Genomic DNA, 92,378 nt, shown 5'->3' with positions numbered 1-92,378 from the left:
TTACAGTGTTTGTATTTATGATGGTTGGGTTTGCAGTTGTTGATGCCCTCCATTCAGGCACGCTCTTTACATACCCGTGGTTTTTCCAAGCATAAATAGGACTAGAAAATCCTTCTCCATAAGTTGCAATGCCACCACCTGCATCTAATGTAACTTCATATGCCCACTGTGCATGGCAGAGTGCATTATAAGACGGCAGAGTTGTCTTTGTAGTTATTCGGGAAGTACTTGTGGTGGCGTTGGTATACCAACCAACAAATTTCGCACCAGGTTTTGTAGGCGCTGGTGGAAACGTTTCTGCCGCTATCGTTGAATTGGGGGCGTATTTCTGGGTTCTTTTAGTAACTACACCATCTACATAAAAACTAAACGTAATATCGTTTGCTTCATAATGTGCATACCAAGTTGTAGGACCATTGCTTACAACAGTATTGCTTGGAAGTACACCGGGTGCAGCTATTAGTGTGCCATCAACTGGCGCATCATACCAACCCACAAAAGAGTAACCCGCTTTAGGTACAGCCTGAGGGAAAGTTTCTGCAGTTAATTCACCTGATCCGTCGGCGTTTGTATACCAGCCTGTCTCATACCATTCATAAATTTTAGAGGGAGTAACAGAACTGCCACCATTTGCAGTGTTAGCATCTAGGTTTACTTCGTAAATAAGCTTCTTAAATTTTGCAGTGTAGGTTTTATCCTGCAGCAGGCTGGTTGGAGTACTGTGCACATGCAAAGTATTACTGTTTTCACTATCAATATAGGCATTGTTAGCTTCATCTGTAGTAGTAATTTTGGTGGCACCGTCATACCAACCTTCAAGAGCATAGCCGGCATTAGGAATAGCAGTAGACGAAGTCTCACCATAAATGGAGTTAACAACTGACGAGCTTGGACTTACACTACCAAATGACCCTGCTTCGAAATTGATAGTTACAGATGTTGACCTAGAATCGGTTATGCGAATACCAAAAGTTGACGTCGCATTAAGATCGTTACCGTAACCTTCTGCCGTATATGGAATGTTAGGGTTGGAGTTATCGTTCAGCGATTCTGCAGCACTGTTTATTACACGCAACCCCACCCCGCTGACTACTGCACCAGTAACCTCATTGCTCTCCAGAACAAGAAATCCTCTGTCGGGAATTTCGAAGCCCTTGCTAGTGTCTGTTACGCGCAATTTAAGAGTAGATTTTGCTTCAATAGTGCCCGTGCCCGATCCCATACTAGGAACAACATTTTCACCATAAGCATTCCGCGGAGCAACAACCGATACAACCGACACAAGAAGCGCACAAGTAAGCGATGCAGCCAGCACCAATGCAAGCCAAACGCGCATGTGTGCTTTCGTTGTATTTAACTTGTCTTGCATCGTTTATAACGCTCCTTTTTATACAACAAGCAAAAACCAAGTATCAAAAACAGAAACAAACACATATGCCATTAGCCCTACTAGCCAATTGCTTCTCAGGTGCCGGAAAACCCGGAGGATGATTAATCAAACCAGAATCATTGAGATACAGGAAAGTGTCGGCGCGTTCTGGATTTGCCGAGCGAAGCCAACATATTTCGTATTGGTATTGAAGACTTGGATTCGTACCTGCATCTGAAGCGCTTTGCCGCGGTCCATTAATCAATGTTTCCTGCGAGTAATACTCGTATTGATAACCTTCCTTGAAAATCCACTGATAATTTGAATATTGACTGCAAACAGCACCAAATAATTCATAGTAACTAGGTATAAAAAATTGATCTTGCGAAATATCCACATAAGGATTTTGCGAATTGTACACCGCGCCGTATTCTTTATTAACAGTGGCTGCAAGACTTTTTAAGTCGCTGTGCAAATTTTCAGAATAGAATTCGCCATCTTCTTCATTCATTGAAGCTCTAAGGGTGCTTTGCCCCCAACCGCCACTGTTGGTATTCGTCTCGTTCATTCTGCCGACACCAGCAATATGTTGGTCGCCCGTAGTGGGGTCGACCAAACCTACCTGAAATGTTAAACCTGCCTTACCAGAGCCATCGGCTAAATTGTCATGCAAGATGCCTATAACCTTGATGGGCGTAACGTTGCCCTCAAAAAGCGCCTTGCATTCATACAAGCGATACCGATACACATACCCTGAATACATTCCGTAGAACAGGGAATTTTTTCCATTTTCTGATATATCCTGCGCATGACCCTTAACTTGCCGCGCAGTATATGTTTGCCCCGTTATGCCGTCTGTCAGATAAAAACCATAGCCCTCTGCATCACTCATGTTTGCGGGAATGCTACTACCATCTCCCCTTGGAATATAGGGAGATATGGTGTATATAACGGACGAAAGCGGATAAGCAGTTTGAGCATCATCTGCCGCTTCTCTTTTTACTTTAGCGTTAGCATTGGGCGCCTCATAACTATTTGTAAGATTTAGCCTGAATGTGCAATCTAATGTGCTGTCGGCACCTATAACGAAAGTATCGCCAAAAACGTTATTGGTTGGATTAGCGTTTACATTAAGGGCTCCACCAAAGTATTCACCTTCAATAGCCATATCCAGCGCTTTTTCGGGCTGACCTGCAGGATATAAGCTGTATAAAGTTTGGTCTTCTAGCGCAGTATCGTTTCCGCTTAATGCGGCGTGCGCTTCTTCAATAACATCAACAAGAGCGCTTTCCTGAACAGTTTGAATCTTTGTTATTTCAACGGCACTACTGCCGGCATTACGAAACGACACAGGCGCTTCGATATATGGTTGCGGGTTAGCTATGTCGTATCCTGCGGCGCCACCAAACACTACCGACAATGAAACTGTTATGCTTATAACATCTACAGGTTCACTAACAGCACGCGATTCCACCTCTGAACTTACCGTTTCGGCATAAGCAGTACAAGGCAGCATTGTGCATGCAAGCACCAAAGCTACAAACAACTTCTGTATCTTTGTTATGTTTAATTTATCTTGCATTGTCTGAAACGCTCCTTTTATACGCAGTAAGTCGAAAGCCGGAAATTAAAAACAGAAACAAGGAACTACGCCGTTTTGGGTATCTGCCTGTAATGCAGCAGGGAAACAGTAATCGTTTTGGTTTGTGTACATAACGCCCATGCCAGCTTTACCATTATGCAACGAGCGTGTCCACCAAGGTTTAGCTTCCCCTTGATAGGTCTTTTTGTATTGCTCATTTTGCGGAAACGAAGTCGCAGGTGTTTTAATGCTAATTCCAATATTTTTGTAGTATTCGTATCTATAACCATCCACACGATAAATCTGATCTATAGGATTAATAGCAGTACTAAATAACTCGGAATAACTAGCTATGAAATACTTATCTTGAGAGATGCGAGTATTACTTTCATTTCCTGTTACATTCGCACCTTCAGTGTTTGCCACTGGCGAATACTCTTTATTAACAGTGGCAGCAAGATCGGTTATATATCTATGAAAACTCTGATATATTGAGCCCGTTTCTTCATTCATATCAGCTCGAAGACTTGTTGCCGCCCAACCACCAGCAGTTACTTTGCTGGTATTCATTTGCTCCATCTTAAAAATATCAACCATTTGGAATGTTAGACCCGCCTTGCCCGTACCATCTGCCAGATCGTCGTGCAAGATGCCAATTATGTTCAGATTGTAGGGTCTAATTTCACCCGAACTATTCATTAACAAACTGCACGTATACGGACGATAGCCATAAACATATCCTGAATACATACCGTAATAAAGCGATTTTTTGCCGTTTTTAGATATATCCTGCGCATGACCTTTTACGTCAAGTACGCTGTAATAAATCTCTGTTTGTTCATCTTGAAGGAAGAAAACCTCACCAGTATCCCAGTTTAGATTATCGCTTCCTTCGCCAGACGGAATATAGCTTCCTACAACATATGTAATTTTCGATAGCGGATGTACTTTGCCGCTGTTTTCGCCTGCTGCAGCTGTCGGATCAACAACAGCATTGGCATTTGGAACGTCGTATCTATTTGTTAGATTTAACCTGAGCGTGCACTCTAGCGCACTATCGGAGCCTATAATAAACGTGTCGCCAAAAGTATTTTCCAAAGCGGTAAATTCAGCATCTTCTTCTTTTTCAATCTTGGCTCCACCCAAATACATGCCATTTGTATGTGCCATGTTTAAGGCTTTTTCGGGCTGACTTTTTGGATATAAGCTATATGGAGTCTGATCTTCAATAGGAACATCGATGCCACCTACATCTGGTGTTGCCTGCTTGATAACATTTTCAAAACTGCCCGCTTCGTATTCTTCTGTAAAAATTCCTATTATCTGAGCAGCATTTTTACCAGCATTGCGAAATGTAATTGGTTCTTCTATACAAGGCTTAGGATTAGCTATGTCATAACCAGCGGAACCGCCAAGTGTTACAAAAATTGGCACAGTTAAACTTATGGCAGTTTGGGAAGCACGCAACTCAACATCCGCTTTAGCGTCTTCGACCTTTATTTCTGCTGCAATTTTGCCGCTTTCCACTGGAAGTGTTTCAGCATACGCCACGCCGGGCAGCAGCATACATATAAGTGCCAGCGAAACAAACATTGCTGTTGCCTTTTGCGCCCTATCTTTTAGCAAACCTACAGACGCAATATGGCTAAACCCGCTATAAAAGTGGCTTTGTTCAAAGCAACTTTGTTTGTTGTTTAGCTTATTTTGCATCGTATATAGCTCTCCTTATAGTCCCATCCAATTGAAAATCAAAAACAGAAACACGGGCAGACATACATCATTTGAGTTGACGCAATACTTTCGTTGTAATTACCATCGGCGTTTACGTAATAAAAATCGTTGACGTGGCGGTACATGGGGAACATGGAACGCTGCCACCAATCCACCGGTCTGCCACTACCTGTCGGACTGTCGGTTTTTTGCATTACCTCACCACCACCATTGACCATATCGCTAGCCGGCATTACGGTTGCGTAATACTCGTATTGATAGCCTTCTTTATACAGCCACAAATACATATCCGCATATGAACTACTGTGTTTCCAACCATTAACAGCGCCTGCTAGTTCGACAAGACTAGCTATAAAGAACTTGTCCTGAGAGACAGCTACAAAAGGACTTGTTGAAGAAATTGTTGGACCGTATTCTTTGTTTACGGTAGCAACTAGATTTGTTAGTTCAGTGGGTAATAGTCGATATATATCACCACTTTCTTCATTCATACTGGCTCTAAGATCGCTTTGCCCCCAGCCACCCCAGTCATCAGACTGTATATTTTCATTCATAGAAGCGCTATAAGGTAGAACCCCTTTCATCTGGAATGTTAGACCGGCTTTGCCCATGCCGTTTGAAAGAGAGTCATGCAAGATGCCTATAACATTAAAGTCGCAAATCTGCCGATTGTTTAACCAAGCTTTACATGTGTAAGGTCTGAACCCGTAAGCATGCCCCGAATACATACCATAATATAGCGAGTTTTTACCATTTTTAGATATATCTTGCGCGTGGCTTTTTACGTCTTGTGCGTTATAGGTTTGTGCTGTCATTCGGTCACGTAAATAAAATTGATTTGTTGCTGATAAATTTTCACTTCCATGCCCTGTAGGCGTATACGTTGTTATGGTGTATTTAACCTTTGAAAGAGGTTGAACAGTTTTGCCACCATCGGCTTTTTCCTGTTTAACTAAAGCGTTGGCGCCGGGTACTTCATAACTATTTGTAAGATTTAAACGACTAATGCAATTTAAAGCGCTATCGGCGCCAATTATAAAAGTGTCGCCAAAATAATTTTGGGTATCGTTTGCGAAACTTTGCGTAACCCCACCATAATAGTCGCCATCTTTATACTTTATGTTTACCGCTTTTTCTGGCTGTCCCTCAGGATACAAACTGTATAGAGTCTGTTCTTCAAGCGGGGTATCGTTTCCGCTTATTTGCTGAGCCGTAACAGTATAACTGTCACCTTGCATAAAACCTGTATCGGAAAGAACAGCCCGCACGCTGCCTTCTTCATATTCCTCTGTTTGAATGCGTGTTATTTGGATTGCGCTATAACCAGCATTGCGAAACGTTATTGGCGCTTCTAAACTAGGCTGCGGATTCGATATATCGTAGCCATCAGAGCCGCCAAATGTTACTACAAGTGGCACCGTAACGCTTATGACAGCTGCGGCAGCTAATGGCGCTATGCCAGCGTTAGGGTCAGCACCTTCAATCAAATTTGCACCGCATTCAGGGCATATAAATTTCACACTGTAAACATTTTCGGAATCTTCTGGAACTTCATTGCCGTCTTCGTCTACATATATGCGAGATTCATTAACTTGACAGGCGTAAAACTGCTGAGCGCAACTGGGACATGTGGTTAAATCTTGAGGGCTATTGCCATCGGTGCCGTCGCAGTTTGGTAGGTGGCGAGGCACTTTGGAATCGGTTACGTTTACCGTACCTGTAGCGCTATCTATAGGAAGCTGAGCTTCCTCGGCATATGCCATGCATGGCAACATTGCACACGAAAGCGTAAATGCAACTAATGTTGCTGTGGCTTTTTGTATCGTGTCTCTTATTGTCATGGTAGCGCCTTCGTTCTTTCACTAGCTGTTTTACGGTTTATGTAGCTGCACATCGCCACGCATTACCCCTGCCGCTGCCGATTTATCCAACGGAAGCAAAATTGTTACTTCAATGTTCGATGAACCGGGCTTTTTGCATGTGATTGTGCTTGTATTCGGATCTATGCTGATAGCACCTCCATGTCTATAAGAAACAGTGGCGCCTTTCGGCACATACAAATAACCGTCTTCGCTATACAAATTGACGCTTTCACCAACGGACAGATTGCTCACAGCACTTGACAGGCGCACTCCATAGGGAAGTAAATGATTGTTTGCAACAGGGGCCCCTAGGTTCCAACCGTATTTTTTTGATTCGGTGTATGGAACGTATATGTTGGTATTTGTGGTGGCGACTAATGCATGTGTGTCTATTGAGGGTATGGGACTAAGAGCAACTATCGTTGCTCCGTCTATATCGCCAAGGGCGGAAGCCCCTATTGCCATGATAGTTTTCGGTAGAACCAAAGTGTTTATGGCTGTGCCCATGAATGCATTTGCTTTTATTGTCTTGGTGCCAAAACTTAAACTTACCGAGCTTAGGTTTTCGCAGCCCGCAAATGCACCTTCACCAATTGTGGTGATGGAACCCGGAATATTTACTGCCACCAAGCTATTTTTGTTAGCAAAGCCTTCGTCGGCTATGGTGGACACGTCATATTCCACACCTTCTATGTCTACGATAGACGGCAAGCTAATTGCCGCCGGTGTGTTTTCTCCCGCCCAGCTAACTGACAGCGTATAGTCGGGCAGCACTGTATAAGCAAAGCCCGATGTGCTTTCGTCGGGCGCAATTGCATTTCCTACTTCAGTCAAGCTGGCAAAATGTGTAAAGCCAGCCGCCTCCCAAGCCTCTGTGTTCTTAGTTGCTACAGTTGCAAAACTGATAGTTTGGCTGGTGAAGGCGGGTATAGGCGCGGCTTCTGGAGTTGCTGCGGTTGCGGCTGCGGTTGCAGCCTCGTTTGCAGCTGTGCCCGCGTATGAACCTTCTGGGGTTGTTTCGTTTTCCGCTTTCGCAATTTCTAAAACATTACCGTTCGCAACAATAGTTTGTAAAACAGTATTACCCTGAAATGCACCTTCCGAAATTTTAGTGCAGCCCGACACGATAACCGCGTTGGTTATTGTGGGTGGAGCAGCGATCAGAGTTGTTAAATCTTCCGTATATAGAATGCCATCCACAGAAGTGAAGGTAGAAGTAGACGTGCTCCCCATGGGAATGCCGATGGCTATAAGCTTTGTGCAACGGGAAAAGACACAAGCAGGGACGGTTGCCAATTCGGCGGGGAGCACGACTTCACCCTCCAAGCCCTCCGGGACGAGGTGGAGGTTATTTCTAGTTACATCTAACAACATGCCGTTATAGCTTGCATAGGTGGCATTGCCAGCCTCAACCTGCACGGCAGTAAGATTGGGTAGCAGCTGAAAAAAGGCTAGATCGATTGAAGTAACAGTAGCTGGAATTGTAAGTGAGGTTACACCTTGTTTTTTGTCAGCCTCGTCGTAATATTCGGCTGTGTAAGGGTTTTTAGCGCTGCCATCTTTTGGTTTTTCTTGACCGATGTGCGTCAAAGTGTAGGTGTTTTGCGCATTATTAACGGTTTGGGGCAGCGTAATGGCACCTTGTGTTTGAGGAGCGAAGCCCACCAAGCTGACCGTTTCGCCATCTGAATTAACCTGATAATTTAGATTGTTCTTAGAGAAAATTATGCCAGCAGATGTGTCCTGAGAAACAGGTACGCTAGCTGAGACTATGTCTTGCACAGATTCCGCAACAAACGCTGCGGACTCAGAAGTTGCAGGAGTTTTTAGAGGAACAGTTTCTTGAATGCTATTAGATTGAAGATGAGTATCAGAAGTAGAGACGGCAGCAGAAACGACAGCATCCGCGTTATCTGAAACAGAACGCGATGACGATTCCGCATATGCGGATAGCGGTAAAAGATAGCATGCCAAAGATGTAGCTAAAGACACCTTGGCTGCCCGCCTAAGCATGACTGCCCTATTCATATTTGTCTGTCCCTATTCGTGTTTATTACTAGTTGCGTCCCGATGCAGCTGTAGCGTAATAAACAGTTTGCAATTACCCGATGACCAATTACATTAGCTATTCTATAACGAGCCACATGCTAATAGCAAACAGATATGCTAAATCACATAACTTTTTATTCAGCAACTTCTCGACTTAACTACAGCCTAACTGCAATTCTTCCTAGGGTAACTGCAAAAGGTTGCGCCTAGTTTGAAGGACAATTAAGCACTTACAGCCCAAAGAATTAATTGCATAACGTACAAATACAATCTTGCAGAAAGTTTTTTACGGAAAAATGGTCAAAACTTCCGACTTTCCACTGTGAAAAGCACAAAATAGCGCCTATAGATGCATCACTAAATACTGTTTGCCCAGTGTTCTCCACAATTCAAGCTGCCTTCATGGCAATCCGACCGTGGAAAGTCGGAAGTTTTGACCATTTTTGTCAATTTATTTCTCTCGCTACGCATTTGTTACGCATTTCTGTCAATCCGCTTTCCGTTTGATTGCCCGAGATGCGCCTGTTTCAACAATGCGTAGCAAATGTTGCTTTCGCACCACCGGCGGAAAGCGCATCTTTTACGATGCGCACCGAATCATACTGCTCCAATCTATGGTTTCGAACATGGTCGAAACTGTGAAACAATTTGGTGATTGTTTCTATTGCGGCAGAAACCCTGCAGTGAAAACAAACATTTCAGGGCGCGGCAACTTCGCAACTTAGCTGTAATTCTTAAGAAGATATAACAAGAATGCGCTCTATGCGCTTATTTATTAATTGCTTTATATATGGGATGCGCTGTTCCAATGCGAGGTTTAGTGCAAAAATTTGCTCTACTTCCTCGGCAAAGCCTTCAAGAGCATTTGCATTGAACCAAGAATAGTCGCTGACTAAACGCAATTGCTGATTAGGATCGTCATGAAAAGGCTTGGTTGTGAACGAAAGATCTCCACTTGCAAGCGCACCACTCGTCTTCTCGTTTAAAAGACTACTGCCAGTGTCAAAAAGCGGCGCAGGGCGGTATTGCATTGTTTCAACATTTCTAACTAATCCAAAGTTACGCAAATGTCTATCTGTGTTCCCTAGCAAATCATCCGTTACAATCATTTTGGCAAGCGCTACTTCTGCATTTTCCACTTTTAATCGAGAACAGCATTCCAAGTAATGCTGGTAAGTGCTGCAATTCATCGCTTTGTGTTTCGCCTTCATTACGTAATAGGCAGGGATATATTCTTCCTCGTCACTTATAAAAACTTCACAAAGAGACACAGTTTCGCCGTCGGGCAGCAATTCTAACCGATATGAAACGTAATCTTCGGGAGCAAGAAGCCGCCGATATAAACACGTTGCAGCAATTTCATTGTAGGGCTCTTGATTAAGAGATGTGCCCCCTTTTATAAGCGCGGGAACGCCATCAATTCGCACCCATCGCTTAGGGAGTTGCCCTTCAGACGTATTGTCTGGAGATTCTAATCCAACCTGCTCAAGCCAGTCTCCTGATAGCATTTCTGGAAATGTATTTTTGAAGTAATTGATCGAATGCCAATCAAGATTCATTTCTTTTGGGCGAATCCAATACTGGTCGGAAAGGGAAAGTCCTAAACTTTTGAAGGGAAGTCGTGTGGGGTCGGAAAGACCAAGCGTTGCCAATTTGGCTTCCATGCCAGACCGCGATAGAGGAATTGAACGGTGCTTCCACCAATATGTAAGCGCACTTAAAGACACTTTTTTACCTTGCGGAGACATTAATCCCAAAGGAGCTCGTGACGGATCTATGATTTGCGTTACCTCTGTAAATTCGTCGGAAAAATTGTCGTATACGAATTCGAAAACTTCATGGTTTCGGTTCATTAATGTAAAAAACCTAGGGTCTTCTTTAGATCTTTTGGGAGGACGCCCGGGGGAAGGAAGCGATTCGGCGCGCGCCTCTACCGCATCTTCGTCTACAAAATATCGCCCTGCTATCATTTCAGCAGGAAGCATTCCTTCTTTTATCAACTGATGGACGCGTGTTGCGCTAATGCCAAGTTTCTGCGCGCATTGTTTGACCGTATATTCGAAAGCCATAATTCCACCTAAAATAGGTTTCTATAAAACCTTGAAATTCATCAAGGTTTTATAGAAAAGTTTAGTTTCCAAATAAATATTTAGCAATAGAAACAAATTTCTTTGACTGATTGCAATTTTAATCTGGACAGACACAATCGCAATTCGTTCGCGACTCAATATGCAACTTAGCTGCACCCCAACTGCAATTCTTCCTAAAGTAACTGCAAAAGGTTGAGCCTAACTTGAAGGGCGATTAAGCACTTACAGCCCAAAGAACTAATTGCATAGCACCCAATTACAAGCTTGCAGAAAGTTTTTTACGGAAAAATGGTCAAAACTTCCAGCTTTCCACTGTGAAAAGCACAGAATAGCGCCTATAGATGCATCGCCAAATGCTGTTTGCCCAGTGTTCTCCACAATTCAAGCCAGCTATACGGCAATCCGACCGTGGAAAGTCGGAAGTTTTGACCACTTTTGCCAATTTATTTCTCTCGCTACGCATTTGAAACTTCGCAACTTAACGAGATTGATTGCAATCGCAATATGGACATGCACAATCTTAATCTGGACGGATGTTCAGGGGTGTTCAGATTAAGAATTCAATTAACACTGGATTTTTCGCTTCGGTTCATCGATGCAAAAAATTCATCCGTTCACGCATCTCTTTCAGTACCATCCAAATATTGTTCAAAGAAATTATCAGTAAGAGCAAAGGTTACCGGATTTCTTCCTCTTACTTTTTTTACCACTTGATCTTGGATGAACTTACTCAAGTATTTTCTGGTCTGCTGGAGGCTTACCCCGATCAAATCTGAAAGATTTTGCAAAGGAATATCTTTAAACATGCCAAATTCATTTTGTTGTGCCAACGCAAAAATTAAAGTCATCTCTTTAGTTTTATATCCAAAACTTTTTTGTATACCAGACATAGCATTTTCAAGTTGCTCATAACGTACTGTTCCGCGCTCCAAACGATCGATCAGTTCGTTTTGCGCATCAAATATGAACTCAAGCATAGTAAATACAAAAAAAGTAAGTTCAGCTTTATTAAGACGATCCTCTGTAATTTTAAACGCCTTATAGTAAGCATCCTTATTTTTCGCGATTACACGAGAAAGAGACAAAGCAGTAGGCTTTGATAATGATTTTTCCAGCCAAAGAGACAACAGGTATCTTCCAGTACGACCATTACCATCGTAAAAGGGGTGAGCGTATTCAAAAATGTAATGGGCTGCAATTGCCCCGTATATGGAAGGCATTTCTTCTGTATAAGCTATTCGGAGCATTTTTTCCATTGCGTTTACTATTTCGTCTTCGGGATATAGACCGCTATGAACTTCTTCTAGTCCATTAGAAACATACACTCGATCCTTTCTGAATAACCTGCCATCAGGTTTTTCTTCCATCACCTCCCCATCCATAACCTTGTCATAGATATCCCTAATATCATCTGGCTTGGTAGGAAGATTTGGAACAGAAAAGGTCATATCAAGATATAATCGTGCAAATTCGCGAAAACGTCTAACCTTTCCGCTCTCGTTAGAACTTCGCAATGCTTCTTCTATTTGCCGCCTAGTGCTATGAATATTCTCTACAAAATTACTGCTAATCACCTCATCAAATACGAGGCTTCTTAATACTTCATCGCCGGCAATTCCGGGCAATTGTTGCATGAGCTTTGAGATTTTTCTTTCCCTTCTAAGCACTCGTTCAAAAAGCGTTGTCATTTCGCTGGGCACAGCTATAAAAAGGGAACCGTGGGTTGTGGAAAAATCCAATTTAAACGTAGAAGAAGAATTGAATCTTTCAGTAAACTCTTTTTCGAGAGCCTCGTTTGGATCAGATTGTTCTGCGCGATAGTAGACTTTTCTTAACTCGGCGTAATTCATATAAATCCATTCTTGAATATAATTAATAGATTTAAAAAGTCCATTAATTATACTATTTTCCAAATTTATATAATTAACGCAAGTCTTCAATATCTCAAATTATCCAATTGAGAGTATTGAAGCAGAAGATTTCAGGTTGAACCGAACGCTGAGGGCTGATTGTGGTTAACCGCAACTGACTCGCTAGAAATCAATAGGTATAAATTACCATAATCTGAAAGTAGAAATGACCATAATCTGAAAGTAGAAATGACCATAATCTGAAAGTAGGAATTACCGTAATCGAAAAACAGGAGCAACCATAATCGCAAAGTTACTACAATCATACAGTTTGCCATCGTCTGGAATAGCTTTAGAAGATATTTAACAAGGGTTTTCGGGCACCAATAGTTGATACAATACTTCGGTATGAATGAAAGCGCGAACACATTGCCTGCTACCGACACCCTTACCGCCACGGTTAGCGTTATTGTGCCGGTGTTTAATGCTGCGCAAACACTTGAGCAATGCCTAGATTCTATTCTTGCGCAAACATATAAGCAGCTAGAAATCGTATGCATTAACGATGGCAGTACCGACAATTCGGCAGCGCTATTAGATGCCTACGCCCAGCACGACAACCGTGTATGCGTACACCACAAAACCAATGGTGGATACGGTAGCGCTTGCAATTTAGGGCTTGCCAAAGCGCGCGGAAACTGGATCTCTATTGTAGAACCCGATGACTGGATTGAGCCGCGAATGTATGAATCTATGCTTACTTTTGCTGCCTCTTTCAACGCTCAGATAGATATTATCAAAACCCCTTACTGGCGTATTGTCGAGCCCGACACGCCGCACCAGCGCAAACTTCCATGCCGATACGCTGGTCGCATCCATCCGCCTTGCCAGCCTTTCCAAATTGCTGAAGCTACACGAATCATGCGCCACCATCCCTCCATTTGGTCGGCGCTATACCGCAGCGATTTTCTAAACGAGCACGAAATTCGTTTTCCCGAAATACCCGGTGCAGGCTGGGCAGACAACCCGTTTCTTATAGAAACGCTGTGTCAAGCCAAAAACATCGTATATTTAGATGAGGCTTTCTATTGTTACCGCGAAGACACAGAAGACAAAAACGCTGCATTCGCGCAAAAAAACCCTATGATGGCGTTCGAACGCTGGCACGACATTACCGACATACTAGAGCGCCTAAACGTTACCGATTCTGAAATATGGTCTATCCAGTATAAGCGCGCTTTTCGCTACTTTGGCATAGTGGAGAAAGCTGTTGGTTTGGATGCGCCGGGCATACGCGCGGCTGCACTTGCCATGTTTGAGCGCATGAACCCGGAAGGTGTATATGCCGAACCTGACATTTCGCCCGCTCAAAAGCAATTTTTCGCCCAAATGCGCGGTCTTCCTGCGCCGAAAACCAATCAGCTTCAATATGCAGCGTGGCTTGCACGCGAAGGCGTGGCAGAGCTACGCCAAACCGACCTGCGCCAAACGCTTCAACTAATAAAAGCCCGCATAAAACACTAAGACGATAAATCTATAAGCAACATCGTGCCTAGTTTTACGCCGTCAATGTGTCTATGGGTATTACGTAAATTCCATCCTCTTTTCTCTGGCGTGCATATTCGCCTTTCCCTACCAAAATAGCCATAAATTCAGGTTCAGAATTTCGGGCAGCAGGATTCGCTGTTATTTTCGCACGTAAACGTTGCAAGTTTTTAGTAGCCTCGTCTACTTTCGATTCTCCTAGTTTTATTTCTATGGCAGCCCATCTACCATCGCGCAACTCTATTATGACGTCTACTTCCAAACCATCACTATCGGAATAATAGTAAAGAGGTCTAGCGGATGCCTCCGGCAAAAGGCTGGCGTATACCCATAAATCATGAATACACAGCGATTCAAACAGTACGCCAAATACTTGCCCCTCTTCTAAAAGACGATTTGGGTTCAGCGACAACAGCGCTGCGCCTAATGAAGGGTCATCAAAATAACGCTTAGGCTTTGTACGCACGCGCGATTTTGCTTTAACAGGTGCATCCCAACCATGCAATTCATCCAAAAAATAATTCATTGAGAATTCAGTAAGGTAACTCGATATTGTTTCCTCAGTCAATGCTCTTTGCTCGCCCATGGCAGCATCGTTTGCAATAGTCTTTAAAGTAGCGCTTGTACCTAAGTTTCTAGCCAGCGACTTAGCTATTCGCCTAGCCGTTGTTGAATCTTTACCGGCCTTTCTCAGGCTTATATCGAATAACACATCTAGGTAATCTTCTATAACGTATTTGCTATCAACGCATCGGTTTTTGTTCTGAAGTGCTGGCCAACCACCTCGACATATTATTCTTGCAATATCTTCAAGACCCATGTTTGATTTCTGCGGCTCGAATTCTCCCTGAAATAACCCAGCCAAAGAAACTGACTTATTGGATTCTTCTGTTTCGGTCATCGTCATAGTGCGCATGCGAACCCTACCAATTCTGCCTGCACCACTATGTCTAGCTTCGTCTTTAGGCGGAGTAGACGACCCTGTTAATATAAATTGCCCTGCAGAATTTGCCATATCATCTATGCGATGACGCACAATATTCCATATTGAGGGCACATCTTGCCATTCGTCAATAGTGTGAGGGGTTTCCCCTATCAAAGCCAATTCAGGATCTTCAATATATAAAGCAGTGTTTTCGTCTACACGCACGATGCTTTTTGCAAACGCCGATGCCGTCCAAGATTTCCCACACCACCTTGTTCCGCATATTTCAACAGCTCCAAATTGCTGCAGTCTATTACTTACCAAGCTATCCAATAAACGTGGAATATATCCTGCAGGCTTTAGTTTTGTATACATGGTTATTCCTAGCTCAAGTAGGATATTTTTCTATACTGTAGCATATCAATCGTGCTTTTCGAGGATTTTCAATCGTGTTTTTCGAGGATTTTCAATCGTGTTTTTCGAGGGAATTTCAACCTAAATAGCCGCGAAATCACGCAGCATAACCTTTTTTCAACCGTTTTAACAGAGATTTTCGAAAGCAACGATTGATACAATACTGTGGTATGAATGAAAACGCGAACACATTATTCTTGCGCAAACACATAAACAGCTAAAAATCGTATGCATTAGATAAGCACGGCAGACTTTCCGTTGCCTTTCTTCCATTCTAGAAGCAATTCGTAGGCTTTTCTTTTGAAAATCATTATATGCCTCTTTACTGGGTGTATTCACGAAATGGGAAGTAAAGCATAGCGAATTTATCACGAAATGTGAAGTTAATATTTACTTGTATATCACGAAATGGGAAGTTAACGTTGATTGATTAATGCCATTTTCAACTAATAAAAGCTACATGAAGCACTAGTGTTCTGAATGCCAATACAAACAAGCACGATCTATTGCCTGTTCCCTGTTCGGGCGGTATTTTCGCTACATTTTCGTTGACATAGTGCGCTCTTTAATTTATCTTTTATAAGTTGCTTTCAAAAGCCCCGTAAAAGCAGCATTCCGCTTACGGTAGCGCGGGTGTCCAGACCCAAACACCGCACCGGCTTAGGAAACCGGTCAAGCGAAAGCGCTGCACTTTTGAAACTGCACACTCTGCCAAGTGGTCCCGCGTATGCGGGTGCTTCAACCACAAAGCGGACAAAAAAGTAAGGAATTGTTTGATGAAAACGTATCACGCAAAGCCCGGCGAGGTTGAGCGCGAGTGGGTGCTAATCGACGCTGAGAATCAAGTTCTCGGTCGCGTAGCATCGCTGACTGCCAACATTTTGCGCGGCAAGACGAAACCGCAATACACGCCCCATGTTGACGTGGGAGATTTTGTGGTAATCGTCAATGCGGACAAAATCCGCGTAACCGGCAACAAGGTGAACAACAAAGAATACTTCCGCCACACCGGTCATCCGGGCGGTCTGAAGTCTGAAACGTTTGCCGAGGCCATGGAGAGACATCCCGAACGTGTTATTCAACACGCAGTAAAGGGCATGCTTCCAAAAACAACTCTTGGTCGCGCTCAGGGCAAGAAGTTGAAGGTCTATGCCGGTCCTGATCATCCGCACGCAGCGCAAAACCCGCGCAAGATCGAAATGGAGGGTTAAATCATGGCAGAAGCTAAGAATGAGGCCCTTTACTATGGCACCGGTCGTCGCAAGAATGCTATCGCACGCGTTCGCCTAGTTCCCGGCACCGGCAAAGTTACCGTGAATGGTCGCGACGGCAACGAATATTTCGCACGCGAAGGTTTACTAGCCTACGCTACCACCCCATTCAAGGTTACTGATACGCAGGGTCATTTTGACGTAATTGCTCGCATAAACGGTGGTGGAATCAGCGGTCAAGCAGGTGCTTTGCGCTTGGGCATTAGCCGCGCACTACTTGATGCTGGCGATTATCGCGCCGAACTGAAAAAAGCAGGCTTTTTAACTCGCGACCCACGTATGGTGGAGCGCAAGAAATACGGTCTGAAAAAGGCTCGCAAGCGCCCGCAGTTCAGCAAGCGCTAAAGTTGCAAACAACATTTGCAAAAAGCCTCGGCATATGTCGGGGCTTTTTTCTTATATAGAGCATAAACCCATGTATACTTTCACTTGCAGCCGTTGTAAACACGCTGCAAGTGTATGTTAATAGAGGAGTTCTCATGGGCGGCTTTTTCGGCGCGGTTTCGAACCGCGATGTTGTACTGGATGTATTTTTCGGCGTTGACTATCATTCTCACCTCGGCACAAGACGCGCAGGCATGATCTTCGTAAATGGCGAAGGCTTCCAAAAAGAAATTCACTCAATAGAAAACACACCATTTCGCACGCGCTTCGAAGACGACCTGCCAAGCTTTAGCGGCACCAGTGGAATAGGCTGCATAAGCGACACCGACCCACAACCGCTACTCGTGCGTTCGCATTTAGGCACATTCGCGCTAACAACCGTCGGAATAATCAACAACGCCGAAGCGCTGGTTGACGAATTCTTCAAAAACGGAGAAAAGCAATTCATGGCTATGAGTTCGGGGAAGGTAAATTCCACCGAATTGGTGGCAGCGCTTATCAACCAGAAAGACAATTTTGTATCGGGAATAAAGTATGCCCAACAAAAAGTAGAAGGCTCGCTTACCCTGCTTATAATGACCCAAGAAGGCGAAATAATAGCTGCACGCGATGCCGTAGGTCGCCTGCCAGTATTAATTGGACGCAACGATGAAGGCTATTGCGTATCGTTTGAATCGTTTGCTTATCACAAACTTGGCTACATAGATTCGTACGAATTGGGACCAAGCGAAATAGTCCGCGTTACAACCAACGGTTTTGAAACGCTAGCTCCCGCGGGCGACCGCATGAAAATATGCGCTTTTCTGTGGGTGTATTACGGCTACCCGAATTCTAACTACGAAGGCGTAAACGTAGAAGTTATGCGTTATCGCAACGGCACAATAATGGCGCGCGACGAAGCAGCAGCCGGCGGAGTGCCCAAAGTTGACTACGTTGCTGGCGTACCCGATTCAGGTGTACCGCATGCCATTGGGTTTGCACACGAATGCGGTGGCACTTTCGCTCGTCCGTTCATAAAATACACCCCAACATGGGCGCGCTCGTTTATGCCAACCAATCAAGAAGTGCGCAATCGCGTAGCCAAAATGAAGCAAATTCATATACCCGAATTAATTGCAGACAAAAAACTTCTCTTTGTTGACGATTCTATTGTGCGCGGCACACAGCTGCGCGAAACCGTAGATTTCCTCTACAAATGCGGCGCGAAAGAAGTGCATATGCGAAGCGCTTGTCCGCCAATAATGTTTAGCTGCAAATATCTAAGTTTTTCAAGCAGTAAATCTGAGATGGATTTAATAGCTCGTCGTGTAGTTCACGAACTTGAAGGCGACGAAGGCGCAAAACACCTAGACGAATATGCCGACAGCTCCACAAAGCGCGGAAAATGCATGCTGAAAACAATTTGCGATCAGCTGGGCTTCGATTCGCTAGGCTATCAGTCTCTTCCGGGCATGTTGGAAGCCATTGGCATAGATCCAGCCCAAATTTGCACCTATTGCTGGACTGGCGAAGAATAGGAGAGTATAACCCCAACGCATTCTAACTGTTAGATTAACCATAGCTTATACAGCCTGAAAACTTTTCGAAACATTGGATGTCTAACGTAGAATGTACACAGGCGCAAAACTGCGCGTTCATCTGAAGGAGCAGCTAATGTCGAAGGTTCAAGATATTTATGGCACTATGGTGTTCGACGAACACACAATGCACGAGCGGCTACCATCCGCAACCTATAAGCAACTAATGCGCACAATAAAAGAGGGCGAACCGCTTAATCTGGAAGTTGCAAATGTGGTGGCGCACGCCATGAAAGAATGGGCAATTGAGCTGGGCGCCACACACTACACGCATTGGTTCCAGCCGCTTTCAGGCATTACATCTGAAAAGCACGACAGCTTCATCGATCCGATAAGCGATGGTCACGCCATAATGAGCTTCAGCGGCAAAGAGCTTATCCAAGGCGAGCCGGACGCATCGTCGTTTCCATCCGGCGGTCTGCGCGCCACTTTTGAAGCGCGCGGTTATACTGCGTGGGATCCAACATCGTTTGCGTTCATTAAAGATGAGGTGCTGTGCATTCCGACCGCATTTTGTAGCTATAACGGCGAAGCGCTAGACAAGAAAACGCCGCTTCTACGCAGCATGCAGGCTATAGAAGAACAAGCAAATCGCGTATTGGCGCTGTTTGGAGAAGACCATCAGCGCGTTGTGACCACCGTCGGCGCAGAGCAAGAATACTTCCTCATTAGCGAGAAAGACTACGAAAAACGTCTTGACCTTATGCTTACCGGGCGCACGCTATTCGGCTATTCGCCGTGTAAAGGGCAAGAGCTTGAGGAACACTATTTCGGAGCTATACGTCCCAGCGTAAACAGCTTTATGAAAGAACTTGACGACGAGTTGTGGAAGCTGGGTGTACCGGCAAAAACAAAGCACAACGAAGTTGCGCCGTGCCAACACGAATTGGCACCGCTGTTTGCAAACGCAAATCGAGCCATCGACCAAAACCTGTTAACTATGGAAAAGATGCGTTTGCTAGCTAGCCATTATGGTTTGGTGTGCCTAGAACACGAAAAGCCTTTTGAACACATCAATGGCAGCGGCAAACATAACAATTGGTCTATTAGTGCAGGCGGGAAAAACCTACTAGATCCGGGCGACAATCCTATAAGCAACCTGCGTTTCTTGGTGTTCTTGGCTGGCGTAATTCAAGCAGTTGATGACTATCAAGAACTGCTGCGCATGTCGGCAGCAAGCGCTGGTAACGACCATCGCCTAGGCGCAAATGAAGCGCCACCAGCCATTGTTAGTATGTTCCTTGGAGACGAGCTAGACCGCGTGGTAAACGCGCTAATAGCCGATGAAGACTACACCTCTGGCGCGCGCGCCGAAATGGATCTCGGTGTGGCAGAATTGCCTAATTTCTTGAAGGACAACACCGACCGCAATCGTACAAGCCCATTCGCCTTCACAGGCAATAAGTTCGAATTCCGCATGCCGGGCAGCGAACAAAATCTTTCCGACTGTAACATAATTTTGAACACGGCTATGGCAAAAAGCTTGAAAGAATTTGCCGATGAAATGGAAGACCACAAGCAAGACTTCCACGATGCTGCACTAGATTATGTGAAGCGCACTCTGCGCGATCATCAGCGCATAATCTTTAATGGCGACGGCTACTCCGACGAATGGCCCGCCGAAGCCGAGCGCCGCGGTCTTGCCAACCATAAGACTACCGCCGATGCGCTACCATGCTACATCAGCCAAAAGTCGATAGATTTATTTGGTGAATTCAATGTGCTCAGCGAAGCCGAAGTTCATAGTCGCTACGAGGTTAAGCTAGAAAAATACAACAAGACTATAAATATCGAAGTGCGCACTATGAAGCGCTTGGTTCGCCGCGTATACCTACCGGCAATTAATCAGTTTGCAGCAGAGGTTGCCAAGCACATTACACAGATAAAAACTGCTCTTCCCGACGCTAACCAGAAATACCAAGAAGCAAAGCTAAGAACGCTGTTAGAAGGCGCCGATATAATTAACGAGCACCTACACAAATTACACGAACTGCATTGCGCTTCTCTCGAAATAGAAGATCAGCAAGAACGCGCAAATATGAATGCGCATGAAATAATTCCTGTTATGGAAGATTTGCGAGATGCGGTCGATTCGATGGAAATAATTGTAGACCACAACTTATGGCCAGTACCTACATATAACGACATTCTGTTCTACGCATAAATTTCGACAATTCGGCAACGCAGCAATTACTAAAGAAGCCCCTGCAATAGGGGCTTCTTGCTTTACTAAGAAAGATTGGGGCGTTTGCTACTTAGCCACTATGTTCACCAAGCGTCCGGGTACATAAATTTGCTTCACAATAGTTTTACCATCCAACAATTCTGCTATCGCATCTTTTGCAGCAGCTATTGCAACATCCTCTTCAGCATCAGTTGGTACCATTATGCGTGCCTTCACCTTGCCAGATAGCTGCACGGCTATTTCCACTTCATCAGCTTTTGCTAACTCTGGATCAAATTCAGGCCACGGCTGTTCATGCACCGAATCAGAATGACCAAGTGCTGTTTGCCACAATTCTTCAGAGAAATGCGGCGCAATAGGTGCTAAAAGTTTTACCAGCGTTTCAGCCACATCTCGACACAGCGGACCACCCGTTGCGCAATTCATACGATGCTCAGCCGGACGCAACCGCAAAAACGCAGCCGTTGCATTTGCTAATTCCATAATTGCCGCAAGAGCCGTATTGAAATTGTTGCGATCGATATCTTCAGTAACTTTGCCCACCACTCTATGGCGTTCACGTTTCATAGCCATAGCGTAAGTATGCGCTTGGGAAGCATCTGCATCCGGATTGAAAAGCGTATCATCGCCTGCTTGTCCCACTAAGTCATTCACAATGCGCCACACACGATTCAAAAACTTTAACATGCTTGGAACCACATCGTCGTTCCAGAGTTTCTCTTTGTCAGGCGGTCCCATGAACAACATTGCAGCACGCACCGCATCGGCGCCATACTTGGCTATCATCTCTTCCGGACTTACAACATTGCCCTTCGACTTGCTCATAACTTCGCCATTGGCATCTAGCACCATTCCCTGACAAAGCAAGTTTGTAAACGGCTCATCAAAATCCAACATACCCGCATCTCGCAGCACTTTTGTGAAGAAACGGCTGTATAACAGATGCAGAATGGCATGCTCTATACCACCGATGTATTGGTCCACCGGCATCCATTCGTTCACGCGATCGCTCAGGAACGGCATGTTCTCGTTATGCGGATCGCAGTAGCGCATGTAATACCAGCTACTACATGTAAACGTGTCCATCGTATCCGTCTCGCGCTTAGCGGGCTTACCACAAACAGGGCATGTAGTGTTCACAAACCCGGCGTGCGTGGCTAGCGTTTCTCCGGCAGCCAAATCAATATCTTCAGGAAGCCGAACTGGCAAATCTTCTTCCGGAACTGGCACCACACCACACTTAGGGCAATGAATTGCCGGAATTGGATTGCCCCAATAGCGCTGACGGCTTATCAACCAATCACGTAGACGATACTCAGTAGTACGTTTGCCCTTACCAGCATCCTCCAGCGCTTTTACTATAGCGGCTTCACCTTCGGAATGCTTGCCGCCCACCATGCCAGTATACGGACCGCTTTGCACCAAAATACCTTCTGCTGCATATGCTGCATCCCAATCTACGTTGGTAACAGCACGGTTTTGCTCATCTTTAAGCTGCTCATACAGAGGATCGTCTTTATCCAGAATGATTGGAATTATTGGCAAATTGTATTTGCGGGCAAACTCGAAGTCGCGCTGGTCGCCACAAGGCACAGCCATAACAGCGCCTGTGCCGTAATCGGCTACTACATAATCAGCTACCCACACAGGCACCTGTTCACCATTTACAGGGTTAATAACATAACGACCAGTAAAAATGCCGTGCTTTTCGCGATCTCCCTGAGCGCGCTCCACCGCACTTACCTTTTTGGCTTCTTCCGCGAAAGCTAGCACTTCTGCTTCCTGTGCAGTACCAGCCACCAAAGCAGCCAGCCCTTCATATTCCGGACCAACCACAAAGAAACTGCACCCAAACAAGGTGTCAGCCCTAGTAGTAAATACTGTAATTACGTCTTCTTGCTTTGCGCATTCATAATTTTCATTTGAAGACGCGGAAGACGCGCAATGCGAAGGCTGCGCAGCTTCTGAATGTAGCGTTCCCTCCGCCTCTTCGCCAAGCGGCACTAAAACAAAGTCAACATTTGCGCCTTCGCTTTTCCCTATCCAGTTAGCTTGCTGCTGCTTTACGTTTTCAGGCCAGCCGGTAAGCTGGTCTAAGTCTTTAAGCAGCTCTTCTGCGTAGTCGGTTATTTTGTAGTACCACTGTGTAAGATCGCGCTTTTGCACCTCTGAATCGCAGCGCCAACAACGCCCATCAATTACCTGCTCGTTCGCGAGCACGGTACCGCAACCATCGCACCAGTTCACAGCAGAATTGCGTCGCTCCACCAACCCGCGCTTCCAAAACTCTAAGAATATCCACTGTCCCCAGCGATAATATTCCGGATCGCACGCCACAACCGTTCTATCCCAATCGTAGCTAAAACCCATGCGCTTAAACGAATCGCGCTGTGTATCTATGTTGCTATACGTCCACTTTGCCGGATGCGAATGATGCTTTATAGCAGCGTTCTCCGCTGGCAATCCGAACGCATCCCATCCCATAGGATGCAATACGTTAAAACCTTTCATGCGCGAATAACGTGCAACTACATCGCCATACGTGTAATTGCTTACGTGCCCCATATGAATGTCTCCCGAAGGATAGGGAAACATTTCTAACACGTACTTGCGCGGTTTGTCTGACTGTTCGTTTACGGAGTAAAGACCGTTTTCTTGCCACTGTAATTGCAAACGTGGCTCTATTTCATGTGGATCATATGCTTTCATGTAATTCCTTAGCTTGTGTAGAATATGCAGAGAACATTATAGCCATGCAGCCACCGTCAGGAGCATCATGAACTACCATAACGCAAGCTTCAAAGCGGCTTACGGCACATCTAGCCAACTTCCGCCCAGTCAAGGACCCGAAGTATCGTTTGCCGGACGCTCAAATGTTGGAAAATCGTCGCTGTTAAACAGGCTGATGTTTCGCAAAGGGCTAGCAAAGGTATCACAAACTCCCGGCAAAACAGCAACGGTGAATTTTTACAACGTAGACGGATTTGATTTTGTAGATTTACCCGGATACGGATATGCGCGGCGTTCTAAACAAGAATTAAAGCGTTGGTCAGAACTTATTGAGGGGTATTTTAATCAAGATCGCCAATTTGCGCTCGTAGTCAGCCTAATAGACATTCGACACGACCCAAGCGCACTAGACCATAATATGGTGGAATTTCTGAAGGAAGCTGAACTGCCTTTTGCAATAGCGCTTACAAAAGCCGACAAACTAAGCAAGCAAAAAGCGCTGCAACAGCGCGCCAAAATAACAAAACTGCTTAATCTGCCGAAAGGCATTCCTGTAGTGCTTACATCTTCAGAGAAGGGCACCGGCGCAGATGAACTGCGTAAGCTAATAAGCAGCTATGTCGAAACGGAAAACTAGCAAACCCGCTAGACCCTTATTTTTTGCGTCCGCGCATAAGCAGCAAGCACACAATTGCTACTATTGCAGCTACAACACCAATTACGGCTAACACAGCCACACTTCCTGCAAGCAAATCTTGCGTGATGGCTATAGACGAACCTTGTTGAACCACAGTTGTTACCGACGGAGTGTTGCGCTTGTCTTCGGATAATTGTTGCGGTCTTTTTATTTCGCGCTGGGTATCTGTATTAGATTTACTAGAGCTACCATTACTGATGCCATTTTGAGCTTCTGCCAATGGGCGCTGCGCCGATCTGTCTACAATTCCAACAGCATTGTTGTCTGAAGTCTGAATAGATTGTTTTGGTTTACGCGGCGCTATTTTACCTGTAATAACTAAATCAGGTTCGCGCGCTGATAATTTAGCTGTGTCGTCAGCAGAATTCGCGGGGTCGCCGCCTAATAACGCTGAAGTATTGCCTGCTCGCACGGCAGAGTTGCTCAGATGCATAGACACACCACGCGCTTCTACAACAGCAACTTCTTCAGATTTCTCTTCAGCTGTAAGAAAAACGGGGCATTCAAAGCTACCTTCAGCAGTTTCAGTAGGCATTGTTATTTTTGGTTCGCCCACTTCATAAGCAACATCCTCAGGAAGATTCATCAATGCAAGTTTCGCAATAACCCAATTTTGTACCGATACCTTCATAGAGGCTTCCGCTGCAGCCTCGTCATCAAAAGAGATATTATCGAATTCGTCGGCATCCATTGTCCAAGCAGCCTCATCTTCACTTACCTGCTCGGCTATGGTTTGGCGAATCTTATTTGCGACCTCTTCCACTTTTGCGCTTTGAGTATTCTGGTCAGCGTTAGTGTTTCCGGGTTTGTCCGAATCGTCTGGGTTAGTGGGTTCGTCAGATTTGTCCGGATTATCTGAATCGTCTGGATTATCCGGATTGACAGGATCGGGATTTACAGGTTCATCCGGATTAGGTTTCGGGTTGGGATTATCCGGTTCAGGCGTGGGCGTAGGATCAGGTTCCGGTTCAGGATCAGGTTCCGGTTCAGGATCAGGCTCCGGTTCAGGTTCCGGCGTAGGTACAGGGCTAGGTTGCGGATCGTCGCCAAAATCAGGATCCTCCGGATTAATTGGAGGGGTTGGATTATCCGCAACATATGGCACAGCTTCTATAGTGCCACTAATTGGAACTCGTCTCGCAAAGAAAATATCAAACCAACCGCGATGAACGTACACATCAGCGCTAAACGACCCTGCAACACCTGCCGGATTCTCGGGAGTACCATTTGTCGGCATAGTGTAAGAAACTGACGATTCATCTATGCGTATACGCACTTTTGAAAACTCAGAAGTGGTCAGCTCAGATTCCAGCCAACTCCAAAAAGTAACATCATCTGTTACTTTGCCATGCTCTGCCTTCCAGACTTTGGTCTTTAGGATATATTCAGCTTCGTCAACTACATCAAAGTAACCAAACAAGCTACCGTTTTCATCATGCGTTATATATACTTCTTCAGTCTCGGAAGGCTGCGAAACATTGGCAAAAGCACTAGCTGGCACGAGCGAAAGCGCAAGAGTAGATGCCGTGAAAACAGCTACCAACTTATTCAGTTTAGTTAGTCCCGCCAATACAACCCCGCTATTTACACCTTAATGCAATGTTGCATTACTGGCATAAGTGTTCTTATCTCGCAGCATAACATCATGTGCGCCGCCTTCAACTATAGAAGTTGCGCTAACCACAGTCAGTTTTGCTTTTTCTTGCAACTCTTCTATGGTAAGCGCGCCGCAGTTGCACATGGTGCTTTTTACCTTAGAAAGCGTCAAATTAACATTATCTTTCAATGAACCCGCATAAGGCACATAGCTATCGACACCTTCTTCAAACGACATACCCTTCTTATTGCCGCCCAAATCATAACGCTGCCAATTACGTGCACGGGCGCTACCCTCGCCCCAGTATTCCTTCATGTAGCTGCCGTTTACCATCACTTTATTTGACGGACTTTCATCAAAACGGGCAAAGTAACGACCAAGCATAACGAAATCGGCACCCATAGCAAGCGCTAAGCTAATGTGATGGTCATACACAATGCCACCATCAGAACAAATGGGAATGTAAACTCCTGTTTCGCGGAACCACTCATCGCGCGCCTGCGCCACCTCTATAACAGCAGTAGCTTGACCTCGCCCAATACCTTTTGTTTCGCGCGTAATACAAATACTGCCGCCGCCAATACCTATCTTGATGAAGTCGGCACCGCATTCAGCCAAGAAGCGGAAACCATCGCGATCGACCACATTGCCAGCACCCACCTTCACGCTGTCACCATAGTGTTCGCGAATCCATTGGATTGTGAATTTCTGCCAATCGGAATAGCCCTCCGATGAATCAATACACAACACATCAACGCCAGCATCAACTAAAGCTGGCACACGATCGGCATAGTCGCGCGTGTTTATGCCAGCGCCCACCATGTAGCGTTTGTGATCATCAAGCATTTCATCAGGATTGCTTTTATGAGAATCGTAGTCTTTGCGGAAAACCAGCGCCACCAAATTGTCAGAGGCATCAACGATAGGCAAGCAGTTCAGCTTATTATCCCAAATAATATCGTTCGCGTCTTTTAGCGAAGTCTCAACGGGCGCAACTACAAGCTGGTCACGCGGCGTCATAAAATCGACCACTTTATCGGTTGAATTCATACGGCTTACGCGATAATCGCGGCTAGTTACAATTCCCAGCAACTTGCCGTGAGGTTTGCCTGCCTCTGTTACAGGCATAGTAGAAAAGCCATGCTCTTCTTTCAGACGCACCACGTCCGCCAAAGTCATATCGGGCGAAAGATTTACATCGCTTTCCACAAAACCAGCTTTGTAATCTTTAACACGACGAACCATTGCCGCTTCATTTTCTATACTTTGCGAACCATATATGAATGAAAGCCCACCCTCGGTAGCTAGCGCAACAGCCATGCGATCGTCAGAAACCGACTGCATAATGGCAGATATCATAGGAATGCTTAGGCTTATAGGGCAGTCTTCCTGACCCTTCCGATATTTCACAAGAGGAGTCTTTAATGACACATCGGACGGTATGCAATTGCTGCCAGAATAGCCCGGCACTAACAAGTATTCGTTAAATGTACGCGAAGGTTCGTCGAAATAAAATGCCATTGCGCCCCCTAAGATTAAAACTGAACTTCAATTATTATACGGCGCAATGGGGCTTGGAACAGGAAAAACTCCGGCGAACTTTAAGCCCGCCGGAGCAAATGCATTAAAACTCGCGGAAAGAGTTCTTTGGAGCGAAGCAAATTGGGCACTTCTCGAAGTCTTCACCCTTATGAATGTAGCCACAAACAGGGCAAAGATAGAATTTTTCATCGTCTTGTGCATCTATGTTGTTGTATGCGTCCATGTAAAGTTCGGCATGTACGCTTTCAGCCAACTTAGCGCGAGTGAACACCATTTGTGCGCCGGTTTCGCCTTCTTCAATGGCAACATTGATGAACGACGGATACATATCGGATGTCTCATAAATTTCGCCCAGCGCACCGCTGATTAGGTCTAGGTCGGTCTTGGTACCAACAACATCGGTAGGAGCTTCGGGCGCAACGTAGTCGGGCTCTTTCTTCTGAATCTCGGCTACTTCCAGCTTAATATGGATCTGCTCGGCAGCAGAAGTTGCAGCAAACTGACGCGCTATCTGATCGTAGCCAGCAGCCTGAGCGGCTTTGCTAAATGCAGCATATTTAGCGCTAGCGCCAGTTTCGCCATTTACTGCACTCTTCAAATTTTCCAAAGTAGTTCCAACTTTTGTATGACTATCGGCAACCACATTGAAGTTTGAAGAATTGCTGGCATTGGGTGCAACGTCGCGTACTTTCATCGTCATGGTTCTCCTCCTTGTGTCTTTTGAATTGGTTTATTAGCTGGTGAACATAATAGATGATTTGCAGCGTAACTTTACACTGATTGGAAAAGATTTGCGTTTGGTATCTTTTGGCTTTACAGCTTGCTTAGTGGGATATAGTAATAGTGAAAACTATTATGAAAGGAACGAAATGCAACGCGAATCAGTTTGGAAAAAATACAACAAAAACGATATAGCATCAATAGAGCACCTGACCGGCGACTATATGCAATTCATATCTACATGCAAAACCGAACGCGAATGCTGCGCACGCGCTGTAAAACTAGCCGAAAAAGCTGGTTATATGGCGCTCTCAGATGCACTAAAAGCAGGTCGCAAACTGAAATCCGGCGACAAAGTATGGGCAACTTCCCAGAATAAGGCTATCGTGCTTGTACACATAGGCGAACAGCCCATAGAGCACGGCATGAATATATTGGGTGCGCATATTGATTCGCCGCGGCTAGACATAAAGCAAAACCCCCTCTATGAAAAGGACGACTTCGCTTTGCTTGACACGCACTATTACGGCGGCATAAAAAAGTATCAGTGGGTGGCGCTGCCGCTTGCCATACACGGTGTAGTGGCGAAAACCGACGGTAGTGTAATGCCGGTAGTTATTGGCGAAGACCCGCACGATCCTGTTTTTTGCGTAACCGATCTTTTGCCGCATTTAGGGCAAAAGCAAATGGAGAAAAAAGGTTCGGAAGTTATAGAAGGTGAAGACTTAGATATTCTTGTTGGGAATAGATGTGAAGCCAACCAAAACGAGGAAGAAAAAGAGCCTGTTAAAGCATTCTTGCTTAATATTCTGCGCGAAAAATACGAAATAGAAGAGGAAGATTTTCTTTCTGCCGAACTTGAAGTAGTGCCTGCAGGCGCAGCCCGCGAAATGGGCTTTGATCGAAGCATGATTATTGGATACGGGCAAGACGACCGCGTTTGCGCCTACACATCGCTGCGTGCCCAGTTGGAATTGGCAGACGATGCAGCGCCGGAAAAAACTGCTGTTTGCGTGCTGGTAGACAAAGAGGAAATTGGCAGCGTAGGCGCTACAGGCATGGAGTCGGCGTTTTTTGAAAACACTATCGCCGAAATAATGGAACTTGCAGGCGAAAGCGGTCAGTTAAAACTGCGACGCGCATTAGCCGCTTCCAGAATGTTGTCGTCAGATGTATCAGCAGGTGTCGATCCGGCTTACGCAAGTGTTTTCGAACCAAAAAATTCCGCCTATTTAGGACACGGTTTGGTGTTCAATAAATACACTGGTGCGCGCGGAAAATCGGGCAGCAACGATGCCCGCGCCGAATTTGTAGCGCGCCTGCGACGCGTTATGGACGATGCAAATGTTAGTTTCCAAACCGCTGAACTGGGTAGAGTTGATGCGGGCGGCGGCGGAACAATAGCTTTCATACCCGCACGCTTCGGAATGGATGTAATAGATAGCGGTGTCGCCGTGCTTAGCATGCACAGCCCTTGGGAAGTAACCAGTAAAGCTGATATTTACGAAGCCGTGCGCGGCTACGAGGCATTCCTGCGCAATATTTAATTTAGCGGTCTGTTGGGAAAGCGATGCACGCTTAGCATGCGTTCCTGACAGACCAACACATCTCTATACCAATCGAATATTACAGAATGTAAAACGCTGCGTATCGTAAAAGTAATGCCTTTGCTGTTTACCCACAAAGCGTAGCGCTGCCGTGTAGTATGCAATGCAACACGGAAGTTCTCTTCCTCCTTTCTCCCTAAGGAAGATGCCCTCATCTTCCGCAACATGGAAGTCTCCGTCCCTAGGCTTCCAAGGATGCTTACCCCCGGCATCCACTGTTGTGAGGTGGCTTACGTAAGCCACCTCACAATTTTTTATCCCGGAATGTACGAGTGCATCGTTATATGCAGGGCTAAATTGTCAACTTGAGGCGCATTCCTGCTTCGCACCATTAATGACGTAAACTAATACGAAACAGAAAGGACCACCATGAAAAAGTATGCAATGCGTATTGCCGAGCGCGAATTAGATACAGAAGAAGCGTGGCGCATCTTAGATGCTGGCGAATACTGCGTTATATCTACAGTTGATGAAGACGGAACACCTTATGGCGTTCCCATGTCGTATGTAATGATGGACAAAAAATTGTATGTTCACACCACAAATACTTATGGACATAAACTAGACAACTGGCACCACGACCCCCGCGTTAGCGTTACAGTTGCAACCGAGGTAGAACCTTGTTTTGAAGACACTTTCTTCACTAGCCGCTTTGCCTCTGTTATAGCTAGCGGGCAAATTCATCGCGTAGAAGATATAGTACAAGTGCGTCAGGCATTGGTGGCGCTTTGCATGAAATACATGCCCGAGTTAAAACACGAAATAGGACCAGCAATAGAGCGCGAAATAAATGACACTGATATATGGGAAGTTGCATTTGATGAAGTACGCGCAAAAGGTGGCAGGAGACTATCAAAATGACGAACAAACTAGCAACCCCAAAACTAGAACACATAGAGCAAATATGCAGCGGATGGGTTAATAAATACGTGCTAACCTATCGTTTGGCAGATGGATCAACGTATGAATACGAAGCCGCTTCACGGCGCGGATTGAACGAGTACGAAGCAGCACTTAAAGCAAATGGCGCGGGAAAACATACCAAGCCAGATGCGGTATGTATTGTTCCGCTTCTTCCAAACGATACCATTTTGCTCATAAGAGAATTTCGCTATCCACTGAACGCTTGGTGCATTTCTTTTCCTGCAGGTCTTATGGAACCAGACGAGACAATAGCGCAATGCGCGCAACGCGAATTGCTCGAAGAGGTTGGATGCCGCCTGAACGACAAGCTAGGCGATGCAGCAATAACAGTTCTGCCGCAATCGGGCTATTCGTCAACCGGGCTTACCGAAGAAAATGTACAGGTTGTTCTTGCGCGAGCGCTGCAAGACGAAACGCCACAGCCCGAACGCGGAGAACTCATAGAAAGTTTTACCCTCCATTATTCTGAAGTGGCTGATTTCTTGGCGAAAAATAGCGACCTCATAGGCACGCGCGCGCAGCTTATTTTGGAAATGGTGAAACGTATATGGGATTTGAAATCGAAGCTGCCCGAAGAGCCGCTGCCCCAGCAGCCGCTAACGCCTCAAGACTACGCTTAGTTTTCCGCCAGCACATCTAGCGCAGCGCGATAGCCGCCAGAACCATATGTCAAACACTTAGATACACGCGCTATGGTAGTTGCCGATGCGCCCGTTTCTTTTTCTATGGCAGCATACGATTTGCCCGCGTCTAACAAGTGCGCAACAGCTAAGCGCTGCGAGGTTTCGCGTATTTCCCGAATGGTGAACAAATCTTCCAATAACTCGAACACCTTATCCGGATCGTCTATAGTAGCCAACACGCGCAGTAAATCGTCAACTTCTTGCGTGCGAATTTGCGCAGCTGGGCTTTTTACATCAGCCATTTTTGCGCCCCATTCGTATAAGTCCGTATTCAATAGATTCAACTAGCGCATTCCACGATGCCTCTATTACGTTTTCTGACACGCCAACTGTGCCAAATATACCATGCGCATCGGCGGTAGTTATGGTTACGCGCGTTACTGCTCCGGTGCCTTGGCTCTCGTCTGGAAGGCGCACTTTGTAGTCAACCAACTCTAAGTTGGACACTTGCGGATAAAACTCGGTTATTGCCATGCGCAAAGCACTGTCCAGCGCACCCACCGGACCTGTACCTTCACCAGTTGCGACAAAACGCTGATCGCCCACGTGTATCTTAATTGTGGCTTCACTGGCTGCATCTTTTGCAAGCGCTCCGGTATCTTCGCGATCGTCCACAATAACCCGGAAACTTTCTAACGTGAACACCGGAGAATATTCCCCCAAGTGACGCATCAACAACAACGCAAGCGAACCGTCAGCCACTTCATATGTATAGCCGCGTGCTTCGCGATTCTTTATATCGTCAAGTATTGTTTGCACATTAGCACCACTGGCTTCTAAATCTATGCCCAACGCCGCAGCTTTCTGCAAAAGCGAAGCCTTACCAGCTAGTTCGCTTACCACCATACGCGCTCTATTTCCTACAAGTTTCGGATCAGCGTGTTCATATGCCTGCGGAAAACGAGCAATAGCGCTAGCATGCAAGCCGCCTTTATGCGCAAATGCAGAATGACCGCTATACGGATTATGCGCTGAAACTGGTGCTCCTGTAATCTCGGCTATGTAATGCGAGACATCGGTAAGCTGCTGTAAATTACTGCGACCTACCGTTTCTGCATTCATCTTCAATTCAAGATTAGCTATAACTGTTAGCAAATCGGTGTTACCAACTCGCTCACCTATGCCATTCATGGTTCCTTGCACTTGCACAGCACCTGCACGAACCGCCGCAAGAGTGTTTGCAACCGCACACCCTGAATCGTTGTGACAATGTATGCCAAAATTCTGTCCGGGAAATTCTGCAACCGCAGCCGCAACAATGCGCTCAACATCAAATGGCAGCGCACCGCCATTTGTTTCGCATAAATCTATGCTATCGGCGCCAGCCTCGTGTGCCGCACGCAAGCATTCCAACGCATATTCCTTGTTGCTAACGTAGCCATCGAAAAAATGCTCTGCATCAAAAACAACTCTGCGACCTGCCGCTTTCAGATGTGCCACCGAATCGCGAATCATGCGCAGATTTTCAGATAACTCAGCTTGAAGTGCCAATGTCACCTGTTTATCCCACGTTTTTCCCACAATGGTAACTACAGGTGCACCGCATTCCAGCAAATCGGTCAAACCCGGATCATCTAAAGCAGCTACACCTTTGCGACAGGTGCTGCCAAACGCAGCTATGCGTGAGTGTTCAAATCGCATATGCCGAACCGCCTTAAAAAAGGCTATATCCTTCGGGTTTGACGCAGGAAAACCACCTTCGATGAAATCTACACCGAATTCATCAAGCCGGCGCGCTATAAGCAACTTATCTTCCAGTGAAAGATTTATTCCTTCGCATTGCTCTCCGTCGCGCAGCGTGCAATCGTATGTGTAAATTTTCGCCAATTAAACTTGAGTCAACCAATCGGAATATTCTTCAGCGTGTCCATAAGCTATTTCGAAAAAGCGCTCTTGCAATTGGCGTGTTACAGGACCGGGCTTGCCAACAGTACGTCCATCCACCGAGCCAATAGGGGTAAGTTCGGCAGCCGAACCAGTCATAAATACTTCATCAGCCACGTACAAGTCGCTTCTAGTTAAGCTTTCTTCGCCAGCCGGAATTCCTAATTCGTCAGCAATTACCAGCACAGTGTCGCGCGTAATGCCTTCAAGCACACCATCGGAAAGCGGCGGTGTAGACAACACTGAATTTCGCACCACAAAAATGTTTTCGCCCGTACCTTCGCAAACCAAACCATTTTCATTTAGCATAACCGCCTCGGCATAACCGTGTTCTTTCGCCTCAAGTTTTGCCATAAGCGAGTTGAAATATGCAGCAGTAGCTTTAACTGCTGGCGGAATAGCGTTAATAGAGCGCTGTCTCCAAGACGACACGCCAACTGCTATACCATTTGCCAGAGCCTCTTCGCCCAAATAGGCATCCCACGGCCAGCAAGCTATTATCACGTCAGTAGGCGCACCTGTTGGATCAACGCCCATAACGCCATAACCGCGGAAAACCAACGGACGAATGTAGCACGCTGGCAACTTATTCGCACGTATTACCTCTATCGTGGCTTCGCACAACTGGTCTACCGTGTAAGGCAAATCAATAGCAGCAATTTTCGCACTACGATGCAGGCGCTCCATATGATCGCGCAAGCGGAAAATGAAACTGCGATCAGAATTGGGATCTTTGTAACAGCGAATACCTTCAAAAACACCCGATCCATAATGAAGCGAATGCGAAAGCACGTGCACGTTGGCATCTGCCCACGGCACTAATGTACCGTTCATCCATATATAATCCACTTCGGTTATATCTGCCACGAATCCTCCAAACTCCGAACTTACAGCTTTTGTAACTGCTTTTTGGGTTAGCGAAATGATACTGCTTACCAACGTAAAGTACCAATGCAAAGCTGGAGAAATTTTAACAGCTATAGTTGTGCCTGCGTTCTGCAAAGCACAAAGAGTTTCAGCACAATTGCCTACATCAAAAAATAAGCCTCTGTGCCGACAACGCAAACAGAGGCTTATTAGAATTTAATTTTTCGAACTAACTAGACTGAAGTATCTAAATACTTGTTGTCTATTTCGGCATCGGCATAATCGGTTGCCGCGCGCAGGTTGCTCATAAAGTTAGGCGCTTCACCGATATAAGACGGACTTGTATCAAAAACAGGCAACATGCCTTCTTGTTGAGTGTACAAAAAACCAATTGCATAGCCATCTGGTAAACCGGGTACGCCGCCTTCTGCAATAAGAGCATCTTTTACGCCATTATCGGTTTCAATGTAGCCGTCGTAACAAAGCGCATAAGCGTTTGCGCCTCGCGCACCTTCAACGGTATGCTGCGCTAAATTGAAGCATTCTTGGGCGCTATTGCCGGGATGGGTTTCCAAAAACACATTGTCACGCACAACCATAGTGGTGAATGGCACAATTTCTTCACCCGCATTCATGCGCTGTTTGCCTTCATCTAGCGCATACAGCAAAACGCGCTCTAGAATCTCGGGCATCTGAGGTACTTCTGATACCTGATTCTTTACTTCGCGGTCGCTCATTTAGACTCCTTCCGTATGGCGCAAATTTGCTCGCTACAGGTTTGCACCTTTTATGTTTGGTAATAGTTTAGTTGAATACAAGCCCAAAGCCCCAATCTAACACGAAAATGCCTTAAATGGTTTTATTCGTAAGAATTTAGAATAGATTTACAAACTGGCGGAGAGGCAGGGATTCGAACCCTGGATACCGCTTAACACGGCATAACGGTTTTCGAGACCGCCGCATTCAACCGCTCTGCCACCTCTCCGTATAACATTAATGCTTTGCAAAAAGCGCCCAATAAGGCTTTCAGTAGGTTACATATTAGCCGCACCAAGAGAAAACCAAAAATGGCGGAGAGGCGGGGATTCGAACCCCGGATACCCTTTTGGGGCATACACGATTTCCAATCGTGCTCCTTCGGCCAGCTCGGACACCTCTCCGTTCACCGCCGACTGCAAAGCAGCAACTCGACAGTATAGCGCATACAATAGCTGTTCAACAACAAGCCGATTATAGATTGTTCTCTTTCTTCCATTTGCGGAACATGCGCGCATACGCACAACCCTCGGGTAGAAGCGGGTCGAATAGCGCAGTAACTATAGAAACACGCCCACAGCGCTCACACGCACGAAACCTGTTTTCATAAACAGTACATAAACGCGTTTCGGGATTCAGAAATTCACACGGTGCCGCATAATCAATTACAACGTCGCCATCTTCATCTAGTTCACGCTCAAAGCAACAGCGCCCGCACTTGTCACATATGTTGTCCCACCAACTCATATGCTAATAGTCTGCCATTAAAGAATAGTAGCCCGCACGCTGTACAACATTTGCCGGAATACCAAACAGCGCCGACATGTTTTTACTAGAAAGCAGCTGCTCTTTAGATCCGTCTGCAATAATGTGCGCATCTTTCATTAGCACAACGCGATTAATTTCGGGAATTATGTCTTCAAGATAATGCGTAACCAGAACAACTGCACAACCAAGCTGCGCAAGTTGGCGCATGGTTTTGCGAACATAGAACATGCCTTGTGGGTCTAAACCAGTGCAAGGCTCATCAAAAATTAGCGCGCTAGGATTGTGAACCATAGCCCTAGCAATAAGAACACGGCGCGCTTGTCCAGAAGATAATGTGGTTATGTCTCGATCAGCCAAATCGGCTATTCCCAACTGTTCCATAACTTCCATTACGCGGGCGCGCTGTTCAGAAGTAACAGTAAAGCGCTTCGGCACACCAAGCGACCCAAACAAACCACCTGCTGCCACATCTGCTGCTGGCAGGTGAACCGATATTTGCGACTGCATACTTGACGACACATAGCCTATCGCCATTTTCACATCTTCCAACAAAGGGCGCGACATGCCGCGAAACCTTACAGGTGGCTCTTCGCGATGCATTGGATGAATATCGCGCGTCAGCAGTCCTACAAAAGTTGATTTGCCAGCACCATTTGGTCCCAACAATGCTACCGATTCGCCTTCAGCCAATTGAAAATTGTCTATATGAAGAATGCAGCGGCCAGATCTTTTGACCGCTGCATCTTTAAGTCTGATAAATGGTATTTGCCCAGAAGCGCCTATTGTGCGCCACCTTCCGTAGCCGCAGAGCTTTCACCTTCCGCAGGCTGCTCAGGTGCAGCGCCAGAAGCATCGGCAGCACCTGCATCGTTTCCAGCTTCATTTGTTGCCGCCTCAGCTGAATCTACTGCGTTTTCTGTATTTTCAACATCTTCTACCAAGTTTTCCTCAGCAGCCTCATCGGTTGCTTTTTCTTCCTCGGGAGTTTCATAAGCGCTCATATCGACGTTATATGGCACATTCTCGGGCATGTCGTTTATAACAACATCGGAAGATTCGCGCTTGCTCTTTTTCCATGCGCTCAAATCTTCACTAGCCTGAGTTTCCTTTACCGAAGCACGAATATCTACCAACAAACTATCAGGCACTTGGCTCAAGTCGGTTATTTCATCTGGAACTGTAACCATATCGGTGCACTTTATTATGTGCCAACCATAATCGCTTTGAACCAAATCGGTCATTTCGCCTACTTGCAACCCGTCAAGCGCGGTTTGGTACGCCTCTACAAACGAATTGGTTCCATCCCAACCTACATCGCCGCCATTTTCAGCAGAGCCGGTGTCGGTAGAATACTCCTTTGCGGCTTCTGCAAAATCTAGCGTGCCCGCTTGTAGTTGTCCAAGAACTTCCTGCGCTTTCGCTTGGTCGGATTCGGCAAACAGAATGTGTGATGAGCGACGCATTGTGCCCTTGCCGTTGTATTGCGACTGCGCTTGTTCAAGCACTTTGGCATCATCGGCAACTGCCTCGTTTGCGAACTTCTCTTTCAGTTTCTCGTTACCAATGGAATATTTCAGCGCCTCGCGATAATCGTCCTCAGTTTCGAAACCAGAATTTTCTAGAGCTTCCTGCCAAGCTTCATCAGAAGAATAATTCTGACGCATTTTGTCTACTTGACCCTGAATTTCTTCATCAGTAGCGCCGCATCCTTCATCGTCGGCAAACTGAATAACCAGTTGCTGATCAATCATGGAATCCAAGAAATATTCGCGCAAACTAGACGGCGTGTAGCCCATCTGATTTAGATATTTTGCCCAAGCGTCATCATCTTCAGCCGACGCATTCAAGCGCAAACTATTTATGTTGCGAGTTATATCATCTTCAGGAATTTCAGCTCCATTTACAGTAGCCGCTACACCACCAGTTAACCCGGTGTCAGGCGTTAGTCCTTTTTCGCTTGTAGTTTCAGCGCAACCAGCAATTCCCAAAACGCAGACAGCAGAAATTGCTAACGCTGCTCCATATCTAAAAATCTTCTTCATTTTCGCCTTTCAAGCTGTGCTTACAACTCTTGTCACTTGCAGTTCCACATTTTTGCACATACGCACCATATACAGAACGTTTCACGCGAAACATCCATTTACTTTTTGTTTGCTTTTTTACGATCGGTCGCAGAAAGCAGACGTTTGCGAAGACGAATGCTCTTAGGTGTTATTTCTACCAATTCGTCATCTTCTATGTACTCTAATGCCTCTTCTAATGTAAATGTTATAGGCGGAGTTAGCTGAATGGCTTTATCAGCAGAACTGGAGCGCTGATTGCCTAGTTGTTTTGACTTCTCCACATTTACTACCATGTCGCCTTCTTTGGCGGACTCGCCAACAATCATGCCTTCATAGCACTCGTCGCCCGGTCCGACAAAAAGACGTCCGCGTTCTTGCAGAGTATCCAACGCATACGCTACCGCTTTGCCAGTAGACATGGCGATCATGCCACCGTTTTTGCGCCCTGCCATTTCGCCAGAATACGGACCATACTCTTTGAAATGATGGAACAACATAGCTTCGCCGTGCGTCGCATTCAGTAGTCGTGTCTTCAAACCCATGGTCCCGCGCGACGGTATGCGGAATGTCAGATGTGTCATAGTTTCATCAGATGCCATATCTTCCATTATGCCGCCTGCTGTTCCCATTACTTCAATTGCCTTGCCGGAATATTCGTTTGGCACATCTACAGTAGCTTCTTCTATAGGTTCTAGCTTGCTGCCATCTTCAGCGGTTTTGTACACCACGCGCGGGCGACCAACTTGGAATTCGAAGCCTTCACGCCGCATCGTTTCCATCAGCACGCTTAGATGCAGAACGCCGCGCCCTGCCACTTCAATGCCGCTTTTATCTTCAAGTTCATTGATGCGCATAGAAATGTTGCTTTCTTTTTCACGCAACAATCTCTCTTTAAGCTGACGACCGCCCACTATCTCGCCTTCGTGCCCCACAAGTGGGCTGCTAGAGGCTTCGAACACAACTGCCATCGTGGGTTCCTCAACCGCAATAGGCTCCATCAAAACCGGATTATCTGGGCTGGTCAGAATATCGCCGATGTCTGCATCTTCAATGCCGATAACTGCCACTATGTCACCTGCGGCAACATCTGGCACTTCTACTTTCCCTAAATTTTCAAAAGTATAAACCTTGCGAATCTGAGCTTGTCGTTCTTCGCCAGAAGGCTTTATAACCAGCACCTGTTCTTTTTCGTGAAGAGTGCCGCTAGACAAGCGCCCTACACCGATACGCCCCTCATAACTGCTATGGTCAACCGTGCAAATTTGCAATGCCAGCGGACCATCTAAATCTACATCGGGCGCTGGAATTTGCTCGATAATCATATCTAGCAGCGGAATCATATCGTTGTTGTTGTCGGTCGGATTTAAGCGCGCATAGCCATTCACAGCCGATGCATATATAACTGGAAAATCCAACTGTTCATCGGTAGCGCCTAATTCAACCATTAAGTCGAATACTTTGTCCACCGCACCTTCCGGATTAGCGTTTTGACGGTCAATTTTATTAACCACTACCACAATGCGCAAACCTCGCTCAAGAGCATGCGATAACACAAATCGTGTTTGCGGCTTAGGACCTTCGTATGCATCCACAATAAGCAAAGCGCCGTCAGCCATATTCAGCACACGCTCTACTTCACCGCCAAAATCGGCATGACCCGGCGTGTCAATAATGTTGATTTTTACACCTTTGTAGTTAATAGAAATATTTTTGGAAAGGATTGTAATGCCGCGCTCTCGCTCTTGATCGTTGCTGTCTAGCACACGCTCTTGCACTTGCTGATTTTCACGAAACACATGCGATGCCCACAACAGTCTGTCTACCAGCGTAGTTTTGCCATGATCGACATGCGCAATTATAGCCACGTTACGAATATTGTCTTGTTTCATATATTTGCTTCCTATGTTGGATTTTCCGATCGGGGCGGCGCGATAAACGCTACCCAGATGAACTATTCGATGGGCTATTCTAACACCAAGAAGGCGCTAGGGCAGGGCGAATAGCCCAAACCAAAGCATGTCGAATACTGTATGAGCGCAAACGGGCCACATAATGCTGCCCGAGCGACGATAAAGCCAAATCATGCACAAACTGAAAACGAAAGCTATAGGCAGCTTCCACGGTTGCGCCAGATGGCAAAGCGCAAACAAAAGCGCTGTTGTAGCTGCTGATTTTGCAACTGGCGCGTTGGCTGATCTTGTTTTCGTTGGCGCATTCTTTGTGCGTGACACGGTGGCTGCGCTTGTGGCGTTAGTTGTGCCTGTTGCGTTAGTTGTACCTGTTGCGTTAATTGCTCTTGTTTCGCTAGCTTCACTTGTTTCGCTGGCTTCGCATGCTGCATCGGCTGTAAAGTATTTCGACAACACGGCAAAAACCGCCCCGGTAAATATACACTCTTCTACTATGCCCACCAACACGCAATCCACCGCTAACGCCGGACCAAAAAATACAGCACCGAACGCAAATGCAGCAACCAGCGCCAATATTCCTAAAAGCCCCATTCCCTTAGAGCTTGCGCAAGTTGAAGTTCTTTCCAATTTGCAAGTCATAATATGCGCCCTAGTTTCAATGCGCCCTAATTTCAACAAGTTTCTACTCTAATGTTTCACGTGAAACCTTTTGATGCGTGCCGAATGCGCAAAAGCCGAAGTTTTTCGCCCAAACAAACCAACTTCAACTTAACTTACTGCTGCGAAAAATCGTCTGGCGATATATTTTCAATAAACGAACGAAATTCTTGCAACTCCACTTCTTTAGCTTTGTCATCTTTGAAGATATAAGGGAACGACGCTTGTTCTAATACACCCTCGTCTATCATAAATGGTGCATCTTCGCGCAACGCCAGCGCAAGCGCGTCTGTCGGACGCGCATCTAATTCTATTAGCCGCCCTGCTTGTCTAATCACTAATTTTGCAAAGAAAGTTTGCCCTTCCACGCGCGGTATGAATACGTGATCAACACAAGCATCCAAATTCGTAATTGCGTCAATAAATAGGTCGTGAGTCATCGGACGCGGCAATTTTACATGCTCTATTGCTACGCCAAGCTGCATAGCTTCATTTGCACCTATCCATATTGGAACGATGCGCGAACATCCCTCGTGCTGTTCCTCTATAGGCTCTAGCACCAACACTGCCGGCTGTTCTGGACCAGTAAATATAAGCGTTAAAATTCTAAGCGGAATCATATTTTCTCTTCTGTGTTTCCTCTGCTGCGTTTTTTCTTCTGTATTTCGTATTCTGTATTTCTTCGTCTGTATTGCATCTGCTGTATTTTTCTTCTGCTAAACGTGCACACAATTGTAGACTACGCTCGTTTGTGAATTAACAACAACCAAAAATGGTCAAAACTTCCGACTTTCCACTGTGAAAAGCACAAAATAGCTCCTATAGATGCACTACCAAATGCTGTTTGCCCAGTGTTCTCCACAATTCAAGCTGGCTATGTGGCACTACGACCATGGAAAGTCGAAAGTTTTGACCATTTTTGCCAATTTATTTCTCTCGCTACGCATTTGAAACTTTGCAACTTAACGAGATTGATTACAGTCGCAATATGGACATGCACAATCTTAATCTGGATGGGTGTTCAGGAGTATTCAGATTAAGAATTCAATTAACAACCACAATCCATGAATAATACCGCTAAACACATTTTTTAAGTATTAACCCACCAAAAAGGTATCAAAAGGCGAACTCTTGCAACAAGGGTTCGCCTAATACTTTTGTGGTGAAGTATAGGGGGATCGACACGTATTCGCTTCGCGAATACGTAAAGACCTCAAGCCTTCGGCTCTCGACCCACAACAGCCCACTGGGCTGCTGTGCTCTCGCGGGGTTCGATCCTTGAAAGCTTCACAAAAATGAAAAAGAGCCGAACTTGTCGGCTCGAAAATTCGTGGTGGAGCATAGGGGGATCGAACCCCTGACCTCAGGCTTGCAAAGCCCGCGCTCTCCCAGCTGAGCTAATGCCCCACATATGTTAGCGAATGTTTCACGTGAAACATTCTTGCCCGTTTGCCAAACCGTTCAGTCTGACAACAGACCCACACTTTTAATAAACGCTCCACCGGCTAACTCGGCTCACGATGGAGCGTTTATCGCAAAATGGTGGGCCCGAATGGATTTGAACCAGCGACCTCACGCTTATCAGGCGTGCGCTCTAACCAACTGAGCTACGGGCCCTCAAAAAAGTGCTTGACAAGACTACCTCATTTCAGCAGTTCGGGTCAAGGAATTTTTATAAGAATATTACAGTAATGGCGTAAATTACCAACAGATGAACTGGATAATACGCATAAAAAAGCCATTTCATAGGTTTTCCGCGACTTCCGCGGTAAAAACATAGCATTATTGTTGCCGCCGTATAGCCAATTAATGCATACCCAATAGTAAGCATGTCGTTAGTGCGCAGTCCATTAAATAAAGTTACACACATAGGAACAAGCATGGTGCCAATTATCGTTATAAGATTTGCTCGTCTTTCAGTACGCAGCATACGCTTTTGTGCTGCGTGGTCAAAAACAGAAAGCTCATCACCTGAAATTTTTACATCGCGCAACACGCTAAACATATAAATTATTACTAACCCAGTAGTTGCCCAATCAAAATGCGCACTCAAAACTACTGTGCAACAAAGAGTTGCCAAAAGTCCAAAGCCTACTCCACACCTGTCGTTTATGCGCAAAATTCCCAAACCTATTAACAGCGTAAATAACACATTTCCACATGCCCCAAACAACAATGAATACGGAATTTGGGAAACAAGCGCAAATACAAAAAGACGTAATGCATACCTCTTTAAGCTTGATGTATGAACATAACCTTCGACCAGCAAAAACGCCATTATGGGAAAAGTAATGCCGCCCACAGCAAACAGTACAAACAATATTGGCAATGGCAACCAAGCTTCAAAAACATTTGCAACGTGATTGCACGTCATGGCAACAATGGCCACTATTTTTAACTCGAAACCAGTTATTTCTAAAGAATGTTTCACGTGAAACATTATAAATTCCGGCAGCTGCAACTAACCCCCACAGCACTTAGTTCAATAAGTACTTGCTATGGGTGTCCGCTACAACCGCCGGACTAAACACCGCAACAATTCAATACACTTGCTGGCGTTTTCTGCTTATATTCAGTCGTGCATCAAATTATCAAGCTAATTAATTTCCTCCACACCTGTTAAGCTAGCGTCCTCATCAACGGAATCGGTGTTTTGTTTTTTCTTGTTGCCAGTGTCGCTAATAGCTACCGCAGTTACTCTGTCGCCATCTGATATATTCATGCAACGCACACCCTGAGCCTGCCGCCCAAGTTCACTGATTCCTTTCACAGGAGTGCGAACTATAACGCCCTCTTCAGAGATAATCATTATCTCGTCGCTAGCTTCCACAATCTTCATGGCAACTAGCAAGCCTTTCTTTTGCGTCATCGTAATAGTGTAAACGCCCTGCCCGCCACGATGATGTTCGCTATATTCACTGACAGATGTACGTTTGCCGTAGCCTTTTTCTGTTATAACAAACAAGTCTGTGCCCGGACGCGCTATTTCCATGCCTAGCACATGCGCATCGGCTGGCACCATCATGCCGCGCACACCTGTAGCAGTACGACCCATTGCGCGCACTTCCGATTCATCCCACAAAATGGCTTTACCCGCGCTAGAAACCATTATGACTTTTTCGCCCTTCGCCACACGGCGCACCGAAATTAGCTCATCGTCATCATTCAGATTGATAGCAATTAAACCGTCGCGACGCGTTCTGTCATATAGATCCATAGCGGTCTTTTTCACAGTACCCTTTGAAGTGGCAAACATTAGGAATTCGTCGGCTGGGAATTCTTTAGTAGAAATAACTGCCGAAATAGTTTCACCCTTTTCCAGCGGCAACAAATTTACTATAGCTGTGCCGCGGGCATGCCGTGAAGCTTCGGGAATGTCGTACACATGCAGACGATAAACTTTACCTTTTGTAGAGAAGAACAGCATGTAGGAGTGATTAGTTGCCACAAACAGATGCTCAACGAAATCAGAATCTTTTAGGTTTACGCCTTGCATGCCCTTGCCGCCGCGCTTCTGCTGACGATAAGCTGTAACCGGCATACGCTTAATGTAGCCCGCTTCCGTCATGGTAACTACCATATTGTCGTCGGGAACCAAGTCTTCAACTTCTATATCGCGCGCTTCACCGGTAATGCGAGTACGGCGCGCATTTGCATATTTCCTGCGAATTTCAAGCAACTCATCTTTGATAACACCGCGCAGCAGATGCTCATCATCTAGCAAGCTTTTTAGATAGACAATGCGTTCGCGCAAATCGGACAATTCAGCTTCTATCTTTTCGCGCTCTAAGCCGGTCAAACGACGCAGACGCATTTCCAAAATAGCGTCGGTTTGGCGCTTCGTTAACCCAAAACGTTCGCGCAAACGCTCGCTTGCCTCTTTGTCGGTTTGGCTACTGCGAATTATATGGATAACCTCGTCAATGTTGTCTAAAGCAACTATGTAGCCTTCTAAAATATGTGCCCGCTCTTCCGCTTTTGCTAATTCATAGCGCGTGCGGCGCGTAACAACATCTATCTGGTGCTGAATGTAGTAATGCAAGATTTCTTTTAGCGACAACACGCGCGGTGTATTGTCAACCAAAGCCAGCATGTTTATTCCGAATCCAACTTGCAACTGCGTATGCTTAAACAGCTTATTCAGCACTACCTGCGGAATAGCGTTGGCTTTTAGATCAATGATGATGTCTATTCCGCGACGATCTGCAGCATCATGAATGTTCGAAATTTCAGGTAGTTTCTTCTCGCGCACCAGTTCGCCTAGTTTTTCTAGCAGGCGCTTACGGTTAACCTGATACGGAATTTCTTTCACAATAATAGAGCTGCGACCCGACTTCTTCTCTTCAAACACACATTTAGCACGCACGGTTATATTGCCGTGACCAGTTTCATATGCGTCAACAATGCCTTTTTTGCCCATGATTAGACCACCGGTTGGGAAGTCTGGTCCCGGCATAGCGCTCATTAGCTCTTCGGTGGTGACATCAGGATTATCCAACATAAGAATAGTCGCATCTATGGCTTCACCCAAGTTGTGTGGCGGAATATTGGTAGCCATACCTACAGCAATACCATTACTGCCGTTAACCAACAAGTTCGGGAATCGCGCAGGAAGCACCTTAGGTTCTTGCAGGCTTTCGTCATAGTTAGGCTGAAAATCAACAGTTTCCTTGTCAAGGTCGCGCAGTATTTCCATAGCCGGCTTGTCTAAACGCGCCTCGGTGTAACGCATTGCCGCCGCAGAATCGCCGTCAATGCTGCCAAAATTGCCGTGCCCGTCTACCAGTGGCAAGCGCATACTAAATGGTTGTGCCAAACGCACCATTGTGTCATACACCGCAGAATCGCCATGAGGGTGATACTTACCTATAACATCGCCCACTGTACGCGCCGATTTCATATGTGGCTTCGTGGGTAGATAGCCCGATTCGTTCATAGCGTAAAGAATGCGCCTATGTACCGGCTTCAAACCATCGCGAACATCAGGTAACGCGCGCGCGACAATAACGCTCATGGAATACTCCAAGAACGACTGTTGCATTTCCTTACCTAATTCCGCTATCTGCACATCACCAGTAACGGCAGTTTCTGCATCCGATAATTCGGCGCTTTCCTGCTCAGCAGCCTCTTTCTCAGTTACATCTGTTGTGTCGGGCGTTTCACCCTCGTGCTCTTCATTAAACATTTCGTTATCTGACATATTCTGCCTTCCTGCAGCATATTTCGTTGGTCTTTATATTTGCAGCAGTTACCGCTAAATATCTAAATAGCGAACATCTTTTGCATGGCGCTGGATGAACTCTTTTCGCGGCTCAACCTGTTCTCCCATCAATTCGCTTACCACGCGCTCGGCACGGGCAGCATCATCAATATTTACTTGCAAAAGTGTACGATTCTGCGGCTCCATCGTAGTTTCCCAAAGCTGCTCAGGATCCATTTCACCAAGACCCTTGTAGCGCTGCACGTCAAATTTGTCAGGGTCGGGAAGCGATGCCAAATAAGCCTTCAGTTCATCTTCCTTAAAGATGTACTTCTCTATCTTTACGTTGCGGGAATTTTTTTTCTTCAGACCATATAGCGGCGGACACGCAATGTAGATGTAACCGCGGCTGATCAGCTCTGGCATGTAACGATAGAAGAAAGTTAGCAGTAAACAACGAATATGCGCACCGTCTACATCAGCATCAGTCATTATGATAATGCGATGATAACGTGCTTTTTCAGCATCGAAATCTTCACCAATATTTGTGCCAATAGCGGTGATAAGACTGCTGATCGTGTCGGAATTTAGCGATCTGTGCAAACCAGCGCGTTCCACGTTCAGAATTTTGCCACGCAACGGCAAGATGGCTTGAAATTTACGGTCGCGCGCTTGTTTGGCTGAGCCACCTGCAGAATCGCCCTCTACAATGAATATTTCCGACAAAGATGCATCTTTGCTAGAACAATCAGCCAACTTACCCGGCAGCGCAAAGCTATCAAGCACGCCTTTCCTGCGCGTAGCTTCCCTAGCTTTACGAGCAGCTTCTCTAGCTTTTAGCGCTTGGCTTGCTTTTTGCACAATGCGCTTTGCTGGTGTGGGGTTTTCTTCCAAATATTCTGCTAAACCTTGCGTAACAGCATTTTGCACAAGCGGGCGGATTTCGGTATTACCCAGCTTGGTTTTTGTTTGACCTTCGAATTGCGGGTCGTGCAGCTTAACGCTTATTATTGCGGCTAAACCCTCGCGAGTGTCATCGCCACTTAGGTTGCTATCTTTTTCTTTTAGCAACCCTTTACTGCGCGCATAATCGTTTAATGTGCGCGTGACGGCTTGCTTGAAGCCATCCATATGAGTGCCGCCTTCGTGTGTATTAATGTTATTCGCGAAAGCCATTATTGATGTGCTGTAACTACTTGACCACTGCATTACCACTTCTACTTCGCCATCTGCATTTTCAGCTGCGAAATAGATAGGCTTGTTCAGAACTTCCTTGCCCTCGTTCAAATATTTCACAAAATCAATTATTCCGCCATCGGCTTTGAAGGTTTCGGTGCGCTCTTTGCCAAATCGTTCGTCGTGTAGGGTTATTTTCAACCCTTTGTTCAAAAATGCCATTTCGCGAAAACGATTAGCCAGCGTATCAAAATCAAACTCGGTAGTTTCAGTAAATATTTCTGGGTCAGGCCAGAACGTGGTTTTTGTGCCCGTGCCCTTTGCCCTGCCTATTTCGTGCAGTTTTGTAGCTGTTTTACCATGATCAAAGCCGATGGAATATTCCTTTCCATCTCGGCGGACACACACTTCCAACTTTGTAGACAGCGCGTTTACAACCGACACGCCTACACCGTGCAAACCGCCTGACACTTTATAACCTTCACCGCCAAATTTACCGCCAGCATGCAAAATGGTAAGCACAACTTCAACGGTAGGTATTTTTTCTTTAGGGTGTTTTTCTACGGGAATACCACGACCATTGTCGGCAACAGTAACGGAATTATCAGGATGAATCCAAACTTCTATTGTGTCGCAATAACCTGCTAGTGCTTCGTCAACAGAATTGTCCACCACTTCGTAAACTAAATGATGAAGCCCACGTGGACCAGTAGAGCCAATATACATACCTGGACGCTTACGAACTGCTTCCAAGCCTTCGAGCACCTGAATATCAGACGCACCGTAATTCTCCGGTTTAGCTGCCATTAACACGCTCCTATTTGTTTATGGGATTTGAGGCGTTTAGAGCGCCGTTTTCCAATTTTACCATACAAATAGTCGTTTTTTACTAATATGCTATCTTAAACGGCGAAATTTCAGCCTGTTTGAAGGGGTAATTTCACTATATGTGCATCTGAAATTGCTTTTTTGTCGAAATAGTCCATATTTGTAGTAGTTATGAATGTTTGAGAATCGCGTTGTAAATAATCAACCAGAGCGCTGCGGCGGTCGCCATCTAATTCACTCATTACATCATCTAGTAACAAAATAGGCAAAGTGCCTAGAAGGTCTTCTATTATTTCAGCTTCGGCAAGTTTCCAAGCTAATACAGCCGATCGTTGTTGACCCTGACTGGCAAATTTGCCAGCATCCATATCATTAATGGCAAATTCGATACGATCATGATTTGGTCCAACAAGTGTGCGCCCAGCATTTAATTCGGCTGCAGTGTTCGCTTCGACCGCTTTTTGCAAGTCTTCATAAGAGTTTTCTTCACTCATCCATGAAGAAATATACGTACCACTAAGCTTTTCTCCACCAGATATTTGTTGATATTTGCGCGTAATTTCAGGCTTAATTCTGGTGAATAATGCGTGTCTGTAATTCTCTAACTGCGATCCTACACGTACAAATAATTCATTTATCGCATCTAGCATGTTTTTTGCGCCGTCTTTAAGAAGTTTGTTTTTATGGTGCAGTACTTTTTCAAAATCTTTTTGTATAACATGATAATTTTTATTTAACTGAGCACCTAGTGCATCTAAAGAATCACGCCGTTTACCGGGAGAACCTTTTATTAGATTCAAATCGTCTGGCGTAAAAGCAACCGATGGAACTAATCCGCGTAAATCCGATGCTCGTTTTGCCTTACCATTCAACTTATAATGCCGCGCCTTCCCTTCAAGCGCGAGTGCAATTTCAAGTTCTCTATTCCCGTCGCTGGCTTTTATTTCAATTCGCGAATTAGATGCACCATAACGAAGCAGTTCCGCTGTTTTTGAACGACGAAAAGACTGCATAGATGTAAGCAGCTGTATCGCCTCTACAATATTGGTTTTTCCTATTGCATTAGGACCAACCAACACCGTTAGCTTACCCGGCACTTCAAGATGTAGCCGATTGTACGACCTAAAATCGCGCAAATAGATATCTGAAATACGCAACATGCGGACTACAAAAACTATATACGTACAGGCATTATGAGATATAAATAGTTTTCTGGTTCTTCAGCGCGCAAAATACCCGGTTTCATATCGGATTGCACTTCCAAATATACTTTTTCTCCGCTTATAGCAGACAGCCCATCTTGTACATACGAAGAATTAAATGCAATTTGCATATCTTCGCCTTCAATTTGGCAAACTATAGTTTCTTGCGCAGTACCAACATCAGGCGCAGAAACAGTTATTTGCGTAGTTTGCGATGCTATATTTAAATCGAAACGCATAGGTGCAGTTGATGAACTTAATAAAGCTGCACGCTTAACACTTGCTGCTAGTTCTTTCACATCTATTTGCGCGCGAGATGTATAAGTATTTGGAAGTAACTGCTTATAATTTGGATAGTTACCCTCGATACGTCTGTTAATAAATGTAACCGGTCCACATTTTGCAACTATTTGATTTTCCGCTAAAGCAATAGAAACATTACCTTCATTTCTTGGCAATGCTGCAATTTCATTCAGAAAATTGCCAAGAATAACTGCTTCAAAATCTTCGGCAGCAGAATCTGGCATTGGAATTTCTGTTATAGCAAGACGATAGGAATCAGTAGCAACCATTCGTAATACATGTTCTTCTAACGTGATAAGAACACCTGTTAATATAGCACGGCTTTCGTCGCGTGATACTACTCGCGAAACACGACGAACCATATCTTGAAATTGGATAAATGGAATTTCTAATTCACTATCGGTTTCTACGTGCGGAAAACCGGGGAAGTCTTCATAGTTAAGTGTACGTACTGAAAAAGATGAAGTATCGCATGTAATATGAGCGGTGTTATCAGACTCTTGAATACAAACAGCTGCATCAGCAAGATTTTTGACAATATCATTGAATAATTTACCGGGAACGACAGTTTTTCCGGGTTCATCTACTAGCGCCGGTAAAATATATTTCACAGAATATTCTAGGTCGGTCGATTGAAGTACCACTTCATCGCCACTAGCATCCAACATAATTCCAGATAAAACTGGTAAAGTAGAGCGTGTAGATACACCTTTTAGTACCACTGAAAGCGCATTTTGTAGTTCTGTTTTATTAATAGTGAATTTCATTCATGCTCCCTATATTGCTGAATTTATTTGTCATTATACAGTGCGAATATTCTTAACATATAGTTAATTCCGGCATTGCTTTATTTATAAAAATAACCGATTGATCTCAAAGGTTGGTCTTGTTTTTATTTCATATTTTACATTCAATATATATTTGAAATATCAAATTGCTGTATAAAAATATTGGCAAAAATAATTTTTTCAGAAAGTATTTTCATTTTTATTATTAATATCTCAAATAGTTTGAAAAATCCCGAAACTTTCAGTAAATTATGAAAAAACATGAAAATCTAAATAGTGTTATCGGTTTTATTCCTAGTCGTTCAATACTGAATTGTGGAAAATGTTGAAAACTTTTCTTTTAATTATCAAATTTGTGTAAAACTTTTAACTATCGCAGTTCTACCTTGTTTTTCTTTTATTTTACACTGTTGAAATCTTCGTGCGTACTTTTTATTTTAATTTAATTTATTGGTATCTAGCTGGGATAATATAATTACAATTCAAAAATAGAACATAATTTCGCTTGACGGGATTAGTTTATTGTACTCAAGATATAACTTAATATTTTTATAAGTAACTTAGCTGGGAAAACTAATTTTTCTAAAAAATCAAGCTAAAATCTAAAAAATATTTAACAATGCCTTATAAAAATTCATAGATTTTTTTCAACCGACTTAAATATTTTCCACTTTTTCTGAATTAAATGTTGAAAACTTTTATCGATCTCTATTTTTTCACCAGTATTTGATATATATTTCAGAAAAAGTGTCATACTTCTTTACCTAAAGTAATTAACTTGCTCTTTAAAGCGTCATTGAAAGGAGATGCAAAATTGGACTACTCTTTTGTACCTAATGCAGCGCGCATCGCCTTATATGACGATATGCTTAGTTCTCCTCAAATAATTGAGGTACCACCAGCTAATACTACTAATTTTATTGGAGAGTTATCTTCTCAAATATACAACTTATCTCGCCAAGCAGGTGGAGGTATTCCCTTCAGCGCCATAAAGCAAGTAACTGAAAATTTTATTCATGCAGATTTTCGCGAAATAGTTGTTTCTATTATGGATGATGGAAATACAATACGATTTACCGACCAAGGTCCCGGAATTAGCGATAAACAACGCGCACAACTTCCGGGTTTTTCTTCAGCAACTGAAGAAATGAAAAAATATATAGACGGAGTAGGTTCTGGATTACCTATTGTTCGAGAATACTTAGATGTAAAGCACGGCACACTTACATTAGATGATAATTTAAATGGTGGCTCAGTAGTAACGCTTAGTTTAACCCCTCAAAAAACTTCTAATTTTGAAAAGCACACACCAAATATACCTACAACAACTTCGCAAGTCTCTAATATACCTTCCGAAATAGTTTTATCTTCTCTTTCAAAAAGATCTCAACAAATTCTTTCGTTATTTAAAAATGAAAGCACTCTTGGAGTCCAAGACATATCAAATATGACAGATATCCCACTTTCAAGCACTCATTCCGAATTACGCAAGTTAGAAGAATCGGGAATTATTGAAAAACTTGGAAAGAAGCGTATTCTTAGTAATCTCGGACGTAATATTATTGAATCTCTCTAGTTTTCCACAATATAATCTTTCGGCTGGTATCATAATGAAAGCTAGAACAATAACTAAGAAGATGGATTCTTAAGCATGAATAGTGACACTTTAAAACAAAAATGGGCAAATGTTTGCCAACGTGTGGTGTCATACAATGATGTTGACAGTTTGCAATTTAGCGCACTGGCATCACGCTTACAGCCACAAGCTATAAGCGATGGATTTCTCATGCTTACAACTGAGAATGCATTTTTAAAATCGTGGGCTGAAAAAAGCTTTATAACTGCTATACAACGTGCATTACAAGACTTATACGGAATGCCTTTTATAGTTGTTGTTGAAATTGATGAAGTAAAAGAAGAACCAGTAGAATCAATATCTGTTGAACCTACTCAAGTTTCTCAATTATTTCAAGCGCAGAACATTAATCCTATTCCTAATCAATCAAACATTAATAATATAGGTGAAGAACCTAAACCTATAAGAACTACAATTAACACACCAAAATCTTCTCCTATTGAACCAATAAACGTACAAAATGTTTCACGTGAAACATTTTTACCGGTTGAATCAAATTTAAATGAAGATACAGTTGTTGATATAAGTTCAGCAAAACCAGATTCAGTACAACATGAGCAAGTATTATCTTCTCTTACATTTGAAAATTTTGTTATTGGTGAATCAAACCGCATGGCATATTCTATGGCAGTTCAAGTTGCGGAAATGCCGGGCAATACAGCACTTAATCCTCTATTTATTTACGGGAAAAGCGGGCTTGGAAAAACGCATTTAATGCGCGCTATACAAAATTATATAAATGAAACTCAGCCACACCTTCACACAATATACGTTGACTCCGAAGAGTTAATTAGCGGGTATACCGATGCGGTAGCTGAACACGATCGTGAAAAATCAAGTTACAAAAATTTTAAAACATATTACGAAGCTGCCGACGTATTATTAGTTGACGATATTCAATTTTTGCAAGGTAAAAAACAAACTTTAGATATTGTTTTCCAAATTTTTAATAAGTTAACAAATCAAGGAAAACAAATAGTTCTTTCCGCAGACCGCGCCCCAAAAAATATAGACATAGATGAACGTTATAGTTCTCGGTTTGTGCAAGGTGGCACAATAGATATTCAGCCACCTGAAGTTGAAACAAAACTTGCAATTGTTAAAAGTTATATAAATATGTACAGAAAATCTGAAGGAAATGAAAATCTTTCCATTCCTGAAGATGTGCAATTTTATATTGCAGAAAATTCTGGATCTAATATCCGAGAATTAAAAGGTGCTTTAACCATAGTTATTTATCATATTAATTTCTTACAGAGAGACACCATTTCAATTGGTGATGTAAGTCAGCTTTTAGAGAATCATTTTTCTGGGGGAATTCGCAAAAATCTTACTGTTGAAGATATACAAAAAGAAGTTGAGCAATTTTATAAGGTAAAACATTCTGACTTAATTGGTCCAGCACGTGATAGAGGAGTAACTTATCCGAGACAAATAGCTATATATCTTTGCCGGCAGTTATTAGATCTACCTTTTAATGATATAGGGAAGAAATTTAATCGTGACCATACGACCATCATGCATTCAGTTTCTAAAGTTGAGAAGATGATCATAACAAACAGAGATGTACAAGAAGAATTAGAAGCCTTAAAACAAATGATTAAAGAACTTTAATTTATAAATTTTGATACTTTCTTATCTACAGCTATTCCACATTAGTAATAAAAACAATCATAGTCTCTAACTTGAAAAATGTTTCACGTGAAACATTTTTCACCCGTTTTAACAGATTAAAATATCTTAAAAACTTAAATACTGGTGAATATATTTATGAAAACTAGCAATTTTTTCTACTTTTTTAATAATTTTTTGTGTAAAGATTTTTTCTATTAAAAATGCTGTGTATTTCAGCTACATTTTCTTAACCTAAATATTTGAATAAAATATCATATTTACACTGGTGATTTGCAACTTTTCACCTTTTAAACCGCCTTTATTATATTTATTATTTCTTAAAACATTTATATACCCCATCTAAATAATATCCACTTATCGAATTTCATTGACAGTTTTCGCAGGTGAGATATACTTTTCAAACTGCTCTTTTTAGAAAAGGATTCATAATGAAACGTACATATCAACCAAATAAGCGCAAGCGTGCTAAATGTCATGGTTTCCGTGCCCGTATGTCCACTAAAGGCGGGCGTGCAGTATTATCTCGTCGCCGGGCAAAAGGTCGTAAGCGTCTCTGTGTCTAAAATAATTGGAAACCATTAAATCAAACGCTGAGATTTCTAAGATATTTAAGGAAGGTAAGAAGTCATCTAATAAATATATTACGGTGATTATTTTTCCTAAAAATCTTGAAGAACTTAGCCTAAATGCAGATTTTGAACACGGTCTAAACGGCCGTGTTGCTTTTATTGCTGGCAGAAAAAATGGAAATGCTTGTTGGCGTAATCGCGCAAAACGTAGGCTACGTGAATTAACTAAACAGTTTAATGGTCCGTGGTCTGGTTACGATGTACTATTAGTAGCAAAACATTCACTTACAGAAGCTAATTATAGTAAAGTGTCTTCTACTATAAAAAATACACTGCAAGAATTAGGTTTGGTGGAACCGGGTGCGGAATAGAATTCCGAAATTTGTTAAAAATATTCCTATGAACTTAGCCATAGGTTTAATTTTGCTTTATAAAACTCTTATTTCACCTTTATTACCATCTTCTTGTCGTTTTATTCCGAGTTGTTCGGAATATGGATTGATAGCGTTTAGAAGATTTGGATTCCGAAAAGGTTTTATTTTAACTATCAAAAGATTATTACGTTGTCGTCCGGGTGGTCCTCATGGATATGATCCGGTTCCAGATATGTAAATTCATTAGAAAGGGATTAACCTACTATGTGGGAAGTTATCTTGCAATGGATATTTAATGTTATTGATTTTTTCTACGGTTTAGTAGGAGACTGGGGTTTATCTATAATTATTATTACGGTAATTTTCCGTATTCTTGTAGCACCCCTTATGCATAAGCAGGCTAAATCAAATTACAAAATGCAAAAGATTCAGCCCCAAATGCAAAAGCTACAGGAAAAATATGCAGGTGATCAGGTAAGACTTAGCCAAGAAATGCAAAAACTTTATGCTGAAGCGAAGTTTAATCCATTGGCTGGATGTCTTCCAATGTTATTACAGATGCCTATATTTCTTGCACTTTTTCAGGTTCTTCGGAATATTGGAGATTACATTCAAGGGGATCCGGGAGCTATTTCGTTCTATAACCTCGTTCCAAGTCTTACTCAAACACCAGCCGGTGCATTTAGTGAAGGAATTGGAACATTTGTTCCCTATTTAATTCTTATGATTATTTTTGCTGGTGCAACATTCTTCCCTATGATTCAACAGCAATTAAAGAATAAAGACAATAAAATGCGTAATCAAACTCTGATTATGGGAATTCTTATGTCTTTGTTTATGCTTTGGATTTCATGGGGTTCTCCTGCTGGTGTACTTCTTTTCTGGGGTGTTTCTTCACTTATTGGTATTGCACAGAATCAATTTACTCTTTCGAGATGTCGTAGAGCAGATGCTGCTGAAGAAGCAGCTGCAAAATTAGAAGTAAAACCTGTTGAGGTTGATGTAGTTCGTAAACAAAAAAAGCAACGCCAACATAAAAAGCATTAGTTTATTTTGATATGAATAATGTTTCACGTGAAACATTTTGGTTAATAAGGAGTTATGATGGCAGAAGAACAAGAATTTAATATTGAAGATGATATTCAATCTGAAGTTTCTGAAGAAGAATTAGATGAGATTGCTGATAAATCTATTACTATTCTGCAGAACATTCTAAAACATTTCAATATTGGTGAAGTTGTTATTGATGAATATGAAGGAGATGAAGGAGAACTTATCTTAGATATTACTGGAAATGATCTTGCAGTAATGATTGGTAGACACGGTAATACCTTAGATGCCCTTCAAACACTTTTTAATTCTATTATTATTCGTGAATTAGGTTATAGATATCCTATTGTTATCGATGTTGAGGGTTATAAAGGGCGTCAAAGACAAAAACTTGAATCTATTGCTAGGTCGTCGGCGAGCCGCGCTGTTACTCAACATAGGAATGTTAGCCTTCATCCTATGACTCCATATGAACGCCGAATTATTCATGTAACATTAAAAGATAATAATAAAGTAACTACTATTTCTGAAGGCGAAGGAAATACTCGACACGTTATAGTTATACCGAATTCAAACTAAGTTTTAGGTTGGTTTAGTGTTTCACGTGAAACATTTTAGCTATCAAAGTTAATTGTTTTACGTGAAACAATTTTTACTTAGAAATTAAAGGCTTTTTTTGAGCTAACCCTACACGTCTTGGTAATTGAATTGCTGGTTGTGTAACTTTTTCAAACACTATACATTCTCTGTAAGTTTTATCATCACTTAAAATATAACTTCTTTTTGATAAAAAACTCATTCCTGTTTCTTTTTTAATCTGCTTTGCTGATTTCAACTCTTCATCTGTATGTGATTTAAGACAAATAAGTCTTCCACCTATCTTTAAAAGAGGAGAAGCTAACTCTAAAAGAGATGATAAATTAGAAAGGGCTCTTGCAGTTAATACAGAAAATTCTTCCTTCTTTTCTAATGACAATTCTTCTATACGTTGATCACATACTGAAATATGTTCAGATAAACCTAAATCATTTAGTATTTGATTTATTGCTGCCATTTTCTTTTTTACTGAATCTATAAGGATTGTATTTCTTCCAGAAATTATTCCAAGAGGAACTCCCGGGAATCCGCCACCTGAACCCATATCTCCATATAAACCTTTAGGTGCCTCATTCAGCTCCTTTATAACAGCAAGAGAATCTTCTATATGAAGAAGTTTTGCTTCTTCGAAATTTCTTATATTCGTTAAATTAATTTTATTATTTATCAACAATACGGATCTTAAATATTGTTCAATTAAATCATTCATTTATATCTCCATATGTTTCACGTGAAACATTTTTAAGTATAAGTAGAACGATTTTACCTTATGAATAGATTCTTGTTAGATTTCTGTAAGTTTTATACAAGGTTTTTAATGAATTCATGCAAGATTTTTGTTAGATTCATGCAAGGTTTTTGCAAGGTCTAAACAAGATTTTTATGTTGAACCGTATTATATTTCTGTAAGGTTTGATTGCTACACTTTATATATCTGAGAGAAAGGATATATATGTGTAGTTCACATCGTCACATTATGGCTGAACGAGCCAAAGAATTACGGAATAATATGACATGGGCAGAAAAGAAATTATGGTACAAATTCCTTAGAGAGTATGAACCAAGATTTTGTGCACAAAAAGTTGTAGGAAATTATATTCTTGATTTTTACTGCAATAAAGTTAGATTATGTATAGAATTGGATGGAGATTCTCATTACAACACTCGCGCCATTAGATATGATGAAATTAGAACTTTATATCTAGAAATGGAAGAAATAGAAGTTCTACGTTTTACTAATACAGATATAAAGGAATCGTTTGAAGGGGTTTGCGTAACTATAGATCAGGCGGTTAAGAGAAGGCGTAATGATTTATCAAATACGTTATTTGCGACCTTACGCTCCAAACATTAAAAAATTGTTTCACGTGAAACAATTATATAGCTCTAATAACTCTAATAAATGTTTCACGTGAAACATTTATTAGAGTTACGTTTGATATACTCGTTAGAAACAGCCTTGAAGGGAGTTTTATATGGGGTTGCTTGATGGTCGTAAACGCAGTAGTTCTAAGTCAAACTCAGTAGAAGAAATTACAGATCCTATTGAAGATGTCGAAGTGGTTATTCGTGATATAACTCATCCACAGGAAGATATTTCTTCTCATCGTGAAATTAAGTCATATAAAGAAAAAAATCCTGTTAAAAGAGTTGTTGGACAGACAAAAATTATAGCAATCATTAATCAAAAAGGCGGAGTTGGTAAATCTACTACTGCGGTTAATTTGGCTGCTGCCCTCGGTGAACTAGGGAAACAGGTTTTACTTGTAGATTTAGACCCACAAGGGAATTCGTCTAGTGGTTTAGGAATTGAAAAATCTCTTGTTGATAGATGCATATATGATGTTATTCTTGCAGACTGTCCAATAGAAGACGTAATTATTCCAGATATATGTCATGGTTTAGATGTTGTTCCTGCCACTATTAACCTTGCTGGTGCTGAAGTTGAGTTAGTATCGGAAATGGCGCGGGAAAATAGACTTAAAGATGCTGTAGGTACTATGCGCGGCAAATATGATTTTATTTTGATAGACTGTCCCCCATCTTTAGGGCTTCTCACAGTAAATGCTTTAGTTGCTGCAGATAAACTACTTATTCCCATTCAATGTGAATTTTATGCATTGGAGGGTGTGACAAAACTTCTTGAATCAATGAAACGTGTCAAATCGCGCCTGAATCCAACTTTAGATATTTATGGTGTTTTATTAACTATGTATGACAGCCGTACCACTTTATCTAATCAAGTTGTAGATGAAGTTAAAGGGTATTTCGGAAGAATAGTTTTTAATACTGTTATTCCTAGAACGGTAAAATTGTCAGAGGCACCATCATTTGGACAACCTATAACTGAGTATGACCCTCGTGGAAAAGGTGCAATTGCTTATATGGAACTTGCTAAGGAAGTGATAGAACGTGGCTAAACCAGTGAGAAGTGGATTAGGTAGGGGATTAAGTTCTTTAATGGGTGGTCCCGTAGAACAGCCCCAAGAACGCACTACAAAACGCGATCAAGTTGAATATGAGGAAGATTTTGACTACGCGAATGTTTCACGTGAAACATCTACAGGTACATCTATGCAAAATTCTCAAGTTGAAATTATTAAAGAAAGCGTTAGAGAAGATAAAGTAGAGCCCAACTCATATTTGAATAAAAGTAGCGAAATTCTTTCAGAAAAAGAATTACTAGCTGCTGTTAAAAAAAGAATGGATGAAATACCTGTTAGTGATATATCTCCAAATCCAGATCAGCCACGAACCAATTTTAAGCAAGATGAATTAGAAGAATTAGCTAAATCTATTAAACAGGACGGATTATTACAACCTATTCTTGTAAGACCAATAGGTAATAATAAATATCAAATTATTGCTGGGGAACGCCGTTGGCAAGCGTGTAAATTAGCTGGTATAGATAAAGTACCTGTTCGTATTAAAGAAGTGGATGACGATAGAGCACTTGAATTAGCTTTGGTCGAAAATGTACAGCGTTCAGATTTGAATCCGATTGAAGAGGCTTATGGATATAAGCGTCTTATGGATAGAAAAAAGATGACACAGGCTGATATAGCTCAATCAATGTCAAAAGGGCGTTCGACGGTTGCAAATGCTTTGAGATTATTAGAGCTACCAGAAGATGCACAACAACTTTTATTTGAGGACAAAATTACAGCTGGTCATGCACGAGCTATCTTATCTATTCAGTCAAAAGAGGGTCGCGAAAAGCTAACTGAAAAGTTAAAAGAGAAAAAACTTACTGTTAGAGAAACGGAATCTTTAGCTAGACTTATGTCGTTAAAACCCGGCGAAAGAGCGAGAGAAAAAGATGTATTACCTCAAACTTTCAAGACAGTTGCTAAGGCTCTAAAAGATGTTTTAAAAACACCTGTTAAAGTTAAATCTTCTAATGGTAAAAACAAAATAGAGATTGAATTTAAAGATGAAACTGATTTAAAAAGACTATTTGAAGAATTGATAGCTACTGTTTCTTAACATTTAAAAAGCCATCGAAAGATGGCTTTTTAATAAGAGACAACATATATAAGAGTAAAATGTTTCACGTGAAACATTTTAATTACTTACTTTAAATACGATTACGTTTTAATTGTCCACATGCTCCAGAAATATCAGAGCCTTTAGAATTGCGTATAGTTGCCGAAATATGATTCAATTCTAATTCTTTAATCCATGTTTGAATAATTTTCATTGGAGAGCTTTTTAGGTCCGCATTAATTGTATTAAGAGGAATTAAATTTACGTGGCAAAGTAATCCTTCACAGAAATTTATAAGATTTAAAAGATCTTCTTCGCCATCATTTAATCCGTTAATCATTAAATACTCAAATGTTACACGGCGATTCTTTATATCAATATAGTTTTGGATAGAATTTTTTAATTTAGATAATGGTTGATTTTTCATTGACGGCATAAGTAGATCACGCTTAGATTGTATTGCTGAATGAAGTGATATAGCTAATGTAAACTGTTCAGGTTCTTTAGCAAATTTATTAATACCATCAATAATCCCACAAGTTGAAACTGTAATATGTCGTGCGCCAATAAGGAAACCTTTATCAGTATTTAAACGGCGTAATGCTATAAGTAATTCGTCATAATTGAGGAAAGGTTCTCCTTGTCCCATTGCAACCACATTGCTAATACGTTGATTAAAATCTTTATGTATAAAGGTAACTTGATCAATAATTTCTTGAGCTTTTAAATTACGAGAAAAACCTTCTTTACCAGTTGCGCAAAAAATACATCCCACAGGGCATCCTATTTGTGTAGAAAAACAAACAGTAAGCCGTTTATTAAAATTTTGTTGGGTGATGCTTTGATCAGCCAATTCTTCTTGAGTGTTAAAAGATTCAAATTGATCTATAGAAACATCATTTGAAGAAGTTGAAGGGATTCCAACAGTCTCTGTAACTAATCCATCCGATAATTGAAGTAGATATTTTCGCGTTCCATCTTCAGATTGAAGACGTTCTATAACTTCGGTTTTAGAGAGTGGAAAAATTTGAGAAAGCTGCTCCCTTAAAGCTTTTGGAAGATTTGTCATTTCGTCATAAGAAGAAACATTATGAGTATGTAACCATTCATAAATTTGTTTTGCGCGGTATTTTGGTAAACGCAATTGTGTAAGCGTTTCTTCAAGTTCTTCTAAACTGTAAGAATAAATATCCATAAGTTCATTATACAAAAATGTTTCACGTGAAACATTTAATATTGCTTTTATAAATTAATTTGGTTAATACAGAATTGTGAGAGTTGCCTAATTTGTTTCACGTGAAACAAAAAGTTAATTAAATTGTGTTCAGATAAGCGATTAGGCTTTGTTATACTTCCACCCAAATGTATAACCCAAATGTATAAGTGATGTTGAAAGTAGAACAAATGTATGATATAATTAACCCAGAAAATATAAGAGTTGCTTTATTAGCGGGCGGAAATAGCAGCGAACGCGAAATATCTTTAGCATCTGGTGATGGAGCTCAAAAAGCATTAGAAGATGCGAATTTTAATGTAGAGCGATTAGATCCAGCTCGGAAGGAAGATCTAAAGCGTTTAATAGACGGGGGTTTTGATGTAGCGTTTTTGTGTCTTCACGGTCGTGGTGGTGAAGATGGTGCGTTGCAGGGATTTTTGGAGACTGTTGGACTCCCTTATACGGGGTCTGGCGTTTTGGCTAGTGCGGCGTGTATGGATAAAACAGTAGCAAAGCTATTTTATAAAGATGCAGGAATTCCCACACCGCAATGTGCTGTTATAAAGAGGGCTGATGGGTTTGATATAAAAGAAGTATTACAGAAGGTTAGTGGTTGTAATGAAAATGGATGCAAATGTGTGATAAAAGCGGCTTCAGAAGGCAGCTCTGTTGGGGTATATATCGAAGAAGGAGCTACTGCTATTGAGAATGCGATAAATAATGCATTTGAATATGACGATACAGTATTAGTAGAGCGCTATATCAATGGAACTGAATTAACAGTAGTAGTTCTTGGCGATAAAGATTTAAAGGCGCTGCCCATTATAGAAATTGTGCCAAAAAATGAATCGTACGATTTTGAAGCAAAGTATGCACTCGGTGGGTCGGAACATATTTGCCCAGCTAGGATAGACGAAGATATAACTAAAACCATTCAGCGTTTTGCGATGTGTGCGCATAAGGTGTTGGGGTGTAGTGGGGTTTCTAGGACCGATTTTATATTGGACAAAAATGGACAACCATGGGCGTTGGAAACAAATACGCTACCCGGAATGACGCAAACATCTTTATTACCGGATGCAGCTAAAACGGTGGGTATTTCTTTTCCAGAGCTGTGTACCGGGTTTATAAGAGATGCTTTAAACCGTGCATAAAGCATGTTAAGTTTGAACCATCCGTTTTAGGTTAGGTATAAAAATACATCCGGCGTCGAAAAGTGCGACTTATTAGAACGACCCATTATATTCGGTGCAGAAAAAGCACGCTGCATTAAAAAGCACGCTGCATTAAACTGGGCGTTGAGAATGTGTACTTCATTAGGGTAGACGTTGATAAAAAAGCGCTGTATCAAGCTATATGCTGAGAAAGTGCGCCTTATTAAGCCAAGCACTAAATTACGCACTAAAAAAGCACGACTTGAGCCCAAAAATAAGTACAGTAACTAAAGCTAATAGGAAAACCCAGCTAACGACAAAACATCCTTTGTTTCCAGTACGTCCCGTTTCTATTAGCTTATCTGTGATAGATCGACGGCTCTTTACAATGGCGGTACCCTTTGTTTTTTCAGGCATACTAATTGTTTGGGTGGGAAGCCATTCGCCATTACTTTCAATAATGCGAGCAATAGCATCATTTCCAAGGTTTACAGCTATACGTGTTCCATCAGCCATCATTTTGGAAACGTGTTTTATAAATTGCCCAAACGCATCTTCGCAAGATTTTGCGTAACATATAATTGCTACTTGTCCCCAATAATGACCCTCGTTAGGATGATCTGTAAACGCAACAAAAGATAAAACTGCGCGAGTTTCCATCTCTCGTGCAGCTGCAAGGCTAATTTCGCGTGAAACCGACGGATCAAGCATGCCAATACGCTTACCAAATCTATTAACAAGCCATGCGCAATGTTTTCCGCCATCTAATTCACAAACAATATCAAGTACATCACCAATCATATTGTCGGCACCTAGCAATTGCCCAGCATCTTTTTTCGATATAGTCTGAAAGTCAGCGTATTTGCCGAAGTAGTCGCTCAAATTCGCTCCGTTCTATAATGGTTAGGAATGCGGTTCATATTAGAATAGCATGCACATAGAAAACGCAGCAGCAAAACATAATAAACAGGCGCATTGTATGCCGCATAGTGCATCAGTCTGTATTAGATACAAAAAGGTAGGAAAATGCTAACATGCCTCATAAAATAGCGAAATTCATATTGGACGGCACGTCCCCCGCAATTATAGAGCGCTATGCATCGCTTATAGCAAATGCTGAAAATGCTGACTATGGCGAATTCGATCGCAATATAGTTGTTATAGATACGGAAACTACTGGGATTTCGGTGCGTAAAGACGAATTAACCCAAATAGCCGCCGCCCGTATTGAACACGGCATAATAACAGATTGGTATATAACCTTTGTTAATCCGGGCATGCCAATACCTGACGAAGTAGCACATCTTACAAATATTCACGACAGTGATGTGGAAGGCGCTCCTGACCCGCAAACAGCTTTAGCTGGATTAGTGGAATTTGTAGGGGATGCAAAACTTGTTGCTCATAACGCTGCATTTGATCGCAGTTTTACAACAAAACATCCAGCGGGATACCCTTTGCTTGAAAACATTTGGATTGATTCGTTGGAACTGGCGCGCATAGCACTGCCGCGCATGAAATCACATCGATTGATAGACCTTGTACGTGCATTTGATGCTCCACTGTCTACTCATCGTGCTGATGAAGACGTTGCAGCAACATATGCGCTATATCGATTGTTGTTGGCAGCGGTAGAAGCTATGCCCGCATCGCTTGTTCGAGAAATCGCTCAACTAGCGCCGCCTACAGAATGGCCAACAGGTATTGTTTTTGCTTATTTTGCGAACAAGGCACAAAAGAACAATTTGCAAAACAAAAATACGCCCAGTCCAGCTAATTCAACCACCCTTAATATAGGTGAAGCCAACGACGAATCGCCGCATATCGAACCATTTTCGCTCAAACAAGAACGCCAGAATGTGGCACGGAAAATGGGTAAAGCTAAAAACGATGCGGCAACAATGATATCGGCAGAATTGGCGCAACGAGCAGGCATAAACGTACCAGAGGTTTTAGAATTTCCCACTAAAAACGAAATAGACGAAGCGTTCTCTGAAACCGGCATTATTGGTACTATTTTTGAAGACTACCACCAAAGAGATGAACAATTGCAAATGGCGCAAGCTGTGCGAACGGCGTTTGCTACTTCTGATAATTTAGTGGTAGAAGCTGGTACTGGTGTTGGTAAATCTATGGCATATTTGGTGCCAGCAGCGCTTACTGCTTTACAAAACAACATAAATGTTGGAATTGCTACAAAAAGTAATGCTCTTTTGGATCAGCTGATTTATCACGAACTGCCTGCCCTTTCTGAATCGTTGCAAAAAACCACTGGAAAAACTCTGACATATGCCCCACTAAAAGGCTTTACTCATTATCCGTGTTTGAGGAAGGTTGAACGCATTATGCGCGAAGGGGCGCGCATGGTAGCTGTGCAGGGTGAAGAACACACGCAGGCTCCAGCCATAGCAGCGCTGCTTTCGTTTATTCAGCAAACTGAATACGATGACATGGATTCTTTAAAAATAGATTATCGCCTGTTGCCACGGCGCACCATAACCACAACAAGTCACGATTGCATGCGTCGAAAATGTCCATTTTTTGGTGCGGCATGTTTTGTGCATGGTCAGCGTCGTAAAGCGGAAGCATCCGATATAGTAGTAACAAATCATAGCCTGTTCTTTTGCGACATAGCAGCAGACCACGGACTGTTGCCTCCAATACGATATTGGGTAATAGATGAGGCTCATAGTGCCGAAATGGAAGCCCGCCGGGCTTTGTCGTTGGAATTGGCGGTAGACGCGCTTAACAATTTAGCAGCTAGGGTGTCGGCTGAAGAAAGCGCACGCAATGTGTTTGTTCGAGCAGAACGCAACGTAATAGGTCCTGCCAACACAGGCGAAAATATGTCGGCTACAGCTGCTGCGGAAGCATCGCAAGCCGATTTCGGCACTTTGTTTTATGCGTTAACTTCAAAAGCGAAGGATGCTGGCAGAAAATTTTCGCAAGCGGAAAGTGAATTTGCTTCCCATGTTCGCGACCTTCTTTATTTTGACACACAGAAAAAATCTAGTTATGAATACGTTGACTTGTGGATTAATGAAGAAATGCGCCGCAGCGAAGTGTTTCAGAGCTTAATTGCAATGGCTCAAATTTTGATTGACGCTTCCGAAAAACTTGTAAATGTATGCCAAGAGCTTGTTGGCTATATGGAAGATGCACAAGGCGCTGCTGTGGTACAGCGCGAAATTGCATCTGTTGCTTATGAGCTAAAAGATGTCATAACTGCAGCTGATGCTATTTTCGTGCATCCATCGGAAACATATGTGTATTCAGCCAATTTAGCAAGAAAGCACGATCGCGGCGGCAGCACTATAACGGCACAGCTATATAACGTAGGCGCTAAATTAGACGAAACCCTTTATGTAGACACACATTCTGTGGTTTTTACATCTGCCACACTTACTGTTGCTGATTCTTTCAGACCTTTTATGGAAGCGATGGGTCTAAACACTTCTCCTCAGTCGCAGGCAAAAACATTGGCTCTAGGTTCTACATACGACTTCGATTCAAACATGACAATATATGTACCCAACGATTTGCCTGACCCTACAGCTACAGCGTACATTCCACAATTGTGCGAATTGCTAAAGGAATTGCATGTGGCGCAGGGCGGCTCAATGCTTACTCTTTTTACTAATCGCAAGGAAATGGATACTTGTTTTGCGGAAGTGGCTCCACATTTAAAAACCGCAGATTTGCGCTTAGTTTGTCAGCGCTGGGGGGTTTCAGTAAAAGGTTTGCGCGATGATTTCCTCTCCGACGAAACACTTTCGCTTTTTGCGCTTAAAAGTTTCTGGGAAGGCTTCGATGCGCCCGGCTCTACACTACGCGGTGTCGTTTTGCCCAAACTTCCTTTTTCGAAACCAAGCGACCCGCTTTCGTGTGAACGCAGCGCTCGCGACGATGCGGCTTGGCGAAAATGGGTGCTGCCTCAGGCGGTATTAGAAGTAAAACAGGCTGTAGGTAGGCTAATTCGAAAAGCTGAAGATGAAGGAATAGTGGTATTGGCTGATACGCGTCTGCTGTCAAAAGGTTACGGGAAAGTATTCCTAAAATCGATGCCAAGTTGCGATGTTCGTATAATGCCAACCGCAGAAATAATTAAGGAAATAGCGGTACGGAATCGCTAAGATATACGGAAAGACTAAGTCGCGAAGACATGTTTGGTAATAGAAAAAAGTCAGGTGATGTAGGGCATATCAAGCCTAGTACCCAAGGTACATCGAACGAAATATCGTTCAGTGTTTTGCATGCAAAAAGTAATGCTGTTGCGCAAGATCAGGGCTCTCCTGCACGTCCGGCTTGGGAACTTCCGCAAGAAGAGTTAAACGCGCGTCGTACAAAACGACGTCGTGGCAGGCGGCTTATGGCAGCAGCAATAACATTGGCTGTGGCTGCGATAGTGGTCGTTGTGGCTTCTATTGTTGTGGTAAACGTGCAGCGCCAGTTAGACCATGTGGCATATACGAAGTCTGTTCTTCAAAAAGTTCTAGACGAATGCGACCAGCTACAGCCGTTTAACGATTCAATTAACGATGCTTTGGTGCAAAACATTGGCACTAAGCCATATTCCGATCTTGAGTCGGACTATAAAACCGCACAGACGCAATCAAGCCAACACGACAAACGCCTTCACGACCTAAAATCTGAAATAGAGGATGCGCAACAATATCTAACACTTCCTGCAGACAAAGAAGCCGCCAATCAGGGGTTAGCGGCTATAAATGCGCAGCTTAATTTAATACAAATGGCTGCAAGCGACATGGAGTTTGCGCTGCCAGCCCAAAAGGCTTATTCAGATGCGGAAAGTGCCGTAGGCGATATTCTTCATGCGAACGATTTGGCAAGAGAAGCTACTGAGCTAACATCAAATATAAATGCCGAAAACGCGGCTGCGTCGAAAGCGAAGTCGGAAGAATGTCTAGCAGCTTTACAGACAGCTAGTGAAAAATTAAATTCCGTGCAAAATGAAGTGTTAACGCTGTCGAATGCGGCAGAGTCAACCGATTCTCAATCATCAACGGGGTCTTCCGAAGACGAAAACAAACAGCAATCCGAAGCATCAGCTGAGGATGAAGGTGAGCAGCAACCCGAAGCATTAACTGATAACCAAAGCGAACAACAGCCCGAAACACCAGCCGATCCCGATGCGGTTGTTTCGACATATATAGAATATGTCAATTTGCGCATTAAAGCTCAGGAGTCTGCCATAGCCTCTATGCAGGCTTATATCGATCGTGACAAAACCACTCTTCAGCAAGCTAACGACACATATAATCAATTGGAAACCCAAGCAGCATCGCTAATGGCTGAGCAAACCTTGTTGCCGTCGGACGATGTATCGGCGGCTTTTAACAAAGCGCGAACCCCATATGTTGACCAATGGAACTCTGAACTAGCGCGCGTAACGGTGGCATGTTCTGCCATTCGCGATTATCTATCATAAATTTGGGTTCATTTTAGTGTTAGCGTATACTGTGTGGTAATTGTGTCCAAACGTAGGATACAACGCTATGAAAGGCGCAATAAATGGCAGATGTCCAAGAATATGCCGCCCGCTTGGCACAAGCGATAGGCCCGAGGCCTGCAGGAACAGAAGAAGAGCAGCAGGCTTCATTTGTTATAGAAGATGTGCTTCAAAAAGAGGCATCTTTAAACGTGCAGTCTGAAGAATTCAACTGCAATCCTAATTTCGAATTACCGCGCATTATATGCTGCATAATTACTCTAGTGCTGGCAATTCTTACATTGTTTTTGCCAGTAATGGTATTACCTTCATTAATAGTGTGCGCAATAACGGCTGTGTTATACGTTCTTGAAGTAATGGGAATTTCGCCGCTGTCGCGCATGTCGAAACGCGGCGTTAGCCAAAATGTCATAGGAAAGTACATTCCTATGCAAACCGGTGAGCAGGTTTCAACTGCGCGTCGGCGCAAAGTGGTTCTTATAGCTAGATACGATTCTGGCAAAGTTGCCCGCGAACTATCTAGTTTGTGTGGCATCCTAAATATTATTCACTGGGTTGAACTAGCTGCTATGGTAATAGTGCCCATTGCTTTGTTGCTGCGCATGGTTACAAAAGCAGAAGGCGGTCTACTAATTTTTATTGATGTTCTTGTTGTAATAGGCATTATAGGGGCGCTGTTGCCTGTTGTTTCGTTTTTGCTGCGCCAAACTGCTCCATATAATGACGGTGCAAATTGCAATGCTGCCGGCGTTGCAGTTATGCTGGAAGTTGCAAAGCGCATAGGGCTTGGCTTATACGACAAAGATGAAGAAGTTGAAATTCATGGTGAAACTGCGGCTCGTGAAGCTGGCTTACTGCCGGCAAATGCGGAAGTGGATTATGCTGCAATGTCACCAGACGGTATGTCGCCATCTAATACCAATGCTATGCCTCCAATGGACTTATCGGCAGAAATAGAAGCAGTTCAAGCGGTACGTTCTCAATCGCAATCGGTAGAACAGCCGGCAGAAGTTGTATCGGCTGTACCGCAAGGTTCACCACAGATTGCTTCACCGGGCGCTATTGATATGCAGCCCGATCAGGCTGCGCCTGTTCAGCCCACATCCGCACAGACTATTCAGCCTGCTTCTACACAATCTATGCAGTTTGCTGCAACGCAAGTTGTGCCAGCTTCGCCTGTTGCGGCTTCTGTATCTAACTCTTCAAACACAGATGTGCCAGATTGGTACAAGCGTGCTCGCGAAAAGGCAAACAAGTCGGCTACAGATTCAGTACCAGTACAGCGTTCGCGCTTTGCGGAAGCTATGGAAGCAGCAACCGCTGCTCGCGAAGCCGAAGCAGCCCGTGCTGCAGAACAACAAAAGGGACAAGTTTCTGAAGTAGAAAAGCGCCTTGCGGCTATGCGGGCTTCTATTATGGGAGAAACCGCGGCTCAGCATTCTAATAGTCATGCCCCTTCTGGCGTGGATGGCTTCTTGGCTTCTACTACTGATGCTCCTAATTATGAAACGGCAAGTGCCAGCGCTTCATTAGACGATTTAGCGAATGCTGAAAATTCAAATATTTCCGAAACTAAGCAAACGGGCAATGTGGCCGATCGTATAATTTCACATTCGCCAACAACGGCTGCTCAGCCTATAGCTGAAGAGAAACCGGACGCAGCAGTAAAACCATCTGCAACAACACAGTCTGAGTCTGCATCAGTGTCGCAATCTGCAACAGCACAAAGGCAGCCTGCAGTTTCCGAACCAGCACCTAATGCGGCGGCCAAACAGGAACCGCGACCGCGACGCTCTATTTCGCTTCCTAGTCTTACCGGTGCAATACAGGCAGTAAACCAGAAGCAAAGCGCTGCAGCAGACAACGACGACCAAATCCAAAACGAGCCTGTTCTTCCAGACGTACAAGCGCGTCGCGAAAGGCAATCGGCGCTTTCGGCTTCCATTCCGTCGCTAGACGCGCCTTCTAGTGCCGAAAATACACGTGTAAAAGTTTCAGCGTATGATGATTTGGATGAACAAAACGGTGCAATAAATGTAAGTCAAGCTGGTTCGTTTACGGTAGGTGGAGCTACGGGCGCCTTTGAACCTGTCGGCAATGAATTGCTAGCCAATGTTGATCCGGACGATGTTTATATAGACGATGCAGACGATTCCGATTATGGAGACAGTTTTACAGAATCGGGCGCAATGGCTGGTCCGGGTTATGTAGACATGCCGTCTTCGCGGAAGTCGCGCGTGTTTGGTAAGTTCCGCCGCCATAAGAAGCGCGAAGAAGAATCGTTTACTGAAGCGCTTGGCATAGATGAAGATTTTGACGCTCGTAAGGTAGGCAAGAAGCGCGGTGGCTGGGAAAGTTTCCAGAACGAAAGCGCAGGCTTTAATGGTGCGTGGGACGAAGAAGACGATTGGGATGGTGGCGCGTTCTCGAAAGAGCGTTTAGGCGAAGCTCTTTCACGTATAAAGCCCGGCAGCTCTGATGGGGAAGACCATTCGCGCACTCGTCGCAGTGCAGACGATTTAGAAACCCCGCGCACACGTTTTGCTGGTACCGAGATGGCCGACGATTATGAAGAGATGGCAGATTCTTCTAGAGTGTTAAATCCGTTTGCCGATATTCCATTGAAAGGTTTGGCTGAAGAGCGCGAAGCGGTACAAGAATTCCACAACGGACCTATCAATATGGAAATATGGTTCGTTGCCTTAGGTGCTGAATTGGCTGACAATGCAGGAATAAAAGCCCTTATTGATGCGCACGGAGCAGAATTAAAGGGAGCTATGATTGTTGACCTAGATGGACTAGGTGCGGGCAACTTGTCTCTGATAGAGCGTGAAGGCATGTTCCGTCCGGTGAAGATGTCGTCTCGTATGAAACGCTATGTACGCAAAGCATCGGCGGCACTAGGGTTAAGTGTTGGTAAAGGAAACATGCTCTGGCGTAATTCTGCGGCTTGTGTTGCTGCGCAAAATGGCTATCAGGCGCTGCATTTAGCTGGTCTAGATGGCAACAAGCCTGCATATTTTGGTCAAGCAGACGATGTGATAGACAACATTTCAGAAGACATAATGCTGGAAAACGCCGACTTTGTAATGGAGTTTATTCGCGCTATTTAGTTTCTTTCTAAATAGCGCTGAAGCGTTTTCTCTAGTTCAATTATGCTAATTGGTTTAGACATGAAACCGTCCATGCCTGCGTCCATTGCTTTTTGACGGTCTTCATTAAACGCGTTGGCTGTCATGGCGATAATTGGAATATGCGCGAAGCCTTTATGTTGTTCAAAGATGCGTATCTTTTTGGTGGCTTCCAGTCCGTCCATTAGTGGCATTTGACAATCCATAAATACAAGATCGAAATGTTTGGGCTCTGCCGATATTATAGTTTTTAGCGCTTCAAGACCGTTATTAGCGGTGTCTACATCTACGCCAAACGACTGTATAAGCTCAGTTGCTATTTCGCAGTTTAGGGCGTTGTCTTCCACAAGCAATACGCGCCCGCTAAGTTTGCTAGGTTCTGTTTGCTCTGTTGATTCGTTGGGTTTTTGTACGTCGGTAATTTTGAGTGGCACTGTAACGGTGAATTTCGATCCGATATCTAGTTGACTTTCCACCTCTATGGTTCCGCCCATTAAGTCAACAATGTTTTTGGTTATAGACATGCCCAGTCCAGCACCTTCTGTAAACGAGGTAATTTCATTACGCTCACGTTCGAAAGGCTCAAATACGCTATCGATAAAATCAGGACTCATTCCGATGCCGTTGTCTTCTACAACAAAACAATAATTATAAATTTCCGAATCTGGTGTGGCTTCTTCAGAAATAAACACATGTACCCAGCCATTAGGCTTTGAATATTTCACCGCATTGCTCAAGATGTTTAGCAAAACTTGATGAATCCTTAGCGTGTCGCCAAGGACTATATCGTGCTGAACAGATATTGGCTCAATTTTAAGGTCGAGCGTTTTTGCGCGTGTTTGCGGCTGCACAATGGCAATCAAATCTTCCATAAGCTCTTTTATGGAAAACGGCTCGGCGTTTAGGCTGATTTTGCCGCTTTCAATTTCGTTCATATCTAGCACATCGTTTATTAAGCTAAGAAGATGTCTAGAGGATACTCCTATGCGCTCTAAGCAGTTTTCCACGCGCTCTCGGTCGTCAATATGATTGCTTGCGATGGCGGTAAGACCAACAATAGCGTTCATAGGAGTGCGTATATCATGTGACATGCTTGACAAAAAAGTAGACTTAGCACGACTTGCGTTTTGTGCAAACTCTAGGGCGTTTTGCAGGCTTTCGGTCAGCCTTTCTTCGCTCTTTGTTTTTCGATGCAACAGTGTAAGATAAACACATAGCGATACAACTACAGCTATTATGAGCATCCAAGATATAAAGATAGTTTGGCGACAGGCATCGTTAACCGTTTGATAAACACTTTCCACTGCACGAGTAGATTCATCTAAAATCCGAAGATCTATGTCTAGCAATTTTGTTACTAATGGATAAAAATTGACATTTACATATTCGCCAACTTCGTCTGTTTCGATAGCGGGGTCTTCGCAAAGCTCGACCAACTTGGTTTCGCGGTGGCGAAGTTCGTTATAGCCGTTTTCCAATTCGGCAGCTTGATTCTTGTCAACAGACGGACAGCCCTTAATGACGTTTATGCATTCTAATATTTGAGGATTAGCTTCATCAAAAGCATCTTGCATATCTTCTGCTGCTTCGGGAATGTTCATATAAATTGAACTTAGTGCAATTGTACGTATTTGAATGAAGCGAGTTTCCAAGTGTCCTGCAGCAACCGAGGCAGCATATGGGTCACTTCGCACTGTTTCTACTTTGCTCAAGATGGTGGCGGTATTACCAACTGTGGTAAAAAAGAAAACAATTAGCAAAATGCTTACAATCGCAGCTGTTATGCGTGACAGCAATTTTGATTGTATGGCGTGGTGTTTTGATTTAATAGAAGAATCTATAAACATGGTGCTCCTTTTTGCCAACGTTATGAAAAGTATATCTGTTTTGGTATACTGCACCATGTCTTTTGGCAAAAGCCAACGTGGCTCAGTTGGTAGAGCAACGCACTCGTAATGCGTAGGTCAGCGGTTCGAGTCCGCTCGTTGGCTCCAGTAAATTCGCAGGTCAGCAAGCATTTTTGTCTGCTGACCTGTTTGGTTTACTTGAGAAATTCTCTGAAACTATCACAGAACTATCACAGTGAATTTAAAAACCGCTGCTTTAGGCATATAGGCAGAAAAGTGTGTAAGGCTCAGTCCATCGCAAAGGGGTAAGGAGTGCTGTTGTGGAACTCTGACCAAACCAGACCGTGTGATGTTGCCTTCGTCACTTTTTAGGCGAAAAATGGTCAAAACTTCCGGCTTTCCACAGTCTATAATGCCAAATTACGCCAATTACGAATCAAAATGGAATTGGAGAACCCTGTTTGCCCAGTGTTCTCCACAATTCAAGTTAGCTATGTGGCGCTATGACCATGGAAAGCTGGAAGTTTTGACCATTTTTCTAACTTTTTTGAACTAGTATGCGGATGAGTTGAATCGTAATCTAGCGTCAAGGTGTTGAGAGTTTACCCAAAAGCCATCCAACAAACACTTTAAGCCATCTTGCAGAGGTATCGTTTTTCCTAACACTAGAGTCTCCGCACAAGGTGCATCTCCACCTCTGCTTTCCTGCTTTAGTGAATTTGTTCTTTGACATTTTGCTGCCGCAAATGCTGCATTTTGAGATAGACACAGCTCACCCCTGTCCATAACTGACTTTTTCTTGGAAAAAGCTTGCCTGAACAGGGATGTCAAGTGAGAATTAGGCGCACTTTTGCCTATATGCCGAAATATATGCTGACTTTTCAGTTTTCAAACTGTTTTGTCTTGACGTTGGATTGCTGGGAGCAATGTGTGATCTTAATTCTAAAACGATCACAGAAGGTTCAGCACTTTTTACAGAGTTTAAGGGAGCGCTTGCCGAACAATACGTAGAGCAAGAGTTAATTGCTCAAGGATTAAAGCCTGCATATTGGTCGTCAGAGAAAGGAACAGCCGAGACGGATTTCGCTGTTGAACTTGGTGGCAGAATCTTTCCCATCGAGGTGAAAGCAGGCGAAAATCTCAAATCGAAAAGCCTTAAGGTGGCATGCGAAAAATTTAGCATTGAGCGAGCTGTACGCACATCACTTTCAGGCTATCGAGACGAAAGATGGTTGGTTAATATTCCGCTTTGGGCGATAGGTTCCTTGTCTAGTTTGGAAGGCTGAGCATTTTTTCAAATCCGATTCGTGTAGAGCCAGTTTCGACCCCTTCAACTAGCGTTATAGTGCCGCATAGCGTAAAGCCAGCTTTTTTAATGGCTTGCAACATAGGACTGTTGTCTTTGTGGGTGTCTATGCGAATCGATTCCATTTTGTCGGTAGTGGCTTTGTCGCACGCAAACGTAAACAGCTTGCCCATAATGCCTTGTCCGCGCAAGTTTGCATCTACGGCGCAGCGATGAATTGTGGCATATGGACCTGCTGTAAGCCAGTCACCTTCAATAGTTTTGTAGGCTGCATCTGGCATGTTGTAGTAGCGCAGTACGCCCACTACTCGCTCGTTTTGCAGCGCTACATACAAGCCTTGTGCGGCAATATCGGATGTCCATATATCACGGTTGGGATATCCGCGTTGCCATTGGTCTATTCCCATAGCTGCCATGTTCTTTTTTGCCTGTTCAGCAATGGCAACAATAGCGTCCAGATGCTTTGGTTGAGCGACTACGATATCTATCACAGCGCCTCCTCATCTAACAAGTGGGCGGTTTGTAAGTAATAAGGTACTGCCTGATTATTGAGTTATTTCGCTAGTCTGTTACAGTTATCGATTCTATAATTGGCTGCTTTGTTTCGTCCGAAATGACACCCATTTGTGAATTATCGACATTAGCAATGTAGTCGGCAACAATAGCATCTACTATAGCCATGCCTTCTTCACCTATCGTGCCGAAAGCTGCATATTGACCATCTAAGCTTGCACCTACCTGACTGCTGTTGCCTAGCGTAATGAAGAAAGTGCTAGTAGCCGAGTTTGGCAAAGTCGTGCGTGCCATAGCAATGGTTCCACGGTCGAAATTGTCAGCCAGCGGATTTTCAACACCATTGCTGCTAAATTCGCCAGTTATAGTGTCTAGTGATGAATCGTTCCCAGAAGCGCTATTGCCAAGGGTGCCGCCTTGTAAACAAAAATCTTCAACTATGCGGTAAAAAGTTTTGCCATTGTAATAGCTATTATTCGCTAAGTTCACAAAATTGGTTACAGTGATAGGGGCTGCGTCGGCGTCCATCTCTACAGTTATAGGGTCATATCCCTCAACTTGAATGACAGCGTGATGTTTGCCGCTTAATAACTCGTCTTCTGAAAATTGTGCAGTTGCAGCTGGCGCGTTTTGGCTTTGCGCAGCAGCACTGCTTGACGCAGAAGCAGAGCTAGAGCTAGAAGAGCCGCCCGAGCAACCCGCCAAGCCGGCTAAGACGGTCAAAGAAAGACAGCCAGCTATAGCGATTACAGCAATTTTGCGAACGTTTTTCATTCATTCTCCTATTCATTCAAACATACAAGTTTGTATACTTGGGAATCATTACTCATAGAGGTGTCATTGGTCAATGCTTTTATCAATGCGTTACCAAAAATCATATCGGGTGTGCCGTTTTGAGTATCGGCATACCAGTCGTTAAACTCCTGCAGCGACATCCATGAGTCTGGCTGAATTGATATATAGGTTTCGCCCGGATTCGACACTACTTGTGCCATTGTCTCTACGGGAATATCGCCCGTTGGTGGGTTTTTGAACGCTAGCTCAAGATTGAGATAGCTGGCTTCGGCAGCGTCGGTGTCTGTTCCGGTGTTGGCTTTGACGCGCTCCACCACGGCAAATTGTTGTCCGGCGGCAACTAGTACGGGCGAATCTAGTTCTATTTCATGGAAACCAGCGTGTTCGAACGTACAATCGGCTGAGGCGGCTAAAGCTCCATTGTTGTCTTCGCCACCATTTTTCATTGGAAGTGTATAAATCCAATAAGAAACAACTTCGTTTTCGTGGAAAGTCTGCGCAGTAATCGACTTTACCAATTCGGTCTTTTCAGCAGTAAATACATTGCCAACGCGCAGTATGTCTGCATAGCTAGATGGCTCTGAGTATTCTGATACGCCCAAGTAGTCGTATTGGTAAATATTGTTGTGTGCACTTTCCGTGGGTTTAACTTCAAAAGCTACGGGTGATGTAATTGTGTGGTCGTAGTAAGACAACCAAAAAAAACCACTGGATTTGCCATTGTCGGAAATGCCCCAATGTGTTGCATCAGAGCTTCCGCCAAGCGCGTTGTACAGCGCGTCGCTTCCCCAGTTGTTTTTGCACAGCCAAGCGCCATTAGCCGGTGGTTGACCGCTTTCCGTTCCCGAAAAATTGCTAGCGCTATAAGAGTCGTCCCAGCCTACTATGGTTACGGCATGGTTTGTAAATATAGAACTTGCAGCATCGTATTGCGCCCATGTGTTGTAGTCGAAGTGGCTCGCAGATCGCGCGTCGCCCGGTAGCGACGTTTCGGCTTCTAGCGAAATTGCCACAGCGCCTATATCGACAAGCGCTTGCTTAATTTCGCGTGTAGCGTTGGCATCGTAGCCAATATAGCGTACAGTTTCATTGCTGGGGTCGTATTCCATAACGGCTGGGCTTGCAAGGTTTACAATATCGCTTACATACCAACCTACATCGTTAGTATTGCGCAAGGAGTTGTTTAACGACCAGTCTTGTCTGCGCGCATCTGCCCCGCTGGACGCATCGCTATACCACGGAGCGGCACCCGGATAATAGCCGTTGTATTGATAAGGCGCGCTGCTTTCCAGAAGCAGTTCTTGGCGTGTGGCTAGCGCCGCTTCCACTATGGAAAAATTGCCGCCCGCCAATTGGGTTGTATAGTCGCTCGGGTCTGTGCGATACAGTCCTTCGCCAGCTTGAGTTCCTGCGCTAGCTTCGTCTTGAAGTTCGTGCGAAAGCCATGCAATTGCCCGCTCTGATATATCTATCGCGTCGTTTAGGTCGGAAAGTTTCGGCGAAGACGCTTCACTCGCTTCTTTTTCATAGTTAGAGTAGGTGCCATCAAGTTTTGCTTGTGCTTTCAATATTGAACTTTCGACGGCAGAAGCTATGGCGAATGCCCAACAAGCACCCCAAGGGTTTTGCAGCTTTACGCTGGTGGCAAAGTTGCCATTTGTTAGGTAGTAAGAACTAAGCGCTTGCGCGTCAATTTCATCAGCTGTGTCAATGTCTTCACTTTCCGCACCGCTGGCGTTTACTAGCGGATGTGCTTGGGCGCAAGAATGCACAGCGGCAATAGGCGCAAACGCCAGTGCCGAAGCTAGTATTAACCCGCACACATCGCGTAATATCTTGCTTGCGCGTTTCAAGTGCTACTTTACAACCAATACAGGTACGCCAGCTTTTTGCAGCACCGAATAGCACACAGAACCCAGCATGCCGCGAATAACACCCATACCGCGATGCCCCATGGCTATGCAATCAAATTCTAAGTCGCGTGCGTAATCTACGATGGAATCGTGCGGAGAGCCATTAACAACAGCAATGTTTACTTTATCGCCCTCTTGCACAATGCTTTTGATATCGTCGGTTACGCGCTTTATTTCTTCATTTTCGGCTTCAGAATCTAGCGCTGAAATTGTATTCATATCAAGCGAGTCTCCCACTACACCTGACATACGTGAAGCAATTTTGAAGGTTTCGGCGTTGTAGTCGCGCCACTCTATTACATTAAGCACGGTAACTTCTCCGTCGGTTCCTCGCATTAGCTCCAATGCGCTGGCAAGAGCATGGCGGGCGGGCTCAGAATTGTCATAAGGTACCAAAATCTTCTTATACATGATTCCTCCAGTTGGTTCGTTTCGACCATTTATGGCATTATATAAGGAAGTATGTATTCATGTCCGCAGCGTTGAGCAAGGAGTAATCTTCATGGGTTTCCTTTCGAGATTCGAAGGAAAAATGGAGGATACGGTAGAGGGGATGGCTTCCTCATTGGGTGGCTCGTCGCTTTCTCCTGTCCAAATAACGAAGAAAGCCGAAAAACAAATGCGGCGCGAAAAGATAGTTGGCGCTGGCGCGCAGTATGCTCCTACGCTTTATACGGTGTTGGTAAGCGAGGAAGACGATTCTAGGCTTTTCGGATACTATCCCACACTTGCTGGTGAGGTAGAAACTTATCTTATGGCGAAAGCAGCCGAGATAGGGCTAGTAATGGACGGTCAGCCGCTTGTGCGGTTTTTGGCTGATCCGGAATTAAAGCGCGGGAAGTTTGACGTTGTGGCTGAGATGGTGGCGGCACCGATAATTGCGCGCTTGCGCGATGAAGAAATGCAGCGCTATGGCATTGCGGCACCTAGTAGTGGTGGACCGCGCGGGTCGTTAAGGCAGAGTGCGTCAAGGGGGTCAGGCGTTGGTGTGGTAGGTCGTGCGTCAAGGGGGATTGTGTCGTCGGCTTCGCCGATTCGACCTGCTCTCAGACCTAATGTATCGCCGCGACCTGTTCCTGTGCAGGCGGTTTCTCCTGTGCAGCAACCTGCAGCGTTTGTGCCGCAGCAACAGCTTCAAGACGATTACAACGAGCAAGCGTATGCACAAGATTATCAAGATGATGCGTTTGCTGACGATTCATTCGATGAAGATTTATACGATGAAGTACTAGATACCCCAAAAACTACGGTTATGGGAGCAGTTGAGCCTAAGTTTTCAAACAATTATTCGGCGGATATCGATGTTTATTTGTATGATGCTGCACGCGATCGCGCTTACGAGCTTACGGGAAAGCCGCAGCGTATTGGACGCGAATCTAGCAACGATGTAGTGGTGCCCGATATAAACGTGTCGCGCGTTCACGCTGAAATACGTCGCGAATCTACAGGTACATGGGTTATCTCGGATTTAGGTTCTACAAACGGACTATTTGTGAATAACCGTCAGGTGAAGACTGCGCCGCTTCGCGACGCTGACATAATACTTTTAGGTACGACCGAGCTGGAATTCCAGTTACTGTCGTAGCCGACAGGAGCGCATGCTGTGATAGATATCATATTGCTTATAGCGAGACTTCTTTTTGTTGCGCTGCTCTATCTTTTCCTGTTCGCCATTATGCGTACAGGCATAAGCCAAGTGCGAGGTACGCGCAAGAAGGGGCGCACTTGGAAAGTTTCGGTGGAGCATGGACCAAAAGAGCTTCGCGGAGTGCAAATGGAAGTGAACGGCTCCATTATTGTGGGTCGCTCGCCCGGTGCCGATATCGTTATAGCTGCGGGTTATGTTTCTGGTCGTCATGCGAAATTCCAACTTATGGGACAGAACCTTTTTGTTGAAGATTTAGGTTCTACAAACGGAACTACTGTGAATGGTGAACTTATAGAGGCACCGCAGGCGCTTAAAAGTGGCGATGTAGTAAACGTGGGTGATGTCGCCATGCGCGTGAGGTATGAATGATGACTGGTACGAACGAGACAATGACGCATGTGTGTGCGGCACCACATGCGGCGCATGCTACTTCTACATCTGTGCGACAGTTTGGCAGCCGGACCGACATAGGGTGTGTGCGAGAGCACAACGAAGACAGCCTAGTGGTGCAGCCGCCGCTTTATGCAGTATGCGACGGAATGGGTGGTCATGCAGCTGGTGAAGTTGCATCTGAAATAGCTGTAGAAATTCTTTCGCGTCGTTCTCCGCGAGTTCCCGATGCTGAAGGGCTTGGGCAGGCTGTGGAAGAAGCCAATCTGGCTATAATTCGCGCCGCGCAAAACGGCATGGGAAAACAGGGAATGGGAACCACATGTACGGCTGCAATTTTAGAGAACGTGCGGTTAGTTATATCGCAGGTGGGAGATTCGCGTGCGTATTTGCTTCATGCGGGCAGTTTGCAACAATTGACGCGCGATCATAGTTTGGTAGCCGATCTTGTGGAAAGCGGGCAGATAACGCCCGATGAAGCTAGAACACATCCTAATCGCTCTATAATTACGCGCGCGCTGGGCAGCGACCCGCGCATGCAGAGCGATTTATACGAAATAAACGTGGCTGAGGGCGATAGGCTTTTGCTGTGCTCTGATGGTTTGTATTCCATGGTGGAAGATTCGCAAATAGAGCGCATTTTGAGGACGCGCCCCGATGCGCAAGATGCAGCTGATGCGCTTGCGGAAGCAGCCATTGCTGCTGGCGGGCATGATAATGTGACTACGGTTGTGGTAAATGTTACTGGCAATTCTGAAACACGCCATCGCAAGATGGAGCGCAAGACTAAAGTAACAGTTGGCGTGATAGTAGCGTTGTTTGTGGCTGTTTTTGCGGCAGCCATTATTGGGTTTAATATGTGGACTTCATCGGTGGCATTTTTAGGTGAAGTTGAAGGTAGAGTTGCGGTATATCGGGGCATTCCCGGCGAAGCGTTTGGAATTAGTTTTAACGATTTGCAGCAAGTGAGCGATGTGGAAGTTGACGATTTGCAGCCCGGGGTAGCCAATCGTGTTCGCAATGAAGACATACGTTGCGATTCGCTAGAGCAGGCTTACGATTTAGTGGAGACATACAAGGAAGAAACCACGAAAACTGGCGAAGTTCCGCAAGCGGAAGATTCGGCAAATTCTGCTAATTCTGCGAACCCAGAAGCCGCGGCAGACCCTGCATCTGCGGCAGACCCTGCAGCTGCGGCAGACCCTGCAGCCGCGGCGAACTCGGAGGCATAGGATGACCCGCCGAGGCATAGAATTATTGCTGCTGATAATAGCTGCGCCTATAGTTATAGTGCTGTTTGCTATGCTGGTGGTTACGGGTGGTCAAGAGCTGTCGTTTAATACTCTGGGCGTGCCCATCGGCATATTCTTAGCGTTTTTTATTGCGCATCTTGCCATACGTAAACTGGCACCCAACGCCGACCCGGCAATTCTGCCAATAACATTCGCGTTAAGCGGCATAGGCATAGCGTTTGTTACGCGGCTTGTGCCTGATTTGGCGTCGCGTCAGCTGATGTGGCTATTTGCCGGCGTGGCTGTAATGATTGTGGTGCTGCTAGTTGTGCGCAACTTAGACAAACTGGCGAATTATAAGTACACATTTATGATAGTTGGCGTGTTGCTTTTACTCTCGCCTATGCTGCCTGTGGTGGGCACCGAAATAAATGGCAGCCGCTTGTGGTTAACAATGGGCAGCTTCTCGTTTCAGCCGGGCGAATTAGCGAAAATTTGCATCGTTGTATTCTTGGCTGGCTATTTAGCGCAAAATCGCGAAATGCTGTCGGTGTTCACGTGGAAAGTAGGACCGCTGCGTTTGCCTTCGCTTGCTACGTTGCTGCCGTTGCTTGCCATGTGGGCTTTAGCTTTCCTTATAGTAGTGCTGGAGAAAGATCTTGGCAGCGCGCTTGTGCTGTTCTTGGTGTTCCTTATTATGCTGTATGTTTCTACCGGCAAAGTGCTTTACGTTGTGGTGGGGCTTGTTCTGGCTGGAATTGCGGCGGTAGCGCTGTTCTTTATGTTTAGCCACGTTCAAACGCGTGTAGCAATTTGGCTAGACCCATTCGCAGACGCGCAAAATAAGGGTTATCAGATAGTGCAAAGTTTGTACTCGCTGGCTGATGGCAATTTGTTCGGCGTGGGTATTGGTCGTGGAATGGCTGACCTAATTCCTTATGTGGAAAGCGATTTCATTTTTAGCGCCATAGGCGAGGAATGCGGGCTTTTGGGCGCAGCTGGTGTTTTGCTTTTGTACTTGTGCTTCGCTATTCGCGGCATGCTAACCGCAGCGCGTGCGAAATCGGATGTTAGTTCGTTTATGGCTGTGGGCGCTACGTCTATCGTGGTGCTGCAAGCATTCATTATTGTGGGCGGCGTTACGCGGTTAATTCCTCTAACCGGCATTACGCTGCCATTTATAAGCCAAGGCGGTTCAAGTTTACTGGCGGGCTTCATTGTGGTGGCAATTTTGCTGCGTGCGGGCGATGCGGGCACCGGTGCCGATGTTGAAATGACTTCTGCTATAAGCCGGTCGCGCCACTCTTCCAATAGCGTGCTTGGGCGCGTGGCTTTAGGCAAAAACATAACGTATGCGCTTGTATTTTTCAGTGTTTTGTTTGCGCTTTTGGTGGCTAATCTGACTTACATAATGGTAGTAAACGCTCAGGCTTACCAGAATATGCCGGGCAACAATCACACTATAGCAAAAGAAGAAAAAAGCGAACGTGGCACCATTTCTACTTACGATGGCGTGGTGTTGGCGCAATCGATTGAACAGGCTGATGGCACCTACGAGCGCAATTATCCAGCGGGTACGCTTGCTGCACATGTGGTTGGTTACTATTCCAGCAAATATGGCACATCTGGAATAGAGGCATCCTATAACGACACGCTGAAAGGTCAGCGCAATTTCGCAAGTTGGAGCGAAGTAGTGAATTCGCTTGCGGGCATTTCGCAGCCCGGAAATGACGTTACGCTTACACTGAACTCGAAGATTCAGGAAGCGGCGCAAGAGGCAATAGCGGGATACAATGGCGCATGTGTGGTTATGGATCCAACTACGGGCGCAGTTTTAGCTATGGCATCGTCGCCGACGTATGATGCGGCTGATATAGAAAATGTTATGCAGAATTCGAGCGCGGGTTCGTCGGAATTGTTAAACCGTGCTACGCAGGCACTTTATGCGCCGGGCTCCACATTTAAGATAGTTACGCTTTCAACGGCTTTAGCCAATGGAGTGGCTACGCTAGATTCGAAATATGACGCACCGGGCAAAATGGATATTGGCAACGCGCCGGTTACTAATTTTCGCGATCGTGACTATGGCAACATTACTTTAGAGCGTGCCTTTGAGGTGTCGTCGAATACTGCGTTTGGGCAGCTGGGCGTGCAAATTGGTGCCGACGGTCTGGTGGCAGGTGCCGACTCGTTCGGGTTTGATGCGCAGATAAAACTGGAAGTTCCGTTGGCTAAATCGTTGATGCCCGACCCAGACGAAATGACAACTTGGGAGACTGCTTGGGCTGCTGCAGGTGAACCTGTTGGCGAACATGAGAGCCCTGCTGGACCGCAAGCTACAGTATTGCAGATGGCGCTTGTTGGAAGCGCGATAGCTAACGATGGGCAGGCAATGCAGCCATATTTGGTTGAGGGAGTTTATAACGCCAATGGTGAGCGCAGCTTTACGGCGCAGCCTAGTAAGTTGACGCGCGCTGTTAGTAGCGATGTAGCAGCGCAAGTGCTTGAAGCTATGAAAGGCGTGGTTGCTAATGGTACTGGCGGCGCTGCTGCTATTAACGGTGTAACTGTTGCGGGTAAAACGGGTACTGCTGAACACGAAGGCAAGGAAAACGACAGTTGGTTTGTTGGCATTGCCGATGCTGATGGGCAGCGCAATGTGATAGTTGCTCTAATGCTAGAAGAAGCAGGAAGTAAGACTTCGGCAGCGGCTAAAGCGAAGAGCGTTATACAGACCGCCCTACAAGTGCAAGGAGTTTTATAGAGGAATGCCCGACCGGTGAAAATGTTTCACGTGAAACAATTTAGGAGGCATAGCAAGATTGAATTATGACAAAGACAAGAATGTTTCACGTGAAACATTCTTACAACTTGCATACTAGCTCTATAAAAATTAGTTACTAAGAGGGATTGAGGTTATAATGTTTGGAACTGTGACAACTCCTGCTTTAAATGCAGAAAAAACAAACTTTAAGGAGTTATCGTGAGTGGAATTGGACCTATGACCGGCAAGGTATTTAGCGGTCGGTATGAGATAGGTGAGCGCATAGGTATTGGCGGGATGGCTGAGGTCTATACCGCGCAAGACAGCGTGCTTGGGCGCACCGTTGCCGTAAAGGTAATGTTGCCGCAATTCGCTGAAGACCCAGATTTCGCGCGGCGTTTCCGTCAGGAAGCTGCGGCTGCTGCCAACCTTCAAAGCCCGTACATAGTAAACGTGTACGACTGGGGTCACGATGATGGTACATATTTCATAGTTATGGAATATGTTCGCGGGTCTGACCTTAAAACGGCTATAGAACAGCGCGGTGCCATCAACCAGCGCAAAGTGGCTGAAATAGGCATTCAGGTTTGCCAAGCGCTTTCAGTTGCCCATTCGCAAGACATAATTCATCGTGACGTTAAGCCGCAAAACATAATGGTTCAGCCAGACGGCAATGTGAAGGTGATGGATTTTGGCATAGCGCGTGCAAAAAATTCCAATTCTGATAAAACACAAACCGTACTTGGTACGGCGCATTATATTTCGCCAGAACAAGCACAGGGCAAAGATTTAACCCCGGCAAGCGATATTTATTCGCTTGGCATAGTGTTGTACGAAGCAGCTACGGGTACATTGCCTTTCGATGGACCCGATGCCGTTAGCGTTGCACTTATGCAGGTGCAAAATATGCCGCCAACTCCGCGCGAAATAAACCCAGACATTTCCGTAGAGTTTGAGCAAATAATACTTATGGCTATGGAGAAAGATCCTGCCAAACGTTTTGCCACAGCGAATGATATGCGCATAGCGCTTACTGATTTTTTGGCTGGTCGTCCAATTGGATCGCTTGACGGATTTACAAGTGCACAGACCAGCGTTATAACGCCTATAGGCGTGGCGGGCGGCGGAAGTGTTGATTCTACACAGGTTATGCCTGTTACTAAAGGCGGTGCTCGCGGTTCGCATGCGGCATCTGGTGGCTACAGGGCAGATTATGGAAATGACAATGGCTCGGGTAAGAAAAAAGGTGTCATAATCGCGGTTTGTGCGATTGCAGCCATTGCTGTTATAGCTGTGTTGGCGTTTATGTTCTTGGGTGGTGGCGAAAAGGGCGAAGTGCCTGAAGTAACCGGTAAGACAACTTTGGAAGCTCAGCAGATGATAGAAAATGCTGGCTTCAAGCTAGGAAAAACAGACAGTGCGTTTGATACCAGCGTTCCAGCAGGACAGGTTATAAGTCAGAATCCGAAAGGCGGCACAGAGGCAGTTAAGGGTTCAAAGATAGACTTGGTAATTTCTCAGGGTACAGAAGAAGTTGAAGTGCCCGATGTCTTGGGCATGTCGCTTCCCGATGCGCAAAAAGCGCTAGCAGCTAAGGGCTTCATAGTTGGGAAAACGACTGAAGGCTATAGCGATGAGTATTCTGAAGGACAGATAATGGAGCAGTCTCCGGTGGCAAAAGGCAAGGCTGCCGAAGGCTCGAAAGTAGATTTGGTGGTGTCGAAAGGCTCCGAACAGGCAACTGTGCCTAGCATAGAAGGGCTAGACATCGATACAGCACGCAAACGCGCCGAAGCAGAGGGGCTAACCATATCGCAAAGCGGCAGCCAAAATAGCGACAAGATAGCTGCTAACTGCGTAATTAGCCAAAACCCGGCAGCGGGTACAAAGGTAGCTAAGGGCTCAACTATTTCATATGTAATATCGAATGGCAGCAGCGCCATAATTGTGCAAGGCGTCGTGGGTTATACGGAATCTGGAGCAAAAAGCGCATTGAGCAATCAAGGATTGAAAGTAAGTGTTGATTACGCATATTCCGATAGCGTAGCTAAAGGTAACGTTATAAGCCAAAGCCCATCGGCGGGCACCAGCGTTAGCAAAGGAGCTACAGTAACTATTGAAGTATCGGAAGGTCCTGAGGCTCCAGCACCGTCGTCTTCAAGTAGTGCGTCTAGTAGATCTAGCCAGTAGATGTAAAAACAAATTAGAAACAATGTGGGTGCTGTAGATTTATACGGTACCCACATTGTATACTCATGTATAGGTTCCGCTCCTGCCATTTTCGCGATGGACCGATGCTTTTAAAAAGGGAGTCCTAGATTGCGAATGAAATGGGGATTCGTGTCCGTTGATACGAAAGCCAGGAAGTTCGCTGCGGACACCCACCTTATATGGTGGGTTCATCCTTTCAGCAAGGGGCGGAACCCTAATATTAAATTAAGCCTCTAAAGCGCGCAGGTCGTTCGCATCGAAGCTAAGCGGACCTTCTATCAAACAAGTGTATTCACCTTCCGCATCTATATCTACCAAAACATGCGATCCGTCATGCAACTCACCGCTTATAACTTTCTGCGCTATGCGATCAACAACTTCACGCTGTATCAGACGCTTCAGCGGGCGCGCACCAAACACCGGGTCGTAACCATCTATTGCTAAATGTTCCATAGCCGCAGGCGTTACATCTAGTGTTATGCGGCGATTCGCCAGCCTATCCCGCACTTCCTCAAGCTGCAAATCAACTATAGGCTCTATCGTAGAAATGTTAAGTTCGTTGAACGTAACAATGTCGTCTATTCGGTTGAGAAATTCCGGACGGAAAGTGGACCGCAGCGCATCTTGCAGCTTATTCGTAAAATCGCTCATACGCTTTGCTGCCTGCTCTGGTGTCATTTTAGCGATATCTTCAATCATATCGCCCATAGTTTCGCCGCTGCCACCATTGTGCCCATCAAATGCCGCGCCTTCGTTAGCATGATCGCGAATAATTTGGCTGCCGACGTTGCTGGTCATAATAATAATGGTGTTCTTGAAATTCACCACACGACCTTGCCCGTCGGTCAAACGACCATCGTCTAGCACCTGTAACAGCACGTTAAACACATCGGGATGCGCTTTTTCCATCTCGTCTAACAGCACCACAGAATACGGATGACGTCGCACGGCTTCGGTTAGCTGACCGCCCTCGTCGTAGCCCACATATCCCGGAGGCGCGCCTATCAAGCGCTGCACACTGAACTTTTCCATGTACTCTGACATATCTATACGAATCATAGCTTTGTCGCTGTCAAACAAATACTCAGCCAGCGCTTTGGCAAGCTCGGTTTTACCAACGCCAGTTGGACCTAAGAACAAAAAGCTGCCGATGGGTTGTTCTGGGTCAGACAAGCCTGCACGATTGCGCCGTATAGCACCAGCGACCACATTTACAGCTTCGTCTTGCCCTATAACGCGCTTCTTCAGTTCTTCCTCTAAATCAACCAGTTTTTCCATTTCGCCTTGCATCATTTTCGTAACAGGAATACCGGTCCACGTAGATACAACCTGCGCAATTTCCTCTTCGGTTACTTCTTCTTTCAAGATAGCGCCAGCTTCTTGGCTAGCTTTAAGCGATTCCTCGGCTTGATGAAGCTGCTGCTGCAACTGCGGAATGCGCGAGTAGCGAATTTCGCTAGCAAGTGCCAGATCGCCGCTGCGTGTGGCGCGCTCCTCTTCAAGCTGCGCAGAATCTAGTTCTGCCTTCAAATTCTGAACACCAACAATTACATCTTTTTCGTTTTGCCAAGCAGCTTTTTGCTTATCTAGCGCATCGCGCGCGTCTGCTATATCGCGGCGCAGCTTTTCGAGACGCTCGGCAGAGGCTTCGTCGCTTTCCTTCATAAGCGCCTGTTCCTCTATCTGCATTTGAGTAAGATGACGCTCTGCCTTATCAACTTCTTCAGGCATACTGTCAATTTCTATGCGCAAACGACTGGCAGCCTCGTCCATAAGGTCAATTGCTTTGTCGGGCAGGAAGCGATCGGCAATGTAGCGGTCGGAAAGTTCTGCCGCCGAAACAATAGCCCCGTCGGTTATACGCACGCCATGATGAATCTCGTATTTCTCTTTCAAACCACGCAGAATGGCAATAGTGTCTTCCACTGTAGGTTCGTTAATTATTACCGGCTGGAAGCGCCTTTCAAGCGCCGCATCTTTTTCTACATACTTGCGGTATTCATCTAGCGTGGTAGCACCAATAGCATGCAGTTCGCCACGCGCCAGTGCAGGTTTCAACATATTGCCGGCATCTAGCGAACTATCGCCACCGGCACCCGCGCCAACAATTGTGTGTAACTCGTCGATAAACAAAATTATGTTACCGCCAGCATCTTTCACTTCGCGCAACACAGCTTTCAGGCGGTCTTCAAATTCACCGCGATACTTTGCACCTGCCATCATAGCGCCCAAATCTAGGCTGATAATTTCGCGATCTTTCAAGCTGGACGGAACATCGCCTGTAACAATGCGCTGAGCCAAGCCTTCCGCAATAGCTGTCTTGCCCGTGCCGGGTTCGCCAATTAATACAGGATTGTTCTTTGTGCGGCGGCTAAGAACCTGTATGGTGCGACGAATTTCCTCCGAACGCCCAATAACAGGGTCTAACTTTCCTTCACGCGCTTGCTGCGTTAAGTTTTGCCCGTACTGCTCCAGTGCTTCAAATTGTGTCTTGTCGGTTTGCGACGTAACGCGCGTATTGCCACGCAGCGTATCGTAAGCCGATTCAATATTTTTGCGTGTTATGCCTGCCGTGGTTAGCAGCTTGCCAGCTTCGCCTTTGTCTTCCGACAAAGCTATCAGCATATGTTCGCTGGTAGCGTAGCTGTCGCCCAATTTCTCTGCTATTTTTACTGCGTTGTCTATCGTCTTTATGAATGCTTGCGAAGGTGGCGATATGGGCATAGCGCTGCCCGTTTGCTTTGGCATTTTCGCAATTGTATCCGATATGTTTTGCGCCAGCCACACCGGGTCGGCACCAATGCGCTTAATGATTGCGGCAATGTTGTTTTCATCGGCATCTATCAGCGCTTTTAGTAAGTGTATCGGTTCTACCATTGCAGAATCGGCATCACTTGCCACGCCAAGCGCGGCTTGTACTGCCTCCTGCGCAGTAACCGCTAGTTTATCTAATCGCATTGCGTTTCCTATCTCTTCACCTGCGAGAATAAATGCAGGTTTTTAAGTTTCTAGCCGCCGTGTATTTCTTTGGAATAAAACGTTACGGTGGTCGAAGTGTTATTCAACCAGTGATACACGGGTGGTAAATCACGTATGCTCATAAGTGCATTCACTGGTACATGCGGTGAAAGTTCGTTCACACGCCTAGCCAAACGTTGCACACGTTTATGCAGGTTATCCAGTTCGTATTCGCACTCGTCTAATCGCGTTTGCAAATCTAGAATTCGCGTAACGCCCGCCAAGTTTATTCCCTCGGCTGTAAGCTCGTTTATCAATTCAAGCCGTTCTATGTCGGCTTGCGAATACATACGAGTATTTCCACTTGTACGCTGCGGAGATAACAGCCCTTTTTGTTCGTAAGTGCGAAGCGTTTGCGGATGTACTCCTGCTAATTCAGCCGCTACACCTATCATGTACAGCGGCCTATTTCTGTCCTCTGGTCCTACCATGGCCGCACCTCTTCTTCGGTTGCAGCTTGGAAATCTTCCAGTGCCTTTTTCTGTGCATCGTTAAGAGCATCAGGAATCTTCACATGCACCTTTATTTTAAGATTGCCAAAGCTGCCTTTCTTTTTCAAATCGGGCGCACCTTTTCCTTTAATGGTAAGCACGGTGCCATCCTGCGTACCCGCAGGCACCTTAACGCGCACTTTCGTGCCATCAGGCGCGGGAACCACAACTTTTGCACCCAACGCAGCTTCAGCAATGTTGACGGGCATGTCAAGTACAACATCGGCTTTGTCGCGCGTGTAATATGGATGCTCGGTTATGTGAGTGGTTATCAGCAAGTCGCCAGCTTGACCGCCATCTGCGCCTAAGCCACCTTTGCCCTTATAGCGCAGTCTGCCGCCTTCGCGTGCACCCGCAGGAACTTTTACATCTATAGTATCTGCTTCTTGTTTACCGGGAATGCGCACTGAAACACGCTTCGTGGTGCCGTGGAAGGCTTCATCAAATGTAATATCTAACACCACATTTAAATCTTGACCGCGTTGGTTTTTAGATTTCCCGAAATTGCCGAATTCCCAATCGGTACCAAAAGCGCCTTCTCCGTGACGAATACTCTCTAGAATATCCGCCCAGCTTCCATTAAATCCACTACCAGTGGTATATGTGTAAGTGCCGCCGCTACCACCGCTACCGCCGCTGCCACCAAAAATATCTTCATAGTTGAAGCCTTGCGTGCCCGCGCCACCCCACGGAATATGGTTTTCATTTGCAGTACCATACTGATCGTAAAGTTGGCGCTTCTTGTCGTCGGAAAGCACTTCATAGGCTTCGTTTATTTCTTTGAATTTGGCTTCATCTCCGCCCGCATCGGGGTGATGCGTGCGCGCCAGCTTGCGAAAAGCTTTCTTTATTTCGTCAGCCGACGCGGTGCGTGGAACGCCAAGTGTTTTATAGTAATCGGGCGTAGCTGTTGCTGCCATGCGTTCCACTCCTTTCAAACAATTAAAGTCTCAATTAAAGACACCCCAATACTGAATTATTCTTTTTCAGCAGGTTTTTCCCGCTTTGGTCCGCCAGTTGTTACCGTTACCATTGCAGGGCGTAACACTTTCGAACCCATCTTGTATCCCTTTTGGTATACCTCGTTTACCGTTTCGTCGGGTTGGCTTGTGTCTTCAACGGTACCTACAGCCTGAGCCTCTAGCGCATCAAACGCTTCGCCCACCGGGTTAAGTACCACTACTCCGTCTTTCTGTAGTGTGTCTACAAATTTGGAAAGCACCGCTTTTACACCATCCAACAAGCCATCTGTTACGTCAGTGCTGGTGTTTTTCTCGGCGTAATTTATAGTGCGCTCTAAATCGTCCAAAACTGGCAGCAGACTTACCACTAATTTCTCAGCTGCACGAACCTTCTCTTCTTCGCGCTGCTCTTTAGTGCGTCTGCGATATGTATCCCATTCAGCATGAAGGCGCACATATTTGTCTTTCCATTCAGCTATTTCGGCGGCAGCTGCGGCTGCTGCATTATCTTCGGTTTCAGTTTCGGCTACTTTTTCGCCTTCGTCCTGAAAACGCTTTGCCGCATCAGCCACTAAAGCTTCAGCCTCATCTTCGAGTGAAGTTGCTTCCGATTGTTCGCTAGGTGTCGCATTTTCAGCATTAGTTTCGGTTTTGGTGCTGGAGTTAGCATCAGCACCATTGTCTGCAGCATCTGCCTCATTTGGCTTTACTGCATCGGGTGCGCCTGTTGGCGCACCCTCTTGCATATCTTCTGCAGCCTTTGCTGCTTGGTCTTTAGTCGAATCGGTCATGGCTTTATTTCTCTTTCGACTCGTCTTCGTCAACTACTTCGTAGTCGGCTTCTAGGGTGTCATCGGAAGATGTGCTCTCAGCAGTTGCAGCTTGTGCGCCTGCGTCTGCACCTTCGGTGGTATAAACAACTTCAGCCAGTTTGTATCCAGCCTGCTGCATCTTCTCAGTAGCTGTGCGAATTGCGTCTATGTCGCTACCTTGAAGCGCACTTTGCGTTTCGGCAATTGCGCTTTCAGCTTCGCTCTTAGCATCGGCTGGAACCTTGTCGCCTAACTCATCTAGTGTCTGCTGTGTGGCTGTAACAAGAGCCTCGGCGTTGTTGCGAACTTCAACTTCTTCCTTGCGCTTCGCATCTTCTTCGGCATGCTGCTCAGCATCTTTAACCATGCGATCAACTTCATCGTCAGACAAAGCCGTGCTGCCAGAAATGGTTATCTGCTGCTGCTTACCAGTGCCCAAATCCTTAGCAGAAACATTAACGATACCGTTTGCGTCAATGTCGAAAGTAACCTCAATTTGTGGAACGCCACGGCGTGCAGCCGGAATACCATTCAGCTGGAAGCGACCTAGTGTCTTGTTGCCGGCTGCCATTTCGCGCTCGCCCTGTAGAACGTGAACTTCCACGGAAGTTTGGTTGTCAGCCGCGGTAGAGTAAATTTCGGTCTTGCGGGTAGGAATAGTTGTGTTGCGCTCGATCATCTTGGTCATAACACCACCCATTGTTTCAACACCCAGCGAAAGCGGAGTTACGTCAAGCAGCAGAATGCCAGTTACATCGCCTGAAAGCACGCCGCCTTGGATAGCTGCGCCCATAGCCACAACTTCGTCGGGGTTTACAGACATGTTCGGCTTTTTGCCGGTCAGCTTCTCGACAAGCTCTTGCACAGCGGGCATACGAGTAGAACCGCCAACCAAGATAACCTCGTCAAGTTCTCCTGCCTTCAAGCCCGCATCTTTCAGAGCCTGTTCGACAGGCTTCTTGCAACGCTCTAGCAAATCTTTAGTAATGCTCTGGAATTCTGTGCGTGTAAGCGTAAGATCAAGATGCTTCGGACCATCGGCACCAGCTGTAATGAACGGCAGGTTGATGTTGGTCTGAGAAGTGGAGGAAAGCTCCATCTTTGCCTTTTCAGCTGCTTCCTTCAAACGCTGCAGCGCCATCTTGTCTTCGCGAAGATCGATACCGTTGTCAGCCTTGAATTTGTCTGCCATCCAGTCGATTATGCGCTGATCCCAGTCATCGCCACCAAGGTGATTGTCGCCTGCGGTAGAGGCAACCTCAAATACGCCGTCGCCCAATTCTAGTACCGACACGTCGAATGTGCCGCCGCCCAAGTCGAACACGAGGATTTTTTCGTCGTGGTCAGCCTTGTCAAGACCATAAGCCAAAGCGGCTGCGGTTGGTTCGTTGATAATGCGCTCTACATTTAGACCAGCAATCTTGCCTGCGTCTTTAGTTGCTTGACGCTGAGCATCGTTGAAGTAAGCCGGAACGGTAATAACTGCCTGAGTAATAGTGTCGCCAGTTTGTTTTTCGGCATCGGCTTTCAACTTTTGCAGCACCATTGCCGAAATTTCTTCTGGAGTGTAATTCTTGCCGTCAATATCGATAACGGCGCGACCGTCTTTACCTTTTTGTACGTTGTAAGAAACGGTTTTCTGCTCTTCTGAGGTTTCGTCATAACTACGACCAATAAAACGCTTCACTGAAGAAACGGTGTTTTCAGGATTAGTAACTGCCTGATTTTTTGCAGCTTTGCCTACAACACGTTCGCCATCTTTACGAAAACCCTCAACAGAGGGAGTTGTGCGGTCGCCTTCGGCATTTACTAGAATCTCAGGCTCGGAACCTTCCATAACTGCCATAGCGGAGTTAGTGGTACCTAAGTCGATTCCAAGTATCTTAGCCATATTAATGCCTCTCTTTCGTGTTTGAGTATCAATTTCTCTGATGTTGTGACTACTATAAAATCTAAGTGCCTTACTGTCAAGTTTTCTATGCGTGGAATTTTCAGTTCGCCGCACTTAGGGAACTTTACACACATTTCAAACACATTTGTTCGAAATGCTATAAGTGTTTCTATTCGGTTTAGAATTGTTACGAAGACGAAAAACTAGACGTGAGTTTTCTATAAATTGAATTCTTGAAATAACTGTTCGCGATAAGCTGCATCTTCAGAAGCTTTAAGGACATCGTCGTGTCTGTTTTCTGAGAATAATTTTTCTACAAGTGCAGCGAATTTATTAGTACCTTTTTGTATTCCTTGTTGCATCCCTTGCTGCAATCCTTCTTGCAATCCTTCTTCCATCGCCTCTTTGCGAGCATCTTTTACAGCTTCTGCAAGAACTTCTTGCATTTCTGCTCTGACAGCATCTTCTGCAGCCCATTTAGCTTCTCGCCTTATATCTTCTTCTATAGTGCTTACAGAAAACACTTTATCC

Annotated in this window: 69 protein-coding genes, 5 tRNA genes, 1 other RNA gene and 1 pseudogene; 31 read left to right on the top strand and 45 right to left on the bottom strand. The window is 44.6% G+C overall.

Annotated features, from left to right (window positions below; genetic code table 11):
- The 7 genes from G7Y46_RS06875 to G7Y46_RS06845 all read right to left on the bottom strand — a co-directional run.
- Positions 1-1,369, bottom strand: a 1,369-nt coding sequence (locus G7Y46_RS06875) for an InlB B-repeat-containing protein (RefSeq protein ID WP_165253507.1), incomplete at its 3' end; no start/stop codon positions are given.
- A gap of 43 nt (positions 1,370-1,412) precedes the next feature.
- Entirely contained in the window at positions 1,413-2,951 is a 1,539-nt protein-coding gene (locus tag G7Y46_RS06870; RefSeq protein WP_165253505.1) for a DUF6273 domain-containing protein, read from the bottom strand.
- Between the two features lie 45 nt (positions 2,952-2,996).
- Positions 2,997-4,661, bottom strand: a complete 1,665-nt coding sequence (locus tag G7Y46_RS06865; protein WP_165253503.1) for a DUF6273 domain-containing protein — start codon at positions 4,659-4,661, stop codon at positions 2,997-2,999.
- Positions 4,662-4,699: 38 nt separating this feature from the next.
- Positions 4,700-6,523 carry a DUF6273 domain-containing protein gene (locus tag G7Y46_RS06860; RefSeq protein WP_165253501.1) on the bottom strand — a complete coding sequence of 608 codons (1,824 nt, stop codon included), beginning with the start codon at positions 6,521-6,523 and terminating at the stop codon, positions 4,700-4,702.
- A 30-nt stretch (positions 6,524-6,553) separates the two neighbouring features.
- A complete protein-coding gene (locus G7Y46_RS06855; RefSeq protein WP_165253499.1) occupies positions 6,554-8,572 on the bottom strand; it encodes a leucine-rich repeat domain-containing protein in 2,019 nt (672 codons plus the stop codon).
- Positions 8,573-9,327: 755 nt separating this feature from the next.
- Entirely contained in the window at positions 9,328-10,662 is a 1,335-nt protein-coding gene (locus G7Y46_RS06850; protein WP_165253497.1) for a helix-turn-helix domain-containing protein, read from the bottom strand.
- 635 nt (positions 10,663-11,297) lie between these two features.
- Positions 11,298-12,533: a Fic family protein gene (locus G7Y46_RS06845; RefSeq protein ID WP_165253495.1), complete on the bottom strand. Its 1,236-nt coding sequence runs from the start codon at positions 12,531-12,533 to the stop codon at positions 11,298-11,300.
- Between the two features lie 408 nt (positions 12,534-12,941).
- On the opposite strand from G7Y46_RS06845, the gene G7Y46_RS06840 reads away from it, so the two are divergent.
- On the top strand, positions 12,942-14,057 hold the full coding sequence (locus tag G7Y46_RS06840) for a glycosyltransferase (RefSeq protein WP_165253494.1): 1,116 nt from the start codon (positions 12,942-12,944) through the stop codon (positions 14,055-14,057).
- Positions 14,058-14,091: 34 nt separating this feature from the next.
- Here G7Y46_RS06840 and G7Y46_RS06835 read toward each other — a convergent pair whose 3' ends face one another.
- Complete coding sequence (locus tag G7Y46_RS06835; RefSeq protein WP_165253492.1) at positions 14,092-15,378, bottom strand: DUF4143 domain-containing protein; 1,287 nt, start codon at positions 15,376-15,378, stop codon at positions 14,092-14,094.
- An 815-nt stretch (positions 15,379-16,193) separates the two neighbouring features.
- Between G7Y46_RS06835 and rplM the strand changes: the two genes are divergently transcribed.
- The 4 genes from rplM to G7Y46_RS06815 all read left to right on the top strand — a co-directional run bounded on the left by rplM (position 16,194) and on the right by G7Y46_RS06815 (position 20,813).
- On the top strand, positions 16,194-16,628 hold the full coding sequence (gene rplM / locus G7Y46_RS06830) for a 50S ribosomal protein L13 (protein WP_165253490.1): 435 nt from the start codon (positions 16,194-16,196) through the stop codon (positions 16,626-16,628).
- 3 nt (positions 16,629-16,631) lie between these two features.
- Complete coding sequence (gene rpsI, locus G7Y46_RS06825) at positions 16,632-17,033, top strand: 30S ribosomal protein S9 (RefSeq protein WP_165062874.1); 402 nt, start codon at positions 16,632-16,634, stop codon at positions 17,031-17,033.
- 134 nt (positions 17,034-17,167) lie between these two features.
- Entirely contained in the window at positions 17,168-18,589 is a 1,422-nt protein-coding gene (locus G7Y46_RS06820) for an amidophosphoribosyltransferase (RefSeq protein ID WP_165062875.1), read from the top strand.
- Between the two features lie 136 nt (positions 18,590-18,725).
- Positions 18,726-20,813 carry a glutamine synthetase III gene (locus G7Y46_RS06815; RefSeq protein WP_165253488.1) on the top strand — a complete coding sequence of 696 codons (2,088 nt, stop codon included), beginning with the start codon at positions 18,726-18,728 and terminating at the stop codon, positions 20,811-20,813.
- Between the two features lie 87 nt (positions 20,814-20,900).
- On the opposite strand, the gene leuS is transcribed toward G7Y46_RS06815, so the two are convergent.
- Positions 20,901-23,543 (bottom strand): leucine--tRNA ligase, encoded by a 2,643-nt coding sequence (leuS, locus tag G7Y46_RS06810; protein ID WP_165253486.1) that lies wholly within the window; start codon positions 23,541-23,543, stop codon positions 20,901-20,903.
- Between the two features lie 67 nt (positions 23,544-23,610).
- Between leuS and yihA the strand changes: the two genes are divergently transcribed.
- Complete coding sequence (yihA, locus tag G7Y46_RS06805) at positions 23,611-24,201, top strand: ribosome biogenesis GTP-binding protein YihA/YsxC (protein WP_165062878.1); 591 nt, start codon at positions 23,611-23,613, stop codon at positions 24,199-24,201.
- 16 nt (positions 24,202-24,217) lie between these two features.
- On the opposite strand, the gene G7Y46_RS06800 is transcribed toward yihA, so the two are convergent.
- The 3 genes from G7Y46_RS06800 to ngr form a co-directional block, all read right to left on the bottom strand.
- A complete protein-coding gene (locus G7Y46_RS06800; RefSeq protein WP_165253484.1) occupies positions 24,218-25,831 on the bottom strand; it encodes a hypothetical protein in 1,614 nt (537 codons plus the stop codon).
- A gap of 21 nt (positions 25,832-25,852) precedes the next feature.
- Complete coding sequence (locus tag G7Y46_RS06795) at positions 25,853-27,379, bottom strand: IMP dehydrogenase (RefSeq protein ID WP_165253482.1); 1,527 nt, start codon at positions 27,377-27,379, stop codon at positions 25,853-25,855.
- 103 nt (positions 27,380-27,482) lie between these two features.
- Positions 27,483-28,100 (bottom strand): nigerythrin, encoded by a 618-nt coding sequence (ngr, locus tag G7Y46_RS06790; RefSeq protein WP_241157085.1) that lies wholly within the window; start codon positions 28,098-28,100, stop codon positions 27,483-27,485.
- Positions 28,101-28,269: 169 nt separating this feature from the next.
- On the opposite strand from ngr, the gene G7Y46_RS06785 reads away from it, so the two are divergent.
- From G7Y46_RS06785 to G7Y46_RS06775, 3 genes are all read left to right on the top strand, one after another.
- The gene (locus tag G7Y46_RS06785; RefSeq protein ID WP_165253480.1) at positions 28,270-29,667 is read left to right on the top strand and encodes an aminopeptidase; all 1,398 of its coding nucleotides are present in this window, start codon (positions 28,270-28,272) and stop codon (positions 29,665-29,667) included.
- A 429-nt stretch (positions 29,668-30,096) separates the two neighbouring features.
- The gene (locus G7Y46_RS06780) at positions 30,097-30,588 is read left to right on the top strand and encodes a pyridoxamine 5'-phosphate oxidase family protein (RefSeq protein ID WP_165062881.1); all 492 of its coding nucleotides are present in this window, start codon (positions 30,097-30,099) and stop codon (positions 30,586-30,588) included.
- A complete protein-coding gene (locus G7Y46_RS06775; protein WP_165253478.1) occupies positions 30,585-31,271 on the top strand; it encodes an NUDIX hydrolase in 687 nt (228 codons plus the stop codon). The genes G7Y46_RS06780 and G7Y46_RS06775 overlap by 4 nt, the downstream gene beginning before the upstream one ends.
- On the opposite strand, the gene G7Y46_RS06770 is transcribed toward G7Y46_RS06775, so the two are convergent.
- The 19 genes from G7Y46_RS06770 to dnaN all read right to left on the bottom strand — a co-directional run bounded on the left by G7Y46_RS06770 (position 31,268) and on the right by dnaN (position 49,715).
- Entirely contained in the window at positions 31,268-31,576 is a 309-nt protein-coding gene (locus G7Y46_RS06770) for a YerC/YecD family TrpR-related protein (protein WP_165253476.1), read from the bottom strand. The two genes, G7Y46_RS06775 and G7Y46_RS06770, sit on opposite strands and share 4 nt — an antisense overlap.
- Positions 31,569-33,161, bottom strand: coding sequence for a citramalate synthase (cimA, locus tag G7Y46_RS06765; protein WP_165253474.1), 1,593 nt, complete (start codon positions 33,159-33,161; stop codon positions 31,569-31,571). Before cimA ends, G7Y46_RS06770 begins: the two co-directional genes overlap by 8 nt.
- Positions 33,162-34,085, bottom strand: a complete 924-nt coding sequence (locus tag G7Y46_RS06760) for a branched-chain amino acid transaminase (RefSeq protein WP_165253472.1) — start codon at positions 34,083-34,085, stop codon at positions 33,162-33,164.
- A 233-nt stretch (positions 34,086-34,318) separates the two neighbouring features.
- Positions 34,319-34,822, bottom strand: coding sequence for a hypothetical protein (locus tag G7Y46_RS06755; RefSeq protein WP_165062886.1), 504 nt, complete (start codon positions 34,820-34,822; stop codon positions 34,319-34,321).
- A gap of 155 nt (positions 34,823-34,977) precedes the next feature.
- Positions 34,978-35,070: transfer RNA gene (locus G7Y46_RS06750), tRNA-Ser, on the bottom strand.
- 83 nt (positions 35,071-35,153) lie between these two features.
- Positions 35,154-35,245: transfer RNA gene (locus G7Y46_RS06745), tRNA-Ser, on the bottom strand.
- 70 nt (positions 35,246-35,315) lie between these two features.
- Positions 35,316-35,588 (bottom strand): hypothetical protein, encoded by a 273-nt coding sequence (locus G7Y46_RS06740; RefSeq protein WP_165062887.1) that lies wholly within the window; start codon positions 35,586-35,588, stop codon positions 35,316-35,318.
- A 3-nt stretch (positions 35,589-35,591) separates the two neighbouring features.
- Entirely contained in the window at positions 35,592-36,299 is a 708-nt protein-coding gene (locus G7Y46_RS06735) for an ATP-binding cassette domain-containing protein (RefSeq protein ID WP_241157084.1), read from the bottom strand.
- Positions 36,300-36,388: 89 nt separating this feature from the next.
- Positions 36,389-37,651, bottom strand: a complete 1,263-nt coding sequence (locus G7Y46_RS06730) for a peptidylprolyl isomerase (RefSeq protein ID WP_165253470.1) — start codon at positions 37,649-37,651, stop codon at positions 36,389-36,391.
- A gap of 98 nt (positions 37,652-37,749) precedes the next feature.
- The gene (typA, locus tag G7Y46_RS06725; protein WP_165253468.1) at positions 37,750-39,561 is read right to left on the bottom strand and encodes a translational GTPase TypA; all 1,812 of its coding nucleotides are present in this window, start codon (positions 39,559-39,561) and stop codon (positions 37,750-37,752) included.
- Between the two features lie 96 nt (positions 39,562-39,657).
- Positions 39,658-40,221, bottom strand: a complete 564-nt coding sequence (locus G7Y46_RS06720; protein ID WP_165253466.1) for a CPBP family intramembrane glutamic endopeptidase — start codon at positions 40,219-40,221, stop codon at positions 39,658-39,660.
- Between the two features lie 134 nt (positions 40,222-40,355).
- Positions 40,356-40,859: a bifunctional nuclease family protein gene (locus G7Y46_RS06715; RefSeq protein ID WP_165253464.1), complete on the bottom strand. Its 504-nt coding sequence runs from the start codon at positions 40,857-40,859 to the stop codon at positions 40,356-40,358.
- Positions 40,860-41,570: 711 nt separating this feature from the next.
- Positions 41,571-41,646: transfer RNA gene (locus G7Y46_RS06710), tRNA-Ala, on the bottom strand.
- 133 nt (positions 41,647-41,779) lie between these two features.
- A tRNA-Ile gene (locus tag G7Y46_RS06705) sits at positions 41,780-41,856 on the bottom strand.
- 55 nt (positions 41,857-41,911) lie between these two features.
- Positions 41,912-42,679: a TraX family protein gene (locus G7Y46_RS06700; protein ID WP_165253462.1), complete on the bottom strand. Its 768-nt coding sequence runs from the start codon at positions 42,677-42,679 to the stop codon at positions 41,912-41,914.
- A gap of 156 nt (positions 42,680-42,835) precedes the next feature.
- Positions 42,836-45,439 (bottom strand): DNA gyrase subunit A, encoded by a 2,604-nt coding sequence (gene gyrA, locus G7Y46_RS06695; RefSeq protein WP_165253460.1) that lies wholly within the window; start codon positions 45,437-45,439, stop codon positions 42,836-42,838.
- A 54-nt stretch (positions 45,440-45,493) separates the two neighbouring features.
- On the bottom strand, positions 45,494-47,422 hold the full coding sequence (gene gyrB, locus G7Y46_RS06690; RefSeq protein ID WP_165062730.1) for a DNA topoisomerase (ATP-hydrolyzing) subunit B: 1,929 nt from the start codon (positions 47,420-47,422) through the stop codon (positions 45,494-45,496).
- A gap of 110 nt (positions 47,423-47,532) precedes the next feature.
- A complete protein-coding gene (recF, locus tag G7Y46_RS06685) occupies positions 47,533-48,603 on the bottom strand; it encodes a DNA replication and repair protein RecF (protein ID WP_165253458.1) in 1,071 nt (356 codons plus the stop codon).
- A 14-nt stretch (positions 48,604-48,617) separates the two neighbouring features.
- Positions 48,618-49,715, bottom strand: coding sequence for a DNA polymerase III subunit beta (dnaN, locus tag G7Y46_RS06680; RefSeq protein ID WP_165253456.1), 1,098 nt, complete (start codon positions 49,713-49,715; stop codon positions 48,618-48,620).
- 835 nt (positions 49,716-50,550) lie between these two features.
- On the opposite strand from dnaN, the gene G7Y46_RS06675 reads away from it, so the two are divergent.
- From G7Y46_RS06675 to G7Y46_RS06645, 7 genes are all read left to right on the top strand, one after another.
- Positions 50,551-51,312: an ATP-binding protein gene (locus tag G7Y46_RS06675; protein WP_241156050.1), complete on the top strand. Its 762-nt coding sequence runs from the start codon at positions 50,551-50,553 to the stop codon at positions 51,310-51,312.
- Positions 51,313-51,387: 75 nt separating this feature from the next.
- On the top strand, positions 51,388-52,986 hold the full coding sequence (gene dnaA, locus G7Y46_RS06670; RefSeq protein WP_165253454.1) for a chromosomal replication initiator protein DnaA: 1,599 nt from the start codon (positions 51,388-51,390) through the stop codon (positions 52,984-52,986).
- Positions 52,987-53,435: 449 nt separating this feature from the next.
- Positions 53,436-53,570 carry a 50S ribosomal protein L34 gene (gene rpmH, locus G7Y46_RS06665; RefSeq protein WP_165062734.1) on the top strand — a complete coding sequence of 45 codons (135 nt, stop codon included), beginning with the start codon at positions 53,436-53,438 and terminating at the stop codon, positions 53,568-53,570.
- Positions 53,571-53,575: 5 nt separating this feature from the next.
- A complete protein-coding gene (gene rnpA / locus G7Y46_RS06660; protein ID WP_165253452.1) occupies positions 53,576-53,947 on the top strand; it encodes a ribonuclease P protein component in 372 nt (123 codons plus the stop codon).
- A 28-nt stretch (positions 53,948-53,975) separates the two neighbouring features.
- Entirely contained in the window at positions 53,976-54,188 is a 213-nt protein-coding gene (gene yidD / locus G7Y46_RS06655; RefSeq protein WP_206214129.1) for a membrane protein insertion efficiency factor YidD, read from the top strand.
- Positions 54,189-54,214: 26 nt separating this feature from the next.
- Entirely contained in the window at positions 54,215-54,997 is a 783-nt protein-coding gene (locus G7Y46_RS06650; protein ID WP_165253450.1) for a YidC/Oxa1 family membrane protein insertase, read from the top strand.
- A 57-nt stretch (positions 54,998-55,054) separates the two neighbouring features.
- Positions 55,055-55,579, top strand: a complete 525-nt coding sequence (locus tag G7Y46_RS06645; protein ID WP_165253448.1) for a R3H domain-containing nucleic acid-binding protein — start codon at positions 55,055-55,057, stop codon at positions 55,577-55,579.
- Between the two features lie 73 nt (positions 55,580-55,652).
- On the opposite strand, the gene rsmG is transcribed toward G7Y46_RS06645, so the two are convergent.
- Entirely contained in the window at positions 55,653-56,306 is a 654-nt protein-coding gene (gene rsmG / locus G7Y46_RS06640) for a 16S rRNA (guanine(527)-N(7))-methyltransferase RsmG (protein ID WP_165253446.1), read from the bottom strand.
- Between the two features lie 243 nt (positions 56,307-56,549).
- Here rsmG and G7Y46_RS06635 point away from each other — a divergent pair, with 243 nt between their 5' ends.
- The 3 genes from G7Y46_RS06635 (at position 56,550) to G7Y46_RS06625 (ending at position 59,083) form a co-directional block, all read left to right on the top strand.
- Positions 56,550-56,951, top strand: coding sequence for an endonuclease domain-containing protein (locus G7Y46_RS06635; protein ID WP_165253444.1), 402 nt, complete (start codon positions 56,550-56,552; stop codon positions 56,949-56,951).
- Between the two features lie 121 nt (positions 56,952-57,072).
- Entirely contained in the window at positions 57,073-58,017 is a 945-nt protein-coding gene (locus tag G7Y46_RS06630) for an AAA family ATPase (protein WP_165062740.1), read from the top strand.
- On the top strand, positions 58,010-59,083 hold the full coding sequence (locus G7Y46_RS06625; protein WP_241157083.1) for a ParB/RepB/Spo0J family partition protein: 1,074 nt from the start codon (positions 58,010-58,012) through the stop codon (positions 59,081-59,083). The genes G7Y46_RS06630 and G7Y46_RS06625 overlap by 8 nt, the downstream gene beginning before the upstream one ends.
- A gap of 91 nt (positions 59,084-59,174) precedes the next feature.
- Here the strand turns inward: G7Y46_RS06625 and rlmN are convergent, their stop codons facing one another.
- Entirely contained in the window at positions 59,175-60,278 is a 1,104-nt protein-coding gene (gene rlmN / locus G7Y46_RS06620) for a 23S rRNA (adenine(2503)-C(2))-methyltransferase RlmN (RefSeq protein ID WP_165253442.1), read from the bottom strand.
- A 209-nt stretch (positions 60,279-60,487) separates the two neighbouring features.
- Between rlmN and G7Y46_RS06615 the strand changes: the two genes are divergently transcribed.
- On the top strand, positions 60,488-61,453 hold the full coding sequence (locus tag G7Y46_RS06615; RefSeq protein ID WP_165062742.1) for a D-alanine--D-alanine ligase: 966 nt from the start codon (positions 60,488-60,490) through the stop codon (positions 61,451-61,453).
- 240 nt (positions 61,454-61,693) lie between these two features.
- On the opposite strand, the gene G7Y46_RS06610 is transcribed toward G7Y46_RS06615, so the two are convergent.
- On the bottom strand, positions 61,694-62,335 hold the full coding sequence (locus G7Y46_RS06610; RefSeq protein ID WP_165253440.1) for a hypothetical protein: 642 nt from the start codon (positions 62,333-62,335) through the stop codon (positions 61,694-61,696).
- Positions 62,336-62,487: 152 nt separating this feature from the next.
- Here G7Y46_RS06610 and G7Y46_RS06605 point away from each other — a divergent pair, with 152 nt between their 5' ends.
- The 3 genes from G7Y46_RS06605 (at position 62,488) to G7Y46_RS06595 (ending at position 70,036) form a co-directional block, all read left to right on the top strand.
- Complete coding sequence (locus G7Y46_RS06605) at positions 62,488-65,586, top strand: helicase C-terminal domain-containing protein (RefSeq protein ID WP_165253438.1); 3,099 nt, start codon at positions 62,488-62,490, stop codon at positions 65,584-65,586.
- A gap of 29 nt (positions 65,587-65,615) precedes the next feature.
- Positions 65,616-66,902: a hypothetical protein gene (locus G7Y46_RS06600; protein ID WP_165253436.1), complete on the top strand. Its 1,287-nt coding sequence runs from the start codon at positions 65,616-65,618 to the stop codon at positions 66,900-66,902.
- An 83-nt stretch (positions 66,903-66,985) separates the two neighbouring features.
- The gene (locus tag G7Y46_RS06595; protein ID WP_165253434.1) at positions 66,986-70,036 is read left to right on the top strand and encodes a hypothetical protein; all 3,051 of its coding nucleotides are present in this window, start codon (positions 66,986-66,988) and stop codon (positions 70,034-70,036) included.
- Here G7Y46_RS06595 and G7Y46_RS06590 read toward each other — a convergent pair.
- A complete protein-coding gene (locus G7Y46_RS06590; protein ID WP_165253432.1) occupies positions 70,033-71,901 on the bottom strand; it encodes an ATP-binding protein in 1,869 nt (622 codons plus the stop codon). The genes G7Y46_RS06595 and G7Y46_RS06590 overlap by 4 nt on opposite strands.
- Before the next feature lie 71 nt (positions 71,902-71,972).
- On the opposite strand from G7Y46_RS06590, the gene G7Y46_RS06585 reads away from it, so the two are divergent.
- Positions 71,973-72,048 (top strand) — tRNA-Thr (locus tag G7Y46_RS06585).
- A 719-nt stretch (positions 72,049-72,767) separates the two neighbouring features.
- Positions 72,768-73,187 carry a DUF4143 domain-containing protein gene (locus G7Y46_RS06580; RefSeq protein WP_165253515.1) on the top strand — a complete coding sequence of 140 codons (420 nt, stop codon included), beginning with the start codon at positions 72,768-72,770 and terminating at the stop codon, positions 73,185-73,187.
- Here the strand turns inward: G7Y46_RS06580 and G7Y46_RS06575 are convergent.
- From G7Y46_RS06575 to G7Y46_RS06560, 4 genes are all read right to left on the bottom strand, one after another.
- On the bottom strand, positions 73,171-73,698 hold the full coding sequence (locus tag G7Y46_RS06575; RefSeq protein WP_165253430.1) for a GNAT family N-acetyltransferase: 528 nt from the start codon (positions 73,696-73,698) through the stop codon (positions 73,171-73,173). The two genes, G7Y46_RS06580 and G7Y46_RS06575, sit on opposite strands and share 17 nt — an antisense overlap.
- Positions 73,699-73,768: 70 nt before the next feature.
- On the bottom strand, positions 73,769-74,494 hold the full coding sequence (locus G7Y46_RS06570) for a peptidylprolyl isomerase (protein WP_165253428.1): 726 nt from the start codon (positions 74,492-74,494) through the stop codon (positions 73,769-73,771).
- Between the two features lie 8 nt (positions 74,495-74,502).
- Complete coding sequence (locus G7Y46_RS06565) at positions 74,503-76,368, bottom strand: lectin like domain-containing protein (RefSeq protein ID WP_165253426.1); 1,866 nt, start codon at positions 76,366-76,368, stop codon at positions 74,503-74,505.
- Positions 76,369-76,371: 3 nt separating this feature from the next.
- Positions 76,372-76,839 (bottom strand): universal stress protein, encoded by a 468-nt coding sequence (locus G7Y46_RS06560; protein ID WP_165253424.1) that lies wholly within the window; start codon positions 76,837-76,839, stop codon positions 76,372-76,374.
- A 91-nt stretch (positions 76,840-76,930) separates the two neighbouring features.
- Here G7Y46_RS06560 and G7Y46_RS06555 point away from each other — a divergent pair, with 91 nt between their 5' ends.
- The 6 genes from G7Y46_RS06555 to ssrS all read left to right on the top strand — a co-directional run bounded on the left by G7Y46_RS06555 (position 76,931) and on the right by ssrS (position 84,890).
- On the top strand, positions 76,931-78,013 hold the full coding sequence (locus G7Y46_RS06555) for a DUF3662 and FHA domain-containing protein (protein ID WP_165253422.1): 1,083 nt from the start codon (positions 76,931-76,933) through the stop codon (positions 78,011-78,013).
- Between the two features lie 18 nt (positions 78,014-78,031).
- On the top strand, positions 78,032-78,445 hold the full coding sequence (locus tag G7Y46_RS06550; protein WP_165062753.1) for an FHA domain-containing protein: 414 nt from the start codon (positions 78,032-78,034) through the stop codon (positions 78,443-78,445).
- Positions 78,445-79,698, top strand: a complete 1,254-nt coding sequence (locus G7Y46_RS06545) for a Stp1/IreP family PP2C-type Ser/Thr phosphatase (protein WP_241157081.1) — start codon at positions 78,445-78,447, stop codon at positions 79,696-79,698. Before G7Y46_RS06550 ends, G7Y46_RS06545 begins: the two co-directional genes overlap by 1 nt.
- A 1-nt stretch (position 79,699) precedes the next feature.
- Positions 79,700-82,462: an FtsW/RodA/SpoVE family cell cycle protein gene (locus G7Y46_RS06540; RefSeq protein ID WP_165253420.1), complete on the top strand. Its 2,763-nt coding sequence runs from the start codon at positions 79,700-79,702 to the stop codon at positions 82,460-82,462.
- Positions 82,463-82,681: 219 nt separating this feature from the next.
- Positions 82,682-84,652: a Stk1 family PASTA domain-containing Ser/Thr kinase gene (pknB, locus tag G7Y46_RS06535; protein WP_241157080.1), complete on the top strand. Its 1,971-nt coding sequence runs from the start codon at positions 82,682-82,684 to the stop codon at positions 84,650-84,652.
- A gap of 70 nt (positions 84,653-84,722) precedes the next feature.
- Positions 84,723-84,890, top strand: a non-coding RNA gene (ssrS, locus tag G7Y46_RS06530) — 6S RNA.
- A gap of 8 nt (positions 84,891-84,898) precedes the next feature.
- Here ssrS and G7Y46_RS06525 read toward each other — a convergent pair.
- The 6 genes and pseudogenes from G7Y46_RS06525 to G7Y46_RS06500 form a co-directional block, all read right to left on the bottom strand.
- The gene (locus G7Y46_RS06525; protein ID WP_165062755.1) at positions 84,899-87,631 is read right to left on the bottom strand and encodes an AAA family ATPase; all 2,733 of its coding nucleotides are present in this window, start codon (positions 87,629-87,631) and stop codon (positions 84,899-84,901) included.
- Between the two features lie 50 nt (positions 87,632-87,681).
- Positions 87,682-88,122 (bottom strand): helix-turn-helix transcriptional regulator, encoded by a 441-nt coding sequence (locus G7Y46_RS06520; RefSeq protein ID WP_165062756.1) that lies wholly within the window; start codon positions 88,120-88,122, stop codon positions 87,682-87,684.
- On the bottom strand, positions 88,116-89,102 hold the full coding sequence (locus G7Y46_RS06515) for a DnaJ C-terminal domain-containing protein (RefSeq protein ID WP_165253418.1): 987 nt from the start codon (positions 89,100-89,102) through the stop codon (positions 88,116-88,118). Before G7Y46_RS06515 ends, G7Y46_RS06520 begins: the two co-directional genes overlap by 7 nt.
- A 56-nt stretch (positions 89,103-89,158) precedes the next feature.
- On the bottom strand, positions 89,159-89,935 hold the full coding sequence (locus G7Y46_RS06510) for a nucleotide exchange factor GrpE (RefSeq protein WP_241157079.1): 777 nt from the start codon (positions 89,933-89,935) through the stop codon (positions 89,159-89,161).
- Between the two features lie 4 nt (positions 89,936-89,939).
- Entirely contained in the window at positions 89,940-91,847 is a 1,908-nt protein-coding gene (dnaK, locus tag G7Y46_RS06505) for a molecular chaperone DnaK (protein WP_165062758.1), read from the bottom strand.
- A 218-nt stretch (positions 91,848-92,065) separates the two neighbouring features.
- A pseudogene (locus tag G7Y46_RS06500) lies at positions 92,066-92,378 on the bottom strand (hypothetical protein); the annotation flags it as partial.

This window comes from Adlercreutzia sp. ZJ304, assembly GCF_011039075.1.
Classification (GTDB): domain Bacteria; phylum Actinomycetota; class Coriobacteriia; order Coriobacteriales; family Eggerthellaceae; genus Adlercreutzia_A.
Note: the sequence above shows the minus strand (reverse complement) of the source record. Positions and strands in the feature narration are given on the sequence as shown.

Bases quoted from the DNA above. Each gene is read 5' to 3' on its own strand.
- G7Y46_RS06870 (WP_165253505.1), bottom strand. From the start codon at position 2,951: ATGCAAGATAAATTAAACATAACAAAGATACAGAAGTTGTTTGTAGCT.
- G7Y46_RS06865 (WP_165253503.1), bottom strand. From the start codon at position 4,661: ATGCAAAATAAGCTAAACAACAAACAAAGTTGCTTTGAACAAAGCCAC.
- G7Y46_RS06860 (WP_165253501.1), bottom strand. From the start codon at position 6,523: ATGACAATAAGAGACACGATACAAAAAGCCACAGCAACATTAGTTGCA.
- G7Y46_RS06855 (WP_165253499.1), bottom strand. From the start codon at position 8,572: ATGAATAGGGCAGTCATGCTTAGGCGGGCAGCCAAGGTGTCTTTAGCT.
- G7Y46_RS06850 (WP_165253497.1), bottom strand. From the start codon at position 10,662: ATGGCTTTCGAATATACGGTCAAACAATGCGCGCAGAAACTTGGCATT.
- G7Y46_RS06845 (WP_165253495.1), bottom strand. From the start codon at position 12,533: ATGAATTACGCCGAGTTAAGAAAAGTCTACTATCGCGCAGAACAATCT.
- G7Y46_RS06840 (WP_165253494.1), top strand. From the start codon at position 12,942: ATGAATGAAAGCGCGAACACATTGCCTGCTACCGACACCCTTACCGCC.
- G7Y46_RS06835 (WP_165253492.1), bottom strand. From the start codon at position 15,378: ATGTATACAAAACTAAAGCCTGCAGGATATATTCCACGTTTATTGGAT.
- rplM (WP_165253490.1), top strand. From the start codon at position 16,194: ATGAAAACGTATCACGCAAAGCCCGGCGAGGTTGAGCGCGAGTGGGTG.
- rpsI (WP_165062874.1), top strand. From the start codon at position 16,632: ATGGCAGAAGCTAAGAATGAGGCCCTTTACTATGGCACCGGTCGTCGC.
- G7Y46_RS06820 (WP_165062875.1), top strand. From the start codon at position 17,168: ATGGGCGGCTTTTTCGGCGCGGTTTCGAACCGCGATGTTGTACTGGAT.
- G7Y46_RS06815 (WP_165253488.1), top strand. From the start codon at position 18,726: ATGTCGAAGGTTCAAGATATTTATGGCACTATGGTGTTCGACGAACAC.
- leuS (WP_165253486.1), bottom strand. From the start codon at position 23,543: ATGAAAGCATATGATCCACATGAAATAGAGCCACGTTTGCAATTACAG.
- yihA (WP_165062878.1), top strand. From the start codon at position 23,611: ATGAACTACCATAACGCAAGCTTCAAAGCGGCTTACGGCACATCTAGC.
- G7Y46_RS06795 (WP_165253482.1), bottom strand. From the start codon at position 27,379: ATGGCATTTTATTTCGACGAACCTTCGCGTACATTTAACGAATACTTG.
- ngr (WP_241157085.1), bottom strand. From the start codon at position 28,100: ATGACGATGAAAGTACGCGACGTTGCACCCAATGCCAGCAATTCTTCA.
- G7Y46_RS06785 (WP_165253480.1), top strand. From the start codon at position 28,270: ATGCAACGCGAATCAGTTTGGAAAAAATACAACAAAAACGATATAGCA.
- G7Y46_RS06780 (WP_165062881.1), top strand. From the start codon at position 30,097: ATGAAAAAGTATGCAATGCGTATTGCCGAGCGCGAATTAGATACAGAA.
- G7Y46_RS06775 (WP_165253478.1), top strand. From the start codon at position 30,585: ATGACGAACAAACTAGCAACCCCAAAACTAGAACACATAGAGCAAATA.
- G7Y46_RS06770 (WP_165253476.1), bottom strand. From the start codon at position 31,576: ATGGCTGATGTAAAAAGCCCAGCTGCGCAAATTCGCACGCAAGAAGTT.
- G7Y46_RS06755 (WP_165062886.1), bottom strand. From the start codon at position 34,822: ATGAGCGACCGCGAAGTAAAGAATCAGGTATCAGAAGTACCTCAGATG.
- G7Y46_RS06740 (WP_165062887.1), bottom strand. From the start codon at position 35,588: ATGAGTTGGTGGGACAACATATGTGACAAGTGCGGGCGCTGTTGCTTT.
- G7Y46_RS06730 (WP_165253470.1), bottom strand. From the start codon at position 37,651: ATGAAGAAGATTTTTAGATATGGAGCAGCGTTAGCAATTTCTGCTGTC.
- typA (WP_165253468.1), bottom strand. From the start codon at position 39,561: ATGAAACAAGACAATATTCGTAACGTGGCTATAATTGCGCATGTCGAT.
- G7Y46_RS06720 (WP_165253466.1), bottom strand. From the start codon at position 40,221: ATGACTTGCAAATTGGAAAGAACTTCAACTTGCGCAAGCTCTAAGGGA.
- G7Y46_RS06715 (WP_165253464.1), bottom strand. From the start codon at position 40,859: ATGATTCCGCTTAGAATTTTAACGCTTATATTTACTGGTCCAGAACAG.
- G7Y46_RS06700 (WP_165253462.1), bottom strand. From the start codon at position 42,679: ATGTTTCACGTGAAACATTCTTTAGAAATAACTGGTTTCGAGTTAAAA.
- gyrA (WP_165253460.1), bottom strand. From the start codon at position 45,439: ATGTCAGATAACGAAATGTTTAATGAAGAGCACGAGGGTGAAACGCCC.
- gyrB (WP_165062730.1), bottom strand. From the start codon at position 47,422: ATGGCAGCTAAACCGGAGAATTACGGTGCGTCTGATATTCAGGTGCTC.
- recF (WP_165253458.1), bottom strand. From the start codon at position 48,603: ATGTTGCGTATTTCAGATATCTATTTGCGCGATTTTAGGTCGTACAAT.
- dnaN (WP_165253456.1), bottom strand. From the start codon at position 49,715: ATGAAATTCACTATTAATAAAACAGAACTACAAAATGCGCTTTCAGTG.
- dnaA (WP_165253454.1), top strand. From the start codon at position 51,388: ATGAATAGTGACACTTTAAAACAAAAATGGGCAAATGTTTGCCAACGT.
- rpmH (WP_165062734.1), top strand. From the start codon at position 53,436: ATGAAACGTACATATCAACCAAATAAGCGCAAGCGTGCTAAATGTCAT.
- yidD (WP_206214129.1), top strand. From the start codon at position 53,976: ATGAACTTAGCCATAGGTTTAATTTTGCTTTATAAAACTCTTATTTCA.
- G7Y46_RS06650 (WP_165253450.1), top strand. From the start codon at position 54,215: ATGTGGGAAGTTATCTTGCAATGGATATTTAATGTTATTGATTTTTTC.
- G7Y46_RS06645 (WP_165253448.1), top strand. From the start codon at position 55,055: ATGGCAGAAGAACAAGAATTTAATATTGAAGATGATATTCAATCTGAA.
- rsmG (WP_165253446.1), bottom strand. From the start codon at position 56,306: ATGAATGATTTAATTGAACAATATTTAAGATCCGTATTGTTGATAAAT.
- G7Y46_RS06635 (WP_165253444.1), top strand. From the start codon at position 56,550: ATGTGTAGTTCACATCGTCACATTATGGCTGAACGAGCCAAAGAATTA.
- G7Y46_RS06630 (WP_165062740.1), top strand. From the start codon at position 57,073: ATGGGGTTGCTTGATGGTCGTAAACGCAGTAGTTCTAAGTCAAACTCA.
- rlmN (WP_165253442.1), bottom strand. From the start codon at position 60,278: ATGGATATTTATTCTTACAGTTTAGAAGAACTTGAAGAAACGCTTACA.
- G7Y46_RS06615 (WP_165062742.1), top strand. From the start codon at position 60,488: ATGTATGATATAATTAACCCAGAAAATATAAGAGTTGCTTTATTAGCG.
- G7Y46_RS06605 (WP_165253438.1), top strand. From the start codon at position 62,488: ATGCCTCATAAAATAGCGAAATTCATATTGGACGGCACGTCCCCCGCA.
- G7Y46_RS06600 (WP_165253436.1), top strand. From the start codon at position 65,616: ATGTTTGGTAATAGAAAAAAGTCAGGTGATGTAGGGCATATCAAGCCT.
- G7Y46_RS06595 (WP_165253434.1), top strand. From the start codon at position 66,986: ATGGCAGATGTCCAAGAATATGCCGCCCGCTTGGCACAAGCGATAGGC.
- G7Y46_RS06590 (WP_165253432.1), bottom strand. From the start codon at position 71,901: ATGTTTATAGATTCTTCTATTAAATCAAAACACCACGCCATACAATCA.
- G7Y46_RS06570 (WP_165253428.1), bottom strand. From the start codon at position 74,494: ATGAAAAACGTTCGCAAAATTGCTGTAATCGCTATAGCTGGCTGTCTT.
- G7Y46_RS06560 (WP_165253424.1), bottom strand. From the start codon at position 76,839: ATGTATAAGAAGATTTTGGTACCTTATGACAATTCTGAGCCCGCCCGC.
- G7Y46_RS06555 (WP_165253422.1), top strand. From the start codon at position 76,931: ATGGGTTTCCTTTCGAGATTCGAAGGAAAAATGGAGGATACGGTAGAG.
- G7Y46_RS06545 (WP_241157081.1), top strand. From the start codon at position 78,445: ATGACTGGTACGAACGAGACAATGACGCATGTGTGTGCGGCACCACAT.
- G7Y46_RS06540 (WP_165253420.1), top strand. From the start codon at position 79,700: ATGACCCGCCGAGGCATAGAATTATTGCTGCTGATAATAGCTGCGCCT.
- G7Y46_RS06525 (WP_165062755.1), bottom strand. From the start codon at position 87,631: ATGCGATTAGATAAACTAGCGGTTACTGCGCAGGAGGCAGTACAAGCC.
- G7Y46_RS06520 (WP_165062756.1), bottom strand. From the start codon at position 88,122: ATGGTAGGACCAGAGGACAGAAATAGGCCGCTGTACATGATAGGTGTA.
- G7Y46_RS06515 (WP_165253418.1), bottom strand. From the start codon at position 89,102: ATGGCAGCAACAGCTACGCCCGATTACTATAAAACACTTGGCGTTCCA.
- G7Y46_RS06510 (WP_241157079.1), bottom strand. From the start codon at position 89,935: ATGACCGATTCGACTAAAGACCAAGCAGCAAAGGCTGCAGAAGATATG.
- dnaK (WP_165062758.1), bottom strand. From the start codon at position 91,847: ATGGCTAAGATACTTGGAATCGACTTAGGTACCACTAACTCCGCTATG.